84 protein-coding genes and 1 pseudogene are annotated in these 87833 nt (G+C 72.6%); 39 read left to right on the top strand and 46 right to left on the bottom strand.

What is annotated here, in order from left to right; all coding sequences use genetic code 11:
* Positions 1-136 precede the first annotated feature (136 nt).
* The 4 genes from AB0O19_RS31840 to sdhC are packed head-to-tail and all read right to left on the bottom strand — an operon-like array spanning position 137 to position 3587.
* Complete coding sequence (locus tag AB0O19_RS31840) at positions 137-910, bottom strand: succinate dehydrogenase iron-sulfur subunit (RefSeq protein ID WP_363624581.1); 774 nt, start codon at positions 908-910, stop codon at positions 137-139.
* Entirely contained in the window at positions 910-2652 is a 1743-nt protein-coding gene (gene sdhA / locus AB0O19_RS31845) for a succinate dehydrogenase flavoprotein subunit (RefSeq protein ID WP_350877242.1), read from the bottom strand. Before sdhA ends, AB0O19_RS31840 begins: the two co-directional genes overlap by 1 nt.
* Before the next feature lie 54 nt (positions 2653-2706).
* The gene (locus AB0O19_RS31850) at positions 2707-3198 is read right to left on the bottom strand and encodes a succinate dehydrogenase hydrophobic membrane anchor subunit (RefSeq protein WP_350877244.1); all 492 of its coding nucleotides are present in this window, start codon (positions 3196-3198) and stop codon (positions 2707-2709) included.
* A gap of 8 nt (positions 3199-3206) precedes the next feature.
* Positions 3207-3587: a succinate dehydrogenase, cytochrome b556 subunit gene (gene sdhC / locus AB0O19_RS31855; RefSeq protein WP_063349043.1), complete on the bottom strand. Its 381-nt coding sequence runs from the start codon at positions 3585-3587 to the stop codon at positions 3207-3209.
* A 254-nt stretch (positions 3588-3841) separates the two neighbouring features.
* On the opposite strand from sdhC, the gene AB0O19_RS31860 reads away from it, so the two are divergent.
* Positions 3842-4621 carry a hypothetical protein gene (locus AB0O19_RS31860; protein ID WP_363624583.1) on the top strand — a complete coding sequence of 260 codons (780 nt, stop codon included), beginning with the start codon at positions 3842-3844 and terminating at the stop codon, positions 4619-4621.
* 43 nt (positions 4622-4664) lie between these two features.
* Here the strand turns inward: AB0O19_RS31860 and AB0O19_RS31865 are convergent, their stop codons facing one another.
* Positions 4665-5150 (bottom strand): 2-oxo-4-hydroxy-4-carboxy-5-ureidoimidazoline decarboxylase, encoded by a 486-nt coding sequence (locus AB0O19_RS31865; protein ID WP_363580301.1) that lies wholly within the window; start codon positions 5148-5150, stop codon positions 4665-4667.
* A 388-nt stretch (positions 5151-5538) separates the two neighbouring features.
* Complete coding sequence (locus tag AB0O19_RS31870; protein WP_363624585.1) at positions 5539-6294, bottom strand: SDR family oxidoreductase; 756 nt, start codon at positions 6292-6294, stop codon at positions 5539-5541.
* 140 nt (positions 6295-6434) lie between these two features.
* Here AB0O19_RS31870 and AB0O19_RS31875 point away from each other — a divergent pair, with 140 nt between their 5' ends.
* The 8 genes from AB0O19_RS31875 (at position 6435) to AB0O19_RS31910 (ending at position 17023) form a co-directional block, all read left to right on the top strand.
* A complete protein-coding gene (locus AB0O19_RS31875; RefSeq protein WP_363624587.1) occupies positions 6435-8024 on the top strand; it encodes a methylmalonyl-CoA mutase family protein in 1590 nt (529 codons plus the stop codon).
* Between the two features lie 183 nt (positions 8025-8207).
* Positions 8208-9461: an amidohydrolase gene (locus tag AB0O19_RS31880; RefSeq protein WP_363624589.1), complete on the top strand. Its 1254-nt coding sequence runs from the start codon at positions 8208-8210 to the stop codon at positions 9459-9461.
* Positions 9462-9878: 417 nt separating this feature from the next.
* Positions 9879-10940, top strand: a complete 1062-nt coding sequence (locus AB0O19_RS31885) for a BMP family ABC transporter substrate-binding protein (RefSeq protein WP_363624591.1) — start codon at positions 9879-9881, stop codon at positions 10938-10940.
* Positions 10941-11200: 260 nt separating this feature from the next.
* Positions 11201-12814 (top strand): ABC transporter ATP-binding protein, encoded by a 1614-nt coding sequence (locus AB0O19_RS31890; protein WP_363624666.1) that lies wholly within the window; start codon positions 11201-11203, stop codon positions 12812-12814.
* A gap of 5 nt (positions 12815-12819) precedes the next feature.
* Positions 12820-13986 (top strand): ABC transporter permease, encoded by a 1167-nt coding sequence (locus tag AB0O19_RS31895; protein WP_363580228.1) that lies wholly within the window; start codon positions 12820-12822, stop codon positions 13984-13986.
* Positions 13983-15248, top strand: coding sequence for an ABC transporter permease (locus AB0O19_RS31900; protein ID WP_350877261.1), 1266 nt, complete (start codon positions 13983-13985; stop codon positions 15246-15248). Before AB0O19_RS31895 ends, AB0O19_RS31900 begins: the two co-directional genes overlap by 4 nt.
* Complete coding sequence (locus AB0O19_RS31905; RefSeq protein WP_063349052.1) at positions 15245-15649, top strand: cytidine deaminase; 405 nt, start codon at positions 15245-15247, stop codon at positions 15647-15649. The genes AB0O19_RS31900 and AB0O19_RS31905 overlap by 4 nt, the downstream gene beginning before the upstream one ends.
* 96 nt (positions 15650-15745) lie before the next feature.
* On the top strand, positions 15746-17023 hold the full coding sequence (locus tag AB0O19_RS31910) for a thymidine phosphorylase (protein ID WP_363624592.1): 1278 nt from the start codon (positions 15746-15748) through the stop codon (positions 17021-17023).
* Between the two features lie 133 nt (positions 17024-17156).
* Here AB0O19_RS31910 and AB0O19_RS31915 read toward each other — a convergent pair whose 3' ends face one another.
* A complete protein-coding gene (locus AB0O19_RS31915; RefSeq protein WP_363624594.1) occupies positions 17157-17711 on the bottom strand; it encodes a Uma2 family endonuclease in 555 nt (184 codons plus the stop codon).
* A 26-nt stretch (positions 17712-17737) separates the two neighbouring features.
* Positions 17738-19012, bottom strand: a complete 1275-nt coding sequence (locus AB0O19_RS31920) for an MFS transporter (protein WP_363624596.1) — start codon at positions 19010-19012, stop codon at positions 17738-17740.
* A gap of 92 nt (positions 19013-19104) precedes the next feature.
* Between AB0O19_RS31920 and AB0O19_RS31925 the strand changes: the two genes are divergently transcribed.
* From AB0O19_RS31925 to AB0O19_RS31935, 3 genes are all read left to right on the top strand, one after another.
* Positions 19105-20082: a LysR family transcriptional regulator gene (locus AB0O19_RS31925; RefSeq protein WP_363624598.1), complete on the top strand. Its 978-nt coding sequence runs from the start codon at positions 19105-19107 to the stop codon at positions 20080-20082.
* A gap of 130 nt (positions 20083-20212) precedes the next feature.
* A complete protein-coding gene (locus tag AB0O19_RS31930) occupies positions 20213-21370 on the top strand; it encodes an adenosine deaminase (RefSeq protein ID WP_363624600.1) in 1158 nt (385 codons plus the stop codon).
* A gap of 213 nt (positions 21371-21583) precedes the next feature.
* Positions 21584-21940, top strand: a complete 357-nt coding sequence (locus AB0O19_RS31935; protein WP_363624602.1) for an ATP-binding protein — start codon at positions 21584-21586, stop codon at positions 21938-21940.
* A gap of 109 nt (positions 21941-22049) precedes the next feature.
* Here the strand turns inward: AB0O19_RS31935 and AB0O19_RS31940 are convergent, their stop codons facing one another.
* Positions 22050-22235: a PspC domain-containing protein gene (locus tag AB0O19_RS31940; RefSeq protein WP_063349060.1), complete on the bottom strand. Its 186-nt coding sequence runs from the start codon at positions 22233-22235 to the stop codon at positions 22050-22052.
* 504 nt (positions 22236-22739) lie between these two features.
* On the opposite strand from AB0O19_RS31940, the gene aspS reads away from it, so the two are divergent.
* Positions 22740-24017, top strand: coding sequence for an aspartate--tRNA(Asn) ligase (gene aspS / locus AB0O19_RS31945; protein ID WP_363624604.1), 1278 nt, complete (start codon positions 22740-22742; stop codon positions 24015-24017).
* Positions 24018-24114: 97 nt separating this feature from the next.
* On the opposite strand, the gene AB0O19_RS31950 is transcribed toward aspS, so the two are convergent.
* The 5 genes from AB0O19_RS31950 to AB0O19_RS31970 form a co-directional block, all read right to left on the bottom strand.
* Positions 24115-24594, bottom strand: a complete 480-nt coding sequence (locus AB0O19_RS31950; protein WP_363624606.1) for a hypothetical protein — start codon at positions 24592-24594, stop codon at positions 24115-24117.
* Between the two features lie 229 nt (positions 24595-24823).
* Positions 24824-25447 carry a VanZ family protein gene (locus AB0O19_RS31955; RefSeq protein ID WP_363624608.1) on the bottom strand — a complete coding sequence of 208 codons (624 nt, stop codon included), beginning with the start codon at positions 25445-25447 and terminating at the stop codon, positions 24824-24826.
* 141 nt (positions 25448-25588) lie between these two features.
* Positions 25589-25903 carry a hypothetical protein gene (locus AB0O19_RS31960; protein WP_363624609.1) on the bottom strand — a complete coding sequence of 105 codons (315 nt, stop codon included), beginning with the start codon at positions 25901-25903 and terminating at the stop codon, positions 25589-25591.
* Entirely contained in the window at positions 25900-27444 is a 1545-nt protein-coding gene (locus AB0O19_RS31965) for a HAMP domain-containing sensor histidine kinase (protein ID WP_363624610.1), read from the bottom strand. Before AB0O19_RS31965 ends, AB0O19_RS31960 begins: the two co-directional genes overlap by 4 nt.
* Positions 27445-27555: 111 nt before the next feature.
* Positions 27556-28233 (bottom strand): response regulator transcription factor, encoded by a 678-nt coding sequence (locus AB0O19_RS31970; RefSeq protein WP_063349065.1) that lies wholly within the window; start codon positions 28231-28233, stop codon positions 27556-27558.
* 591 nt (positions 28234-28824) lie between these two features.
* On the opposite strand from AB0O19_RS31970, the gene AB0O19_RS31975 reads away from it, so the two are divergent.
* Positions 28825-29487: a SigE family RNA polymerase sigma factor gene (locus AB0O19_RS31975; protein ID WP_363624668.1), complete on the top strand. Its 663-nt coding sequence runs from the start codon at positions 28825-28827 to the stop codon at positions 29485-29487.
* Positions 29488-29757: 270 nt separating this feature from the next.
* Here AB0O19_RS31975 and AB0O19_RS31980 read toward each other — a convergent pair whose 3' ends face one another.
* The 4 genes from AB0O19_RS31980 to deoC all read right to left on the bottom strand — a co-directional run bounded on the left by AB0O19_RS31980 (position 29758) and on the right by deoC (position 33994).
* Positions 29758-30366, bottom strand: a complete 609-nt coding sequence (locus AB0O19_RS31980; protein ID WP_363580258.1) for an ATP-binding protein — start codon at positions 30364-30366, stop codon at positions 29758-29760.
* A gap of 265 nt (positions 30367-30631) precedes the next feature.
* Positions 30632-31534: an aldehyde dehydrogenase family protein gene (locus AB0O19_RS31985; protein ID WP_363624611.1), complete on the bottom strand. Its 903-nt coding sequence runs from the start codon at positions 31532-31534 to the stop codon at positions 30632-30634.
* The gene (locus tag AB0O19_RS31990) at positions 31527-33002 is read right to left on the bottom strand and encodes an aldehyde dehydrogenase family protein (protein WP_363580262.1); all 1476 of its coding nucleotides are present in this window, start codon (positions 33000-33002) and stop codon (positions 31527-31529) included. Before AB0O19_RS31990 ends, AB0O19_RS31985 begins: the two co-directional genes overlap by 8 nt.
* A 5-nt stretch (positions 33003-33007) precedes the next feature.
* Complete coding sequence (gene deoC, locus AB0O19_RS31995; protein ID WP_350877291.1) at positions 33008-33994, bottom strand: deoxyribose-phosphate aldolase; 987 nt, start codon at positions 33992-33994, stop codon at positions 33008-33010.
* Between the two features lie 207 nt (positions 33995-34201).
* Here deoC and AB0O19_RS32000 point away from each other — a divergent pair, with 207 nt between their 5' ends.
* The gene (locus tag AB0O19_RS32000; protein WP_363580266.1) at positions 34202-34876 is read left to right on the top strand and encodes a PH domain-containing protein; all 675 of its coding nucleotides are present in this window, start codon (positions 34202-34204) and stop codon (positions 34874-34876) included.
* A 63-nt stretch (positions 34877-34939) separates the two neighbouring features.
* Here AB0O19_RS32000 and AB0O19_RS32005 read toward each other — a convergent pair whose 3' ends face one another.
* The 6 genes from AB0O19_RS32005 to AB0O19_RS32030 form a co-directional block, all read right to left on the bottom strand.
* Positions 34940-36664, bottom strand: a complete 1725-nt coding sequence (locus AB0O19_RS32005; protein WP_363624612.1) for a phospho-sugar mutase — start codon at positions 36662-36664, stop codon at positions 34940-34942.
* A gap of 153 nt (positions 36665-36817) precedes the next feature.
* The gene (locus tag AB0O19_RS32010; RefSeq protein ID WP_350877297.1) at positions 36818-37639 is read right to left on the bottom strand and encodes a purine-nucleoside phosphorylase; all 822 of its coding nucleotides are present in this window, start codon (positions 37637-37639) and stop codon (positions 36818-36820) included.
* Between the two features lie 228 nt (positions 37640-37867).
* On the bottom strand, positions 37868-38953 hold the full coding sequence (locus AB0O19_RS32015) for an NlpC/P60 family protein (RefSeq protein WP_363624613.1): 1086 nt from the start codon (positions 38951-38953) through the stop codon (positions 37868-37870).
* Between the two features lie 57 nt (positions 38954-39010).
* Positions 39011-39493 (bottom strand): poly-gamma-glutamate biosynthesis protein PgsC/CapC, encoded by a 483-nt coding sequence (locus AB0O19_RS32020; RefSeq protein ID WP_063349074.1) that lies wholly within the window; start codon positions 39491-39493, stop codon positions 39011-39013.
* Positions 39490-40839 carry a poly-gamma-glutamate synthase PgsB gene (gene pgsB, locus AB0O19_RS32025; RefSeq protein WP_363624615.1) on the bottom strand — a complete coding sequence of 450 codons (1350 nt, stop codon included), beginning with the start codon at positions 40837-40839 and terminating at the stop codon, positions 39490-39492. The genes AB0O19_RS32020 and pgsB overlap by 4 nt, the downstream gene beginning before the upstream one ends.
* A 21-nt stretch (positions 40840-40860) precedes the next feature.
* The gene (locus tag AB0O19_RS32030; RefSeq protein WP_363624617.1) at positions 40861-43101 is read right to left on the bottom strand and encodes a HAMP domain-containing protein; all 2241 of its coding nucleotides are present in this window, start codon (positions 43099-43101) and stop codon (positions 40861-40863) included.
* 246 nt (positions 43102-43347) lie between these two features.
* Here AB0O19_RS32030 and AB0O19_RS32035 point away from each other — a divergent pair, with 246 nt between their 5' ends.
* Positions 43348-44328 carry a hypothetical protein gene (locus tag AB0O19_RS32035; protein WP_363624619.1) on the top strand — a complete coding sequence of 327 codons (981 nt, stop codon included), beginning with the start codon at positions 43348-43350 and terminating at the stop codon, positions 44326-44328.
* A gap of 12 nt (positions 44329-44340) precedes the next feature.
* Here AB0O19_RS32035 and AB0O19_RS32040 read toward each other — a convergent pair whose 3' ends face one another.
* The gene (locus tag AB0O19_RS32040; protein ID WP_363580278.1) at positions 44341-44778 is read right to left on the bottom strand and encodes a gamma-glutamylcyclotransferase; all 438 of its coding nucleotides are present in this window, start codon (positions 44776-44778) and stop codon (positions 44341-44343) included.
* 99 nt (positions 44779-44877) lie between these two features.
* On the opposite strand from AB0O19_RS32040, the gene AB0O19_RS32045 reads away from it, so the two are divergent.
* Positions 44878-46326 (top strand): NAD(P)H-quinone dehydrogenase, encoded by a 1449-nt coding sequence (locus AB0O19_RS32045; RefSeq protein ID WP_350877308.1) that lies wholly within the window; start codon positions 44878-44880, stop codon positions 46324-46326.
* Positions 46327-46526: 200 nt separating this feature from the next.
* Positions 46527-47519 carry a DeoR/GlpR family DNA-binding transcription regulator gene (locus tag AB0O19_RS32050; protein WP_363624621.1) on the top strand — a complete coding sequence of 331 codons (993 nt, stop codon included), beginning with the start codon at positions 46527-46529 and terminating at the stop codon, positions 47517-47519.
* Between the two features lie 78 nt (positions 47520-47597).
* Here AB0O19_RS32050 and AB0O19_RS32055 read toward each other — a convergent pair whose 3' ends face one another.
* From AB0O19_RS32055 to AB0O19_RS32075, 5 genes are all read right to left on the bottom strand, one after another.
* On the bottom strand, positions 47598-49373 hold the full coding sequence (locus tag AB0O19_RS32055; protein WP_363580282.1) for a biotin carboxylase N-terminal domain-containing protein: 1776 nt from the start codon (positions 49371-49373) through the stop codon (positions 47598-47600).
* A 288-nt stretch (positions 49374-49661) separates the two neighbouring features.
* Positions 49662-50261, bottom strand: a complete 600-nt coding sequence (locus AB0O19_RS32060; protein WP_363624623.1) for a nucleoside triphosphate pyrophosphatase — start codon at positions 50259-50261, stop codon at positions 49662-49664.
* A gap of 73 nt (positions 50262-50334) precedes the next feature.
* Positions 50335-50460, bottom strand: coding sequence for a hypothetical protein (locus AB0O19_RS32065; protein WP_279634918.1), 126 nt, complete (start codon positions 50458-50460; stop codon positions 50335-50337).
* 137 nt (positions 50461-50597) lie between these two features.
* On the bottom strand, positions 50598-50819 hold the full coding sequence (locus tag AB0O19_RS32070) for an acyl-CoA carboxylase epsilon subunit (RefSeq protein ID WP_363588079.1): 222 nt from the start codon (positions 50817-50819) through the stop codon (positions 50598-50600).
* A 25-nt stretch (positions 50820-50844) separates the two neighbouring features.
* Positions 50845-52434 carry an acyl-CoA carboxylase subunit beta gene (locus AB0O19_RS32075; RefSeq protein ID WP_350877319.1) on the bottom strand — a complete coding sequence of 530 codons (1590 nt, stop codon included), beginning with the start codon at positions 52432-52434 and terminating at the stop codon, positions 50845-50847.
* 241 nt (positions 52435-52675) lie between these two features.
* Between AB0O19_RS32075 and AB0O19_RS32080 the strand changes: the two genes are divergently transcribed.
* From AB0O19_RS32080 to AB0O19_RS32090, 3 genes and pseudogenes are all read left to right on the top strand, one after another.
* Complete coding sequence (locus AB0O19_RS32080; protein ID WP_363624625.1) at positions 52676-53569, top strand: biotin--[acetyl-CoA-carboxylase] ligase; 894 nt, start codon at positions 52676-52678, stop codon at positions 53567-53569.
* A gap of 169 nt (positions 53570-53738) precedes the next feature.
* The gene (locus AB0O19_RS32085) at positions 53739-54863 is read left to right on the top strand and encodes an adenylate/guanylate cyclase domain-containing protein (RefSeq protein ID WP_363588075.1); all 1125 of its coding nucleotides are present in this window, start codon (positions 53739-53741) and stop codon (positions 54861-54863) included.
* A 347-nt stretch (positions 54864-55210) separates the two neighbouring features.
* A pseudogene (locus AB0O19_RS32090) lies at positions 55211-56329 on the top strand (diguanylate cyclase); the annotation flags it as partial.
* A gap of 721 nt (positions 56330-57050) precedes the next feature.
* Here the strand turns inward: AB0O19_RS32090 and AB0O19_RS32095 are convergent.
* Positions 57051-57647 (bottom strand): TetR/AcrR family transcriptional regulator, encoded by a 597-nt coding sequence (locus AB0O19_RS32095; RefSeq protein ID WP_363624627.1) that lies wholly within the window; start codon positions 57645-57647, stop codon positions 57051-57053.
* A 127-nt stretch (positions 57648-57774) separates the two neighbouring features.
* Here AB0O19_RS32095 and AB0O19_RS32100 point away from each other — a divergent pair, with 127 nt between their 5' ends.
* Positions 57775-58974, top strand: coding sequence for a macrolide family glycosyltransferase (locus AB0O19_RS32100; RefSeq protein ID WP_363624629.1), 1200 nt, complete (start codon positions 57775-57777; stop codon positions 58972-58974).
* On the opposite strand, the gene fdhD is transcribed toward AB0O19_RS32100, so the two are convergent.
* Positions 58964-59833 (bottom strand): formate dehydrogenase accessory sulfurtransferase FdhD, encoded by an 870-nt coding sequence (fdhD, locus tag AB0O19_RS32105; protein WP_363588069.1) that lies wholly within the window; start codon positions 59831-59833, stop codon positions 58964-58966. The two genes, AB0O19_RS32100 and fdhD, sit on opposite strands and share 11 nt — an antisense overlap.
* 157 nt (positions 59834-59990) lie before the next feature.
* On the opposite strand from fdhD, the gene hutH reads away from it, so the two are divergent.
* Entirely contained in the window at positions 59991-61574 is a 1584-nt protein-coding gene (hutH, locus tag AB0O19_RS32110) for a histidine ammonia-lyase (protein WP_363624631.1), read from the top strand.
* 107 nt (positions 61575-61681) lie between these two features.
* On the opposite strand, the gene AB0O19_RS32115 is transcribed toward hutH, so the two are convergent.
* On the bottom strand, positions 61682-62101 hold the full coding sequence (locus tag AB0O19_RS32115) for a hypothetical protein (protein WP_363624633.1): 420 nt from the start codon (positions 62099-62101) through the stop codon (positions 61682-61684).
* A 205-nt stretch (positions 62102-62306) separates the two neighbouring features.
* On the opposite strand from AB0O19_RS32115, the gene AB0O19_RS32120 reads away from it, so the two are divergent.
* Together AB0O19_RS32120 and AB0O19_RS32125 are read left to right on the top strand one after the other, a co-directional pair.
* A complete protein-coding gene (locus AB0O19_RS32120) occupies positions 62307-63176 on the top strand; it encodes a MurR/RpiR family transcriptional regulator (protein WP_363588063.1) in 870 nt (289 codons plus the stop codon).
* A 59-nt stretch (positions 63177-63235) separates the two neighbouring features.
* Entirely contained in the window at positions 63236-63559 is a 324-nt protein-coding gene (locus AB0O19_RS32125) for a hypothetical protein (RefSeq protein ID WP_363624635.1), read from the top strand.
* A gap of 1 nt (position 63560) precedes the next feature.
* On the opposite strand, the gene AB0O19_RS32130 is transcribed toward AB0O19_RS32125, so the two are convergent.
* Positions 63561-63746 (bottom strand): hypothetical protein, encoded by a 186-nt coding sequence (locus AB0O19_RS32130; protein ID WP_363624637.1) that lies wholly within the window; start codon positions 63744-63746, stop codon positions 63561-63563.
* A gap of 437 nt (positions 63747-64183) precedes the next feature.
* Here AB0O19_RS32130 and hutU point away from each other — a divergent pair, with 437 nt between their 5' ends.
* The 4 genes from hutU to hutI are packed head-to-tail and all read left to right on the top strand — an operon-like array spanning position 64184 to position 69629.
* A complete protein-coding gene (gene hutU / locus AB0O19_RS32135) occupies positions 64184-65851 on the top strand; it encodes a urocanate hydratase (RefSeq protein WP_363588055.1) in 1668 nt (555 codons plus the stop codon).
* Between the two features lie 17 nt (positions 65852-65868).
* On the top strand, positions 65869-67050 hold the full coding sequence (locus AB0O19_RS32140) for an allantoate amidohydrolase (RefSeq protein ID WP_363588085.1): 1182 nt from the start codon (positions 65869-65871) through the stop codon (positions 67048-67050).
* Entirely contained in the window at positions 67041-68420 is a 1380-nt protein-coding gene (locus tag AB0O19_RS32145) for a formimidoylglutamate deiminase (RefSeq protein ID WP_363588053.1), read from the top strand. The genes AB0O19_RS32140 and AB0O19_RS32145 overlap by 10 nt, the downstream gene beginning before the upstream one ends.
* Before the next feature lie 33 nt (positions 68421-68453).
* A complete protein-coding gene (gene hutI / locus AB0O19_RS32150; RefSeq protein WP_363624639.1) occupies positions 68454-69629 on the top strand; it encodes an imidazolonepropionase in 1176 nt (391 codons plus the stop codon).
* A 111-nt stretch (positions 69630-69740) separates the two neighbouring features.
* Here hutI and AB0O19_RS32155 read toward each other — a convergent pair whose 3' ends face one another.
* The 3 genes from AB0O19_RS32155 to AB0O19_RS32165 all read right to left on the bottom strand — a co-directional run bounded on the left by AB0O19_RS32155 (position 69741) and on the right by AB0O19_RS32165 (position 71107).
* Positions 69741-70454, bottom strand: coding sequence for a class I SAM-dependent methyltransferase (locus AB0O19_RS32155; RefSeq protein ID WP_363624641.1), 714 nt, complete (start codon positions 70452-70454; stop codon positions 69741-69743).
* Between the two features lie 247 nt (positions 70455-70701).
* Positions 70702-70869 (bottom strand): hypothetical protein, encoded by a 168-nt coding sequence (locus AB0O19_RS32160; RefSeq protein WP_363588048.1) that lies wholly within the window; start codon positions 70867-70869, stop codon positions 70702-70704.
* Positions 70870-70918: 49 nt separating this feature from the next.
* Positions 70919-71107 carry a transposase gene (locus AB0O19_RS32165; protein ID WP_363624643.1) on the bottom strand — a complete coding sequence of 63 codons (189 nt, stop codon included), beginning with the start codon at positions 71105-71107 and terminating at the stop codon, positions 70919-70921.
* A 190-nt stretch (positions 71108-71297) separates the two neighbouring features.
* Between AB0O19_RS32165 and AB0O19_RS32170 the strand changes: the two genes are divergently transcribed.
* Positions 71298-71474: a hypothetical protein gene (locus AB0O19_RS32170; protein ID WP_363624645.1), complete on the top strand. Its 177-nt coding sequence runs from the start codon at positions 71298-71300 to the stop codon at positions 71472-71474.
* Positions 71475-71648: 174 nt separating this feature from the next.
* Here the strand turns inward: AB0O19_RS32170 and AB0O19_RS32175 are convergent, their stop codons facing one another.
* Together AB0O19_RS32175 and AB0O19_RS32180 are read right to left on the bottom strand one after the other, a co-directional pair.
* Entirely contained in the window at positions 71649-71849 is a 201-nt protein-coding gene (locus tag AB0O19_RS32175) for a DUF397 domain-containing protein (protein WP_363624647.1), read from the bottom strand.
* Positions 71842-72702: a helix-turn-helix transcriptional regulator gene (locus AB0O19_RS32180; protein WP_363624649.1), complete on the bottom strand. Its 861-nt coding sequence runs from the start codon at positions 72700-72702 to the stop codon at positions 71842-71844. The genes AB0O19_RS32175 and AB0O19_RS32180 overlap by 8 nt, the downstream gene beginning before the upstream one ends.
* A 285-nt stretch (positions 72703-72987) precedes the next feature.
* Here AB0O19_RS32180 and AB0O19_RS32185 point away from each other — a divergent pair, with 285 nt between their 5' ends.
* The 3 genes from AB0O19_RS32185 to AB0O19_RS32195 are packed head-to-tail and all read left to right on the top strand — an operon-like array spanning position 72988 to position 73726.
* A complete protein-coding gene (locus AB0O19_RS32185; RefSeq protein WP_350877349.1) occupies positions 72988-73356 on the top strand; it encodes an ATP-binding protein in 369 nt (122 codons plus the stop codon).
* Positions 73353-73607, top strand: coding sequence for a hypothetical protein (locus tag AB0O19_RS32190; protein ID WP_363588041.1), 255 nt, complete (start codon positions 73353-73355; stop codon positions 73605-73607). The genes AB0O19_RS32185 and AB0O19_RS32190 overlap by 4 nt, the downstream gene beginning before the upstream one ends.
* Entirely contained in the window at positions 73604-73726 is a 123-nt protein-coding gene (locus tag AB0O19_RS32195) for a hypothetical protein (protein ID WP_363624651.1), read from the top strand. Before AB0O19_RS32190 ends, AB0O19_RS32195 begins: the two co-directional genes overlap by 4 nt.
* 57 nt (positions 73727-73783) lie before the next feature.
* Here the strand turns inward: AB0O19_RS32195 and AB0O19_RS32200 are convergent, their stop codons facing one another.
* The 3 genes from AB0O19_RS32200 to AB0O19_RS32210 form a co-directional block, all read right to left on the bottom strand.
* Positions 73784-74611, bottom strand: a complete 828-nt coding sequence (locus tag AB0O19_RS32200; protein WP_363588038.1) for a hypothetical protein — start codon at positions 74609-74611, stop codon at positions 73784-73786.
* A gap of 139 nt (positions 74612-74750) precedes the next feature.
* Positions 74751-76766: a prolyl oligopeptidase family serine peptidase gene (locus AB0O19_RS32205; RefSeq protein ID WP_363624653.1), complete on the bottom strand. Its 2016-nt coding sequence runs from the start codon at positions 76764-76766 to the stop codon at positions 74751-74753.
* 108 nt (positions 76767-76874) lie between these two features.
* Positions 76875-78383: an oligopeptide:H+ symporter gene (locus AB0O19_RS32210; RefSeq protein WP_363588034.1), complete on the bottom strand. Its 1509-nt coding sequence runs from the start codon at positions 78381-78383 to the stop codon at positions 76875-76877.
* A 329-nt stretch (positions 78384-78712) separates the two neighbouring features.
* Here AB0O19_RS32210 and AB0O19_RS32215 point away from each other — a divergent pair, with 329 nt between their 5' ends.
* Together AB0O19_RS32215 and AB0O19_RS32220 are read left to right on the top strand one after the other, a co-directional pair.
* Positions 78713-79387, top strand: a complete 675-nt coding sequence (locus tag AB0O19_RS32215; protein ID WP_030290974.1) for a response regulator transcription factor — start codon at positions 78713-78715, stop codon at positions 79385-79387.
* A 63-nt stretch (positions 79388-79450) separates the two neighbouring features.
* A complete protein-coding gene (locus AB0O19_RS32220) occupies positions 79451-80695 on the top strand; it encodes an ATP-binding protein (RefSeq protein WP_363588083.1) in 1245 nt (414 codons plus the stop codon).
* A gap of 65 nt (positions 80696-80760) precedes the next feature.
* Here AB0O19_RS32220 and AB0O19_RS32225 read toward each other — a convergent pair whose 3' ends face one another.
* Positions 80761-81327, bottom strand: a complete 567-nt coding sequence (locus AB0O19_RS32225) for a GtrA family protein (protein ID WP_363624655.1) — start codon at positions 81325-81327, stop codon at positions 80761-80763.
* 246 nt (positions 81328-81573) lie between these two features.
* Here AB0O19_RS32225 and AB0O19_RS32230 point away from each other — a divergent pair, with 246 nt between their 5' ends.
* From AB0O19_RS32230 to AB0O19_RS32240, 3 genes are read left to right on the top strand one after another with little or no spacing between them, the layout of a single operon-like run.
* Entirely contained in the window at positions 81574-82713 is a 1140-nt protein-coding gene (locus tag AB0O19_RS32230) for a 5-(carboxyamino)imidazole ribonucleotide synthase (RefSeq protein WP_363624657.1), read from the top strand.
* Positions 82710-83246, top strand: coding sequence for a 5-(carboxyamino)imidazole ribonucleotide mutase (purE, locus tag AB0O19_RS32235; RefSeq protein ID WP_063349101.1), 537 nt, complete (start codon positions 82710-82712; stop codon positions 83244-83246). The genes AB0O19_RS32230 and purE overlap by 4 nt, the downstream gene beginning before the upstream one ends.
* Positions 83247-83279: 33 nt before the next feature.
* Positions 83280-84494: a dipeptidase gene (locus AB0O19_RS32240; RefSeq protein ID WP_363624659.1), complete on the top strand. Its 1215-nt coding sequence runs from the start codon at positions 83280-83282 to the stop codon at positions 84492-84494.
* Between the two features lie 2 nt (positions 84495-84496).
* On the opposite strand, the gene AB0O19_RS32245 is transcribed toward AB0O19_RS32240, so the two are convergent.
* From AB0O19_RS32245 to AB0O19_RS32255, 3 genes are all read right to left on the bottom strand, one after another.
* Complete coding sequence (locus AB0O19_RS32245) at positions 84497-84910, bottom strand: CoA-binding protein (protein ID WP_363588081.1); 414 nt, start codon at positions 84908-84910, stop codon at positions 84497-84499.
* A 56-nt stretch (positions 84911-84966) separates the two neighbouring features.
* Complete coding sequence (locus AB0O19_RS32250) at positions 84967-85980, bottom strand: HNH endonuclease (protein ID WP_363624661.1); 1014 nt, start codon at positions 85978-85980, stop codon at positions 84967-84969.
* Between the two features lie 113 nt (positions 85981-86093).
* On the bottom strand, positions 86094-87431 hold the full coding sequence (locus AB0O19_RS32255; protein WP_363624663.1) for a UDP-glucose/GDP-mannose dehydrogenase family protein: 1338 nt from the start codon (positions 87429-87431) through the stop codon (positions 86094-86096).
* 181 nt (positions 87432-87612) lie between these two features.
* Here AB0O19_RS32255 and AB0O19_RS32260 point away from each other — a divergent pair.
* A partial coding sequence (locus tag AB0O19_RS32260) for an acyl-CoA dehydrogenase family protein (RefSeq protein ID WP_363624664.1) occupies positions 87613-87833 on the top strand: 221 nt, incomplete at its 3' end.

Here is an 87833-nt window from a genome sequence, read left to right on the forward strand (position 1 = left end):
CTCCCGCAACCCAGCAAGATCACTACGCCTAACGCCCACGGTCCTCGCAACTCCCACAGATCGCGGGTGTTGCGAGGACCGTTAGAACCTAAGGATCATCCGATCGGACGGGGGCCTTCGCCGTGTCAGGCGGAGATCAGAAGCGGCGGGTGACCAGCGCCCGCTTCACTTCCTGGATCGCCTTGGTGACCTCGATGCCACGCGGGCAGGCCTCGGAGCAGTTGAAGGTGGTGCGGCAGCGCCACACGCCCTCACGGTCGTTGAGGATCTCCAGGCGCTGCTCGGCGCCCTCGTCGCGCGAGTCGAAGATGAAGCGGTGCGCGTTCACGATCGCGGCCGGGCCGAAGTACTGGCCGTCGTTCCAGAACACCGGGCAGGACGACGTGCACGCGGCGCACAGGATGCACTTGGTGGTGTCGTCGAAGCGCTCGCGGTCCTCGGCGGACTGCAGGCGCTCGCGGGTCGGGTCGTTCCCCTCGGTGATGAGGAACGGCATGACGTCCTTGTACGCCTGGAAGAACGGGTCCATGTCCACGACCAGGTCCTTGAGGACCGTGAGGCCCTTGATGGCCTCGATCGTGATCGGCTTCTCCGGGTTGACGTCCTTGATCAGGGTCTTGCACGCCAGCCGGTTGCGGCCGTTGATCCGCATGGCGTCGGAGCCGCAGATGCCGTGCGCGCAGGAACGGCGGTAGGTGAGGGTGCCGTCCTGCTCCCACTTGATCTTGTTGAGCGCGTCCAGGACGCGCTCCTTCGGGTCCAGCGTCAGCTGGTAGTCGACCCACACCGGGTCCGGGTGCTCCTCCGGGTTGAACCGGCGGATCCGGAAGGTGACGGTGATCAGCTCGACGCCGCCCGCCTCGACCGCGTCCAGAGCGGCCGAGTGCTTCTCCACGGTAGGAGTGCTCATCAGTACTTACGCTCCATCGGCTGGTAGCGGGTCGTGACGACCGGCTTGTAGTCGAGGCGGATGGAGGTGCTGCCGTCGGCGGCCACCTCCTGGTACGCCATGGTGTGCTGCATGAACTTCACGTCGTCACGGGTCGGGAAGTCCTCGCGGTAGTGGCCGCCGCGCGACTCCTCGCGGGCCAGCGCGGAGACGGCCAGCACCTCGGCCAGGTCGAGCAGGTTGCCCAGCTCGACGGCCTCCAGGAGGTCCGTGTTGTACCGGAAGCCCTTGTCCTGGATCGAGACGTTCTTGTAGCGCTCCTTCAGCGCGGCGATGTCCTCGACCGCCTGCTTCAGGGTGGCGCCGGTGCGGTACACCATCGCGTTGGCGTCCATGGTCTCCTGCAGCTCCTTGCGGATCTGCGCCACGGACTCGGTGCCGGCGGCCTCGCGCAGGCCGTCGACCAGGGTCTGGACCTTCTCGGCCGGGTTCTCGGGCAGCTCGACGAACTCGTGCACGTTGGCGTAGTCGGCGGCGGCGATGCCCGCGCGACGGCCGAACACGTTGATGTCCAGCAGCGAGTTGGTGCCCAGGCGGTTGGCGCCGTGCACGGACACGCAGGCGACCTCGCCGGCCGCGTACAGACCCGGGACGACGTCGGTGTTGTTGCGCAGCACCTCACCCTCGACGTTGGTCGGGATGCCGCCCATGGCGTAGTGCGCGGTGGGCTGGATCGGGATCGGGTCCGTGTAGGGCTCGATGCCGAGGTAGGTGCGGGCGAACTCGGTGATGTCCGGGAGCTTGGCGTCCAGCTGCTCCGGCGGCAGGTGGGTCAGGTCCAGGTAGACGTGGTCGCCGTCCGGACCGCAGCCGCGGCCTTCGCGGATCTCGGTGTAGATCGCGCGGGAGCAGACGTCACGGGACGCGAGGTCCTTCATGACGGGGGCGTAGCGCTCCATGAAGCGCTCGCCGTCCTTGTTGCGCAGGATGCCGCCCTCGCCGCGGGCGCCCTCGGTGAGCAGGATGCCCATGCGCCAGATGCCCGTCGGGTGGAACTGGAAGAACTCCATGTCCTCCAGCGGCAGGCCGCGGCGGTACACCAGGGCCTGGCCGTCACCGGTGAGGGTGTGGGCGTTGGAGGAGACCTTGAAGAACTTGCCGGTGCCGCCGGAGGCGAACACGACGGACTTGGCCTGGAAGACGTGGATCTCGCCGGTGGCCAGCTCGTAGGCGACGACGCCGGCCGTCTTGCCCTCGTTGATCAGCAGGTCGAGGACGTAGAACTCGTTGAAGAACTCGACGCCGTGCTTGACGCAGTTCTGGAACAGCGTCTGGAGGATCATGTGACCGGTGCGGTCGGCCGCGTAGCAGGAGCGGCGGACGGGGGCCTCACCGTGGTTGCGGGAGTGCCCGCCGAAGCGGCGCTGGTCGATCCGGCCCTGCTCGGTGCGGGAGAAGGGCAGGCCCATCTTCTCCAGGTCGAGGACGGCGTCGATGGCCTCCTTGCACATGATCTCGGCGGCGTCCTGGTCGACCAGGTAGTCACCACCCTTGACCGTGTCGAAGGTGTGCCACTCCCAGTTGTCCTCCTCGACGTTGGCGAGGGCGGCGCACATGCCGCCCTGGGCCGCGCCGGTGTGGGACCGGGTGGGGTAGAGCTTGGTCAGGACGGCGGTGCGGGTGCGCTGCGTCGACTCGATGGCCGCGCGCATGCCGGCGCCGCCGGCGCCGACGATGACGGTGTCGTACTGGTGAATCTGCATGGGGGTTCTAACTCGCCTCTGGCCTCTGCCGATTGCCGATTAGATGCTTTGTCGTCAGATGTTGGGGTCGAAGGTGAAGATCACCAGGGTGCCGAGCAGCACGGTGAAGACCGTGGCGGTACCCATGAGCCCCTTCAGCCAGAGCCGGGTCGAGTCCTTCTCGGCGTAGTCGTTGATGACCTGCCGCATGCCGTTGGCGCCGTGGAGCATGGCGAGCCAGAGCATCGTGAGGTCCCAGACCTGCCAGAACGGCGAGGCCCAGCGGCCGGCCACGAAGGCGAAGCCGATCTTGGAGACGCCGCCGTCGAGCACCAGCATGATCAGCAGGTGGCCGAGGATCAGGACCACGAGGACGATGCCGGACAGGCGCATGAAGAGCCAGGCCAGCATCTCGAAGTTGGTGCGGGTGCGGCGTGGGGTCTTCGGGGTCCGCTTGCGCGGCGGCTCGATGACGAACGCGTCGGCCGGGTTGCCGGTGCCGAGGCCCTTGCCGGTGTGCGCCTGCGCGGAGGGGACGACCAGCGCGTCGGAGTATTCCGTGGACATGTGTCAGCTCACTTCCCGAACCAGGAGATCAGCGTGTGCTGCAGGATCCCGTAGAAGGAGCCGGCCATCAGCACGACCCAGACCGCCACGACGGTCCAGAGCATCTGCTTCTGGTACTTCGGGCCCTTGGACCAGAAGTCCACGGCGACGACCCGCAGGCCGTTGAGGGCGTGGAACAGGATGGCGGCCACCAGGCCGTACTCCATCAGGTTCACGAGAGGAGTCTTGTACGTCTGAATGACGGTGTCGTACGCCTCGGGCGACACGCGCACCAGAGCGGTGTCCAGGACATGGGCGAACAGGAAGAAAAAGATGAGGACGCCGGTGACTCGATGAGCCACCCAGCTCCACATGCCTTCCCGGCCGCGGTACAGCGTTCCAGCCGGCACGGAAAAACCCTCCGGAAGCGATTGGGGGCTCGGCCGGCTTCGGTGTCGGTCAGCCCGGCCAGGTACGGTCCACCGGCCGCCAGCATCCTATCGACGCCGCGTCGCGAACCGCCTCCGGGGGTCTCAGGTGTGATCAATCAGGCACGACTGGCCTAGCCGGACGGGAACCGGCGGCACTTTGGTCGCTCTGGGTGACTGTCCGGCTGCGTTACGGTGGCGGCCCGCTCCGCCGCCGACACCCTGCCGAGGCCCCCGTGCCGCTTCGCCCCGTCCGACCGCCCGCCGCCGCCCTCGCGGCCCTGCTGATGCTCGCCACGGGCTGCACCGCGGCCGGCGGCTCCTCCGCGGACCGGGCCGGGCCCGGCCGCGAGCTGTCCGCGGCCGAGCTGCGGGCGGCCGCGGTGGCCGACGCCGACCTCGGGGCGGGCTACACGGTGACGGTGATGACGCCCGGCCACGGCGACACCGGGGCGGGCGCGGGGCGGGAGGTCGCGGACGTCCCGGCCTGCCAGCCGCTGCTGGACGCGGTGACCCCGGCCACCCCGGCCGCCTCGGCCTCGCCGGCCGCCCAGGCCCCGGGCTACCCGTACGCGGAGACGGACCTGAGCGTGGCCCGGGCCGCCGACCCCAGGGGCGGCGTGTACGGCGGGCTGCTCGGCTACCGGACGGGGCGGGCGGCCGTGCTCCAGGCGGAGCTGGAGAAGCTGTTCGGCCCGTGTGCCGCGTTCACCTCGATGGCCCCGGCGCCGCCGGCCGAGAAGCCGGGGAAGAAGGCGCCGATCCGGACCAGGCACCGGCTGAACCGTGAGGACACGCCCACCCCCGGGGGAGCGGACGCCGCGCTCGGATTCACCCTGACGAATGAATCGGGGAGCGCGGTGCTCTCGCAGCGTGCGGTGCTGGCCCGGATCGGGCCGGCGCTCGCGGTGTTCACCACCTTCGGGGTCGCCGCCGAGCCGGCCACCGCGCCGGACGAGGTGATCGTCCGGCAGCAGGTGGCCAAGCTGCGGGCCGCGCAGGCGAAGAAGGAGTAGCGGGCGGAGAGGGAGTGGGCGGGATGGGGGAGGAGTCGGCGGCTCAGCGCGCCCCGGCCTCCGAATGGGTGGCGACCAGGTGCTCCAGCCGGGTGAGGGAGATCCGGCGGAGCTCGTCCGCCGAGATCAGCCGCTCCTCGTCCGGGTCGTTGGCCAGCCGGGTGCGGATCGAGGAGAGCACGGTGTCGAGCATCTCCTCCGGGGCCACGCCCTCCAGGCAGACCACGAAGACGTGGCCGAACCTGGCCTCGTACGCGGCGTGGGCGGCCCGCAGCGCGGTGTGCGCGGCCTGGCTGCCCGGTGCCCGCATGCCGAGCAGCGGTTGCGGCATCCAGCTCTCGTCGGCGAGCGCCTCGGCGAGGTCGGCCGGGCGGAGGTCGTAGGAGGCCTCGCTGGCGGCGGCCAGCAGGGACTCTATGTCGGGGTAGGGCCGGTGCGCGGTGAGCCGCAGGGCCCAGCGGTGGCTGCCGCAGCAGGCCAGGAGGGCCTCCTCGGCGGCGCCGGCATCGGCTTCGTTGAAGCGGTGCAGCCCGAGGAGGGTCGGCTCGGAGCTTGGATCGAGCCGCTGTGGTGGGACGTCGCTGGCCAGCGGGTCCTCCTCGTGAGGGCGGGAAGGTGCCGGTGAAGTGGGGTGGGGTGAAGCAGCTGAAGTATGGGGGCTGCGGGCGGCGTCACGGCGCCGGTCGGGCAGCTCCTCAAAGGTAGTTGAGCGGTCATCAGTTGGGGAGGGCGCGCGCGGAATTCATCCGGACGAGCTATCAAGTTGTGACGTTGACATCTTTGTGTCAGCGCCCTCCCCACATTCATCCGCTAATCCGGCATCTGTTGACCCGGCACCCCCGCCTCAGGAGGGTGGCTCTGGCGAGGCTCGCCAGAGGCGTACGGGGTGGCCGGGTCGCCGGTGGATCCGACCGCCGTCAGCCGCGGTGGACCTTGTGGTTGGCGGCCTGGGCGCGGGGGCGGACGACCAGGAGGTCGATGTTGACGTGCGGGGGGCGGGTGACCGCCCAGGCCACGGTGTCGGCGATGTCCTCCGAGGTCAGCGGCTCGGCCACGCCGGCGTACACGGCCGCGGCCTTCTCCTCGTCGCCGCGGAAGCGGGTGACCGCGAAACCCTCGGACTTCACCATGCCGGGGGCGATCTCGATCACCCGGATCGGCTCCCCGCACAGCTCCAGGCGCAGCGTCGCCGCGATGGTGTGCGCGGCGTGCTTGGCCGCGACGTACCCGCCGCCGCCCTCGTACGCGGCCAGCGCGGCGGTCGAGGAGAGCACCAGCACGGTGCCGTCGCCGGTGGCCCGCAGGGCCGGCAGCAGCGCCTGCGTCACGTGCAGCACGCCGAGCACGTTCACCTCGTACATGGCCCGCCAGTCGGCCGGGTCGCCGTGCTCGACCGTCTCGGCGCCGATCGCCCCGCCGGCGTTGTTCACCAGCACGTCGACCCGGCCCACCTCGGCCGCGAAGGCGTCCACGGCGGCCCGGTCGGTGACGTCGAGCGTGACCGCCCTGGCCGAACCGCCCCCGTCGCCGATCTCCTTGGCCAGCGCCTCGATCCGCTCGGTCCGCCGGGCGGTCAGCACCACGTCGAAGCCCTCGGCCGCCAGCCGGCGGGCGGTCGCCGCGCCGATTCCGCTGCTGGCACCGGTGACCACGGCCACCTGCTGCTCGGTCATTGCCACTCCCTGGGGCTCATCCGGTCGTTCACCCGATCATCTCAACCGCGTCCGCGCCCGCGCCGACCGGTCCCGCTCCGGGTCCTGTCCTACATTGCGAGGACCGACCGATGCCCCCGCCGATCCCGTGGAGGGACCTCATGGCAGCCGAGCCGCGCCGCGCCGAGTCAGGCTTCCCGATCGAGCCGCTGTACGGCCCGGAGGCGCTGGCCGACTGGGATCCGGCGAGCAGGCTCGGCCGGCCGGGGGAGTACCCGTACACCCGGGGCGTCTACCCGACGATGTACGCCGGGCGGCCGTGGACGATGCGCCAGTACGCGGGCTTCGGCACCGCCGCCGAGTCCAACGCCCGCTACCGGCAGCTGATCGCGGGCGGCGGCACCGGCCTGTCGGTGGCCTTCGACCTTCCCACCCAGATGGGCTACGACTCGGACGCGCCGCTCGCCGCCGGGGAGGTGGGCAAGGTGGGCGTGGCCGTCGACAGCGTCGAGGACCTGGCCGTGCTGTTCGACGGCATCCCGCTGGGCGGGGTGTCCACCTCCATGACCATCAACGCGCCCGCCGCCCTGCTCCTGCTGCTCTACCAACTGGTCGGCGAGGCCCAGGGGGTGGCGCCGGCCCGGCTGACCGGCACGGTCCAGAACGACGTGCTGAAGGAGTACATCGCCCGGGGCACGTACATCTTCCCGCCGCAGCCCTCGCTGCGGCTGGTCGCGGACGTCTTCCGGTACTGCCGGGCGGAGATCCCGCGCTGGAACACCATCTCCATCTCCGGCTACCACATGGCCGAGGCCGGGGCGGATCCGGCGCAGGAGATCGCCTTCACGCTGGCCAACGGCATCGCCTACGTCCGTACCGCGATCGCCGCCGGGATGGCGGTGGACGACTTCGCCCCCCGGCTCTCGTTCTTCTTCGTGGCCCGGGTCACGCTGTTGGAGGAGGTGGCCAAGTTCCGTGCCGCCCGCCGGATCTGGGCCAGGGTGATGCGGGAGGAGTTCGGCGCGAAGGACCCGCGCTCGTGGATGCTGCGCTTCCACACCCAGACCGCCGGGGTGCAGCTCACCGCCCAGCAGCCCGAGCTGAACCTGGTCCGGGTCTCGGTGCAGGCGCTCGCCGCGGTGTTCGGCGGCACCCAGTCGCTGCACACCAACGGCTTCGACGAGGCGATCGCGCTGCCCACCGAGAAGGCCGCCCGGCTCGCCCTGCGTACCCAGCAGGTGCTCGCCCACGAGACCGACGTGACCGCCACCGCCGACCCGTTCGCCGGCTCGTACGCGGTCGAGTCGCTGACCGACGAGGTGGAGGCCGCCGCGCTGGCGCTGATGGCCCGGGTCGAGGAGCTGGGCGGCGCGGTGGCCGCGATCGAGCGGGGCTTCCAGAAGGCCGCGATCGAGCGCACCGCCTACCGGCTCCAGCAGGAGACCGACTCCGGCGAGCGGACGGTGGTCGGCGTCAACCGCTTCCGGCTGGACGCCGAGGAGCCGTACCGGCCGCTGCGGGTGGATCCGGCGGTCGAGCGGCAGCAGGTCGAGCGGCTGTCCCGGCTGCGCGCCGGGCGGGACCGCGTGGCCGTCGCCCGGGCGCTGGACGGGCTGCGCCGCACCGCGGAGGGGACGGGGAACGTGCTGTACCCGATGAAGGAGGCGCTGGCCGCGCGGGCCACCGTCGGCGAGGTCTGCGACGCCTTGCGGGAGGTGTGGGGCGTGTACGCCCCGGTGGAGCGCTTCTGACGTCACGTCAAGATTGGGGCGACCGTGACCGCCGCTCCGGGTGATCGTTGCACAGGGCAAGCAACCGGGGAAGGCGGCTGAAACGAGATGTCATACCCACCTGTTCGGCCGGTATGCGCCCATCCGGGGACTAGTTTTCCGGAAGTCGGGCCAAATCCCCCCAACAGGCCTACCCTTGTTGAGATGAACCGTCCTGAGCCCGCTCAGCCGGGCGCCACTCTGGCCACCGCCCGCCCCGCCGCCGAACTGCGCGCCCGGGTCCGGGGGCTGGAGTCCGAGCTGATCGCCTTCCGCCGTGACCTGCACCGGCACCCGGAGCTCGGCCGCCAGGAGTTCCGCACCACCGGCCTGCTCCGCGACCGGCTGGTGGCGGCCGGCCTGAGCCCCCGGGTGCTGCCCGGCGGCACCGGCCTGATCGTCGACGTCGTCCCGGCCGGCACCGCCCCCGGCGCCGAGTTCCTGGCCTTCCGCGCCGACATCGACGCGCTGCCGATCGACGACGCCAAGACCGACGTGCCGTACCGCTCGACCGTCCCCGGCCGGGCCCACGCCTGCGGCCACGACGTGCACACCGCGGTGGTGCTCGGCACCGCCCTGGTGCTGGCCGAGGCCGTCCGCACCGGCGAACTGCGCCGCCCCGTCCGGCTGGTGTTCCAGCCGGCCGAGGAGGTCCTGCCGGGCGGTGCGCTGGACGTGATCAAGGCCGGGGGGATGGACGGCGTCGGCCGGATCTTCGCGGTGCACTGCGACCCCAAGGTGGAGGTGGGCCGGATCGCCCTGCGCACCGGGGCGATCACCTCGGCCTGCGACCGCCTGGTGCTGCACCTGGACGGCCCCGGCGGGCACACCGCCCGCCCGCACCTGACCACCGATCTGGTGACCGCGGTCGCCCGGATGGCCGCCGACCTGCCGGGCGCGCTGGCCCGTCGGATGGACCCGCGCTGGGGCGTGAGCCTGGTCTGGGGCCGGATCGCCTCCGGCTCCGCGCCCAACGTCATCCCGCAGCACGCCGAACTGGAGGGCACCGTCCGCTGCCTGGAGCTGGACGGCTGGCGCGAGGCGCCCGACCTGCTGCACGAGCTGATCGCCAAGCTCGCCGAGACCTACCGGGCGAAGTGGACGCTGGACTACCACCGAGGGGTGCCGCCGGTGGTCAACGAGGCGGTCTCGGTCGCCCTGCTGGACGCGGCGATGACCGACCGGTTCGGCCGGGAGGGCGCGCGGGTGGTGGAGAGCACCGAGCAGAGCCTGGGCGGCGAGGACTTCTCCTGGTACCTGGAGCACGCCCCGGGCGCGCTGGCCCGGCTCGGCGTCCGCGCCCCCGGTGACACCACCGTCCGCGACCTGCACCAGGGCCGCTTCGACGCCGACGAGCGCGCGATCGGGATCGGCGTGGAACTGTTCGCGGCGCTCGCCCTGGACGAGCCGCGGGGCTGAGCTGCGGGACTGAGTCGCGGGACTGAGCTGCGGAAACCGAACGGCAGGACCGAGCCGCGGATACCGAACAGTAGGACTGGGCCGCGAGATTGAGCGGCGCACGCCGTCCCCGGACATCTCCTCGGGCACCGCGTGAACGCCCCCTCGGGCGACCTCCCGGACGACCGGCCGGCACCCCATCGCGGTGACCGGCCGGTTTACCGCCATCCGAGGTAATCGACCGGTTCCGTAGACTGAGCCGCAAAACCAGCTTTGGATCACCGTCGCGCACGGGAAATAGGGCCTCGGGAAGACCGTGAGACCACGGTTTGATAACAACCCGAATGCTCCGGCACCCCGTAACCCAACCGTGTTCTACGCGCGTTACGGTGGCGTCCGACCACGCTAATCAGGTGCGTGTGAGAAGGAGATACTCCCTTGCGCCGTTCAATGAAGCTCGCTGCGGTTGTGCTCTCGGGTTCCCTGGGCATGGCCTCGCTCGCCGCTTGCGGCGCAAAGAGCACTGACAGCAACACCTCCTCCGGTTCGGGCGACGGCTCGATCAAGGTCGGTATGGCCTACGACATCGGCGGCCGTGGCGACCAGTCGTTCAACGACTCCGCCGCCCGCGGTCTCGACAAGGCCAAGGCCGAGCTCGGCGTCGCGGTCACCGAGGCCGACGCCAAGACCGGTGAGGCCGAGGCTGACAAGGAGACCCGCCTCAAGAACCTGATCGACGGCGGTTACAAGACGATCATCGCGGTCGGCTTCGTCTACCAGCAGGCGGTCGACAAGGTCGCCAAGGACAACCCGAACGTCAAGTTCGCGATCATCGACTCGAACGACAAGGACCAGCCGTCCAACGTCACTTCGCTGGTCTTCGCCGAGCAGGAGGGTTCGTACCTCGCCGGCGTCGCCGCCGCGAACAAGTCGAAGTCCAAGCACGTCGGCTTCATCGGCGGTGTGCAGACCGAGCTGATCAAGAAGTTCGAGGCCGGTTACAAGGCGGGTGTGAAGTCCGTCGACGCGAACATCCAGGTCGAGACCACCTACCTGACCACGCCTCCGGACTTCACCGGCTTCAACTCGCCCGACAAGGGCAAGGAGGCCGCGCAGGGCCAGCTCGACAAGGGCGCGGACGTCATCTACGCCGCCGCCGGCTCCTCCGGCAACGGCGCCATCGAGGCCGTCGCCAACAAGCCGGGCGCCTACGCCATCGGCGTCGACTCCGACCAGGCCGCCCAGCCGGCCCTGGCGAAGTACAAGAACAGCATCCTCACCTCGATGGTGAAGAACGTCGACAACGCCGTCTTCTCCTACATCGAGTCGGTCAAGAAGGGCCAGCCGTTCACCGGCATCAAGCTCTTCGACCTGAAGGCCGAGGGCGTCTCGCTCGCCACCACCGGCGGCAAGCTCGACGACATCCAGGACAAGCTGAAGGCCGCCGCCACGGCGATCACCTCCGGCGCCACCACCGTCCCGACCGCGCCGGCCCAGTAAGGCCCGCGCGTCCCGGACGCACCAGCGACTGCCGCCTGCCCGGCAGCGCGACGAACGGCAGAGCATCACGGGAGGGGCCCGGCAGGGTGCGCTCAACGCGTACCCCCGGGCCCCGTCCCGTCCCCCCGTCTTCCCCTTGGCCCTCCCAGCGCAACGACGCGCCTCCAGACCACCAGGAGATCGCCATCACCGCATCCGACCCCGTCCCCCCGCGCGAGGACGGTACCCCCAGCGCGGGGACGGCGACATCGGCCGTCGAACTGCGCGGCATCACCAAGCGCTTCCCCGGTGTCGTGGCCAACCACGACATCAACCTCACCGTCCGCAGCGGTACCGTGCACGCCCTCATGGGTGAGAACGGCGCCGGCAAGTCGACGCTGATGAAGATCCTCTACGGCATGCAGAAGCCGGACGAGGGCACCATCGCGATCAACGGCGAGCCGTGCGAGTTCAACACCCCGGGCGACGCCATCTCCCGCGGCATCGGTATGGTCCACCAGCACTTCATGCTGGCCGACAACCTCACCGTGTGGGAGAACGTCGTCCTCGGCGGCGAGAAGCTCCACGGCATCGGCGCCAAGGCGAAGGCGAAGATCAAGGAGATCTCCGACCAGTACGGCCTGGGCGTGCGCCCGGACGCCCTGGTCGAGGACCTCGGCGTCGCCGACCGCCAGCGCGTCGAGATCCTCAAGGTGCTCTACCGCGGCGCCAAGATCCTGATCCTCGACGAGCCGACGGCCGTGCTCGTCCCGCAGGAGGTCGACGCGCTGTTCGACAACCTGCGCGAGCTCAAGTCCGAGGGCGTCACCGTCATCTTCATCTCGCACAAGCTGCACGAGGTGCTGGCGGTGGCCGACGCGATCAGCGTGATCCGGCGCGGCACCACGGTCGGCGACGCCGACCCGAAGGCCGTCACCGCCCGTCAGCTGGCCGAGATGATGGTCGGCGCCGAGCTGCCCTCCCCGGAGAGCCGCGAGTCGACCGTCACCACGACCGAGATGCTCGACGTCAAGGACCTGCGGATCGCCAAGACCGATGCCGAGGGCATCGAGCGGGTCGTCCTCGACGACATCTCGCTGCGCATCCACAAGGGCGAGATCCTCGGCATCGCCGGTGTCGAGGGCAACGGCCAGGCCGAACTGGTCGAGGCCATCATGGGCATGCTGCCGTTGGACGGCGGCACCGTCACCCTGGACGGCAAGGACCTCTCCGGCTCGCTCACCCGGGCCCGCCGCGAGGCCGGCATCGGCTACATCCCCGAGGACCGCCACAAGCACGGCCTGCTGCTGGAGGCCCCGCTCTGGGAGAACCGGATCCTCGGTCACGTCACCGAGGCGCCCAACTCCAAGGGCGTCCTGCTCGACCCGGGCGCCGCCCGCAAGGACACCTGGCGGATCGTCGAGGACTACGACGTCCGCACCCCGGGCATCGAGGTCACCGCGGCCTCCCTCTCCGGCGGCAACCAGCAGAAGCTGATCATCGGCCGCGAGATGAGCCACCAGCCCAAGCTGCTGATCGCCGCGCACCCCACCCGTGGTGTGGACGTCGGCGCGCAGGCGCAGATCTGGGAGCACATCCGGGTCGCCCAGCGGGCCGGTCTGGCCGTCCTGCTGATCTCCGCCGACCTGGACGAGCTGATCGGCCTGTCCGACACCATCCGGGTCATCTACCGCGGGCGCCTGGTCGCCGACGCCGACCCGGCCACCGTCACCGCCGAGGACCTCGGTACCGCCATGACGGGTGCCGCCAGCGGCCACCTCGAGTCCGATCCGGAGGCCGTCGAGCAGTTCCACGAGATCCTCGTGGAGGGCACCGAGGCCGAGTCCGACGCCGGCCCCACCGACACCGCCGACGACCCGCAGGCGGGGGAGTAACCCACATGACCAGTCCCAACACCGCCGCCAAGCGCAGCCTGGCGCAGCGGATCAGCGGTGAGCGGATCGTGCTCGCACTGGCGGCGCCGGTGCTCGCGGTCGTGCTCTCCATCGTGATCTGTTCCGTCCTGCTGGCGACTTCGGGCAAGAACCCGTTCGACGCGTGGAACGTGATGCTCACGTACGCCGGCAAGTCGGACGGCCAAGTGGGGATCCTCAACCGGTCCACCACGTACTACCTGGCCGCTGCTGCCGCCGCCTTCGGGTTCCGGATGAACCTGTTCAACATCGGCGTCGAGGGCCAGTACAAGGTCGCGGCGCTGTTCGCGGCCTTCGTCGGTGCCAAGGTCGACCTGCCGGCGATCATCCAGATCCCGCTGCTGCTGGTCACCGCCATGCTGGTCGGCGGCCTGTACGCGAGCATCGCCGGTCTGCTGAAGGTCTACCGCGGGGTCAGCGAGGTCATCTCGACCATCATGCTGAACTCGATCTCGATCGCGGTCGTCGGCCTGCTGCTCGTCCCCGGCATCTTCGCGCCGAAGACGAGCGCCACCAGCAACTCGATCCAGACCGACCCGATCTCGCAGTCCAGCCACTTCTTCACGATGGAGACGGCGGGTGGCCCGCTCTGGGGCTTCATCTTCATCGCCGCCCTGGTCGGCGTGGTGTTCCAGTTCGCGCTGACCCGCACCCGCTTCGGCTTCGATCTGCGCGCCACCGGCCGCTCGGAGTCGGCCGCGACCGCGTCCGGCGTGAACGTCAAGCGCATGGTGATCATCTCGATGGCGGTCTCCGGCGCGATCGCCGGTCTGATCGGCATGCCCGAGCTGGTGCAGAACTCGTTCTACTACGGCCAGAGCTTCCAGCCCGGTCTGGGCTTCCTCGGCATCTCGATCGCCCTGCTGGGCCGCAACAGCCCGATCGGCATGGCCTTCGCGGCCCTGCTGTTCGCGTTCCTGGACACCACCGGCTCCCAGCTGCCGCTCCAGGGCGGCTTCCCCTTCGAGATCGTCGACGTCATGAAGGGCACCATCGTCATCTGCGTCGTCGTCGCCTACGAGCTGGTGCGCCGCTACGGCCTGAAGCGCCAGCAGCAGAAGGTCGGCGCCCAGCTCGCCGCCCAGCTCGCGGCTCAGCTCGCGGCCACTGAGAAGAAGGAGGTGTCCGCATGAGCACGGCTACCGCCGCGCGTCCGAAGGCGCCGGGCGCGCCCACCAAGAAGCGCAAGATGTCCTGGCCGGTGGTGCTGCTGCTGATCGCGGGCGCCCTGGTCCTGTTCTCCGCCGTGGGCATGGCCACCGGCAACCACGCGCTGACCTCCTCCGGTCAGATCACCGCCGCGCTCAGCGCCGCCGTGCCGATCGGCATGGCCGGTCTGGGCGGTCTGTGGTCCGAGCGGGCCGGCGTGGTCAACATCGGCCTCGAAGGCATGATGGTCGCCGGCACCTTCTGCGGTGCCTGGGCCGGCTACCTGGTCAACCCGTGGGTCGGCCTGCTGGCCGGCATGCTCGGCGGCGCGCTCGGCGGTCTGCTGCACGCGCTCGTGACCGTCACCTTCGGCGTCGACCACATCGTCTCCGGCGTCGGCATCAACCTGCTGATCCCCGGCATCTGCGCGTACGTCAACCGGATCTACTACAAGGACTACATCGCGGTCGGCGCGGGTGCGAACCAGTCGCCGCCGGCGGATCCGCTGCCGTACATCACCGTCCCCGGGCTGTCCTCGTGGCTGTCCGACATCGAGAAGCACCACTGGTTCCTGGTCTCGGACGTGGCCGGCGTGGTCGGCGGCCTGGTCACCAACATCTCGGTGGTCGTGCTGGTGGCCGGCGCGATGATCGTGGTCAGCTACTTCGTGCTCTGGCGCACGGTGTTCGGCCTGCGGCTGCGCTCCTGCGGTGAGAACCCGACCGCCGCCGAGTCGCTGGGCGTCAACGTCTACAAGTACAAGTACCTCGCGGTCATCGCCTCCGGCGCCTTCGCCGGCCTCGGCGGCGCGTACCTCTCGCTGGTCGCGGCGCACTTCTACAAGGACGGCCAGACCCTCGGCCGCGGCTTCATCGGCCTCGCCGCGATGATCTTCGGCAACTGGATGCCGGGCGGCCTCGCCATGGGCGCCGGCCTGTTCGGCTTCACCGACAGCCTCCAGCTGCGCGACCCGGAGTCGGTGCACGTGCTGATCCTGACCGTCGCCATCGCGATGGCGCTGCTCGCGCTCTGGCAGCTGTACCGGCGCAAGTTCACCGGTGCGGCGATCTCCTTCGTGGTCGCCGGCGGTCTCGGCGCCTGGTACGCGCTCACCGACGAGGTGCAGCGCCCGCTGATCGTCGCCACGCCGTACGTGATCACCCTGGTGGTGCTCTCGCTGGCCTCCCAGCGGCTGCGCATGCCGAAGGCCGACGGCCAGATCTACCGCAAGGGCCAGGGCAAGTGACGGCGCCTGCGGCGTCGGCCGCGATCGACTGGGAGCGGCTGCGCGCGGCCGCGCGCGAGGCGATGACCCACGCGTACGCCCCGTACAGCAAGTTCCCGGTCGGCGCGGCCGCGCTGGTGGACGACGGGCGGCTGGTCACCGGCTGCAACGTCGAGAACGCCTCGTACGGGCTCGGGCTGTGCGCCGAGTGCGGGCTGGTGTCCGCGCTGCACGCCACCGGCGGCGGCCGGCTGACGGCCTTCACCTGCGTCGACGGCGCGGGCGAACTGCTGATGCCGTGCGGGCGCTGCCGCCAGCTGCTCTACGAGCACGGCGGGCCGGAACTGCTGATCGAGCTGCCCTCCGGGATCCGCCCGATGAGTGAGGTCCTGCCCGACGCGTTCGGGCCGGAACGGCTCTAGCTTCGACAATTGTTACGCGCGTAGAGTGTCGCGAGTGGGCCGGAACCCGGTCATCTCGCGACACTCTTCGCTTTTGAAACCCCTCTTGGAGCACGCATGGACGCCATCTCCGTCATCAGGACCAAGCGCGACAGCGGAGAGCTGAGCGACGCTCAGATCGACTGGGTCATCGACGCCTACACCCGCGGCGAGGTCGCCGACGAGCAGATGTCCGCCCTGGCCATGGCGATCCTGCTGAACGGCATGAAGCCGCACGAGATCAGCCGCTGGACCGACGCGATGATCCGCTCCGGCGTCCGGATGGACTTCTCCTCGCTGCCGCTGCCCACCAGTGACAAGCACTCCACCGGCGGCGTCGGCGACAAGATCACCCTCCCGCTCGCCCCGCTCGTCGCCGCCTGCGGCGCCGCCGTCCCGCAGCTCTCCGGCCGCGGCCTCGGCCACACCGGCGGCACCCTCGACAAGCTGGAGTCCATCCCCGGCTGGCGCGCCCTGCTCTCCAACGAGGAGATGCTCGACGTCCTGCGCACCACCGGCGCGGTCATCTGCGCCGCCGGTGACGGCCTCGCGCCCGCCGACAAGAAGCTCTACGCGCTGCGCGACGTCACCGGCACCGTCGAGGCCATCCCGCTGATCGCCTCCTCGATCATGTCCAAGAAGATCGCCGAAGGCACCGGCGCCCTGGTCCTGGACGTCAAGGTCGGCTCCGGCGCCTTCATGAAGAACCTCGACGACGCCCGCGAACTCGCCCGCACCATGGTCGGCCTGGGCACCAGCGCCGGTGTGAACACCGTCGCCCTGCTCACCGACATGTCCACCCCGCTCGGCCTCACCGCCGGCAACGCGCTGGAGGTCCGCGAGTCGATCGAGGTGCTGGCCGGCGGCGGCCCCGCTGACGTCGTCGAGCTCACCCTCGCCCTCGCCCGCGAGATGCTCGCCGCGGCCGGCGTGCACGGCAAGGACCCGGCCGACGCGCTGCGCGACGGCTCCGCGATGGACCACTGGCGCCGCATGATCGCCGCCCAGGGCGGCGACGTCGACGCCCCGCTCCCGGTCGCCCGCGAGCAGCACGTCATCCCGGCGCCCGCCTCCGGCGTCCTCACCGAGCTCGACGCCTACGCCGTCGGCGTCTGCGCCTGGCGCCTCGGCGCCGGCCGCGCCCGCAAGGAGGACCCGGTCCAGGCCGGCGCCGGCGTCGAGATGCACGCCAAGCCCGGCGACACCGTCGTGGCCGGCCAGCCCCTGCTGACCCTGCACACCGACACCCCCGAGCGCTACGACTACGCCATCGAGGCGCTGGCCGGCGGCATCGCGGTCTCCCCGGCCGGCACGGCCTTCACCCCGAACCCGATCGTCCTCGACCGCATCGCGTAGTCATGCGATTGCCCTTCATGCGGCAGCGTGCCGGCTGCATGAAGGACCGACGAGGAGCCCGTACCCGGTCTGCCGGGTGCGGGCTCCTTCCGTGTGCTCGGGCCCGGTCGGCCGGTGCCCTGCGGATGCGGGTTCAGGCGTAGGTCCGCAGGACGCTGGTGTCGAGCGTCCAGGGGCCGACGGCGATCTCGTCGCCGAAGACGAAGTCCTTGCGGCGGGTGTAGCCGGGCTCGTCGTGGACGATGCCGGTGCCCTTGCGGGGATCGACCAGGAGGTACAACGGGATGCCCATGGCCGAGTAGTCGCGGACCTTGTCGTGGTAGTCGTTCTCGGGGTTGGACTTGGAGACGATTTCCACGACGAGAAGGATCTCGTGGGGGAGGAACGCCGGGTCGTCGTCGTCCAGGGCCGCGTCGGGGAACACCATCAGGTCGGGATTCCGGAGCCGACCGAGGCCGACGTCCTCCAGATCCGCGCCGCCGTGGGCGATGTAGCCGGGGTGGGTCTGCGGTAGCTGGGCATTGAGCTGGTGGGCCAGGCGGATGACGGCGAGCTCGTGACGTTTCACGGGTGACGTCATCATGACGATCTCGCCGTCGGCGATCTCGATCTTTCCTGTCCCCGGCACCTTCGGCAGCTGATCCGCGATCTCGCGCAACCGGGCGTACACAGCAGGATCGACGCTCATGTCCCGGAGCGTATCGGCGGCGACTGTCAGGCGTCCGCGACCGCTCGCCGGGCCGCGTGGGCCCGGTGGGTGGCGTAGAGGGTGACGGCGGCGGCGAGGGTCATGGCGGTGAGGCCGACGGTGGCGGCGCCGGGCCAGCCGGTGGCGTGGTAGGCGTCGGCACCCAGGGTGCCGCCGAGGCTGTTGCCGAGGTAGTAGGCGATCAGGTAGAGGGCGGAGGCCTGGGCGCGGCCCTCGGTGGCGGTGCGGCCGACCGCGGAGGAGGCGGTGGCGTGGCCGGCGAAGAAGCCGGCGGTGATCAGGACCAGGCCGAGCAGGGCGCAGACCAGGGACTCGGTGAGGGAGAGCAGCAGCCCGGCGGCGGTCACGCCGATGGAGACGTAGAGCGCGCCGCGGCGGCCGAGCCGGGCGGCGAGGCGGCCGGCGGCGGCGGAGGTGCCGGTGCCGACCAGGTAGACGACGAAGATCGAGGCGGCGACGGACTCGGGCAGGTGGAACGGCGCCGAGATCAGCCGGTAGCCGACGGTGTTGTAGACCGCGCCGAACACGGCCATGAACAGCAGTCCGAGCGCGTACAGCCGCACCAGCAGCGGGTTGCGCAGGTGCCGGCCGACGGTGCGGGCCAGGGCGCGGGCGTCCACCGGGGCCGGGGTGAAGTGCCGGGCGGCGGGGATCAGCAGCCGGAAGGCGAGCGCGGCGAGCAGGGCGAGGGCGGCGGAGGCGGCGAGGCCCCAGCGCCAGCCGAAGGCCGCGGCGGTCCAGCCGGAGAGCAGTCGGCCGCCCATGCCGCCGATGCTGTTGCCGGCCACGTACAGGCCCATCGCGGAGGCCAGGGCGCTGGGGTGGACCTCCTCGGCGAGGTAGGCCATGGCGGTGGCGGGCAGCCCGGCCAGCGCGGCGCCCTGGAGGACGCGCAGCACGACGAGGGTGGTGAGGTCGGGCGCGAGCGGCAGGGCGAGGGCGAGGGTGGCGGCGGCGAGGGTGGAGGCCGTCATCACGGCGGTGCGGCCGTACCGGTCGGACAGGGCGCTGGCGGGGAGCAGGGCGAGCGCGAGTCCGAGGGTGGCGGCGGAGGCCGTCCAGCTGGCCTGGCCGGGGGTGAGGTCGAGGTCGGCCGAGAGGATCGGCAGCAGGCCCTGGGTGGAGTAGAGCAGGACGAAGGTCGCGACTCCGGCGGCGAACAGGGCGAGGTTGGCGCGGCGGAAGGCGCGCTGGCCGGGGCGGTGGCGGTCGTCGTGCGAGGGGGCGGGGGCGGGGGCATCCGGGGTGGTCACGGATGCCCTGGTATCGGCGGGCTGCATGTCGTCGACGGTAGGCGCGCCGCGGTTGATGCGTCCAATGCATGAACGGTGGATGATCGATGCGTTGTCGTATGAGTCGAGGTGGTGGCGGGATGGCCGGGGCGGACCGGGCGGACGTGACGGACGGCACGGAGCCGCGGTACCGGGTGGCGGAGTTGGGGCCGGACGAGCCGGCGGTGCTGCTGGCGCCCCGGCTGGCCCAGTTCGCGGCGGTGGCCCGGCTGGAGCACGTGACGCGGGCGGCCGCGCTGCTCGGGGTGCCGCAGCCGACGCTGTCGCGGGCGGTGGCCCGGCTGGAGGAGGAGCTGGGGGTGGACCTGCTGGCCCGTCAGGGCCGGACGGTCCGGCTGACCAGGGCCGGCCGGCTGCTGTTGGCCTCGGTGGAGCGGGCGCTGGCGGAGGTCGAGCGGGGGGCGGAGGCGGCCCGGGCGGAGGCCGATCCGGCGGCCGGGCGGGTGGCGTTCGGCTTCCTGCACACGATGGGGACGGACGCGGTGCCGGCGCTGCTGCGGGGGTTCCGGGCTGGGCATCCGCAGGTCCGGTTCCAGCTGGTGCAGGACTACGTCGGGGCGATGCTGGAGCGGTTGCGGGCGGGGGAGTTGGACCTCTGCCTGGTCGCGCCGCTGCCGGACGATCCGGCCTTCACGGCCCGCCCGCTGGACGAGCAGCGGCTGCACCTGGTCGTCCCGGCGGACCACCGGCTGGCGGGCCGGCGGCGGATCCGGCTGGCGGAGGTGGCCGAGGAGCCGTTCGTCGGGCTGGAGCAGGGGTACGGGCTGCGCGCGATCACGGACGGCTTCTGCGCGCAGGCCGGGTTCGTGCCGCGGCTGGCCTTCGAGGGGGAGGAGGCGGAGACGCTGCGCGGGCTGGTCGCGGCCGGGCTGGGGGTGGCGCTGCTGCCGCCGGCGCTGGTGCCGCGGCCGGGGGTGGTGGAGCTGGAGGTGACGGCGCCGCGCACCCGGCGGGCGATCGGGCTGGCCTGGGCGGCGGGGCGGCCGCTGACTCCGCCGGTGGCGGCGTTCCGGGACTTCGTGCTGTCCCGGCGGGGCCGGTTGCTGCAGCACGACTGAGCCGCAACGGGGCCGCAACCGGTCCGAAGGTGCCGCGGATGGCCCGGGCGGTGGAATTCCCGGTGGACTTTCGCCGAACCGGCCGCGTCAACAGTGGTGGGTCTACGCGCGTAGGGGCTATATTTCCGCAATGGAGAAGCAGATCCCTGTCACCGCCGCGGGCGCCGGCCCGCGCATCCCCACCCCCGACCAGATCCGCCGCGCGCCGAAGGTGCTGCTGCACGACCACCTCGACGGCGGGCTGCGCCCGGAGACGGTCGTCGAGCTGGCCGCCGCGGTCGGCTACGAGGGCCTTCCGACCACCGACGCCAAGGAGCTCGGCGAGTGGTTCCGCGAGGCCGCCGACTCCGGCTCGCTGGTCCGCTACCTGGAGACCTTCGCGCACACCTGCGCCGTGATGCAGACCCGCGAGGCCCTGATCAAGGTCGCCGCCGACTGCGCCGAGGACCTGGCCGCCGACGGCGTCGTGTACGCCGAGGTCCGCTACGCCCCCGAGCAGCACCTGGAGGCCGGCCTGTCCCTGGACGAGGTCGTCCGGGCCGTGAACGAGGGCTTCCGCCTCGGCGAGGCCAACGCCCGCGCGGCCGGCCACCGGATCCGGGTCGGCACCCTGCTGACCGCGATGCGGCACGCCGCCCGCTCCACCGAGATCGCCGAACTGGCCAACCGCCACCGGGACCAGGGCGTCGTCGGCTTCGACATCGCCGGTGCCGAGGCGGGCCACCCGCCCACCCGCCACCAGGCCGCCTTCGACTACCTCAAGGGCGAGAACAACCACTTCACCATCCACGCGGGCGAGGCCTTCGGCCTGCCGTCGATCTGGGAGGCCCTGCAGTGCTGCGGCGCCGACCGGCTCGGCCACGGTGTGCGGATCGTCGACGACATCACGGTGGCCGAGGACGGCAGCGTCGAGCTCGGCCGGCTGGCCGCGTACGTGCGCGACAAGCGCATCCCGCTGGAGATGTGCCCGACCTCCAACCTCCAGACCGCGGCGGCCACTTCGTACGCCGAGCACCCGATCGGGCTGCTCAGCCGGCTGAAGTTCCGGGTCACCGTGAACACCGACAACCGGCTGATGAGCGGCACCAGCATGAGCCGCGAGTTCGGGCACCTGGTGGAGGCCTTCGGCTACACGCTGGGGGACATGGAGTGGTTCACGGTGAACGCGATGAAGTCCGCGTTCCTGCCGTTCGACGAGCGGCTGGCGATGATCAACGACGTGATCAAGCCGGGGTACGCCGAACTGAAGGCGGAGTGGCTGTTCAGCTCGGGCACCGGCGACAGCTGAGCGGCCCGGCCCGTTCGAATGGTCGGGTGAACGCCCATGTCCCGAAAGGGAGTTGGCGTTCATCCGACTACTCACTCGGGTGAGTGAACGCCCTTTGGTCCTCGCGCGGCCCACTCACTACGGTGTGCCCGTCCATGCTGACAGGCCGTGGCGGCGGAAGCCCGTCCGCCCCGTCCCGATGTCGGCCACCGACGACGACCCAAGGGACGAACCATGAAGCAGGCTCTCAAGGCCGCCGGCACCGCGGCGCTCGGCATCGCCATCGCGGCGGTGGGCGCCGGTACCGCCGCCGCCGCCCCCGCGCCCGGCGGCCTCGGGCTGCCCACCGGCGCGGTCACGAACCCCGCGGTGACCGGCGCGGTCACCGACACCGCCGCCAAGCTGCCCGGCGGCGACAAGGTCACCGGCACGCTCGGCACCCTCACCCCGGCCGCCGGCCAGGCGGCGCCCGCACCGGCCGCCGAGGCCGGTGCCGCCACGCGTGGCGCCATCCCGACCATCCCGGGCGTCGACAAGACCCCCATCGGCGGGCTGACCCACACCCTGCCGCTGCCGGGCCTGACCGGCTGACCTGGCCGCCGGCACGGCGACGGGCCGTCCGCCCCGGTGATCCCGGGAGCGGGCGGCCCGCCGTCGTACCGGGCCCGGCGCGACGGCGCCGGGCTTACGGCTCCCGGGCTTACGGCTCCTGGGGGAGCAGCACCCAGAGGGCCAGGTAGACCAGGCACTGGAGCCCGGGCAGGATGATCGAGATCAGGAAGATCAGTCGCACGGTCCACGGCGTCACGCCGTAGCGCTCGGCAAGCCCGGCGCAGACGCCGGCGATGACGCGGTTGTGACGGGGACGGGCGAGACGGGCGCTCATGGGTCAACTCCGTGTCGTGGCACCCGATCCGGCCGATCCGGCGGGCTTAATTTCCACTCTCCGCCACCGCGCTCCCGGAAACGTCCACCTGGCAGTCGATTCGCCACCCCGCCGACTCGCCGGTGAGGCGTAGCCGGGTGTCGGGGTCCGTCTCAGGGTCGCCCGGAGTGCGGATGCCCCAGGTGGCGCCCGCCCGGCGGCGGGAAAGCCCGTTGCGGTCCGGTGGCGGGCCGTTCTAGCCTCTCCGGCAACACGTCGAGGGAGACGAGTACCTCCGGGCCCCGTGGGCCGAGAGAGCCGCCGGCAGCTGTGAAGGCGGCCCCGCGCCCCGGAGCGAAGACACTCCCGAGTGCGGGGAGGAAATGCCCCGCCGGTCGGCCCCCGTCAACGGGCCGCAATGAGGCCGCCGCCCGCGCGGGCGGCGGCGAAAGTGCGGTGGCACCGCGAGTTGCCCTTCTCGCCCGCACTCCGAAGGGATCACCACGACGCCCCTGGAGGGCCGCGATGATCCACCCGACGACCCGTGTCCTGGCCGCCGAACTACCCGGCCACGTCGGCGAATCCGTAGAGATCAGCGGCTGGCTGCACCGCCGCCGCGCACTCAAGTCCGTCACCTTCCTGGTGATCCGGGACCGCTCCGGACCGGCCCAGGTGGTCGCCACCGGCGCCGGTCCCGACCTGCCGGAGGAGACCGTCCTGCGGATCCGCGGCACCGTCACCGCCAACCCGCAGGCGCCGGCCGGCGTCGAGCTGACCTCGCCCACCGTCGAGGTCCTGTCCAGCCTCGCCGAGGCGCCCCCGTTCAGCCTGTTCCGGCCGACCGTCGAGGCCGCCCTCCCGGTGATCCTCGACGGCGCTCCCGTCACCCTCCGCCACCCGCGCCTGTCCGCCCTGCACCGGATCGCGGCGGCCTCGGTGGGCGGGTTCCGGGCCACCCTCGACGGCCTGGGCTTCACCGAGATCCAGACCCCGAAGGTGGTCTCCTCGGCCACCGAGTCCGGGGCGGACGTCTTCGCGCTGGACTGGTTCGGCCGCCCCGCCTACCTCGCGCAGTCGCCGCAGTTCTTCAAGCAGGCGATGGTCGGGGTGTTCGAGCGGGTCTACGAGACCGGGCCGGTGTTCCGGGCCGAACCGCACGACACCGCGCGGCACTTGGCGCAGTACACCAGCCTCGACGCGGAGCTCGGCTTCATCACCGACCACCGCGAGGTGATGGCCGTGCTGCGCGAGGTGGTCGCCGGGATGGTCGCCTCGGTGGCCGAGCGGGCCGGCGCCGCCGTCGACCTGCTGGAGGTGAAGCCGCCCGAGGTCCCGGCGGAGATCCCGCAGCTCCACTTCGCCGAGGCGATGCGGCTGTTGGGCGTCGACGAGCCGGACCTCGCCCCGGCGCACGAGCGGTGGCTCGGCGAGTGGGCGCTGCGCGAGCACGGCAGCGAGTTCCTGTTCGTGGTCGGCTACCCGATGCGCAAGCGGCCCTTCTACACCCACCCGGAACCGGGCCGCCCGGAGTACTCCAACAGCTTCGACCTGCTCTTCCGCGGCCTCGAACTGGTCACCGGAGGCCAGCGGCTGCACCGGTACGAGGACTACCTGGCCGCGCTGGCGGCCCGGGGCGAGCCGGTCCAGCCGTACGAGGGCTACCTGCGCTCCTTCGCGCACGGGATGCCGCCGCACGGCGGGTTCGCGCTGGGGCTGGAGCGCTGGACGGCGCGGCTCACCGGCACCGACAACATCCGCCGGACCACGCTCTTCCCGCGCGACCTGCACCGCCTGACGCCCTGACCCCTGACGCCCTGACCCCTGACGCCCTGACACCGACGGGCGGGGGACACCGGACGGACCGGAGCCCCCCGCCCGTCGGCGGCGGATCAACAGGCGGTTACTGCGCCTGCCCGGACTGCCCGGCCGGCGGCACCGGCTGCGCGTACGGGTTGTTCGGCACGGGCTGCGCCGGCGGAGCGTACGGCGCGGCCTGCGGCGCGGCGCCCTGCGGCGGGACGGGCTGGCCGTACGGCGCCTGCGGGGCGTTGGGGTCGTACGGCGCCGCCTGCGGGGCCGGCTGCTGGTTCTTGGCGTTGCCGCGTTCGACGATCGCCTTCACGGAGCTGGCGATCAGCGCGATCGGCAGGATGAACGCCTTGAAGAAGACCCTGTACTGTTCGCCCTCGAAGACGAACGCGAGGTAGTAGGCGTACCCCAGGAATCCAAGGCCGGCGAGGACGTTGATGATTCGCCAGCCGACCTTCAGGCCGCTACCGGGATTGACCGCTCCGAGGACCAGCATGGCGGCACCGCTGATCGTCAGCGCGACGACGTACCAGGAGAAAAGCGGCTCGGCGCTGAAATCGAGATTGTTCAAGGGGGATTCCTGTGGGACGGGGGATAAGGCGGGGAGGCCTTTGGGACGACAGCGCAGATTACCGGAGGCGGCCGACATTCGGCGTCGCCTTTTCATCACGGAGTCGTCGCACCCCGACGGAACGGCAATGGGCGAGGTGGGAAATGACTGACTATGAGGTGCCGCGGGTCTTTTGCGGCCTCGACGGCGAGTGCGGGAACGCACTCGCCGTGGTGCGGGAGGACGGGCCTCAGCGAGCGGGGGGCGTGGGCTCGGCGTAGGCGCGGGCGCGCGCGACCGGCGGGCCGACCAGGGCGGTCACCTTCGGCGCAGGCGCAGGCGCGGGCGCAGCCCCGGGCGCGGGCACCGGCACCCGGACCCGCGGCCGCCGGTCGCGCAGCAGCCGCCGCAGGCCGGGGACGAGGGCCAGGTGGGTGATGGCCACGCCGATCACGGCGAGCAGTATGTGGTCGACGTTGAGGACGTGCCCGGGCGTCCAGGAGGAGAGGAACTCCAGGCCGGTCGCCAGCAGGGCGGAGGCGCCGGTGGTGCGCAGGAAGGACGGCAGCCAGGGGGCCCGCAGCCGGCCGCCGGCCAGCGGGAGCAGCACGCCGAGCGGGGCCAGCAGGAGGAACTCGCCGACGACCTGCCAGCCGGTGGAGGAGCGGAGGGAGGCCAGCGGCGTCAGGTTGGTGTCGTACACCCAGGGAACCGGCAGCGGCCTCAGCACCACCAGCCAGAGGACGAGGGCCAGGTGACAGGTCAGGCCCGCCAGTCCGGCTGTTCGAAGGGGACGGTGGACGGCCGTCGCCGGCCGGTTCCTGGTCCGTGCGCCGGAACGCTCGTCGCGTGTCCTGGTGCCATCTCGCTGCACGGGGGGAAGGACGTGGGCCGGTGGCGCGGTGGTTCCACCCCGGGCGTGAACATTCCGGGGCGCGCCCCCGGCCTCCCGCCGCCCCGGGGCCGAACGGCGGAACGGTGGGGCGGCGGGCAGGCGGACGAGGGGCAGGCGGGACTACCGGCAGGGCGCCGCGGTCGGCACCGCGCCGAACACGTTGTCGGCCGGCGGGCTGGCGGGCACCACCGTGGGCGACGGGCTCGGGCTCACACCGGCCTTGGCGGCGCCGCGGGCCGGCGGGGTCGGCGTGGGCGCCGGCGGCGTGGCCAGCGCGGTCGGTATGTGCGGGGCGGTCGGGCAGGCCGTCCGGCTGGCCGGGGCGCCCGCGTCCACCGGGACGGCGGTCGGCCGGATGCCGCAGCCGGAGGCGAGCGCGAGCAGCAGCAGGGCGCCGGCGGTGCGGCGCAGGGCGGTGCGGGTGGCGGCGGTCACGTGGCGTCCTTGTCCTGGGCGGCGTCGCCGAGGGGGCCGTCACCGGTCTCGCCCTCGTTCGGCGGAGGCGGCGGGGCCAGCGGCAGCGTCAGCGTGAACACCGCCCCGACCTCCCCGTTCGCCGCCGTGATCGTGCCCCCGTGGATCTGTGCGTTGGCCATCGCGATCGACAGCCCCAGGCCGCTGCCCTCCGAGCGGGCCCGTCCCCGGTCCGCCTTGTAGAACCGGTCGAAGACGTGCGGCAGCACGTCCTCGGGGATGCCCGGGCCGCTGTCGGAGACCTCGATGACGACCGAGCCCGCGGTCTGCCGGACCTTGACCCGCACCGGGGAGCCGCCGTGCTTGAGCGCGTTGCCGATCAGGTTGGCGAAGACCACGTCGAGCCGGCGCGGGTCGACCACGGCCAGGATGCCGCGCGGGGCGTCCAGTTCGACGGCGTCGTACCAGGCCCGGCCGTCGATGCAGGACATGATCAGGTCGGCCATGTCCACCTCGTCGGCGACCAGCTTGGCGGTGCCGGCGTCGAAGCGGGTCACCTCCATCAGGTTCTCCACCAGGTCGGACAGCCGCCGCGTCTCGCTGACGACGAGCCGTACGGCCGGCGCGATCATCGGGTCCAGCGACTCGGCCTCGTCCTCCAGGATGTCCGTGACGGCGGTCATCGCGGTCAGCGGTGTGCGCAGCTCGTGCGACATGTCGGCGACGAACCGCCGGCTCTGCGCCTCGCGCGCGCTCAACTCCTCGACCTGCTCGTGCAACGACTCCGCGGCCCGGTTGAACGTCCTCGCCAGGTCCGCGAGTTCGTCCCCGCCCTCGACCTCCAGCCGGGTGTCCAGGTGTCCCTCGCCGAGCCGTCGGGCGGCGTCGCCGAGCCGCTTGACCGGCCGCAGCACGGTCGACGAGGCCGCCTGGGCGAGCAGCGCCGAGCCGATCAGCGCGAGCAGCGTGGCGATGGCCAGCGACCAGCCCAGCGTGTTGAGGTCTTTGCGCTCGTTCTCCAGCGACTTGAACATGTACGCCGTCGGGCCGGTCGGCACCACCTTGGTGCCGCCGATCAGGAACGGCTGGCCCGCCAGGTTCTGCCGCTGCCAGTACAGGTGGTACGGGTACGGGTTGCTCTCGGTGACCTCGCGCTGTCTGGCGACGGTGGACTGCAGCGCCGCCGGGACGTCGGCCAGCGTGAACTGCCCCGGGTCGGAGGAGGCCGTGCACTCCGGGTGCGCCGGGTCGGCCACCACCACGTCGTAACTCAGTCCGGAGCTGGCGACGGTGGACGCGAGCGTGGTCAGGTCCGGGCAGCTCGCGTTCAGCGGCAGCTCGGAGACGTTGCGGCTGAGCGAGACCCGGAAGTCGTTGAGCGCGGTGTCCTGGGCGCGCTTGAGCACCGCGTCGCGGTTGAGCCAGTAGGCGATGCCGGAGGCCGAGACGGCGGCGAGCAGCGCGACCGCCGCGAACACCGCGATCAGCCGTACGCGCAGGGAGCGCAGCCTGCGCCACGGGCCCGCGGCGAAGCGGCGGGCCGTCGTCTGATGATCAGTCACAAGAGCCTGTCGTCGTACGGAAGTTCAGGGAGTTCAGGAATTTCGGGCAGCCCAGGCGGATCAGGAGGGCGGCAGCCAGGAGGACGGGAAGCAGGAGGACGGGAGAGGCGCTCAGGCCGGCGGGTCCAGCCGGTAGCCCACGCCGCGGACGGTGCGGATCAGGGTCGGCGCGGACGGGACGTCCTCGACCTTCGCCCGCAGCCGCTGCACGCAGGCGTCCACCAGGCGGGAGTCACCCAGGTAGTCGTGCTCCCAGACCAGCCGAAGCAGCTGCTGGCGGGAGAGCGCCTGGCCGGGGCGGCGGCTGAGTTCCAGGAGCAGCCGCAGCTCGGTCGGGGTGAGCTGGAGGTCCTGCCCGTCCTTGGTGACGGTCATCGCCGCCCGGTCGATCACCACGGTGCCGTACGCGGAGGAGTCGGAGCTCTCCCGCTCGCCGCGCCGCAGCACGGCCCGGATCCGGGCGTCCAGCACCCGTGGCTGCACCGGCTTGACCACGTAGTCGTCGGCGCCGGACTCCAGGCCGACCACCACGTCGATGTCATCCGAACGGGCGGTCAGCAGGATGATCGGCAGCTGGTCGGTGCGGCGGATGCGGCGGCAGACCTCGAAGCCGTCGATTCCGGGCAGCATGACGTCCAGCACGATCAGGTCGGGCCGCTGCTCCTTGAAGAGCCTCAGACCGTCCTCGCCGGAGGCGGCGGTGGCCACACGGTGGCCCTGGCGGGTGAGGGCGAGTTCGAGGCCGGTCCGGATGGCGTCGTCGTCCTCGATCAGAAGGAGGAAAGGCACGGCCCCATTTTGGCCCACTCGAAGCGTCGAATCACCCCCAGGACCGGTCACCGCCCGTACGGGAACCGGAAGGAGCACCACCGGCGTCCGGTACGGAGGGAGGCGGACCGGGACGAAAGGCCCGCCCCTGTGACACCCCTGTGACAGTCGGCGGACAGCGCCATCACAACCGGCGGGCAAGATTTTCCATGTCGCCGCAGGACAGCGGGCCAACCCGGCCGGCTGGAAGGCGGCAACAGGAACCGCTCGTACCGACCCAGGGGGCGCACGATGAACGCCATGCTTCAGACCCGGACCAACCCGGCTGTCCGCACCGCGCGTTCGTCAGCCACCGCCCCGCGGACCCGGTACGAGGTCAGGACCGACGAGAACTCCGGTGCCGTGACCGTACGGGGGTGCGCGCACAGCACCGGTGGAAACCCTGTCGCCCGCCGGGTGAGCGGCGGCGCCAGGACGGGGGAGCTGTACGGGATCGGCCGGGTGGGGAACGCGGCCGACTCCGGCAACACCCTCACGCTGCGGGGGATCCTCCCCGTCCGCGTCGAGGGCAAGGACGCTCCGGCGGGGAACCGGGGCGTCGGCGGGAACGGCCTGCGGACGGTCGGCTCGGGGGAGTCGGCCGGCCGCGAGGCCGCCGGTGCGACGCTGCTGCAGCTGAACCCGGCGGCGGCCCGCACCGCCGAGGCGGGACGGGCGGACGCGCAGGGGGAGCACCCGGCCGTCGCGGAGGACCACATCACGGAGTTCACCGCGTACGTGCGCGAGCGCCGCGCCTCCCTGTACGCCACGGCGTACCACCTCACCGGTGACCGCTACGAGGCCGAGGACCTGCTGCAGAGCGCGCTCTTCAGCACCTACCGGGCCTGGGGCCGGATCACCGACAAGGCCGCGGTCGGCGGGTACCTCCGCCGCACCATGACCAACCTGCACATCTCCGCCTGGCGGCGCCGCAAGGTCAACGAGTACCCGACCGAGGAGCTGCCGGAGACGGCCGGCGACACCGACGCGATGGGCGGCACCGAGCTGCGCACCGTGCTCTGGCAGGCGCTGGCGAAGCTTCCGGAGAACCAGCGCACCATGCTGGTGCTGCGGTACTACGAGGGCAAGACCGACCCGGAGATCGCCGACGTGCTGGGGATCAGCGTCGGCACGGTCAAGAGCAGCATCTGGCGGGCGCTGCGCCGGCTGCGCGAGGACGAGCACCTGAACAAGTCGGGCGACACCGTCCGGGCGTTCGGCGAGCTGGTCGCCTGACGCGGGCGCGGGTGACGCGAAGGAGTGGAACTCCCGTCGGGGGACGGGTAGCGGACGGTCGCGGTGCGTGGACGCCGGCTCGGGGGAGCGGTGAACACGGGGAGCCCGACGGCCGTTCGGGGAAGGCGACGGGCCCGGTGCGGGGGAGACGCACCGGGCCCGTCGTTCTTCGTGTCTTCGTCCCGCGTCGATCCCTCGTCCGGAGACGTCCCGACTGAACGGAGCACGGCCCGCCCGAACGGAGCACGGCCCGTCCCAACGGAGGGCGGCTCAGACGGAGGACAGCTCCCGCCGCCCGGCCGCGGCGCGGATCCGGCGCTCGGCCTCGGCCCCGGCGCACGGGTGGGAGCCCAGGGTGACCTGCCGCCCGACGATGGAGCGCTCGGCCCGCATCAGCCGCCAGCCGCGGCGCAGCAGCACCGGCAGCGACTTGCGGCCCTCCCGGACGTCCCGGCGCAGCCGGCGCCAGGCCGTGGTGAGCGCGCCGTTGCGCAGGCACAGGGCATCGCCGAGCAGGCCCTCGGCGGCGCACTCGGCGGTGATCTCGGCGGCGAAGATGCCCTCGGCGATGAACGCGGGGGCGCCGTCCAGGTCCAGGGCGCGGGTGGCGATCCGGCCGTTGTCCGGGATCGAGTACACCGGGACGTCGGCGCGGCCGGTCGCGTACAGGCTGCGGATCGCGGCGACCGCCTGGTCGCGGTGCCAGGCGAGCGGGGAGTCCCAGTCGACCGCGCCGTCGGGCAGCAGCGGCAGGGTGGGGTCGTCCCCGTCCTTGTAGAAGTCGTCCAGTTGCAGGACCGGCAGCCCGCTGCGCTCGGCGAGCGAGGACTTCCCGGAGCCGGAGGGGCCGGACAGCAGGACGACCCGGGCGTGGGTCATCGGCACAGGATTCAGCGGGTCGTCACTCACGGGACACCAGTCTGACGCATCCGGGCCCGATGCCGAAACCCGTCGGATCACACCTTCTGAGAGCTCCGGGGATCGGCGAGCCGGAGGACGGCGTCGAAACGGCACGGAAGGGCGACGGACCCGCGCCAGGGGGGGAGAGGCGCGGGTCCGTCCAATGACCGTCCGGGCCCTGGGGGGGAGAGGGCACTGGGGACGGCCAGTCTGTGGAGTTGTTACTCGGTGGTCGACGGGGCGGTCAGATCCCCATCGGGTGCCAGACCGTCTTCGTCTCCAGGAACGAGAGTAGCCGGTCGGTACCGGGCGCATTGGTCCAGTCCTGGGCGAACGGGTCCAGCTCCGGACGGACCACCCTCTTCAGGGTATCCGCGGCGGCCGCTTCCAGCGCCTGCGCCGCGCCGGGGCCGTCGGCGGCGATCGCGCCGGTGAGGTCCACCGCGTTGACGTCCTGGTGCGAGGCCAGGGTGGGCGCGATGTCGGCGGTCTTGCCCGAGATGATGTTGACCACGCCGCCGGGGACGTCCGAGGTGGCGAGCACCTCGCCCAGCGACAGGGCCGGCAGCGGGGCGTCCGCGGCGGCCGCGACCACGACCGTGTTGCCGGTGGCGATCGCCGGGGCGATCACCGAGACCAGGCCGAGCAGCGAGTGCCCGTACCCGGCCTGCGGGGCGACGATCCCGACCACGCCGGTCGGCTCCGGGGTGGAGAGGTTGAAGAAGGGGCCGGCGACCGGGTTGGCGCCGCCCGCGATCTGGGCGACCTTGTCCGTCCAGCCCGCGTACCAGATCCAGCGGTCGATCGCGGCGTCCACCAGCGCGGCGGCCTTCTTCGGGCCGATGCCCTCGGCGGCGGAGACCTCGGCGGCGAACTGCTCGCGGCGGCCCTGCAGCATCTCGGCCACCCGGTACAGCACCTGGCCGCGGTTGTACGCGGTGGTGCCGGCCCAGCCCTTGACCGCCGCGCGGGCGGCCAGGACGGCGTCGCGGGCGTCCTTGCGGGTGCCCAGCGGAGCGTTGGCGAGCCACTGGCCCTTGGCGTCCGTCACCTCGTACACCCGCCCGCTCTCGGAGCGCGGGAACTTCCCGCCGACGTACAGCTTGTAGGTCTTGAAGACGTCAAGACGCGTCGCGACATCAGACATCGAGGTAGGCCTCCAGACCGTGGCGGCCACCCTCGCGGCCGTGGCCCGACTCCTTGTAGCCGCCGAACGGCGAGGTCGGGTCGAACTTGTTGAAGGTGTTGGCCCAGACCACGCCGGCCTTGAGCCGGCTCGCCGTCCACAGGATGCGCGAGCCCTTCTCCGTCCAGATGCCGGCGGAGAGGCCGTACGGGGTGTTGTTGGCCTTCGCGACCGCCTCGTCGGGGGTGCGGAAGGTCAGCACCGACAGGACCGGGCCGAAGATCTCCTCCTGGGCGATCCGGTGGGCCTGGCTGACGCCGGTGAACAGGGTCGGCTTGAACCAGAAGCCGGTGCCCGGGAGTTCGCACTCGGGCGACCAGCGGTCCGCGCCCTCGGCCTCGCCGGCGTCGGTCAGCTCGGTGATCCGGGCCAGCTGGGCGGCCGAGTTGATGGCGCCGATGTCGGTGTTCTTGTCCAGCGGGTCGCCGACCCGCAGGGTGGACATCCGGCGCTTCAGGGCGTCCAGCAGCTCGTCCTGGATCGACTCCTGGACCAGCAGGCGCGAGCCCGCGCAGCAGACGTGGCCCTGGTTGAAGAAGATGCCGTTGACGATGCCCTCGACCGCCTGGTCGATCGGCGCGTCGTCGAAGACGATGTTCGCGGCCTTGCCGCCCAGCTCCAGCGACAGTTTCTTGCGGCTGCCGGCCAGCTGCCTGGCGATCGCCTTGCCGACCGGGGTGGAGCCGGTGAAGGCGACCTTGTTGACGTCCGGGTGCGCGGTGAGCGCGGCGCCGGTGCGGCCGTCGCCGGTGACGATGTTGACGACGCCCTTCGGCAGACCGGCCTGGCGGCAGATCTCGGCGAAGCGCAGGGCCGTCAGCGGGGTGGTCTCGGCCGGCTTGAGGACGACGGTGTTGCCGGTCGCCAGGGCGGGCGCGATCTTCCACGCCAGCATCATCAGCGGGAAGTTCCACGGGATGACCTGGCCGGCCACGCCCAGCGGGCGCGGGTTCGGGCCGAAGCCCGCGTAGTCCAGCTTGTCCGCCCAGCCGGCGTAGTAGAAGAACCACGCGGCGACGGTCGGGATGTCGAAGTCGCGGGTCTCGCGGATCGGCTTGCCGTTGTCGATCGACTCCAGCACGGCCAGCTCGCGGCTGCGCTCCTGGATGATCCGGGCGATCCGGAACAGGTACTTGCCGCGCTCGCTGCCCGGCAGCGCCGACCAGTCGGCGAAGGCCTTGCGGGCGGCGGCGACCGCGCGGTCCACGTCCTCGTCGGTGCCCTGGGCGAACTCGGCGAGCACCTGCTCGGTGGCCGGGTTGACCGTCTTCAGGGCCTCGCTGCCGGAGGAGTCGACGAACTCGCCGCCGATGAAGTGGCCGTAGGAGGTGGCGATGTCGCCCGCGGCGGCGGGGGACTCGGGGGCCGGGGCGTAGGCGAAGAGGCCGGAGGCCTTCACGGGCTCCTCGATGTTCTTCTTCTTGGCCATGGTGATCAGTCCACCGTCACGTAGTCGGGGCCGGAGTAACGTCCGGTGGTGAGCTTCTGGCGCTGCATCAGCAGGTCGTTGAGCAGGCTGGAGGCGCCGAAGCGGAACCAGTGCGGGCTCAGCCAGTCGTCGCCGAGGGTCTCGTTGACCATCACCAGGTACTTCATGGCGTCCTTGGTGGTCTTGATCCCACCGGCGGGCTTCACGCCGACCTGGACGCCGGTCTGCGCCTTGAAGTCGCGGACCGCCTCCAGCATCAGCAGGGTGACCGGCGGGGTCGCGTTGACGGCGACCTTGCCGGTGGAGGTCTTGATGAAGTCGGCGCCGGCCAGCATCGCCAGCCAGGAGACGCGGCGCACGTTGTCGTACGTCTGCAGCTCGCCGGTCTCGAAGATCACCTTGAGGTGGGCGCTGGTGCCGTCCGGGCGCTTGCACGCCTCCTTGACGGCGACGATCTCGTTGAAGACGTCGTAGTAGCGGCCGGAGAGGAAGGCTCCCCGGTCGATCACCATGTCGATCTCGTCGGCGCCCGCGGCGACCGCGTCGGCGGTGTCGGCGAGCTTCACCGGGAGGGCGGCGCGGCCGGCCGGGAAGGCGGTGGCCACCGAGGCGACCTGGATGTCGGTGCCCCGCAGGGCGTCCTTCGCGGTGGCGACCATGTCCGGGTAGACGCAGATGGCGGCGACGCGGGGGGTGGTCGGGTCGGTCGGGTCGGGGGTCCTGCCCTTGGCGCACAGGGCGCGCACCTTGCCGACCGTGTCCGCGCCTTCCAGCGTGGTCAGGTCGATCATCGAGATCGCCAGGTCGATGGCGTAGGCCTTCGCCGTGGTCTTGATCGAGCGGGTACCGAGGGTGGCGGCACGCGCCTCAAGGCCGACCTGGTCGACGCCGGGCAGGCCGTGCAGGAAGCGGCGGAGCGAGGCCTCGGACGCCGCAACGTCCTGAAGGCCGCTGCCCGCAACGCCGAGGGCATTGGCTGCAACAGTGGACATAGTCACCAGAGCAGCATATCTACGCGCGTAGTCGACCGCTAGGGGGCCTGCCTTTCGTGGCCGGACCGAGACCTCGGAGAAGGCGGAGGGGCGGCAGGGGGCGTGTACGGCCGGGCCGCGCGGCGACCGGCGGCCGGGTGGTCCGGGGGCGGCATTCGATGCCGGACCGAGACCTCTCGGTGGGGGGCATGGGGCAGAATCGACGGCATGACCGATTCCGACGGCAAGCCCCGCCAGGGTTCCGCCGCCCCCGACGGGGATCCCGCGTACGCGGACCGCGTGTACCGCTCTGTCCCCGGTGTGATCTCCGGAGTGCTGCTGCTGGCCGTCGCCGGCTGGTTGATCGGCGACGCGGTGCTGAACGGGACGGGGAAGACGCCGTACGTCTCGCTCGCGGCGGTACCGGTGTTCGCCTTCCCGGTGATCGCCTACACGCTGCGCCCGGCGGTGCTGGCGGACCGCAGCCGACTGCTGGTGCGCAACCCGTGGCGGACCATCACCGCGCCGTGGGCCTCGGTGGACGCGCTGCGCGCGGGGTACTCGGTCGAGCTGCTGGCCGGGGGCAAGAAGTACCAGGTGTGGGCGGTGCCGGTGTCGCTGCGGCAGCGCAAGCGGGCGACCCGGGCCCAGCAGCGCGGCGGCGCCGAGCACGCCTCCCGGATGGGGATGGTGTTCGGCCGCCAGGCCAACCCGGTGGTGCAGGGCTCGCCCGACCCGACCCGCGCCTGGTCCGACCAGGTGACCAACGTGCTCCAGGAGATGGCCGAGCGCAACGCCCGGCGCCCCGACGCGGCCGGCCCGGTCGAGGTGGCGTGGTGCTGGTGGGTGATCGCGCCGACGCTGGCCGGCCTGGCCGCGCTGATCACGGTGATCGCGGTCTGAGCCGAAGCACGCGAGGGGCCCGCCGGTACGCGACCGGCGGGCCCCTTCTCGTACGGGCGGGCGTCAGACGGCGATGCCCGCGGCCTCGGCCAGGTCGCGCTTGACGGCTTCGAGCAGCTCGGCGGCCCGCTCGCGGGTGGCGGCGAGGTCGGCGGCGGTGGTGACCGGGAGGACGACCTCCAGGTAGCACTTGAGCTTGGGCTCGGTGCCGGACGGGCGGACCACGATGCGGGCCGAGCGGACGGCCTCGCCGGCCAGGTAGTAGCGCAGGCCGTCGGTGGGCGGCAGCTCGGCGGAGCCGGCCGACAGGTCGTCCGCGCGGGTGACCCGGAGGCCGGCCAGGACGGTCGGCGGCTGCTCGCGCAGCCGGCGCATGGCGTCGGCGATCAGCGAGAGGTCCTGCACGCGGACGGACAGCTGGTCGGTGGCGTGCAGGCCGTGCTCCAGCGCCAGGTCGTCCAGCAGGTCGGTCAGGGTGCGGCCGGACGTCTTGAGGGTGGCGGCCAGTTCGGCGACCAGCAGGGCGGCGGTGATGCCGTCCTTGTCCCGGACGCCCTGCGGGTCGACGCAGTAGCCGAGCGCCTCCTCGTAGCCGTAGCGCAGGCCCTCGGCGCGGGAGAGCCACTTGAAGCCGGTCAGCGTCTCGGCGTAGCCCAGGCCGGCGGCCTCGGCGATCCGGCCCAGCAGGGTGGCGGAGACGATGGTGGTGGCGAAGACGCCCTCGGCCTTCTTGGCGACCAGGGCCGCGCCGAGCAGCGCGCCGACCTCGTCGCCGCGCAGCATCCGCCAGCCGGAGGTGCCGTTGCCGCTGCCGGCCGCGTTGGCGAGGGCCGGGACGGCCACCGCGCAGCGGTCGGCGTCCGGGTCGTTGGCGATCACGATGTCGGGGCCGACCGAGGCGGCGGTGCGGAAGGCGAGGTCCATCGCCCCCGGCTCCTCCGGATTGGGGAAGGCCACGGTCGGGAAGTCCGGGTCGGGCTCGGCCTGCTCGGCGACGACGGTGGGCGCCGGGAAGCCGGCCCGGCGGAAGGCGGCGACCAGGGTGTCGCGGCCGACGCCGTGCATCGGGGTGTAGACGACGTCGAGGTTGCGCGGGCTGTGCTCGTCGACGATCGAGACGGCCCGGGCCAGGTAGGCCTCGATGACGTCCTCGCCGAGCACCTCCCAGCCGTCCTCGGCGCGCGGGACGTCGTGGAGCGAGCCGATGGCGTCGATCTCGGCGGCGATCCCGGCGTCGGCCGGCGGGACGATCTGCGAGCCGTCGCCCAGGTAGACCTTGTAGCCGTTGTCCTGCGGCGGGTTGTGGCTGGCGGTCACGGTGACGCCGGCGGCCGCGCCCAGGTGGCGGACGGCGAAGGCGAGCACCGGGGTCGGCAGCGGGCGCGGCAGCAGCGCGGCGCGCAGGCCGGCGCCGACCACCACGGCGGCGGTGTCCCGGGCGAAGTCGTAGGACTTGTGGCGGGCGTCGTAGCCGATCACGACCAGGTCGCCCAGGTTCTGCTGCTTGACGTAGGCGACCAGGCCGGCGGCGGCCCGGATCACCACGGCGCGGTTCATCCGCATCGGGCCCGCGCCCAGTTCGCCGCGCAGGCCGGCGGTGCCGAACTGGAGCCGGTCGGCGAAGCGCTCGGCGAGGTCCGACCAGGCGAGCTTGCCGTCCGTCTCGGCCGCCGGGTCCTCGGCCCGGGCGAGCAGGGCCGTCAGCTCCTCGCGGGTCTGCGGGTCGGGGTCCTCGGCCAGCCAGGTTCGGGCCCGGGCGAGGAGGTCGGTGGTGGTTGCCTGCGTCATGGCTGCCTGCTCCATCGGGAAGTGCGTCGGTTGGTCGGCCGGAGGGTTCCGCAAAGAAGGGGGGTGCACATGCGGACGGGGCCCGCGGGGCGTGATCAACGGATCACGGCCGCCCGAGGGCCCCGTCGCTCATGATTGTGCGCCAGCCGGGCGTCAGATCCGCTCAAGGACCTTCGCGAGCAGCTCGCCCATGCGCTCGGCGGAGGCCTTGCCGGCCTCCAGCACCTCGGCGTGGTTGAGCGGCTCGCCGGTGATGCCGGCGGCCAGGTTGGTGACCAGCGAGATGCCGAGCACCTCGGAGCCGGCCTCGCGGGCGGCGATGGCCTCCAGGGTGGTGGACATGCCGACCAGCTCGCCGCCGATCACCCGGGCCATGTTGACCTCGGCCGGGGTCTCGTAGTGCGGGCCGCGGAACTGGACGTAGACGGCCTCGTCCAGGCTCGGGTCCACCTCGCGGCAGAGCGCGCGCAGGCGCTTGGAGTACAGGTCGGTGAGGTCGACGAAGTTGGCGCCGACGATCGGGGAGTCCGCGGTCAGGTTGATGTGGTCGCTGATCAGGACCGGCTGGCCGGGGACCCAGCCCTCGCGCAGACCGCCGCAGCCGTTGGTCAGCACGATGATGCCGCAGCCGGCCGCGGCGGCGGTGCGCACGCCGTGGACGACGGTGGCCACGCCGTGGCCCTCGTAGTAGTGGTTGCGGCCGAGGAAGATCAGGGCGCGCTTGTCGCCGATCTTCACCGAGCGGATCGTGCCGGCGTGGCCGGCGACGGCGGGGGCGGGGAAGCCCGGGAGCTCGGTGACCGGGAACTCGGCCACGGTCTCGCCCAGGGCGTCGGCGGCCGGCACCCAGCCGGAGCCCATCACCAGGGCGACGTCGTGCCGCTCGGCACCGGTCAGCTCGCGCAGGCGCTCGGCGGCGGCCTGGGCGGCGGCGTAGGGGTCGGCGGAGACGACCGACTGAGGAGATGCGTTCACGGCTCCGAGGATAGACGGGTTTCGACTACGCGCGTAGAAAATCCGGCGCGGCATGCCGGATCGTTACCCGGTTGACCCGAAAGCACAGCTCGGTGGCGTCTTTCGGGTGACGCCGCTCGTCGGTACGTACAAATCGGTGCGAGGCCGGTGCGAGGCCGGTGTGAGGTCGGTGCGAGGTCGAACCGCAGTCGGCCCGCGGGCGGTGCGGGCCGGGAGCCGGGCCCGGGTTCAGAGCCGCTTCGCGCTGCGCAGCCCCTTCGCGTACAGGCCGTTGTCGTCCAGTCGCGCGGTGCCGCCCTTGTCGCCGAAGGTCGGGCCGTCCGCCTCCTCCCGGCTGGAGATGTACCGGGGGTGGCCGTCGGTGTCCAGGCCCAGGTAGATGCCGGTGTGGTCGAGCCGGGCGCCGGTGCGGGCGTCGATCTCGAAGAACACCAGGTCGCCGGGCTGGAGCGGGTCGATCGAGGCCGGTCGCAGGGTGGTGTCGGAGCCCGGCGCGGTGGTCAGCGGCAGCACCGGGACGCCCGGGCCGACCCTGGCCAGGCCGTTGGCGCTGCGCGGCAGGCCGGGGCCGGCCACGTCCTTGGAGAGCAGCGGGTAACCGGAGCGGTAGCCGTAGACCATCCGGACGTACCCGGAGCAGTCGAAGGCGCCGTACCGCGTCCTGTCCGGCTGCTTGGCCACCTTGTCGGCGAACGTGTACGGAACGCCGAGGTAGTCGAGGAAGTCGGTCTGCTCCAGCCGCAGGTCGTTGCCCACCGAACCGTTCGGGTTGAGCGGGCCGAAGGAGGCGTCGCCCTTGAACCGCACGCCCTTGGCGTCCTTCTCCGGCGCCGCGCCGGCCAGGTACTGGGTGGCCACCGCCAGCACGTCGTCCGCGGTGGAGCCGAGCGACTGCTGGAACCAGGCGCGGAACCAGCCCTCCTGCTCGGCGCCCGGTCGCCACGGCTGCGGCATCAGCCGGACCCAGGTGTCGGTCACCACGGTGGCCGTGGTGGTGCCCGGCTCGGCGAAGGTGCGGCTCGGGCCGGCCAGGACGGCGGTGCGGGCGCTGTCGGTCAGGGTGGCGACCACGCCGCCGCGGGCGTCCCGGACCACCGTGCGGTCGGGTCCGCCCAGCCGCTCGTAGCGGTACTCGGCGGCGGTGCCCCGGGCGGGGCCGGGCACGGCGGTGGTGGTGATCAGCGGTGCGCCGCCGCCCGGGTCCGACGGCCGGTCGTGGTCGCGGTCGCGCAGCTGGACGGTGAGGTAGCCGCTGGCGGCCAGCAGGGCCACGGCGAGGCCGCCGCTGAGCAGGGACTTGCGGGTGACGGGCATCGGGGTCTTCCTGGGGGTTCCTGCGGGATTCCGGGCGAGGGTTCCTGAACGGGGGGATCAGGTGCCGGGCAGGGCGCCGAGCAGGACGCCGGCGGTGAGCACCACGTAGTTGGCGAGCGTCACCGTGCTGGTGGCCATCAGGGTGGCCGCCCGGGGCTGGCGGACCAGCTGGTAGGCGATCAGGCCGGGGACGATGAACCCGAGCGTCTGGTTGGCGTACAGGGTGGGCAGTTCGCGCTGGAGGACCAGCATCACGGTGGCCTGCAGCAGCACGCCGATCAGCACCACGGCGGCGAACAGCCGCTTGCCGTACAGGATCACCAGCTTCTGGACCACCCGGGTGGCGAGGTAGGTCAGCACCGTCACGCCGATCACGATGGCCACCCGCTGGAGGTCCTCGACCAGGGTGAGGGCCAGCCAGCCGGGGGTGATCATGCCGCCGGGGGAGAGGTTGGTGGTCAGGTAGCAGACGAGCGAGAAGACCAGGCCGAGCGCGATGCCGATGGCGGCGATCTCGGGGGTGAGCTCGGTGGGGATCACTGCTGGTCTCCGTGGTGGGGGGTGTGGTGGTGGGGCTCGAACCAGGAGTCGGGGAGCGGTTCGGGGTGGTGGACGGGCCGGTACGCGGAGTCGTACACCGGCTCGGGGTAGAGCGGTTCGGGCTCGTGGTACGGGAGTTCGGGGGCGTCGGGCGCGTCCGGGGCCTCGTCGGGGGCGAGCCGGGCCAGCTCCTCCAGGAACAGTTCGCCCTGGCCGTGGATGTTGCCGACGGCCACCAGCGAGGAGTCCGGCCCGAGTTCGGCCAGCAGTTCGGCGGTGAGCCGGGCCGGGTCGCGCTTGTCGCCGCCGAGGTCGACCACCCGGCCGGACCACCCGGCCGGGATGCCGTCCCGGGCGCTCCTGGTGGGGTGGCCGATCAGGAACACGGCGTCCGGGTCGAGGTCGGGCACGATCTGGCCCATCTGGCCGTTGCGCTCCACCCGGTCCGGGCGGCAGTTGATCACCACGTTGAGCGGGCGGTGGATCGCGCCCAGGCCCTCCAGCTGGCGGACGTTCATCAGCGTGGACTCGGGGTCGTTGGCGGCGAAGACGTTGGCGAAGCGCAGCCGCTTGCCGTCCTCGGTGCGGTAGCGCTCGACCGACAGCACGCCCGGGTCCGGCGGGGCCGCCCACATGCCCCGCAGCGCGGTCCGCCGCTCCACGCCGAGGAGTTCGGCGACGGCCAGGGCGATCGCCACGTTCTCCTTGAAGGTGAACCAGCTGAACCCTCGCAGCTCCTCGTCGGTGACCGACTCCGGGTCCACCACGATCAGCTCGCAGTCGCGCCGGGCCGCCTCCGCGCGCAGGATGTGCGCGCGCTCCTGCTCGGCGGTGACGCACACCCCGCCGACCGGCATCGAGCGGGACAGCGAGCGGGCGACGTCGTCCAGGGTCGGGCCCATCTCGGCGAGGTGGTCCTCGCGGACGTTGCACAGCACGCCGATGGTGGAGCGGATCAGCTTGGTCTGGTTGACCTCCTGGAGCGCCGGCATGACGGCCATGCACTCGATCACCAGGGCGTCCGGCCGGTAGGTGGCGGCGCGGCGGACGATGCCGATCTGCTCGACCACGTTGGCGATGCCGAACTTGCGGTAGACCGGCTCCTCGGTGGCGTCCGGGTGGATGAACCGGGCCGCCGTGCCGGTGGTCTTGGCGACCGTCACCAGCCCGCCGCCGCGCAGCGCGCCCGCGCAGAGCCGGGTGATCGAGCTCTTGCCGCGGATGCCGTTGACCAGCACCCGGGTCGGGATCTGTTCCAGCGCGGCGAAGTGCCGGCGCTGCTCGACGATGCCGGCCACCAGCAGCACGGCGCAGCACACCAGCAGCACGACGTAGAGGAAGAGCACGGGAGGTCCTTCGGGCGGGGCTCAGCGGGCGTGCGCGGGCACGGGGACGGACTCGGGGGCGGCGGTGCGGCGGGGGCGGGCCGGCTCCTGACGGACGAGTTCCTGGCGGATCAGCTCCAGGCTCCGGGCGACGGCGCCGACCTCGTCGTGGTGGACGGGGTAGAGCACCGTCCGGCGGTCCCCGGCGGCCAGCGCCTCGGCGCTCGCCGCGAGCCGGCGCAGCGGCAGGCCGACCGCGATGAACAGCCAGCCGAGGCAGAGCGCGGCCGCGGCCAGGCCGAGCATGCCGGCCAGTACGGTCCGCCGGTCGGCCCGGTTCTCGTCCAGGTGCAGCCACGCCACCGGGTGGGCGGTGACCACCGACCAGCCCAGCTTGGCCACGCTGCCGTTGCCGCCGAGCGGGGCGGCGGCGAACAGCGCCGGGTCGCCGCCGCCGCGCAGCACCTCGGCGGCGGCCGACTTCTTCGCCTGGGCCAGCAGGGCCCTGGCGCGGCCCTCGGGTAGCTCGCCGAAGGAGCTGTAGCCCTCGTTGGCGGCGAGCACCCGCTGCCGGTCGTCGACCAGCCAGACCCGGCCGAGGCCGGGGCGGACCAGCAGCCCGCTGAGGAAGTCCGTCTTGAACTCGCCGATCAGCACGGGCCCCGGCGGCTCGGCGGCGCCCTCCGCCTCCGCGTCGGCGGGGGCGGCGGTGAGGGCCGCGCGGGCGGCGATCCTGGGCTCCCGGCCGGAACTGTTGAGCAGCAGCACGCCGCTCGCGCCGAGGGCCTGCGGGCCGGTGCGGTGCGGGGTGTCGCCGGCGCGCGCGAGGACCTCGCCGTTCGCGCCGAGGACGTACAGCGCGCGGTAGCGGTCGTGCTCGGCGAGGGTGGCGCGCAGCAGGGCGTCGGCCTTGCCGACGGAGGCGCCGGCGAGTTCGGGGGCGAGCGAACGCAGGTCCGCGTAACCCTCGTTGAGCGCCTGGCGGATCCGGTCGGCGGCGGTGTCGGTGCGGTCGCGCTGGCCCGCCACCACCTGGGTGGGGACCCGTACGGTCGGGTCGTTGCCGCCCAGGAACAGCAGCGGGCCGGACCAGCCGAGCACCAGGACGGCGCACAGCGCCAGCGGCAGCGCGGTGCCGGGGCGGCGCTTCGGCGCGGCGGGGGCCGGCGGGCGGGCCGGGTCGAGGAGTTGCAGCCGCAGCTCCTCCAGGGCGCGGGCGATCCGGCCGGCCTCCCCCCGTTTCGGGCCGCGGACCGGCAGGTCGAGCCGTTCGCCGCGGGTGAGCCGGCGGGACTCCAGGAACAGCCGCAGCAGCGGCCGCTGGAGGCTGCGGCTGAGGTACCACGCGAGCAGCAGGGCCAGGGCGAGCAGCGCGCCGGCGGCGGCCAGGCCGAGCGCGGGGTGGCGCAGGCTGCCGGGCTTGCCGTCGACGGTGCTGGTGGAGACCACGGTCAGGCCGAGCGGGGCGGCCGGGTCGTGCCCGCCCGCGGTGCCGACGGCGGCGTAGCCGGCGACCCGGCGCACGCCCTTGGCGTCCGGGCTGCCGGACAGGCTGCCGGCGGCCGTCCCGCCGGGCGCCGGGCGTTCGCGGGCGGCGCGCTCCCGGGCACCGGTGACCACGGCGCGGTCGGCCTCGGCGCCGAGTTCGGCGCCGGTGCTGTCCAGGACGGCGCCGGCGGCGTCGAGGACCTGGATGGTCTGTTCCTTGCGGGTCGCGATGCCGGGAAGCCGCAGGTTGTCGGAGGCGACCAGCAGGGCGCGGCCGTCGGCCTTGGTGGCGACCAGGGCGAAGGTGAGCAGCCGGGTGCCGGCGGCGGAGGGCACCAGGACGGGCGCGGGCGCGGTGTCGGTGACCCGGCTGAGGTCGAGGCCGGCCAGCGGCACGGTCTCGCCGCGGGCGGCGAGCAGCCGGCCGGTGTCGGGGCGGACCACCACGGTGCCGCGCCACTTGTGGTACGCCTGGCCGAGCGCGGACAGCACCGCGGCCGGCTCGGCGGGCGCGGCGTCGTAGCGGGCGGCGGCCCGGCGCAGGTCGGTGGCGCTCTCGTGCAGCCCGGCGCGCAGCGAGGCCGCGGTGTCCTCGGCGGCGTACTGGTGGGACTCCCGGACGGCCTGCGGGGTGTCGTCGACGCGCAGCCCCCCGACGGCGAGCGCGGTGATGGCGGCGACGGCGAGCAGCAGCACCAGCAGCAGCGCGATGGGCGGGCGGATGCCTCCCAGCAGCGGCATGTCGGCCCGGCGGCGATAGCGGTGCTGTCGCGGCGGGTTGGGTGCCGTGCTCACGGGGCCTCGTTCTTCTCGGGGCTCGGCGCACCTGTCCCCGGGAGGTCCGCCGGCCTTCTCGTCGGTCAAGCGCTGATCAAGAGTCGGTCAAGCCGGAACAGCGTACGAAGGAGATTTCGAAAAGTTGTCACGTTCCGGTGTCGATCGGATGCCGCTTCGGGATCTCTTTCCGTGGACCGGGCGTGGTGCGCGGCCCCGGGTGGCCCCCGGCGGTCCGCGGCGGGCGGCACGGTAGGTTCGACGGCCATGGAGACTCGGGGTTCGCGACGCCCGTTGCTGCTGTCGGTGGCGGTGCTGCTGGTGCTGGCGGCGCTCGCGGCGGTGCTGACGCTGGCCGTGCGCGGCTCCGACGGGCGGCCGTCGGCGGCGGGCACCGCGGCGGGCCGGAGCGGACCGACCGGGCCCGCCCCGGTGGACCTGGCGGCCCTGGTCGACGGGTACACCGCCGGGTTCACCCCGGGCGGCCCGTACACCGCGCCGGACGCCGGGCAGCGCCGGGCGATCGCCGACGGCGTGCTCGACGCGCTGGACGGGCAGGCCGAGCAGGCCGGGCGCTCGCTGGCGCGGGTCGGCTACCGGCTCACCGAGTTCACCGAGGCGGCGACCGGCCGCCGGGTGGCGGAGATCGCCGACGGCACGGACTCCGGGAGCCGCGGCTGGGGCCGGGTCTACCTGGACCTCTCGGCCCGGGCGGGCTGGTCCGTGCAGGTGCCCCACCCGGTCTCGGACGCCCGTACCGAGGCGCTCGGGGTGGACCTCTTCCGGGCCGAGCCGGGCGGGGTGCTGGTGCTCGCCGGGGCGCACCGCCGGGCCGGGGCGGACGGCGCCTCGGACGTCGCGCACCGCGCCGACACGGTCTTCGCGGCGGTGGTCGAGGCGCTCACCGGGCGCGGCCTGCCCGGCATCCAGGTGCACGGCTTCGACGAGGGCAGCCTGCCCGGGCAGGACGCGGTGGTCTCCAGCGGCGCCGGCCAGCCGGGCCCGGCCGCCGAGCTGACCGCCACCGGGCTGTCCAGGGCCGGGTACGCGGCCTGCCGGGCCTGGCGGGAGAAGTGCGGGCAGCTCGGGGGCACCACCAACGTCGAGGGCCGGTTCGCGGCCGGGCTCGGCGTGCCGTGGCTGCACGTCGAGCTGGGCAACGGGCTGCGCACCGAGCCGGCCCGCCGCGCGGAGGTGGCCGGGGTGCTGGCGCAGACGGCCCGCGGCTGGGCCGCGGGCCGGAGCTAGCGGGGCCAGGGGCTAGCAGGGGCGGCGGCGCAGGTCCATCACGTAGTCGTGCGGGGCGCCGGCGCTCTCCGCGGCGTCGGCGACCAGGCCGAGGTAGCGGGCCGCGGGCAGGCCGCCCTCGTAGTCGTTGAGCACGTACGTCCAGACCGGGGTGTCGCCGTCCAGGGTCTGCGCGCGCAGTTTGATCTTGCGGTAGATGCCGAGCTGGACGCCCTCCCAGCGGTCCAGGCCCTCCTCGTCCATCGGCGCGACGTCGTACAGCGAGACGAAGACCCGGTCCTTGCCGTCCTCGACGACGGTGGCCAACGAGCCCTCCCAGCCGAGCTGTTCACCACCGAAGGTGAGCCGCCAGCCGTCCAGCCACCCGGTGCCGCGCAGTGGTGAGTGCGGGGCGCGGCGGGTCATCTGCCGTGCATCGAGGTTGGTGGCATACGCGGCGTAAAGGGGCATGGGGGGAAGACTAGCCCGGCCGGTGGACGGTCCGTGGCGACCGGGCGATCGCACGGAAGCCCGGACCCCGGCGTGGCGGCGCTCCCGGCGTGCGGGACAATGGTGCACGTGACTCGGATCGTGATCATCGGTGGCGGACCCGGCGGCTACGAGGCTGCGCTGGTGGCCGCGCAGCTCGGCGCGGAGGTGACCGTCGTCGACCGCGACGGTCTGGGCGGATCGGCGGTGCTCACCGACTGCGTGCCGTCGAAGACCCTGATCGCGACCGCGGAGGTGATGACCACCTTCGACAGCTCGTACGAGGAGCTGGGCATCACCGTCGCGCAGGACGAGGCCGCGGACGCGGCCAAGGTCATCGGCGTGGACCTGGGCAAGGTCAACCGCCGTGTGAAGCGACTGGCGATCGCGCAGTCCCACGACATCACCCAGTCGGTCACCCGGGCCGGGGTCACCGTGCTGCGGGGCCGCGGCCGGCTCGGCGGCGGCGGGCAGGCGGTGGACGGCTCCCGCGAGGTGCTGGTGGACGCGCCGGACGGCACCGTCCAGTCGCTGCGCGCCGACGCGGTGCTGATCGCCACCGGCGCCCACCCCCGCGAGCTGCCGGACGCCCAGCCGGACGGCGAGCGGATCCTCACCTGGACCCAGGTGTACGACCTGGAGGAGCTGCCCCGCGAGCTGATCGTGGTCGGCTCCGGTGTGACCGGCGCGGAGTTCGCGGGTGCCTACCAGGCGCTCGGCTCCAAGGTCACCCTGGTCTCCAGCCGTGACCGGGTGCTGCCGGGCGAGGACCCGGACGCCGCCGAGGTGCTGGAGGACGTCTTCCGCCGCCGCGGCATGAACGTGATGGGCCGCTCGCGCGCCGAGAGCGTCAAGCGGATCGGCGACCGGGTCGAGGTGGCCCTCGCCGACGGCAAGGTGATCGAGGGCACGCACTGCCTGATGGCGGTCGGCTCGATCCCCAACACCGCGGAGATGGGCCTGGAGGAGGCCGGGGTCAAGCTCAACGACTGGGGCCAGATCCAGGTCGACCGGGTCTCCCGCACCAGCGCCCCGGGCGTCTACGCGGCCGGCGACTGCACCGGCGTCTTCATGCTCGCCTCGGTGGCGGCCATGCAGGGCCGGATCGCGATGTACCACGCGCTCGGCGACGCGGTGCAGCCGCTGAACCTGAAGACCGTCGCCTCCAACGTCTTCACCGACCCGGAGATCGCCACCGTCGGCTACACCGCGGCCGATGTGGAGTGCGGCAAGATGGACGCGGTCGTGGTCAAGCTGCCGCTGCGCGGCAACCCGCGGGCGAAGATGCAGGGCATCCGGGACGGCTTCGTGAAGCTGTTCTGCCGCCCGGGCACCGGCATCGTGGTGGGCGGCGTGGTCGTCGCCCCGCGGGCCAGCGAGCTCATCCACCCGATCGCGCTCGCGGTGGACGCCAATCTGACCGTCGAACAGGTGGCCAGCGCCTTCACCGTCTACCCGTCGGTCTCCGGCTCGACCGCCGAGGCCGCCCGGCAGCTGCACATCCGCAAGCGGGTCGAGGGCGAATCCTGAACCTCCGGCGCACAGTTGAGGGCGGCTGCCGATCGGCGGCCGCCCTTCGCGCAGGAGTGATCGTCACCCGGACGGCGGGCGCGGTCCCGGGCTGCTGACGGCGCGTATTGTACGGTCACGCGCCGCTCTTGCGTGAGCAATTCCAGCTACTAGCTGCAAACGCCTGAAAGCAGACGGTCACGCACGTTACCGTCGGTTCTGTGTTTGCAGCAGAACGTCGCCAGTTGATCCTCGAAATGGTGCGCGCCAACGGAGCGGTCTCGCTCCGGGAGTTGGCCCGCGTCGTCCAGACCTCCGAAGTGACCGTGCGCCGCGACGTACGGGCCCTGGAGGCAGAAGGGCTCCTCGACCGCCGGCACGGCGGCGCGGTGCTCCCCGGCGGCTTCAGCCGCGAACCCGGCTACCCGCAGAAGACCCACCTCTCCGCGGCGGAGAAGAGCGCCATCGCGGACCTCGCCGCCGGCCTGGTGGAGGAGGGGGACGCGGTGGTGGTCGGCGCCGGCACCACCACCCAGGAGCTGGCCCGCAGGCTGGCCAGGGTGCCCGGCCTCACCGTGGTCACCAACTCGCTGCTGGTCGCCCAGGCGCTGGCGCACGCCAACCGGGTGGAGGTGGTGATGACCGGCGGCACCCTGCGGGGTTCCAACTACGCGCTGGTCGGCAGCGGTGCCGAGCAGTCCCTGCACGGGCTGAGGGTCTCCAAGGCCTTCATCTCCGGCAGCGGGCTGACCGCGGAGCGGGGCCTGTCCACCGCCAACATGCTGTCCGCGAGCGTGGACCGGGCGCTGGTGCAGTCGGCCAACGAGGTCATCGTCCTCGCCGACCACACCAAGCTCGGCGCGGACTCCATGTTCCAGACCGTGCCCACCGAGAACATCACCCGGCTGGTCACGGACGAGCAGGCGACCGCCGACGACGGCACCGCCCGGGAACTCGACGCGATCGCCGACTGCGGGGTGCAGATCGACCTGGCGCCGCTCGGCGCCGCCCCCACCGGGGACGCCCCGGTGCACGGCACCGGCAGCGGGCCCGTCCACCAGACCCAGCCCGGCCCGCTGGCACGCCGTCCCGCCCCGCCCCCCGGCGGCGCCCCGCTGCCCGGCCAGCGCCGGCCGGGCGCGCACGGCGGTCCGGCCGGGCCGGGCGGCATGCCGGCCCGGCTGGCCGAGCTGGGCCTCCCGCGCGGGCGCTGAGGGCCCGTACAGCCGCGCGAACGCGGCCGGCCCGCACCCCCGAGGGGGTACGGGCCGGCCGGTGCTCCAGGGAGCGTGTCAGTCCTTGATCTCGCACAGCGCGGCGCCGCTGCTGACGCTCGCGCCCACCTCGGCCTTGAGGCCGACGACGGTGCCCGCCTTGTGCGCGTTCAGCGGCTGCTCCATCTTCATCGCCTCCAGGACCACGATCAGCTCGCCCTCGGCGACGACCTGGCCCTCCTCGACGGCGACCTTGACGATGGTGCCCTGCATCGGCGAGGCCAGGGTGTCACCGCTGACGGCCGAACCGGCCTTCTTGGCGCCCACCCGGCGCTTGGCCTTCGCGGCACCCGCGGCACCGGCCGCCGGGGCCGCCGAGACGCCCAGCGAGGACGGCAGCGAGACCTCGATCCGCTTGCCGCCGACCTCGACCACGACGGTCTCGCGGCCCTCGGCCTCCTCGCCGTCGCCGGCCGCGCCCGCGAACGGCGGGATGGTGTTGTCGAACTCGGTCTCGATCCAGCGGGTGTAGATCGTGAACGGGCCCTCGCCGCCGTGCACCTCGGGCGCGAACGCCGGGTCGGTGACGACCGCCTGGTGGAACGGGATGGCGGTGGCCATGCCCTCCACCTTGAACTCGTTCAGCGCCCGGCGGGCCCGCTCCAGGGCCTGCTTGCGGTCCCGGCCGGAGACGATCAGCTTGGCCAGCAGGGAGTCCCAGGCCGGGCCGATGACCGAGCCGGTCTCCACGCCGGAGTCCAGCCGGACACCCGGGCCGGACGGCGGCGCGAACAGCGTCACGGTGCCGGGCGCGGGCAGGAAGCCCCGACCCGGGTCCTCGCCGTTGATGCGGAACTCGAACGAGTGGCCGCGCACCTCGGGGTCGCCGTAGCCCAGTTCCTCGCCGTCGGCGATCCGGAACATCTCGCGGACCAGGTCGAGTCCGGTGACCTCCTCGGTGACCGGGTGCTCGACCTGCAGCCGGGTGTTGACCTCCAGGAAGGAGATCGTGCCGTCCAGCGCCACCAGGAACTCGCAGGTCCCGGCGCCCTCGTAGCCGGCCTCCTTCAGGATGGCCTTGGACGCCCGGTACAGCTCGGCGTTCTGCTCGGCGGTCAGGAACGGCGCGGGCGCCTCCTCGACCAGCTTCTGGTGCCGGCGCTGGAGCGAGCAGTCACGGGTGGAGACGACCACCACGTTGCCGTGCTTGTCCGCGAGGCACTGGGTCTCCACGTGCCGCGGGTTGTCCAGGTAGCGCTCGACGAAGCACTCGCCGCGGCCGAAGGCGGCGACGGCCTCGCGCACCGCGGACTCGTACAGCTCCGGGATCTCCTCCAGCGTGCGGGCGACCTTGAGGCCGCGGCCGCCGCCGCCGAAGGCCGCCTTGATGGCGACCGGAAGGCCGTGCTCCCGGGCGAACACGACCACCTCGTCGGCACCCGAGACCGGGTCCGGGGTGCCGGCGACCAGCGGCGCGCCGGCGCGCTGCGCCACGTGCCGGGCCGTGACCTTGTCACCGAGGTCGCGGATGGCCTGCGGGGGCGGGCCGATCCAGGTCAGGCCCGCGTCGAGGACGGCCTGGGCGAAGTCGGCGTTCTCCGACAGGAACCCGTAGCCGGGGTGGATGGCGTCGGCCCCGGAGTCCGCCGCGGCCTTCAGGACCTTGGCGATGTCCAGGTAACTGGTGCCGGGGGTGTCTCCACCCAGCGCGTAAGCCTCGTCGGCCGCGCGGACGTGCAGCGCATCCCGGTCCGGCTCGGCGTAGACGGCGACGCTGGCGATACCGGCGTCCGAGCAGGCCCGGGCGACGCGGACGGCGATTTCCCCGCGGTTGGCGATGAGCACCTTGCGCACTGTGGCTCCCTTCTTGAACCTGGTCGAGTTTATGGATTCCTGGGCGGTACCGGCGAGTAGCCCCAGGTTGTGAACTATCCCACACGGACGGTGATGAATTTCCGGGGCCCGTCGACCGCCCGTCCGGTGACGCCGCAGGTCGCGGCCGGTGCGGTCGAACCGGCCGGATCCACAGCGGGTGACCGGGCGTTGTCCGGTGCCCCGGTGGCATCGGACACACTCTCGCGCGGGCGGCTCAAAGGACGGTGGAACGGGCGGCGGGGCGCCGCGCTCCCGCGGGCCCGGCCGTCAGGCCCAGAGGTCGACCAGCCGGACGTCCAGGTCGGCGAGCAGGGCGCGCAGCAGCGGCAGCGAGAGGCCGATGACGTTGCCCGGGTCGCCGTCGATGCCCTCGATGAACGGCGCCGAGCGCCCGTCCAGGGTGAACGCCCCGGCGACGTGCAGGGGCTCGCCGGAGGCCACGTAGGCGGCGATCTCGGCGTCGTCCGGGGTGCCGAAGCGGACGGTGGTGGACGCGGTCGCCGAGGACTGCCGGCCGGTCGCGGTGTCGATCACGCAGTGGCCGGTGCGCAGCACCCCGGCGCGACCGCGCATCGACTGCCAGCGGGCGAGCGCCTCGGTGGCGTCGGCGGGCTTGCCGAGGGCCTGGCCGTCCAGCTCCAGGACGGAGTCGCAGCCGATCACCAGCTCGCCGCCGGTCAGTTCGGCGGCGACCGCCTTCGCCTTCGCCTCGGCCAGCACCAGGGCGAGTTCGGCCGGGGTGGCGGCGCTGATCGCGTCCTCGTCGACGCCGCTGACCACCACGCGCGGGTCGAGGCCCGCTTGGCGCAGCAGTTCGAGGCGGGCGGGGGAGGCGGAGGCGAGGACGAGGATGCGCTGGTCGGTCATGCCCCTCAGGGTAGGGGGTGCCGGTGTCCGCCGTTCGGGTGAACGACGGTCACCGCAGTCGGATCAGCGGCGGTCACAGCAGGAGGAGGACGGCGGCCACCATCGCGAGGGCGGCGAGCACCCGGCCGGCCCGGTGCAGCCGCTCCATCATCCGGCGGGCCTCCGGGGAGGGCTCGTCGCGGGGGTCTGACCAGAGCACACGTCCAGGGTGCGCCGTGCCCGGCCCCGGGCGCCTGAGTATCCGTACTCAGCTTTCGGGCAATCCGGGCGGACGGGCCCGAACGGGTGCGGAGTGGGAAGTCGGACGGGCCGACTTCCCGCTCCGCACCCGGCGGATCAGCTCGCCCAGCCGGACGTCCGCCAGGCGTTGACGCCCGGGTGGACGGCCGGGCGGAACAGGCGGGAGCGGTCGTTCCAGGGGGCGGCCGGGCCGGCACCGGCCAGGCGTGCCGCCTCGGCGGCGGCCTGCGCGGCGGCGGCCCGGGCCTGGACCACCGCCAGGACGGCGGCGAGCTCCTCGGGGGTCGGCTGCCCGTGCAGCACGTGGATCGGGGCCATGGCTCAATTCTCTCCCGACGGGGGCCTACAGGGGGATGTTGCCGTGCTTCTTCGGCGGCAGCACCTCGCGCTTGCCGCGCAGCGCCCGCAGACCCCGGACGATGTGCCGGCGGGTCTCGCTCGGCGGGATCACCGCGTCCACGTAGCCGCGCTCGGCCGCCAGGTACGGGTTCAGCAGGGTGTCCTCGTACGAGGCGATCAGCTCGGCCCGCTTCTGCTCGGCGCCGCCCGCCGCCCCGGCCTCGGCGATCTCCCGCCGGTGCAGGATGTTGACCGCGCCCTGCGCGCCCATCACCGCGATCTGCGCGGTCGGCCAGGCCAGGTTGAGGTCGGCGCCCAGGTGCTTGGAGCCCATGACGTCGTACGCGCCGCCGAAGGCCTTGCGGGTGATCACGGTGATCAGCGGGACGGTCGCCTCGGCGTAGGCGTAGATCAGCTTGGCGCCGCGGCGGATGATGCCGTCCCACTCCTGCTCGGTGCCGGGCAGGAAGCCGGGCACGTCGACGAAGGTCAGCACCGGGATGTTGAAGGAGTCGCAGGTCCGGATGAAACGGGCGGCCTTCTCGCTGGCGTTGATGTCCAGGCAGCCGGCCAGGTCCATCGGCTGGTTGCCGACGATGCCGACGGACTGGCCCTCGACCCGGCCGAAGCCGGTGATGATGTTGCCCGCGTACAGCGGCTGGGTCTCCAGGAACTCGCCGTCGTCGACGATGTGCTCGATCACCTTGCGCATGTCGTACGGCTGGTTCGCCGAGTCCGGCACGATGGCGTCGAGTTCGAGGTCCTCGTCGGTGACGGTGAGGTCCGCCTGCTCGGGGTAGGACGGCGGGTCCGACAGGTTGTTGGAGGGCAGGTACGAGAGCAGGCTCTTGACGTACTCGACGGCCTCCTTCTCGTCGGTGGCCAGGTAGTGCGCGTTGCCGGACTTGCTGTTGTGGGTGCGGGCGCCGCCCAGCTCCTCCATGCCGACGTCCTCGCCGGTCACGGTCTTGATCACGTCCGGGCCGGTGATGAACATGTGCGAGGTCCGGTCGGCCATCACCACGAAGTCGGTGATCGCGGGGGAGTACACCGCGCCGCCCGCGCAGGGGCCCATGATCAGCGAGATCTGCGGGATCACGCCCGAGGCGTGCACGTTGCGGCGGAAGATCTCGCCGTACAGGCCGAGCGAGACCACGCCCTCCTGGATCCGGGCGCCGCCGGAGTCGTTGATGCCGATGACCGGGCAGCCGGTCTTCAGCGCGAAGTCCATCACCTTGACGATCTTCTCGCCGAACACCTCGCCCAGGGAGCCGCCGAACACGGTGAAGTCCTGGGCGAAGACGGCGACCTGGCGGCCGTCCACGGTGCCGTAGCCGGTCACCACGCCGTCGCCGTACGGGCGGTTCCGCTCCTGCCCGAAGTTCGTCGAGCGGTGCCGGGCGAACTCGTCGAACTCGACGAAGGAGTCCTCGTCCAGCAGCTCCGCGACCCGCTCGCGGGCCGTCAGCTTGCCCTTGGCGTGCTGCTTCTCCACGGCCGCGGCGGAGCCGGAGTGCACCGCCTCGTCGAGCCTGCGCCGCAGGTCGGCGAGCTTGCCGGCGGTGGTGTGGGGGTCGTACGGCGCCTCGGTCATCCGGTGGCTCTCCCTGATCCATGGGCCGCGACCTGTTCGAGTGCGCGCGGGCCGGAGTGGGGGCCCGCGCATGAGGGCAGGGCGGCGCTGCGAACTACCGTTGGGTAGCGTAGCCAGCGCGCGGGCCCGGACGTCACGTCCTGGCGTTATGGCCATCGACACAGTGTGTCAACGCGCGTTCTGCGGGACGATGGGGCGGCCTACGCCCCCGGCGTCCGCACACCCCCTAGTGTTCTGGACCATGACCGCACCCGACTCCCCCCGCCGCAGTGGACTGCGCGGTTTCGGCCACGCCGGACCGTCGCCGTGGACCGACCTGGACCGCCCGCCGCTGGACGAGGCGGCGCTGCGCCGCGACCTGCTGGTCCCGGACGGGCTCTGGACCTCGGTGGACGTCGTCGCCGAGACCGGCTCCACCAACAACGACCTCGCCGCCCGCGCCCGGGCCGGCGCCCCGCAGGGCGCGGTGCTGGTCGCCGAGGTGCAGAACGCCGGGCGCGGCCGGCTGGAGCGCCAGTGGAGCGCCCCGGCCCGCTCCGGGCTGTTCCTGTCCGTCCTGCTGCGTCCCGAGGAGGTGCCGGTCGAACGCTACGGCTGGCTGCCGATCCTGGTCGGGGTGGCCACCGCCAGCACGCTGAGCCGGGTCGCCGGGGTCGAGGTCGGGCTGAAGTGGCCCAACGACCTCCAGGTGGAGGTCGACGGCGCGGAGCGCAAGCTCGGCGGCATCCTCACCGAGCTGAGCGGCGGCGCCGTGGTCGCCGGCCTCGGCATCAACGTCTCGCTGCGCGAGCCCGAACTGCCCGTCCCCACCGCCGCCTCGCTCGCGCTGGCCGGCGCCGAGGTCACCGACCGGTCCACCCTGCTGCGCGCCCTGCTGCGCGAGTTCGCCGGGTTGTACCGCACCTGGACGGCCGCCGCCGGCGACCCGCACACCAGCGAGCTGCTCCGCGCCTACGCGGACCGCTGCACCACGCTCGGCCGCCAGGTGAAGGTGCACCTGCCGGGCGACCGGGAGCTGGTCGGCGAGGCGGTGGCGATCGACGGCGACGGCCGCCTGGTGGTCCGCACCCCCGACGGCGCACGCCGGGCGGTCGGCGCGGGGGACGTCGTCCACGTGCGCCCCGAGCCCCGCTGAACGGCACTCTTCACCTCTCCTTGACCCGGGCTGATGCCCCGGATCGCGCGATTCCGTGCGAACATTCCACCTGGCAGCGGTGTGAGGCGCGCCACTGCCCGCCGGGTGGCGGGCGCGCCCGGACAGGCAGGACACGAGGCGAGTGCGGCGACCGCACGGGGACGGACCGGTGGCAGAGGACGGCAGCAGCGGCGCGACATCGGGGACCCACGACCCCACGGTCGCGCTCGAACTGGAACGCCTGATCCTGGACGCGCCACGCCGCTACACCCCGTACCAGGCCGCGCGGGCCGCCGACGTCCCGATGGAGCTGGCGACCCGCTTCTGGCGGGCCATGGGCTTCCCCGACATCGGCCAGTCCCGGGCCCTCACCGACGGCGACGTGATCGCCCTGCGCCGGCTCGCCGGCCTGGTCGAGTCCGGCCTGCTCAGCGAGTCGATGGCGATCCAGGTGGCCCGCTCCACCGGCCAGACCACCGCCCGGCTGGCCGGCTGGCAGATGGACACCTTCCTGGAGAACCTCACCCAGGCCGTCGAGCCCGGCCTGACCCGCGCCGACGTCGCCTACCCGCTGGTCGAGCTGCTGCTGCCGGAGCTGGAGCAGTTCCTGGTGTACGTCTGGCGCCGCCAGCTCGCCGCCGTCACCGGCCGGGTGGTCCAGGCCGCCGAGGACAACGAGATCACCAGCGGCCGCCTCGCGGTGGGCTTCGCCGACCTGGTCGGCTTCACCCGGCTGTCGCGGCGGCTGGAGGAGGAGGAGCTCGGCGAACTCGTCGAGACCTTCGAGAACACCTGTTCGGACCTGATCGCGGGGCAGGGCGGCCGGGTCATCAAGACCCTCGGCGACGAGATCCTCTACGTCTCCGAGGACCCGGTCACCGCCGCCGAGATCGCGCTCAGCCTGATCGAGGCCCTCGCCGAGGACGAGACCATCCCCGCGCTGCGGGTCGGCATGGCCTTCGGCACGGTCACCTCGCGGATGGGCGACGTCTTCGGCACCACCGTGAACCTGGCCAGCCGGCTCACCTCGATCGCGCCCAAGGACGCGGTGCTGATCGACGGCGAGTTCGCCGCCGCGCTGGAGCAGTACGGCAGCGTGGCCCCGCCGGACGCGGACGGCCCCGGCCTCGCCGAGGCGCTGTCGGCCGCCGCCGGGATGCCCGCCTCGGGCCTGCCGGTGCCGGGCCTGGACGCCGGGCACCGGTTCCACCTGCAGCCGATGTGGCGCCGGCCGGTGCGCGGGCTCGGACTGGTCGAGCCGTGGCTGCTGTCGCGGCGGCTGAAGCCGGAGTAGGTCTCCGCCGCTGCCCCTCCCGGGCCCTTCTCGCGCCTCTCCTGGAGCCTTTCCGCTCTCGTCCGGGCCCCTTCCGGTCTTCTCCTGTGCCCTTCCCGGCTTTTCCCGGGCCTTTCCAGCCTTCCCCGGCCTTTTCCAGGACGTGGCCCCGGGCCGGTCCCGATGCTTGGGGTGCCGAACGGTTGAAACCCGTACGGCCGGTTGCGGGTCCGCCCCGGCAAACGGGGCATAACCGAACGAAACCGCCATAGTCTTGGTGAAAGCGGCCGGGTGGGTGCGGCCGCCGTCGGGGGTCCGGCAGGACCGGGCACAGGGAGCGAGGCGAGCCGGTGAGCAGCGAGGCGATCATGACGGACCGCGGCTGCGACTGCGGCGGCCCGCAACCGGCCGGCCAACTGCCCGACCTGCGGCTGCAGTCCGTGGTCGAGCTGGCCCAGGACATGGCCCGCGCGCTCACCCCGCTGGAGGCCGTCCGGGCCGCCGCCGCCCGCGCCACCGAGGCGCTCGGGGCGACCATGGCGGCCGTCTCCGTCTGGGACCGCGAATCCGGCCGGCTCCGAGTCCTGGTCAACCACGGGGAGCTCGCGCCCGGCGAGGAGGAACTGCCCGAGGACGAGTCCTACCCCGTCGCCGACTTCCCCGAGATCGTCACCTATCTGGACGAGCGCTGGACCACCGGGCGCCTCCCTCGGGCCTGGCTGCAGACCGCCGAGAACGCCGAACCGCACGCCGGGCACACCCACCCCACCGCCGGCGCGTACTGCCAGGAACGCGCCGCGGCGCTGCGCCGGCGTGGCCGCGCCTGCTGCGTGGTCGCCCCGATCGTCCTGCACGGGCAGGCCTGGGGCGAGCTGTACCTGGCCCGCAGCGTCGGGAAGCCCGGGTTCGTCGCCGCCGACGCCGACTACGCGACCCTGCTCGCGGCCCAGATCTCGGCCGGCCTCGCCCAGACCGAACGCCTCGCCGACCTGCGCAAACTCGCCTTCTCCGACCCGCTCACCGGCCTCGCCAACCGGCGCGCCGTCGACGCCCGGCTGGAGAGCGCCCTCACGGCGCACAACCGGGACAACACCGTGGTCTCGCTCGTCGTCTGCGACGTCAACGGCCTCAAGCGGGTCAACGACCAGCTCGGCCACGAAATGGGCGACCGGCTGCTCGAACGGTTCGCCCACCAGCTCTCGGTCGCCGCGGCCAAACTCCCCGGCAGCCTCGCCGCCCGCCTCGGCGGCGACGAGTTCTGCCTGCTCGCCGAGGGGCAGAAGGCCGACGAGGTCGTCGCCGTCGCCGAGGAGCTCTGCGCCAGGGCCCTGGCCCTGTCCGAAGGCGAGGGCGTCGCCTGCGGCGTCGCCTCCACCGGCGACTCCATCGGCCCGGTCACCACCCCAGACCGGCTCTTCCGGCTCGCCGACGCCGCACAGTACCGGGCCAAGGCCGCCCGGGCCGCCCACCCCGTCGTCGCCGGGCGCAGCCACGGCCCCGGCTTCTCGCCCGACCCCACCGTGCTGCTCGCCGACGCCGCCGACCCGCACCACCGGGCCGACGGACGCGCCCGCCCGGGCCGGGCCGGAGCGGGCGACCGGCGGCGCTTCCGGGGCGCCGCGCACAGCGCCGACCCGGGCCAGCTGCTCACCGCCGTCCTCGCGGCCCTCGACCAGGCCGCCGCCGCCCGGGCCGTCCACCCCGCCGACACCCTCGGCAAGCTCGTCGTCGTCGCCGAGGCCTCCGCCCGGCTGCTCGACGCCGTGGGCTGGTGGGTCTCCTACGTCCCGCCCGGCTCCCACCTCATGCGCACCGCCCAGCACGCCGTCTACCGGATGACCAGCGGCCCCAGCAGCACCCGCGCCGAGACCCAGCGGGCCCAGATCGAGGCCCCGGACGCCGTCTTCGACCTGCGCCACTACCCGATGACCCGCCGCGCCGTCCGCGGTGGCGCCTTCGCCCTGCGCGCCGGCGCGGCCGGCAACGACCCGGCCGAGGAGGCCATGCTGGTCGTCTCCGGCTACCGCGGCATGGTCGCCGCCGGCGGCCAGAACCCGGCCGGCGGCTGGCTGGTCGAGCTCTTCGCCGACGACGCCACCCTGCCGCTCGGTCAGGCCGCCTTCGCCATGCGCGCCCTGGTGGCCGTCGCCCTGGCGGGCGCGGCCTCGCCCCCGGTGGTGTGAGGCCGGGGGAGGCTGGTCGGCGCGGTCAGGCCGGCCCGAGGGCGTGCAGGACCGCCTCGACCAGGCGGTCGGCGTAGGCGGGGTCGAGCGGGCCGAGCCGGTAGAGCCAGCGGTAGTGGAGCGGGCCGTAGAGGAGTTCGAGGGCGAGGTCGAGGTCCGCGTCGGGGGCGAGCTGGCCGGCCTCGCGGGCGCTGTGCAGGCGGGCGCGGGTGACGTCGAGGAGCGGGTTCAGCAGGCGGGTGCGGTACTCGGCGTACAGGGCCGGGTCGTTGAGCATCTCGGCGGTGATGGCGCGGTAGCTGCGGTCGAGGGCGGGGTCGGTGAGCTCGGCGGTGGTGGGGCGCAGGACGGTCCGCAGGTCGGCGGCGAGGTCGCCGGTGTCGGGGAGGTCGAGGCCGCCCTCGTGCTCGTTGGTGGCGAGGAAGGCGTCGAAGACGACGGCGCCCTTGGACGGCCACCAGCGGTAGATGGTCTGCTTGCCGACGCCGGCCCGGGCGGCGATCGCCTCGATGGTGAGCTTGCCGAAGCCGACCTCGGCGACGAGTTCGGAGGCGGCGGCGAGGACGGCGGCGCGGGAGCGTTCGCTGCGGCGGGCGGGATCGGGGGCGGTTCTGTGGGCCATGGCGGAAATTCTAAGCGAAGTAGCGAGACGGTACGTATCGTCTTGACGCGGCGTCGGATCCGGGATCATGCTGGAGGGGCGCCAGCGAGACGGATCGTCTCGTCTTGTTCTGAACCCTGGAGGCCCCATGACCCGCTCCGCCCACCCCGCCCACATCCTGATGGTCTCGGTCCCGGCCCACGGGCACGTCAACCCCAGCCTCGCCGTGATCGCCGAACTGGTCGCCCGGGGCCACCGGGTCAGCTACGTCAACGACGCCTCCTTCGCCGAGGCCGTCGAGTCCACCGGTGCCCGCCTCGTCCCGTACCCGACGCGGCTGCCGCTCGCCGACGACCCGAGCGGGTGGCCGGAGGACCCGGTGGCGATCCAGGAGGTGTTCCTGGACGACGCCCTCGCGATGCACCCCGTCCTGCTGGAGGCCTTCGCGGACGACCGCCCCGACCTGGTGCTCCACGACATCGCGGGCTTCGCCGGGCGGGCGTTCGGCGAGCGGCTGGGCGTGCCGGTGGTGCAGTTGTCGCCCGCCTTCGTCGCCTGGGAGGGCTTCGAGCAGGACCTCGCGGAGGTGTTGGAGGCGGTCCGCAACGGGCCCGGCGGCGCCGGGCACCACCGGCGGTTCGCCGACTGGCTGGCCGAGGCCGGGGCGGTGGAACGCGACGTGGACGCCTTCAAGGGCCGCCCGGCGCGGGCCGTCGCCCTGATCCCGCGCGCCCTGCAGCCCAACGCTGACCGGGTCGACGAGCGGCGCGTCAGCTTCGTCGGGCCGTGCTTCGGCGACCGCGCCCACCAGGGGGAGTGGCGGCGGCCGGCCGCCGCCGAGAACGTGCTGCTGGTCTCGCTCGGCTCGGCCTTCACCCACCAGCCCGCGTTCTACCGGGCCTGCGTCCAGGCCTTCGGCGACCTGCCCGGCTGGCACACGGTGCTCCAGGTCGGCGCGCACACCGACCTGGCCGACCTGGGCGAGGTGCCGGACACCGTCGAGGTGCACCGGTGGGTGCCGCAACTGTCGGTGCTCGCGCAGGCGGACGCCTTCGTCACCCACGCGGGCATGGGCGGCTCCAGCGAGGGGCTATACCACGGCGTGCCGATGATCGCCGTGCCGCAGGCCGCCGACCAGTACGCCAACGCGGACGCGCTGGTGGCGCTCGGCGTCGCCCGCCGCCTGGACACCGGGGAGGCCACCCCGGAGGCGCTGCGCGGCGCGCTGCTGGAACTGGTCGGTGACCCGGCGGTGGCCGAACGGCTGAAGGCGCTGGCCGCCGCCGGCCGGGCCGAGGGCGGCACCGCCCGTGCGGCGGACCTGATCGAGGCCGAGCTCAGGGGGTGACCGGCGCGGCGGGGGAGGACGTGGCGGGGGAGGGCGCGGTGATCCGGTCCGGCCGGGTGTAGACGTTCGCGCCCTCCCCGCGCAGGAAGCCGACCAGGGTCAGGCCCAGTTCCTCGGCGAGGTCCACCGCGAGCGAGGACGGCGCCGAGACGGCCGCCAGCAGCGGGACGCCCGCCAGCGCGGCCTTCTGGGTCAGCTCGAACGAGGCCCGGCCGCTCACCAGCAGGACGTGCCCGGTCAGCGGCAGCCTGCCCTCGCGCAGCGCCCAGCCGACCACCTTGTCCACCGCGTTGTGCCGCCCGACGTCCTCGCGGGCGCAGAGCAGTTCGCCGGTGGCGGCGTCGAACAGGCCGGCCGCGTGCAGGCCGCCGGTGGACTCGAAGGTGCGCTGGGCGGCCCGCAGCCGGTCCGGCAGGCCGTACAGCAGGGACGGCGGGACGGTGAGCGGGTCCTCGCCCACCGGGTGGCGGACGTGGGTGCGGACGGCGTCCACGGTGTCCCGGCCGCACAGGCCGCAGGCGCTGGTGGTGAGCAGGTTGCGGTGCGCGGACAGCGGCAGCGCGCGGGCGGCGCCGCGCAGGGTGGCGTCGACGACGTTGTAGGTGTTGGCGCCGGCTTCGTCCGTCCCGGCGCAGTACCGCAGGGCGGCGAGCTCCTCGGAGGTGTGCACCAGCCCCTCGCCGACCAGGAACCCGGCCACCAGGTCGAAGTCCTGCCCGGGGGTGCGCATGGTGACGGTCAGCGGCTCGCCGCCGAGCCGGATCTCCAGCGGTTCCTCCGCCGCCAGCGAGTCCGGTCGCACCCCGCGCTCGTCCCCCCGCAGCCGCACCACCCGGCGCCGTGCCGTCGCCCGCGTCATCGCCCTGCCACCTCCGTGCGTGTCCGTGGGCACCAGCGTGCGGCACGGGGCGGCCCGGGGGAAAATCCTGCCGGCCGGTACGGGGCGTGCGATCGTGGCCGTTCCGGATGGCGACCACCTGTTGTCATATCTTCATTCACCTGATGTGATGGTGTATATGGATATGCACAGTGCTGTGGCCCCCGACGCTCCGCTGGTCCAGGTCGGCAAGGCCGACGTCAGCGCCGAGGACGTGCTGGCCGTCGCCCGGGGGAACGCCCGGGTCGAGATAGGCCCCGACGCGCTCGCCGAGATGGCGACGGCGCGGGCACGGATCGACGCCCTCGCGGCCGAACCGCGCCCCGTCTACGGCGTGTCGACCGGATTCGGCGCGCTCGCCGTCCGGCACATCAGCCCCGAACTGCGGGCGCAGCTCCAGCGGTCGCTGGTGCGCTCGCACGCGGCCGGGATGGGACCGGCCGTCGAGCGCGAGGTCGTCCGGGCACTCGTCTTCCTGCGGATGAAGACGCTGGCCTCCGGCCGGACCGGGGTGCGCCCGCTGGTCGCGCAGACCATGGCCGCCCTGCTCAACGCGGGCATCACCCCGGTGGTCCGGGAGTTCGGCTCGCTCGGCTGCTCCGGCGACCTCGCGCCGCTGTCGCACTGCGCGCTGGTCCTGATGGGCGAGGGCGTGGCCACCGGCCCGGACGGCGTGGAGAAGCCCGCCGCCGAACTGCTCGCCGCCGCCGGCATCGAGCCCGTCGAACTGCTGGAGAAGGAGGGCCTGGCCCTCATCAACGGCACCGACGGCATGCTCGGCATGCTGGTGATGGCCATCGCCGACCTGCAGCGGCTGTACACCACCGCCGACATCACCGCCGCGATGACCCTGGAGGCGCTGCTCGGCACCGACAAGGTGCTCGCCCCCGAACTGCACGCCCCGATCCGCCCCCACCCGGGCCAGGCGCTGAGCGCCGCCAACATGTTGGCCGTCCTCAAGGACTCCGGCCTCACCGGCCACCACCAGGACGACGCGCCGCGGGTCCAGGACGCCTACTCGATCCGCTGCGCCCCGCAGGTGGCCGGCGCCGGCCGGGACACCCTCGCCCACGCCCAGCTGGTCGCCTCCCGCGAGCTGGCCGCCTCGGTCGACAACCCGGTGGTGCTGCCGGACGGCCGGGTGGAGTCCAACGGCAACTTCCACGGCGCCCCGGTCGCGTACGTGCTGGACTTCCTCGCCATCGCCGCCGCCGACCTGGGCTCGATCTCCGAGCGCCGCACCGACCGACTGCTCGACAAGGCCCGCTCGCACGGCCTGCCGGCCTTCCTGGCCGACGACCCCGGCGTGGACTCCGGCCTGATGATCGCCCAGTACACCCAGGCGGCGCTGGTCAGCGAGAACAAGCGGCTCGCCGTCCCGGCCTCGGTCGACTCGATCCCGTCCTCCGCGATGCAGGAGGACCACGTGTCGATGGGCTGGTCCGCCGCCCGCAAGCTGCGCCAGGCCGTCGACAACCTCGGCCGGATCCTCGCCGTCGAACTCACCGCCGCCGCCCGCGCCCTGGAGATCCGCCAGCAGGCCGACGGCGCGGGCCGCACGGCCCCGGCCACCACGGCCGCCATGGCCGCCGCCCGGGAGGCGGGGGTCGGCGGCGCCGGCCGCGACCGCTTCCTCTCGCCGGACCTGGAGGCGGCGGCCGCGCTGGTCGCCTCCGGGGAGCTGGTGCGGGCGGTGGAGCGGGTCACCGGGCCGCTGGCCTGAGCCGGTGTGACCTGGCGTGACCTGGTGAGATCGGTGCGTTCGGTGCGTTCGGTGCGTTCGGTGCGTTCGGCGTGACGGGCCGTCGGGTCCGGTGCGGGCGGCGGGGCTCAGTCCCAGTCGTCCCGGGACCGGGCCCGCGGCTCGTCCCGGTCCCGGCGGTTGCCGAACGCGGCGGCGAAGTTGACCCCGACGATGCCCGCCCAACTGACGATCAGGCCGATGAAGCCGCCGCTCTGCGGGCTGGCCGCGATCGCGGTCAGCGGGATGCCGAGGACCAGCGAGATCACCGCAAGCCGGTTGCCGGGGAGGCCGAGCCCCGGCCCCGGGCGGTGGGGTCGGCGCCGGTGCGCGGGCTCGTAGTCGTCCATCCGCTCGGCCACCCGGCGCTCGACCCGGGCGTCCAACCGGGCGTCCAGGCGGCTCAGGAACGAGTCGACCAGCTCCGGCTCGTACTCCTTGCCGAGTTCCTTGCGAGCGTGCAGGGCGGCGTCGAGGTCGCGCCGCAGGTCGTCCTGGCGAGTGTCCATGGGACCAGCCTGGGCCCGCGCCGGGGCGCGGTCCATCCGTCGGTGGGGGAATCCGGGCGGGTTCAGGGAGAATTCAGGGTTACCCCGAGCTCCCACCCGCTCGGGCCGTCTCACCCGGCGTCCCGCCGTACGAGACGTCTTTGCCAGGCGCGACGCACTGCTGCACAGTCGTCGTCCGAATCGCTCGCATCCGGAGGTACCGCTGATGACCGCCACCGACGAGGCCGGCACGGTCGGCCCCTCCGCCCGGCTGCTCCAGCTGTTCGAAGGCCACCGACTGACCCCGACCCAGCGGCGGATCGCGCACTCGCTGGTCCGGCACGCCACCGAGGCGCCGTTCCTCTCCAGCGTCGAGGTCGCCGAACTCGCCGGCGTCAGCCAACCGTCCGTCACCCGCTTCGCGGTCGCCCTCGGCTACGACGGCTACCCGGCGCTGCGCAAGCAGCTGCGCGAACTCGGCGCGGGCGAGACCGCCGCGCCGGAGACCCCCGACGACGCGGTGCGCAACGAGCACCAGCAGGCCGTGCTCGCCGAGATCGCCCACCTGCGCCACCTCGCCGAACTCCTCGCCGACCCCGAGCCGATCACCCGCGCCGCCCGGCTGCTCGCCGCCTCCCGCCCGCTGCCGGTGCTCGGCCTGCGGGCCGCCTCCGCGCAGGCGCGCGGCTTCGCCTACTTCGCCGCCAAGGTGCACCCGGACATCCGCCTCCTCGACGAGGGCGGCAGCATGCTCGCCGACCGGCTGGAACAGGCCGCCGCGGCCGGGGCCACCGCGCTGCTCTGCTTCGCGCTGCCGCGCTACCCGCGGGAGCTGATGGACGCGCTGGTGGTGGCCCGCGAGTGCGGGCTGACGGTGCTGACCGTCGCCGACAGCGCCTTCGCGCCGGTCGCCAAGCTCTCCGACCTGATGCTGCCGGCCGCCGTCGGCACCGGGCTGGTCTTCGACACCGCGTGCGCGCCGATGATGCTCGGCCGGGTGCTGTTGCAGCGTATGTGTGACGAACTCCCGGGCGCGGAGGCCAGGTTGGAGGCCATCGAGCAGTCCGCCGCGGCACGTGGCCTGTTTTTGGAGTAGACACGGCGGGGAGTAGCCGTCACGAACCCGGGCATCCCCTACAGCAGGGGGTGCCGCCCATGCGCGTGATCCACGAGATGAAGTTCGTCGCCCGCCTGGCCTCGGGTGTCGACGAATGGTCCTGCCCCACCTGCGGACGCCGCGTCACCCTGCGGCGCCTGCCCGATCCCGAACTGACCGTCCTCGACCCGGGAGACGAGTCCGCCGTGCACGTCGGCGTCATCGAACCCGACGCCCGCGCCGCCGCCGCGGCCGCCGAGAAGTACGGCCTCGGCCCGGTCCAGAACATCCCCCGCCCGCCGACCCCGCCCGCCCCCGACGCCGCCGACCGCCGCTGGCTCGCCGAGATCGGCATCGACTGGGACGGTGACGCCGCGGCCTGACTCAGGCGCGGGGTGCGTACGGCGGCAGTGCGGAGGTGTCCAGTTCGGCGGGCAGCGGCGCGGGCAGCGGGACGGGCTCGCCGTACCTGCCGTGCAGCACGCCCTGGTACTCGCCGTCGCGGGGGTGGGTGCGAAGCGTCCAGACACCCTTGCGGGGGTCGACCGCGAGGAATGCTGGTTCTCCCACCGCGCGGGTAGGGCGACCAGGTCGGGCGTCGCGTGGTCGTCCTCGTCGCCTGGAGAGGCGATGGATGCCGCCTCGTAGGCCCCGAGGCCGGGCAGTCGTGATCCGATCCGTTCGCGCAGCTGCCGCACGGTGCCGGCGTGCTTGCCCCGGCGGGGCGGAGGCAGCAGCAGGGTGCCTCCGATGATCTCGACCCGCAGTCCGGTGCTCTGCTCGATCGCTTCTGCTGCGTGGCGGAGCTTGCCGGGGAGTAGGGGGATGGTCGCCATGGCGTCCTCTGCTGGCCCGAGTGGCTGGTGTTTCCGGCCTCAGGGTACGGCTGGCGGGCGTACCGGCGCGGGCGCTGATCGGATGGGTTCGGGGTCTGGTCGGGAGGTGATTGTTTGGATATATTCAGCCGAGCTGAATCTGAATGAATCCATCCGCAGGGAGGCCAGGACATGGTGCAGCAGGCGAGCGGGCCGCGTGAGGTCAGGGCGGCGCGGGGGACGGGGCTGACGGCGCAGGGGTGGCAGCAGGAGGCGGCCCTGCGGATGCTGATGAACAACCTCGACCCGGAGGTCGCCGAGCACCCGTCGAAGCTGGTCGTGTACGGCGGGACGGGCAAGGCGGCGCGGGACTGGCGCTCGTTCGACGCCATGGTGAGGACGCTGGAGGGGCTGAAGCAGGACGAGACCATGCTGGTCCAGTCCGGGCGGCCGGTCGGCGTCATGCAGACCCACGAGTGGGCGCCGCGGGTGCTGATCGCCAACTCCAACCTGGTCGGCGACTGGGCCAACTGGGAGGAGTTCCGCCGGCTGGAGAGCCTCGGGCTCACCATGTACGGGCAGATGACCGCCGGCTCGTGGATCTACATCGGCACCCAGGGCATCCTGCAAGGCACCTACGAGACCTTCTCGGCCGTCGCCAACAAGCGGTTCAACGGGACGCTGGAAGGCACCATCACCCTCACCGCCGGCCTCGGCGGGATGGGCGGCGCCCAGCCGCTGGCCGTCACCATGAACGGCGGCGTGGCGATCTGCATCGACTGCGACCCGTCCCGGATCGCCCGCCGGATCGAGCACCGCTACCTGGACGTCGAGGCCAAGGACCTCGGGCACGCGCTGGAGCTGGCCACCGCCGCCCGCGACAAGCGGCAGCCGCTGTCCATCGGCGTGCTGGGCAACGCCGCCGAGCTGGTCCCGCAGCTGCTCGCGATGGACGCGCCCATCGACATCGTCACCGACCAGACCAGCGCCCACGACCCGCTCGCCTACCTGCCGGTGGGCGTCGCCTTCGACGACATGGCGGACTACGCGGCGGCCAAGCCCGCCGAGTTCACCCAGCGGGCCCGCGAGTCGATGGCCCGGCACGTCGAGGCGATGGTCGGCTTCCAGGACGCGGGCGCCGAGGTCTTCGACTACGGCAACTCGATCCGCGGTGAGGCCCAACTGGCCGGTTACGACCGCGCGTTCGCCTTCCCCGGATTCGTCCCCGCGTACATCCGGCCGCTGTTCTGCGAGGGCAAGGGCCCGTTCCGCTGGGCGGCGCTGTCCGGCGACCCGCAGGACATCCACAAGACCGACAAGGCCGTCCTCGACCTCTTCCCGGAGAACGAGTCGCTGCACCGCTGGATCAAGATGGCCCAGGAGAAGGTGCACTTCCAGGGCCTGCCCGCGCGGATCTGCTGGCTCGGCTACGGCGAGCGCGACAAGGCCGGCGAGCGCTTCAACGACATGGTCGCCTCCGGCGAGCTGTCCGCGCCGATCGTGATCGGCCGCGACCACCTCGACTGCGGCTCGGTCGCCTCCCCGTACCGGGAGACCGAGGCGATGCTGGACGGCTCGGACGCGATCGCCGACTGGCCGCTGCTCAACGCCATGGTCAACGTGGCCTCCGGCGCGTCCTGGGTCTCCATCCACCACGGCGGCGGCGTCGGCATCGGCCGCTCGATCCACGCCGGCCAGGTCACCGTCGCCGACGGCACCGCGCTGGCCGGCGAGAAGATCCGCCGGGTGCTCACCAACGACCCGGGCATGGGCGTGATCCGGCACGTGGACGCCGGCTACGACCGGGCCACCGAGGTCGCCGCCGAGCGCGGGGTCCGCGTCCCGATGGGTGAGCTGTGACGTCCTCGTTCGAAGAGATGTGGGCGGAGCTGCTCCCCGTGGGCCGCTCCGCCGCCTCCGGCGGCTACCGCCGCTTCGCCTGGAACTCCGCCGACGCCGAGTGCCGGGCCTGGTTCGAGCAGCAGGCCCGTGACCGCGGTCTCGCCTACGAGCTGGACCGCAACGGCAACCAGTGGGCCTGGCTGGGCGATCCGAACGCGGGCGGGGCGGTCGTCACCGGCTCGCACCTGGACTCCGTCCCGGACGGCGGCGCCTTCGACGGCCCGCTCGGCGTGGTCTCCTCCTTCGCGGCCCTGGACGAACTCCGCGCACGCGGGGCCGAGTTCACCCGTCCGTTGGCGATCACCAACTTCGGCGACGAGGAGGGTGCCCGGTTCGGCGTGGCCTGCATCGGCTCCCGCCTGTCCGCCGGCGTGCTCTCCCGCGAGGCCGCGTACGAGCTGCGCGACGCCGACGGCGTCCGGCTGCCCGACGCGATGGAGCGGGCCGGCTACGACCCGGGCGCGATCGGCGCGGACGACGACCGGCTGGCCCGGATCGGCGCCTTCGTCGAACTCCACGTCGAGCAGGGCCGCCTCCTCGCCGAGGACCGGCCGGTCGGCGTGGCCAGCGCGATCTGGCCGCACGGCCGCTGGCGGTTCGACTTCCACGGCGAGGCCAACCACGCCGGCACCACCCGGATCGAGGACCGCCGCGACCCGATGCTGACGTACGCCAACACCGTGCTCGCGGCCCGCAAGAAGGCCCGGCAGGCGGGCGCGCTGGCCACCTTCGGCAAGGTCGCGGTCGAGCCCAACGGCACCAACGCGATCGCCTCGCTGGTACGCGGCTGGCTGGACTCCCGGGCCGCCGACGAGGCGACGCTCACCGCGCTGGTCGAGGAGATCGAGCAGGCCGCCGCCGAGCGCGGCGGGCGCGACGGCGTCCGGGTCGAGCTGACCCGCGAGTCCTACACCCCGGTGGTGGACTTCGACGGCCCGCTGCGCGACCGGCTCGCCAAGCTGCTGGACGCCCCGGTGCTGCCCACCGGCGCCGGACACGACGCCGGGATCCTGGCGTCGGCCGTCCCGACCGCCATGCTGTTCGTGCGCAACCCCAGCGGGGTGTCGCACTCCCCGGCCGAGCACGCCGAGGAGGCCGACTGCCTGGCCGGGGTCGCCGCCCTCGCCGACGTACTGGAGGACCTGGCGTGTCGCTGAGCCCATTGACCTCGGGGACCGAGCCGGTGGCGTACTGGGCGCAGCACGCCTGGCTGCCGTACGACAACGGGCCGGTGGTCGAGCCGGACGTGCTGATCACCGTCGGCCCCGGCGGCCGGATCACCGCGGTGACCCCGGACAGCGGGCCCTGCCCGCCCGGGGCCGTCCGCCTCGACGGGCTGCTGCTGCCCGGCCAGGCGAACGCCCACTCGCACGCCTTCCACCGGGCGCTGCGCGGCCACGTCCAGGTCGGCTCCGGCACCTTCTGGACCTGGCGCGACACCATGTACCGGTTCGCCGGGGCGCTCGACCCGGACCGCTACCTGGCGCTCGCCACCGCCGTCTACGCCGAGATGGCGCTGGCCGGGGTCACCGCCGTCGGCGAGTTCCACTACCTGCACCACGCCCCCGGCGGCGCCCGCTACGACGACCCCAACGCGATGGGCGAGGCGCTGATCGAGGCCGCCGCCCGGGCCGGCATCCGGATCACCCTGCTCGACACCTGCTACCTGTCCGCCGGCTTCGGCGCCGAGCCGACCAGGCCGCAGCAGCGGTTCAGCGACGGCGACGCCGAGGCCTGGGCGGTGAGGGCGGACGCGCTCAAGCCCCGCGAGCACGCCCGGATCGGCGCCGCCGTCCACTCGGTGCGGGCCGTCCCGGCCGAGCAACTGGGCACCGTCGCGCAGTGGGCGGCGGTGCGCGAGGCGCCGCTGCACGTCCACCTGTCCGAACAGACCGCCGAGAACGACGCCTGCCTCGCCGCGCACGGCGTCACCCCGACCCGGCTGCTCGCCGACCACGGCGTGCTCGGCCCGCGCACCTCGGCCGTGCACGCCACCCACCTCACCGACGAGGACGTCCGGCTCCTCACCGACACCTCCACCACCATCTGCATGTGCCCCACCACCGAGCGGGACCTCGCGGACGGCATCGGCCCGGCCCGCCGGCTCGCCTCGGCGGGCTGCCCGGTCACCCTGGGCAGCGACAGCCACGCCGTCATCGACCCGTTCGAGGAGGCCCGCGCCCTGGAGCTGAACGAGCGGCTGCGCACCCGCACCCGCGGGCACTGGACGGCCAACCTCCTGCTGCGGGCCGGCACCGAGGACGGGCACGCCTCGCTCGGCTGGCCGGAGGCGGGGCGGGTCGAGGCCGGTGCGCTCGCCGACTTCACCGTCATCGCCCTGGACTCGGTGCGCACCGCGGGCCCGCCGCCCCGGCTCGGCGCCGAGACCGCCGTCTTCGCGGCCTCGGCGGCCGACGTGCGGCACGTCGTGGTCGGCGGCCGGCAGATCGTCCGGGACGGCGTGCACCAGCTCGTCGCGGACGTGCCGGGCGCGCTGCGGGACTCGATCGGCGCCCTGGACCACTGAGTCGTTCTCCAACTTCCCCCGGAAGGCTTCGTCTTGAGCAGCAGGACCACCTTGATCACGGGCATCGGCAGCCTGGTCACCAACGACCCCGGGCACGGCACCGGGCCGCTCGGCCTGCTCACCGACGCGGCCGTGGTGCTGGACGGCGGCACCGTCGCCTGGGTCGGCCCGGCGGCGCAGGCCCCGGCAGCGGACGAGCGCTTCGACGCCGAGGGGCGGGCGCTGCTGCCCGGCTTCGTCGACTCGCACGCCCACCTGGTGTTCGCGGGGGACCGTACGGCCGAGTTCAACGCCCGGATGTCCGGGCAGGCGTATTCGGCGGGCGGCATCCGCACCACGGTGGCGGCCACCCGGGCGGCGAGCGACGCCGAACTGGAGGCCAACCTGGCCGGGTTCGTCCGGGAGGCGCTGCGGCAGGGCACCACCACGATCGAGTGCAAGTCCGGCTACGGGCTGACGGTCGAGGACGAGGCGCGGGCGCTGCGGATCGCGGCCCAGCACACGCCGGAGACGACGTACCTGGGTGCGCACGTGGTGGCCCCCGAGTACGCCGAGGACCCGGCCGGGTACGTCGACCTGGTCACCGGCGAGATGCTGGAGGCCTGCGCCCCGCACGCCCGCTGGGTGGACGTGTTCTGCGAGCAGGGCGCCTTCGACGGCGACCAGGCGCGGGCTGTTCTGACGGCGGGGATCGAGAAGGGCCTCACGCCGCGAGTGCACGCCAACCAGCTCTCCTACGGGCCCGGCGTGCAGCTCGCGGTGGAGCTGGGGGCCGCTTCGGCGGACCACTGCACCCACCTGACGGACGAGGACGTGGCGGCGCTGGCGGGGTCGGCGACGGTCGCGACGCTGCTGCCGGGTGCGGAGTTCTCCACCCGGGCCGAGTACCCGAGCGGGCGGCGGCTGCTCGACGCGGGGGCCGTGGTGGCACTCTCCACCGACTGCAACCCGGGCTCCAGCTTCACCAGTTCGATGGCGTTCTGCATCGCGGTTGCGGTCCGGGAGATGGGCATGACCCCGGACGAGGCGGTGTGGGCGGCGACAGCGGGCGGTGCGCACGCGCTGCGTCGCGGCGACGTCGGGACGGTCGCGGTCGGCTCCCGGGCGGACCTGCTGCTGCTGGACGCGCCCTCGCACGTCCACCTGGCCTACCGCCCGGGCGTGCCACTGACGGCGGCGGTCTGGCGCGCGGGCGTCCGGGAGGTCTGAGTCCGGATCACTTCACGTCGCCCCGTCGAGCCGCGGCTCGACGGGGCGACGTGAAGTGATGCGGCAGCCGGAACGGCCAGCATGCCGCGATGCCGATTTATCCCAAGGTCGTCAGGGCTGACGGTAGGCGCGGACAAGCAGGGTGTCTGCAGCGCGTGCACTCGGTACGGTGGGAGAGAGCCGGTCGACACTGATCTTCGTGAACCCCGCCTCGTCCAACAGCTTCGTCCAGACGGTCTCCTGGAGAACCCAGCGGCGCATGGTTGCCGGGGCGCCGTCCGGGGTACGGGCCGGAACGTCGGCGTGCTGGACGTCCGGTTCAGCGGGGGCACCACCGAGGTAGTGGCCCAGAGTGGAGGCGGCCAGCAGTCCGCCGGGTCGAAGGGCGCGGGCAGCGGCCGGAAGCAGTCGGCGGGGGTCGGCGAAGTCGAGGCTGCCGAACACGGAGTAGAGCACGTCGTACTCGTCTGGATGCTCCTCCAGGTGCGCGGTCGCGTCTGCGCGTACCGTGCGCAGGTGCGGTGCGAGGTGGCCGTAGAGGTCGCAGGCCATCGCGTGCTGCGCGGGGGAGGCATCGACGGCATCGACCCGAGCCGGAGCGTAGTGGGTGACGAGGTGGGCGGCATGACGGGCGGCGCCCGCGCCGAGGTCGGCCACGACGAGGCCGGTGAAGTCCCCCAGCACCTCGACTCCTGGCCCGCCGTCCTGGGCCCAGACCCAGTGGAAGGCGCCGGGGACGGTCCGCTCCGTGTCGGCGCGGGCGCGGCCGTAGTGGTGCCAGAGGTCCGGCGCGACAGCTTGGGTACGAGAGGGGGTGGTCGTCACCCGGGTCATCCTCGCGCCCGGTGTGCGCCGGCGCAGGGGTTCGGGTGAACTCCACTCTTCCGGGTCGCGGTGGCCTCGGACTGAGCCTGGGGCCACCGCAACTATCCCGTCAGTGCGAGTCGTTGCCGGGGTGGCAGGGGCTGCACTTGGCGGCATCCGCCCACAGCGGCAGGTCCACGTCTTAACCGTCCGCTGCGATGAGCTGGGCGGTGCGCAGCACGGTGCCGTCGTCCTTGTACTCGACCTGTCAGCCGAAGCGCAGGACCTGGGTGCTGCCACCGGCCAAGACACGCTCGTAGTCGCACTCACCGTTGAGCGAGCGGTAGTTGATGACCGGATCGCCGGCTCGTACGAGGGTGGTCGCGCATCCGAGGCACCAGGGCTGTGGCGGGTGTACGTCGAGATCCTCGATCACTGCGGGAGCAGAGCACTGCGTGCAGTCCGCCATCGGATCCTCCCCGGGGTCAGGCCCAGGTGGAGCCGCACGCGGTGCAGCCCCATCGGCCGTCCATGGTCTGGTAGGTGGCGCTCGATCCGCAGACCGGGCAGGCGCGGGCACTCGGCTCGTCGGCCCGCTCCAGCAGGGTACTGGGCGTCGGGGCGGTGGCGGGTTCAGTCTCGGTGACGGGCTTGTCGAGCAGGACGCTGCTCATGACGTCTCCCTCAGGATGGCTCCCCGCTGTTCACGGTCGACGCCACCAGCGCCCGGGCGGACCTGTACTGGATCGGTGTACACACGGCGCTGGGCACCCCGACGAGGGCGTGCCGTATGCGGCGCGGATCGCGCCAGGCCAGCTGCCGACCGCTGAGCGCCGGGCTCGGTACGGCACGGACTGTGCGCGCATGTGGCACCGCCTCGGCGCCCACCGCAAGACGTTCACGTTGCTGCGGTTCACCGAGCAGGTCGCCCCGGAGGAGGTGCGCCGGCCTGCTCTGCGGGCGCTCACAGCGGACCTGCTGTACGCGCCGGTCACGGTGCCCGGCGTGCGGGAGCTTGCGGCGCGCACAGGTGTCGCATAGGGATGACGGCCCCTGCGGGGTGGACGCTGGTGGCGAAATCGATCAGCGGCGTCCGGCGGCAACGGTCAAGAGTGCATCCTCTGGCCGCAGGTGGAACCCAGCTCTGCCGACTTGGCCGCATTCTCCCTGCCGGCGGCCTCTTGCGGGGAGCAAGAGGCCGCCGGAACGATTCGTTCAGGGGGCGGTGGTGAGGTGGTCGAACTCGCCGGCCTTGGCGCCCCGGAGGAAGTCGGCGAGCTTGAGGCGGGTGGTGCGGACGATGACGTCGCCCTCATCGGACTCCCGGAGTTCGACCAGCCCGTCAAGCGCACGTATCTCGACGCAGTTGTTGGCCGCTTCACTGAAGCTGGACTTCTGCCACTCGGTGCTATTCATACTTGCCGTTCATTTCCTTCGTGATCGAGCGAATAAGATCTCGCGACTCTCGTTCCGGGAGCGCGACAGCTTCGATGCGCTCAAAGATTGCGCGGTAGCCCGCCAGTTGGGCGGGCGAGTCGAAGATGTGGGACCCGTGCGACGAGTCAGCCTGGACCGTGTCCAGCTCGGGCACTGGTCCCTCCGCATAGATCAGATTCTCACTGGGGCCGGGGAAGTCGGCCGTAGCAAAGGGCACGACTCGCAGTGAGACGCCGGGAAGATGGGAGTCGCTGACGAGTGCATCGAGCTGGTCTCTGAGCACCACAGGCCCGCCGTACTGGATGCGCAACGCCGCCTCGTGGATGAGCGCCATGTAAGGCGTTTCGCCGGACCGGATGATCTGTTGTCTCCGTAGGCGGAAGTTCACTCGGCGGCCGATCTCGCGATCCGGGAGAGGGGTGAAACCGCTCGCGAACACCGCAGTCGCATACGAGTTCGTCTGAAGTAGTCCCGGGATGATGCCAATGGTGAAGCTCTTGAGTCTCTTCGCGTGACCTTCGATTTCTGCCACATCGATCGGGGCGGCCGCGAGTGCCGCTCGATACTCGTCCCACCAGGCCGAGTCTCGCTCCCTGGCCATGTCGGCAAGCGCTTCGACCAAGGGCGCATTGGCGCACATGCAGGCCTCTGCGATCTCGTGCAGACGCGCCACGGTGACGGCTGATTTCCCGATCTCCATCTGACTCACCAGGGCGGGAGTCACGCCGAGTAGACGGGCGAGGTGGCTGCCGCCGAAGCCGACTTGCTCTCTCATCCTTCGCAGTTCGGCGCCGAGTCGTCGCTGACGGAGGGTGGGGACTCGAAGGGGCATGGCGTCCTCTCTGCCGGTGCAGAGGCCAGTGTGCCGCGCCGGGCGCCTGTGGATCCATCCGGACTTCTTCCCTCGTGAGGAGGAACCTTCTCCCGTTTGGCTTTAATTAAAGAGCGGATGCGCTACTGTCGTTTCTGGCTTGATCCGACGGATCGTCAGTAATGCCTGCATGCACGGCAGTAGGCGCCTGCTGCCCGCACGCCGAAGAGCAGCCGCCGCCCCGGCCTGGCTCACGGCGACGACCGTCACCACCTCTCCCCACACCACAGCCTCACGGAGGTTCCCGTGTGCACCCGTAACACCCCCTCGCTCACCCTCTCCCGGCAGGCCCTGCGGGACGCCATGACCCGCAGCGGCTGGGACGCCGACGCCATCTTCAACGCCGAACTCGCCCTCTGCGAGCTCATCGTCAACGCCTGGCGGCACGGCGACACCCCCGCGCCCGTCGTCTGGTTCTCCGTCCTCGGCCGCACCCTCCGGGTCACCGTCTCCGACGAGAGCGACGCCCTCCCCCGGCAGCGAACCCCCGCCGATTTCGCCGAGTCCGGCCGGGGCCTCCAGCTCGTCGCCGGGCTCACCCGCCGCTGGGGCGTCGACCCGCAGAAGCGTGGCAAAACCATCTGGTACGAGCTGGAGCTGGACTCCCTCGCGTGACCCGCGACCCCGTCGTTCCGGAGGACTCCCGGATGCGCGACTACACCAAGCCCCACATCATGGACCTCCTGGGCGAGTTGCACAGGCGCGGCCTGCCGCACGGGCTCCTCTGGGGATCCGCCTCGCCCGGCGAAACGACCCTCGACGGCCGCATCCTGATCGACTTCGGGAATGCGCCGGTCAGCACTCTGCTCAACCTCCTCCACCTGCTCCGCGACCTGGACGATGACGACGAGGGGTGGCGCCAGTGAAGCTCTTCATCGTCGCGGTCCTCCTCGCCCTCCTCGCCCTCGCGATCGCCACCGTAGCCCTCGGCGTCCTCGCGACCCTCAAGATGCCCCGCCCCGAGGAGCGCGACGAGCAGCGCTGAAACACGCGAAGGCCCTCGCCCACCCAGGGCGAGGGTCGCGCGGTTGCCCGCTCTGAGTCAGTCCGCCTGAAGCTCCTTCGCCACCTGCTCCGCCAACACGCGGGCGCCCTCAAGGCGCGGGTCCTCGGGATGCGCGTACGGCCCGAGGATCTTCGCCGCGACGAACAAGGTCATCAGCTTGCCGTCCCGGCTCGCGAAGTCGCCGCTCCGCTCGACGCGGACGCGATCGGCCAGCGCCGGTACGGCAAGCGACGCCGCCCACAGGGTGGCAGCGTCCAGACCACGTGGGGCCATGCCCCAGTCCTCCCAGTCGAAGAGGCAGAACTCGGGCGCTGTCACGTTCGCCCAGTTCAGGTCCGCGTGCGCCGGACACCACCCGCTCACCGTGGCATCGACGTCCGGGAACACCTGACGGATCGTCTGAGCCACCAGCTCCTGGGTGATGGTCTCCGTGTCCGGCGTGGCGATCCGATTCGTCCGCTGGCCGGCGAGCGCATCGAGAGAGGCGTTCAGCTCCGACCACCATCCGGGCGGCAGCCGGGGCTCCTCGGCCACGACTGCGGACCCCGCTGGGGTGGATGGCAGCAGTTCGGTCTCGTCGGCCCGCCACATCACCGGCTCGGCCTCGTCCCGCCAGGCGAGGCCGGCCAGCCACGCGGGCTTCGCGATACCGTGCAGGGCCTCGGCGGAGGGGGTGCCGTCCCCGCCCTGGGCGCCGATCCGGTCGAGCCCCCGCCGCTCGATGCGTACCCACGTGCCACGCGCCGTGCCTGCTCCCACGGATCGGCGTTTGCGGACCACCGCAGCCCTGTCGAGCCGCGTCCCCAAGGCCGTCTCGACACGTCCCAGCACCTCGTCCACCGGTACCCGGCGCAGATCCGTCATCGGGCAACGGTAGCGATGCCAGGCGGGGTCGGATCCGCTCCCCAAGGCCCGGTCCACGGGCAGATCGGCTTTCCTGCGCGGTCAGGCGGTCTCTATGCGGCGGGGACCAGGCTGCGGCGTCGGGTCGTACGGGCGCCGCTCAGCCCACGCCCAACGACCGCCGCAAGAAATCCAGTTCGTGCCGGAGCAGGTGCTCCACCACGGCCTCGTCGGTCGGCCGGTGGCCGGTGCCACGCAACGGCAGGACCTCGTGCGGGCGGCCGGCGGCGAGCAGGGCACTGGACAGCCGCAGGGCGTGGGCGGGGTGCACGTTGTCGTCCACGAGGCCCTGGATCAGGAGCAGCGGGCGGCTCAGCTTCGGCGCCTCGGCGATCAGTGAGCCGCTGTCGTAGTGCTCGGGGTGCTCGTCGGGGTGGCCGAGGAAGCGCTCCTGCCAGTGGGTGTCGTAGAGCCGCCAGTCGGTGGGGGCCGCTCCGGCCGACGCGGCGTGGAAGACGTCCGGGCGCCGCAACACGGCGAGCGCGGCGAGGTAGCCGCCGTAGGACCAGCCGCGGATGCCGACCCGGTCGAGGTCGAGCACTCCCGGCCGCAGCCGGGCCGTCTCCCACAGGCCCTCGATCTGGTCCTCCAGGGCGGGCCCGGCCTTGTCGCCGTAGACCGTCTTCTCCCAGTGCGGCCCGCGCCCCGGAGTGCCGCGGCCGTCCACCACCAGCACCGCGAAGCCCTGGTCGGCGAACCACTGGGACACCTGCTCGTGCCAGGCGCCGCCGGTGGTGGCCTTCTGCATCGCGGGCCCGCCGTACGGGTCGAGCAGGACGGGCAGCGGGGTGCCGTCGGGATGGTGGCCGGTGGGCAGGAAGAGGTTGGCGCGCAGTTCGCGCGGGCCGAGGCGGAGCAGCTCGGGGCGGGCGGTGACGACGGGCGCTTCGGTGTACGAGGTGAGCGGCAGCGGCGGGCGGCCCTCCCGCAGAACGGTGGCGCGGCCGTCGGTGGTGAGGACCAGCGTGCCGCCGCGCTCGACGCCGCCGTGTACGCCGGGCCCGCTGCTCAGCCTTTGTACGCCGTATCCCGGTTCGTACGTCCACAGGTGGGTCTCGGTGGGCTCCTCGGAGGCGGTGAACAGCACCGTCTCGCCCTCCGTCCCGAGGACGGCCCGCAGCTGTAGCCCCGCAGGGGTGACCGGCTCACCGTCGACGGTCAGGTGCCGGGTGTCGCCGAGGTCGGCGGTGTCGACCAGCGCCCCGCCCGCCGTCCGCACCGGCAGTCCCGGGAGCAGTTCGACCCACCGCGGGTCGGTCCGCTCGGCGAGCACCCGGGTGTCCCCGTCCGCCCCGATCGCCAACGTACGGACGGTGCGCTGGTCGCGGCTCTGCACGGCGGCGTACGGGCCGTGGTCGTCCCAGCCGGCGGCGGTGAGGTACTCGAAGGCGGCGCGGTCCCAGCGGACCTCCGTGCGGGTGCGGCGGCCGTCCAGCCCGAGCAGCCAGAGCGTGACGTCGGCGTTGGCGGTGCCGGCCAGCGGGTAGCGGATGGCGCGCGGGGGGTGCTGCGGGTCGGTGGGGTCGGCCAGGAAGAGCCGGGTAAGCGCACCGGCATCGACCCGGGCGACCAGCAGGGCGGTGCCGTCGGGGGACCACCAGTGGCCGCGGGTGCGGTGCATCTCCTCGGAGGCGACGTGCTCGGCGAGGCCGTAGCCGACGTCCTCGGCCTCCGGCTCGGCCAGCGCCCGGTCGCCCGTACCGTCCGCACCGGCCACCCGCAGGACGCCGCCGCTGACGTAGGCGATCCGGCGGCCGGTCGGGTCGAGGCGGGGATCCACCGGCTGCTCGGCGGAGGCGAGCGGGCGGAGCGAACCCGAGGCGGTGTCGGCCAGCCACAGCGTGCCGTCCAGCGCGAAGGCGGCGAGCCGACCGGTGGCGTCGGTGCTGTACGCGGCGATGCCGCCGGAGGCGCCCAGCGCGGCCGGGTCGGCGACCAGCCGTTCCCGGCCGGTGGCGGTGTCGAGCGCCCAGAGGCAGGCGAGCGGGTCGGTGCCGCCGCGGCTGCGCAGGAACAGGACGGCGGCGCCGTCGGCGGTGATGCCCGGGTGGGCGGGGGCGCCCAGGGTGAAGCACCGGGTGCGGGCGAGCTGGCGCGGTAACGGGTCGGTCGTCATGCCGGGCACCATAGGCACGGCCTGTGTGGCGCTGTCGAGCGAAAAACGGCCGGGGCCGCCGCGGATCTCAGGAATCCGCGGCGGCCCCGGAGCGGGCTGGTGTGGGCGTCAGTGGACGTCGCCCATGAGCGTGACGACCCGCTTGCGGTACATCGCCAGCGCGAGGCCGGCGACGATCGCCATGCCGCCCTGGACCGCGAAGTACCAGCTGCTGCCGACCACCTTGTCGCCCAGCACCAGCTGGAAGATGGCGGCCACGCAGTCACCGGCGGTGACGGCGAGGAACCAGACGCCGACCATCTGGCTGGCGTACTTGGCGGGCGCCAGCTTGGTGGTCACGGACAGGCCGACGGGGGAGAGGGCGAGCTCGCCGACGGTCTGGACCAGGTAGACCATGGCCAGCCACAGCGGGGTGACCTTGGTGTCGCCGGTGGCGGCGGCCATCGCCAGCATCATGACCATGAAGGAGGCGCCGATCATCAGCAGACCGAAGGCGAACTTCATGGTGGTGCTGGGGTTCTTCGACCGGCGGGCCAGGGCGACCCAGAGCCAGGCGAAGACCGGGGCCAGCGCCATGATGTACAGCGGGTTGAGCGACTGGAACCAGCTGGACGGGAAGTTGATCCCGAACAGCGTCGAGGCGGTGTGGTCCTTGGCGAAGACGTTCAGCGTCGAGCCGGACTGGTCGTAGATCATCCAGAACACGGCGGCGGCGACGAAGAACCAGATGTAGCCGCTCATCTTGGACTGCTCGTCGGCGCTGAGGTCCTTGTCGCGCTTCACCTTGGCGAACACGAAGAAGGGGATCGCCAGGCCGGCGATGGACAGCGGCCAGACGGCCCAGTCGATGGTGAAGTGGCCGGTGGAGACGACGATGCCGTAGAAGACGACCGCCGCGGCCAGCCAGATGCCGGCCTTGCGGAAGATCTTGCGCTTCTCGTCCGCGCCGATGGGCGAGGTCACGATGTCGCTGGTGGGGCTCAGGTGGCGGGTGCCCAGCAGGAACTGGAGCAGGCCGAGCGCCATGCCGATGCCGGCCAGGGCGAAGCCCAGGTGCCAGTCGACCTTCTGGCCGACGGTGCCGACCACCAGCGGGGCGAAGAACGCGCCGAGGTTGACGCCCATGTAGAAGATCGTGAAGCCGCCGTCGCGGCGCGGGTCGTTCGGGCCGTCGTAGAGGTGGCCGACCATCGTGGAGATGTTGGCCTTGAGCAGGCCCGAGCCCACCGCGATGCAGACCAGACCGGCGAAGAACGCGCCGGTGAACGGCACGGCCAGCAGGAAGTGGCCGAGCATGATGATCGTGCCGCCGATGGCGACCGTCTTGCGGGCGCCGAGGAAGCGGTCGGCGATCCAGCCGCCCGGGAGGGCCAGCAGGTAGACCATGGCCGTGTAGACGCTGTACACGGCGCCGGCGGTCGCCAGCTTCATGCCGAGGCCGCCGTCCGTGACGGAGGCGGTCATGTAGAGCACCAGCAGGGCGCGCATGCCGTAGTAGCTGAAGCGCTCCCACATCTCGCTCAGGAAGAGCGTGGCGAGCCCTCGGGGGTGACCGAGGAAGGTCTTGCCGCTGGGCGAGGCCGGGGTGAGGCCGGCTTCCAGGGTGGTAGACGCCATGAGTAGGGGTTCCTTGCCTGACAGCGTCCGCCAAGGGGGGTGGCGGCGGACGTGGACGGAACCACTCTACGTGGCGATATTTAGCGTTATCAGATGACAAAAGCCACGAATCAGGTATGGGAATGGCAAAGTCCGTGACAGATCTGCCCGATCTATCCATGGTAGACGGGCAAATTTCCCTTCAATTTCAAGATTGAAGGCCGGATTCTTCGCCGAACGGCCGGTCTGTGACGGCGTGTTGAGCCTGGAGGGACTCTTGTGTAACGATCACGCTCTGTGAACTACCTCACAAGGCAGTCCGCCATACCCGGGCGGACTACCATCACCACATGACCTGTGTGCTGCTCGCCGAGGACGATCCGGCGATCTCCGAACCGCTCGCCCGAGCCCTGCGACGTGAGGGCTATGAGGTGCTCGTCCGCGAGGACGGTCCGACCGCACTGGCCGCGGGCCTGACCGAGGAGGTCGACCTCGTCGTCCTCGACCTCGGCCTGCCCGAGATGGACGGCCTGGAGGTCTGCCGTCGCCTGCGCGCCGACGGCAAGAGCTGCCCCGTCCTGGTGCTCACCGCCCGCGCGGACGAGGTGGACACCGTGGTCGGCCTCGACGCCGGTGCCGACGACTACGTGACCAAGCCCTTCCGCCTGGCCGAACTGCTCGCCCGCGTCCGCGCCCTGCTCCGGCGCGGCAACGTCGACCAGCTCACCACCGGCGCGCACGGGGTGAAGATCGACATCGAGTCCCACCGCGCCTGGCTCGGCGAGGAGGAGCTCACCCTCTCCGCCAAGGAGTTCGAGCTGCTGCGCGTCCTCGTCCGGGACGCCGGCCGGGTGGTCACCCGCGAGGAGATCATGCGGCAGGTCTGGGACACCACCTGGTGGACCTCCACCAAGACCCTGGACATGCACATCTCCTGGCTCCGCAAGAAGCTCGGTGACGACGCGGCGAACCCGCGCTACATCGCCACCGTGCGCGGAGTGGGGTTCCGGTTCGAGAAGAATTAGCCCCGTACGGAGAACGCGGCCGGGAGTCGGCCGATGAAGCGGAGCACCTCGGGGAGCGGCAGCGTGAAACGCCGGATGATCAACTCGCTGCTGGGCGTCGTCCTGGTGGTGGTCGTGGTGTTCTGCGTGCCGCTCGCCCTGGTCGAGAAGCGCACCATCGTCAACTCGGCCCAGGACCGGGTGGACGCGTCCGCCGTCCGGGTGCTCGCCCTGGTCGAGAACCGGCTCTCCGCGGGCGAGCCGGTCACCGGCCGGGCCTTCGACAACCAGGTCACCGAGGGCAGCTACGTCGAGGTGCAGATCCCCGGCCAGGACGTCGTCTCCAGCGGCGAACGCCTGGCCGGCGGCCACCTGCTGAAGGCCGTCGAACGCGGCAACAGCGGCGAGGTCGTCACCGTCGAGCAGTCCCGCGCGGACGTCGACCACGAGATCGCCAACATGCTGCTGCTGCTCGGCGTGGTCGCCCTGCTGGCCGTCCAGGCCGCCGTGGCGCTCGCCGTCTGGCAGGCCAAACGGCTCGCCCGGCCGCTCACCGACCTGGCCGAGACCGCCGAACGGCTCGGCTCCGGCGACCCGCGCCCCCGCGACCGCCGCTACGGGGTGCCCGAACTCGACCGGGTCGCCGAGGTGCTGGACACCAGCGCCGAGCGGATCGCCCGGATGCTCACCGCCGAACGCCGGCTCGCCGCCGACGCCTCGCACCAGCTGCGCACCCCGCTCACCGCGCTCTCCATGCGGCTGGAGGAGATCACCGCCCTCGCCGAGGAGCCGGAGACCGTCAAGGAGGAGGCGACCATCGCCCTCCAGCAGGTCGAACGGCTCACCGACGTCGTCCAGCGGCTGCTCACCACCCAGCGCGACCCGCGCAGCCCCACCGCGGTGGCCTTCGACCTGGACGAGGTGATCAAGCAGCAGGTCGAGGAGTGGGGCCCGTCGCTGCGCGAGACCGGCCGGGTGCTGTCCCTGGAGGGTCTGCACGGGGTCACCGCCGTCGGCACCCCGGGCACCGTCGCCCAGGTGCTGGCCACCCTGATCGAGAACTCGCTGATGCACGGCGCCGGGACGATCACCCTGCGGGTCCGGCCCTCCGGCACCTCGGTGGTGGTCGAGGTGCAGGACCAGGGCGCCGGCGTGCCGCCGGACCTCGGGAACCGGGTGTTCGAGCGCGCCGTCAGCGGCCGCAACTCCACCGGCATCGGCCTGGCCGTCGCCCGTGACCTCGCGGAGGCGGACGGCGGGCGGCTCGAACTGCTCTCGCTGAAGCCCGCGGTGTTCGCGCTCTTCCTCGGCCGCAGCCACGCGGACTGAGCCGGGGCGGGTGCGGCCGGGGGTGCGGCCGGGGGTACGGCCGTCCAGAGCGGACGGTCAGTCGGCTACTCGGCCTTGGCGTAGCGGATCTGCTCGGCGGCCAGCATCAGTTCGGCCTGGGCGGCCAGCTCCTGGCCGCTGGTGCCGGTGGTGCCGCCGGTGCCGCTCGCTTCCTGCGCGACCGGCTCGGGCAGTGCCTTGAACACCCAGGTCCGGTACGAGAAGAAGCGGAACACGGTGGCCACCGCGAGGCCGGCCACCTTGGCGCCCAGCTGCTCGTAGTGCGAGTCGAGGCCGAGCACGTACACCGAGAAGCCGAGCACTCCGGTCTCGATCAGCATGCCGATGCCGCTGTACACCAGGAACAGCGTGATCTCCCGCTTGCGCGAGGCGGCGTCGCGGTCCCGGTACAGCCAGTAGCGGTAGCCCAGGTAGTTGGTGGCGATGGCGATCAGCGTCGCCGCGATGTTGGACCGCAGCGAGGCCAGGCCCAGCCCGTTGAGGCACACCCAGAACACGGCGAAGTTGACCACCACGCCGCTCAGGCCGACCAGGCCGAACTTCACCACTTCGCCTGACAGCCCCCGCAGTTTCTGCGAGAGCGAAGGGCTCGAAGCTGCGGTCGTCGCCATACCGGGCTGCCTCCATGTGCCTGCGGGTCGAAGAGCGGATCGCGTGGACGCGTCCACCCCTTGAGCCCTGCGTGCACGCACATGATCGGACTGCGCAGACCAGGACCTAGCCGTCCAGGCTACCCGCTTCCACCGAACGGCTCAGCCCCCAGGGCTCCGGGTTGACTGGGACGTCCAGCCCACCCCAGCGGTTCCACCGCCCCCGACCGGCCCGGATATCCTGGCGGGGTGACTTCCCCGGGCAATGTGAATTTTCCAGTGGTGGGCATGATCGGCGGCGGGCAGTTGGCCCGCATGGCACACCAGGCGGGCATCCCGCTCGGGGTCAGGTTCAAACTCCTCGCCGACACGCCCCAGGACTCCGCCGCACAGGTGGTCTCCGACGTCGTCCTCGGCGACTACCGCGACCTCGACACGCTGCGCCGCTTCGCGGCCGGCTGCGACGTGATCACCTTCGACCACGAGCACGTCCCCACCGAGCACCTGCGGGCCCTGGAAGCCGACGGCATCGCCGTCCGGCCCGGCCCGGACGCGCTGGTCAACGCCCAGGACAAGGGCGTCATGCGGGCCAAGCTCGACGCCATCGGCGTGCCCTGCCCCCGGCACCGGATCGTCGCCGACCCGGCCGACGTCACCGCCTTCGCCGCCGAGGGCTCCGGCTACCCGGTCGTGCTGAAGACCGTCCGCGGCGGCTACGACGGCAAGGGCGTCTGGGTCGTCGACGGCGAGGAGGACGCGCAGGCGCCGTTCCTGGCCGGCGTCCCGGTGCTCGCCGAGGAGAAGGTCGACTTCGTCCGCGAGCTCGCCGCCAACGTCGTCCGCTCGCCCAGCGGCCAGGCCGTCGCCTACCCGGTGGTGGAGAGCGTCCAGGAGAACGGCGTCTGCGCCGAGGTCACCGCCCCCGCGCCCGACCTCGACCCGGCCCTCTCCGACGAGGCCCAGCAGCTGGCCCTGCGCATCGCCGGCGACCTCGGCATCACCGGCCACCTCGCCGTCGAACTGTTCCAGACCAGGGACGGCCGGATCCTCGTCAACGAGCTCGCCATGCGCCCCCACAACTCCGGGCACTGGACCCAGGACGGCGCCGTCACCTCGCAGTTCGAGAACCACCTGCGGGCCGTCCTCGACCTCCCGCTCGGCGACCCCCGGCCGCGCGCCAAGTGGACCGTCATGGTCAACGTCCTCGGCGGCGACTACCCGGACATGTACCACGCCTTCCTGCACTGCATGGCCCGCGACCCCGGCCTGCGGATCCACATGTACGGGAAGGACGTGAAGCCCGGCCGCAAGGTCGGCCACGTCAACGTCTTCGGGGACGACCTCGACGACGTCCGCGAGCGCGCCCGCCACGCGGCCGCCTACCTGCGAGGAACGATCACCGAATGACCTCCTCCCCTTCGAGCCCGCTCGTCGGCATCGTCATGGGCTCGGACTCCGACTGGCCCGTCATGGAGGCCGCCGCCCAGGCCCTCGACGAGTTCGAGATCCCCTACGAGGTCGACGTCGTCTCGGCGCACCGGATGCCCCGCGAGATGGTCGCGTACGGCGAGAACGCCCACCGGCGCGGCCTCAAGGCCATCATCGCCGGCGCCGGCGGCGCCGCCCACCTGCCGGGCATGCTCGCCTCCGTCACCCCGCTGCCCGTCATCGGCGTGCCGGTGCCGCTGCGCTACCTGGACGGCATGGACAGCCTGCTGTCCATCGTCCAGATGCCGGCCGGCGTCCCGGTCGCGACCGTCTCGGTGGCCGGCGCGCGCAACGCCGGCCTGCTCGCCGTGCGGATGCTGGCCGCGTTCGACCCCGAACTGACCGAGCGGATGACCGACTTCCAGGCCGAGCTGAACAACCAGGCCACCGAGAAGGGCAAGAAGCTCCGCGCCAAGGTGGCCGGATCCTCCTCCTTCGGCTTCGGCAAGTAACCCCGGTGGTGGGGGTGGGGTAGAACAGCCGGTATGACTACCGATCCGGACTCCCCCACCCCGTTGGACCGCGCCCGGGCCCTGCTGCGCGCCGCCCCCGTGGTCGACGGCCACAACGACCTCCCGTGGGCGATGCGCGAGCAGGCCGGGTACGACCTCGGCGCGGTCGACCTCGCCGCCGACCAGAGCGACCGCCTGCACACCGACCTCGCCCGCCTCGCGGAGGGCGGGGTCGGCGCGCAGTTCTGGTCCGTCTACGTGCCGACCCGGCTGGCCGGCGACCACGCGGTGAGCGCCACCCTGGAACAGATCGACTTCGTCCACGCCCTGGTCGAGCGCTACCCCGACCGGCTCCGGCTCGCCCGCACCGCCGACGACATGGAGGCCGCCCGCGCCGAAGGCCGGATCGCCTCCCTGATGGGCGCCGAGGGCGGCCACTCCATCGACTGCTCGCTCGCCACCCTGCGTGCTCTCCACGAGCTCGGCGTGCGCTACCTGACGCTCACCCACAACGACAACGTGCCGTGGGCCGACTCCGCCACCGACAAGCCGGCGGCCGGCGGGCTGACCCGGTTCGGCGAGGAGGTCGTCCGGGAGATGAACCGGCTCGGCATGCTCGTCGACCTCTCGCACGTCTCCGCCGACACCATGCGCGACGCCCTGCGGGTCACCGAGGCGCCGGTCGTCTTCTCGCACTCCTCGGCCCGCGCCGTCTGCGACCACCCGCGCAACATCCCGGACGACGTGCTCGCCCAGCTGCCCGCCAACGGCGGGGTGGCGATGGCGACCTTCGTCCCCAAGTTCATCCTGCCCGCCGCCATCGAGTGGACCCTGGCCGCCGACGAGAACATGCGTGCCCACGGCTTCCACCCGCTGGACACCACCCCGCCGGCCATGGAGCGCCAGCGCGCCTTCGAGGCCGCCAACCCGCGCCCGATCGCCACCCCGGCCACCGTCGCGGACCACCTCGACCACCTGCGCGAGGTCGCCGGCATCGACCACATCGGCATCGGTGGCGACTTCGACGGCACCGCCTTCCTGCCCGACGGCCTGGACTCGGTGGCCGGCTACCCCAACCTGGTCGCCGAACTCCTCGGCCGCCACTGGTCGGAGGCCGACCTCGCCAAGCTCACCTGGCACAACGCCGTCCGCGTCCTGCGCGACGCCGAGTCCGTCGCCGCCGGGCTGCGGGCCAGCCGCCGCCCGTCCATCGCCACCATCGCCCAACTGGACGGCGCGAAGGGCTGAGGTCAGCCCAGCCGCGGGATCTCGATGGCCGGGCACCTGTCCATCACCATGGCGAGCCCGGCCGTCCTGGTCCGCGCGTATGCGGCCTCGTCCACCACCCCGAGCTGGAACCAGACCGCCTTCGCCCCGGCCGCCACCGCCTGGTCGGCCACCTCCCCGGCCAGCGCGCTGTTCACGAACACGTCCACCACGTCGACCGGGAACGGGATCTCGGCGAGCGAGGCGTAGCCGGGCTCGCCGAGGACCGTCTCGGCCTTCGGGTGCACCGGCACGACGCGCTTGCCGTACCGCTGGAGCACCCCGGCCACCCCGTAGGCGGCCCGGGCGGTGTTGTCGGACAGGCCGACCACCGCCCAGGTGTCGCCGGTGCCGGTGAGGATCTCGCGAACCGTCGCGTCGTCGCCGTAGCTCGTCATGCCGGTGCCAACGACGACCACGGGCGCCGGATTCCCGAGAGCCCCGTACGGAGAGGTCAGTCGAAGTACGCCTGCACCTGGCGGATGAAGGCGGGCCAGCGGCTGCCCGGCGAGCGCGAGCCGAGCTTCGCGTGGTTGAGGCTCGCCCGCAGGTTGTCCTTCAGCCGGACCGGGGAGTTCATGACGGCCTCGTTGCGACGGGCCAGCCGGTTGAGCTCCTCAGGGGTCGGCCAGCGGTCGCTCTTGGCGCTGTTGCACGCCCCGTGGGTCGGGGCGAGGTTCCACGGGCGGTCCAGGTCCGGTTGCGACCCGCCCGGCACGAAGTCGAATCGCCTCATGAGCGAGAACGGGAAGACGTGGTCGACGGCGGCCTTGTCCTCGGCGGTGATCGGCTCGTCGCAGATCAGGCAACGTCCGTACTGGAAGCCGATCAGGGCGTCGATGACCCCGGTGACGGGTCGGCGGCGGCGTCGGTCCATGAGGAGCCACTGCTCCACGTCCACATCGAGCTCGTCGGCGAGCAGGCCTCGGCCGATGCCCAGGGCGAAGGCGGACTCCACGATGCTCCAGCGTGCCGCCAACTCCGTCCGTAGCCCGGCGGCCTGCTCCGACGTCGCGATCTGCTGGAGGGCGGGAGTGAGCAGGACGACGCGATCCCGTCCACGCCCGGACAACTCGTAGAAGCGGTGTGCGACCTCGGTGCCGCCCGCGAGGTTGTGGAACCGGTCCATGACCATGTCCGGCATCGACTTGCAGGCGGCTTGGAGGAGTCGCTCGGTGGGGCGTCCGGCGGCCAGGCACTCGTCGGTCTCCTGCGCGGAGACGGCGAGGAAGTCGTCGTCCCCGCCCATGGCCGGTGCCTGCGGGGCGTCGCGCAACCGGGTGACCAGAGCCATGGAGTACGGCTCGGCCAGCTCCTGCAGCGGCACCTCGGTGTGTCCGGCGGCCGCGCACTCCAGCAGGGCGGATCCCAGCGCGAACTTGTACGTGCGGGCGTTGCGGCCCATCAGGACGGCCTGTCGCCAGGCGGTGCGTGGCGTCGGCTCTCGCCGGTAGAACTCTGTCGTCATCGCGTGCTCCGGGTCGGTCGAACGGGAGGCGTAACTTCAGAACGAAGGGCGGAATTCCAGACGCGCCCGCCCCCAGGGGCCTGGGGGCGGGCGCGAGAAGTGTCGGCCAGGTGTCAGCTGGGGCGGCCGAGGGCGCGGTACGTCCAGCCGGCGGCGCGCCAGGCGTCGGCGTCCAGGACGTTGCGGCCGTCGAGGAGGCGGCGCTCGGCGACCACGGCGCCGAGGTCGGCCGGGTCCAGCTCGCGGAACTCGGCCCACTCGGTGAGGTGCAGGACGACGTGGGCGCCCTCGGCGGCCTCCAGGGCCGAGTCGGCGTAGGCGAGCGAGGGGAACATCTTGCGGGCGTTGTCGACGGCCTTCGGGTCGTAGACGGTGACCTGGGCGCCCTGGAGCTGGATCTGGGCGGCGACGTTGAGCGCGGGGGAGTCCCGGATGTCGTCCGAGTTGGGCTTGAACGCGGCGCCGAGGACGGCCACCCGGCGGCCCAGGAAGCCGCCGCCGCACTGCTCGCGGGCCAGCTCCACCATCCGGGAGCGGCGGCGCATGTTGATCGAGTCGACCTCGCGCAGGAAGGTCAGCGCCTGGTCGGCGCCGAGTTCGCCGGCCCGGGCCATGAACGCCCGGATGTCCTTGGGCAGGCAGCCGCCGCCGAAGCCCAGGCCGGAGTTGAGGAACTTGCGGCCGATCCGTTCGTCGTGCCCGAGCGCGGTGGAGAGCAGCGTGACGTCGGCTCCGGCCGCCTCGCAGACCTCGGCCATCGCGTTGATGAAGGAGATCTTGGTGGCCAGGAAGGAGTTGGCGGCGGCCTTCACCAGCTCGGCGGTCGCGTAGTCGGTGACCAGGAACGGCACCCCGGCCGCGATCGGCTCGGCGTACACCTCGCGCAGCAGCTGCTCGGCGCGCTCGCTGTGGGCGCCGACGACGATCCGGTCCGGGCGCAGGGTGTCCTGGACGGCGAAGCCCTCGCGCAGGAACTCCGGGTTCCAGGCGAGTTCGGCGCCCGCGCCGACGGGTGCCAGCGCGGCCAGCCGCTCGGCGAGCCGGCTCGCCGAGCCGACCGGCACGGTGGACTTGCCGACCACCAGGACCGGGCGGGTCAGGTACGGGGCGAGGCCGTCGATCGCGCTGTCGACGTACGACATGTCGGCGGCGAACTCGCCCTTGCGCTGCGGGGTGTTGACGCAGACGAAGTGCACGTCGCCGAACTCCGCGGCCTCCTGGACGGAGCTGGTGAAGCGCAGCCGGCCGGTCGAACCCTCGTGCCCGGCGACGTGCTTGAGCAGCAGCTCGGACAGCCCCGGCTCGTACATCGGGACGCGGCCGGCGGTCAGCGTGGCGATCTTGTCGGGGTCGATGTCCAGGCCCAGCACCTCGAAGCCGAACTCGGCCATCGCGGCCGCGTGCGTGGCACCGAGGTAGCCGGTGCCGATCACGGAGATGCGGAGGGTCACGGGTTCCCCTTTGTGCGGACTCGACCTGTACGGGTGCCTCTGATGCTATCCGCCCCGACGGATCCGGCCTCGATCGCCTGTGCGCCGGGGACGCTAGGCAGCCGCAGGTCGGAGCCCTAGGATCTCTACTGAACGGTAGTTAACCCCGGATTGACTTCGATCACTGGACGAGGCGGGCATCATGGCGGGCAGCGCAGGGGCGGCTGACTTCGATCTCTTCCGTATCTCCGAGGAGCACGAGATGCTCCGTGAGGCGGTGCGTTCGCTGGCCGAGGCGAAGATCGCTCCGTTCGCGGCGGAGGTGGACGAGCAGGGGCGGTTCCCGCAGGAGGCGTTGGACGCGTTGCGGGGGAGTGACCTGCATGCGGTGCACGTGCCGGAGGAGTTCGGTGGTGCGGGGGC

It is taken from the genome of Kitasatospora sp. NPDC091276, assembly GCF_040684355.1.
Taxonomy (GTDB): Bacteria; Actinomycetota; Actinomycetes; order Streptomycetales; family Streptomycetaceae; genus Kitasatospora.

Bases quoted from the DNA above. Each gene is read 5' to 3' on its own strand.
- AB0O19_RS32225 (WP_363624655.1), bottom strand. From the start codon at position 81,327: ATGGCGACGACCGCAGCTTCGAGCCCTTCGCTCTCGCAGAAACTGCGG.
- AB0O19_RS31980 (WP_363580258.1), bottom strand. From the start codon at position 30,366: ATGACCCACGCCCGGGTCGTCCTGCTGTCCGGCCCCTCCGGCTCCGGG.
- AB0O19_RS32215 (WP_030290974.1), top strand. From the start codon at position 78,713: ATGACCTGTGTGCTGCTCGCCGAGGACGATCCGGCGATCTCCGAACCG.
- fdhD (WP_363588069.1), bottom strand. From the start codon at position 59,833: ATGACGCGGGCGACGGCACGGCGCCGGGTGGTGCGGCTGCGGGGGGAC.
- AB0O19_RS32045 (WP_350877308.1), top strand. From the start codon at position 44,878: ATGGTGCACGTGACTCGGATCGTGATCATCGGTGGCGGACCCGGCGGC.
- AB0O19_RS31875 (WP_363624587.1), top strand. From the start codon at position 6,435: ATGGCAGCCGAGCCGCGCCGCGCCGAGTCAGGCTTCCCGATCGAGCCG.
- AB0O19_RS32240 (WP_363624659.1), top strand. From the start codon at position 83,280: ATGACTACCGATCCGGACTCCCCCACCCCGTTGGACCGCGCCCGGGCC.
- AB0O19_RS31925 (WP_363624598.1), top strand. From the start codon at position 19,105: ATGGCCGGGGCGGACCGGGCGGACGTGACGGACGGCACGGAGCCGCGG.
- AB0O19_RS32175 (WP_363624647.1), bottom strand. From the start codon at position 71,849: ATGAATAGCACCGAGTGGCAGAAGTCCAGCTTCAGTGAAGCGGCCAAC.
- AB0O19_RS31895 (WP_363580228.1), top strand. From the start codon at position 12,820: ATGACCAGTCCCAACACCGCCGCCAAGCGCAGCCTGGCGCAGCGGATC.
- AB0O19_RS32180 (WP_363624649.1), bottom strand. From the start codon at position 72,702: ATGCCCCTTCGAGTCCCCACCCTCCGTCAGCGACGACTCGGCGCCGAA.
- deoC (WP_350877291.1), bottom strand. From the start codon at position 33,994: ATGTCCACTGTTGCAGCCAATGCCCTCGGCGTTGCGGGCAGCGGCCTT.
- AB0O19_RS31915 (WP_363624594.1), bottom strand. From the start codon at position 17,711: ATGAGCGTCGATCCTGCTGTGTACGCCCGGTTGCGCGAGATCGCGGAT.
- AB0O19_RS32000 (WP_363580266.1), top strand. From the start codon at position 34,202: ATGACCGATTCCGACGGCAAGCCCCGCCAGGGTTCCGCCGCCCCCGAC.
- AB0O19_RS32205 (WP_363624653.1), bottom strand. From the start codon at position 76,766: ATGACGACCGACCCGTTACCGCGCCAGCTCGCCCGCACCCGGTGCTTC.
- AB0O19_RS32140 (WP_363588085.1), top strand. From the start codon at position 65,869: ATGTGGGCGGAGCTGCTCCCCGTGGGCCGCTCCGCCGCCTCCGGCGGC.
- AB0O19_RS32210 (WP_363588034.1), bottom strand. From the start codon at position 78,383: ATGGCGTCTACCACCCTGGAAGCCGGCCTCACCCCGGCCTCGCCCAGC.
- AB0O19_RS32200 (WP_363588038.1), bottom strand. From the start codon at position 74,611: ATGACGGATCTGCGCCGGGTACCGGTGGACGAGGTGCTGGGACGTGTC.
- AB0O19_RS32015 (WP_363624613.1), bottom strand. From the start codon at position 38,953: ATGCCCGTCACCCGCAAGTCCCTGCTCAGCGGCGGCCTCGCCGTGGCC.
- AB0O19_RS32035 (WP_363624619.1), top strand. From the start codon at position 43,348: ATGGAGACTCGGGGTTCGCGACGCCCGTTGCTGCTGTCGGTGGCGGTG.
- aspS (WP_363624604.1), top strand. From the start codon at position 22,740: ATGATCCACCCGACGACCCGTGTCCTGGCCGCCGAACTACCCGGCCAC.
- AB0O19_RS31900 (WP_350877261.1), top strand. From the start codon at position 13,983: ATGAGCACGGCTACCGCCGCGCGTCCGAAGGCGCCGGGCGCGCCCACC.
- AB0O19_RS32115 (WP_363624633.1), bottom strand. From the start codon at position 62,101: ATGGACACTCGCCAGGACGACCTGCGGCGCGACCTCGACGCCGCCCTG.
- AB0O19_RS31850 (WP_350877244.1), bottom strand. From the start codon at position 3,198: ATGTCCACGGAATACTCCGACGCGCTGGTCGTCCCCTCCGCGCAGGCG.
- AB0O19_RS32060 (WP_363624623.1), bottom strand. From the start codon at position 50,261: ATGACCGACCAGCGCATCCTCGTCCTCGCCTCCGCCTCCCCCGCCCGC.
- AB0O19_RS32120 (WP_363588063.1), top strand. From the start codon at position 62,307: ATGACCGCCACCGACGAGGCCGGCACGGTCGGCCCCTCCGCCCGGCTG.
- AB0O19_RS31880 (WP_363624589.1), top strand. From the start codon at position 8,208: ATGAACCGTCCTGAGCCCGCTCAGCCGGGCGCCACTCTGGCCACCGCC.
- AB0O19_RS31985 (WP_363624611.1), bottom strand. From the start codon at position 31,534: ATGTCTGATGTCGCGACGCGTCTTGACGTCTTCAAGACCTACAAGCTG.
- AB0O19_RS32080 (WP_363624625.1), top strand. From the start codon at position 52,676: ATGACCGCACCCGACTCCCCCCGCCGCAGTGGACTGCGCGGTTTCGGC.
- AB0O19_RS32070 (WP_363588079.1), bottom strand. From the start codon at position 50,819: ATGGCCCCGATCCACGTGCTGCACGGGCAGCCGACCCCCGAGGAGCTC.
- AB0O19_RS31920 (WP_363624596.1), bottom strand. From the start codon at position 19,012: ATGCAGCCCGCCGATACCAGGGCATCCGTGACCACCCCGGATGCCCCC.
- hutU (WP_363588055.1), top strand. From the start codon at position 64,184: ATGGTGCAGCAGGCGAGCGGGCCGCGTGAGGTCAGGGCGGCGCGGGGG.
- AB0O19_RS32170 (WP_363624645.1), top strand. From the start codon at position 71,298: ATGTGGCACCGCCTCGGCGCCCACCGCAAGACGTTCACGTTGCTGCGG.
- AB0O19_RS31910 (WP_363624592.1), top strand. From the start codon at position 15,746: ATGGACGCCATCTCCGTCATCAGGACCAAGCGCGACAGCGGAGAGCTG.
- AB0O19_RS31990 (WP_363580262.1), bottom strand. From the start codon at position 33,002: ATGGCCAAGAAGAAGAACATCGAGGAGCCCGTGAAGGCCTCCGGCCTC.
- AB0O19_RS31940 (WP_063349060.1), bottom strand. From the start codon at position 22,235: ATGAGCGCCCGTCTCGCCCGTCCCCGTCACAACCGCGTCATCGCCGGC.
- AB0O19_RS32250 (WP_363624661.1), bottom strand. From the start codon at position 85,980: ATGACGACAGAGTTCTACCGGCGAGAGCCGACGCCACGCACCGCCTGG.
- AB0O19_RS32005 (WP_363624612.1), bottom strand. From the start codon at position 36,664: ATGACGCAGGCAACCACCACCGACCTCCTCGCCCGGGCCCGAACCTGG.
- AB0O19_RS32075 (WP_350877319.1), bottom strand. From the start codon at position 52,434: ATGACCGAGGCGCCGTACGACCCCCACACCACCGCCGGCAAGCTCGCC.
- AB0O19_RS32245 (WP_363588081.1), bottom strand. From the start codon at position 84,910: ATGACGAGCTACGGCGACGACGCGACGGTTCGCGAGATCCTCACCGGC.
- AB0O19_RS32125 (WP_363624635.1), top strand. From the start codon at position 63,236: ATGCGCGTGATCCACGAGATGAAGTTCGTCGCCCGCCTGGCCTCGGGT.
- AB0O19_RS31930 (WP_363624600.1), top strand. From the start codon at position 20,213: ATGGAGAAGCAGATCCCTGTCACCGCCGCGGGCGCCGGCCCGCGCATC.
- purE (WP_063349101.1), top strand. From the start codon at position 82,710: ATGACCTCCTCCCCTTCGAGCCCGCTCGTCGGCATCGTCATGGGCTCG.
- hutH (WP_363624631.1), top strand. From the start codon at position 59,991: ATGGATATGCACAGTGCTGTGGCCCCCGACGCTCCGCTGGTCCAGGTC.
- AB0O19_RS31840 (WP_363624581.1), bottom strand. From the start codon at position 910: ATGAGCACTCCTACCGTGGAGAAGCACTCGGCCGCTCTGGACGCGGTC.
- AB0O19_RS31935 (WP_363624602.1), top strand. From the start codon at position 21,584: ATGAAGCAGGCTCTCAAGGCCGCCGGCACCGCGGCGCTCGGCATCGCC.
- AB0O19_RS31870 (WP_363624585.1), bottom strand. From the start codon at position 6,294: ATGACCGAGCAGCAGGTGGCCGTGGTCACCGGTGCCAGCAGCGGAATC.
- AB0O19_RS32100 (WP_363624629.1), top strand. From the start codon at position 57,775: ATGACCCGCTCCGCCCACCCCGCCCACATCCTGATGGTCTCGGTCCCG.
- AB0O19_RS32040 (WP_363580278.1), bottom strand. From the start codon at position 44,778: ATGCCCCTTTACGCCGCGTATGCCACCAACCTCGATGCACGGCAGATG.
- AB0O19_RS32165 (WP_363624643.1), bottom strand. From the start codon at position 71,107: ATGAGCAGCGTCCTGCTCGACAAGCCCGTCACCGAGACTGAACCCGCC.
- AB0O19_RS32095 (WP_363624627.1), bottom strand. From the start codon at position 57,647: ATGGCCCACAGAACCGCCCCCGATCCCGCCCGCCGCAGCGAACGCTCC.
- sdhA (WP_350877242.1), bottom strand. From the start codon at position 2,652: ATGCAGATTCACCAGTACGACACCGTCATCGTCGGCGCCGGCGGCGCC.